This is a genomic window from Agilicoccus flavus (assembly GCF_014857905.1).
GTDB classification, from domain to species: domain Bacteria; phylum Actinomycetota; class Actinomycetes; order Actinomycetales; family Dermatophilaceae; genus Agilicoccus; species Agilicoccus flavus.
Map to the genome: position 1 here is coordinate 1 of NZ_JACYXE010000007.1, position 114369 is coordinate 114369.

The 114369-nt window shown below is 72.0% G+C and carries 98 protein-coding genes, 3 pseudogenes and 1 riboswitch (1 of these 102 only partly in view); of the genes and pseudogenes, 48 read left to right on the top strand and 53 right to left on the bottom strand.

From position 1 onward, the window contains the following. The first annotated feature begins 108 nt into the window (after positions 1-108). The 3 genes from ICW24_RS11225 to ICW24_RS11235 are packed head-to-tail and all read left to right on the top strand — an operon-like array spanning position 109 to position 2615. The gene (locus tag ICW24_RS11225) at positions 109-960 is read left to right on the top strand and encodes a carbohydrate ABC transporter permease (protein WP_226345810.1); all 852 of its coding nucleotides are present in this window, start codon (positions 109-111) and stop codon (positions 958-960) included. Further along, positions 953-1864 (top strand): carbohydrate ABC transporter permease, encoded by a 912-nt coding sequence (locus ICW24_RS19720; RefSeq protein ID WP_226345811.1) that lies wholly within the window; start codon positions 953-955, stop codon positions 1862-1864. The genes ICW24_RS11225 and ICW24_RS19720 overlap by 8 nt, the downstream gene beginning before the upstream one ends. A gap of 1 nt (position 1865) precedes the next feature. Further along, positions 1866-2615 (top strand): alpha/beta fold hydrolase, encoded by a 750-nt coding sequence (locus tag ICW24_RS11235; RefSeq protein ID WP_226345812.1) that lies wholly within the window; start codon positions 1866-1868, stop codon positions 2613-2615. 3 nt (positions 2616-2618) lie between these two features. On the opposite strand, the gene ICW24_RS11240 is transcribed toward ICW24_RS11235, so the two are convergent. Genes ICW24_RS11240 through hisD form a run of 3 tightly spaced genes read right to left on the bottom strand, consistent with a single transcriptional unit; the run spans position 2619 to position 5451 of the window. Continuing rightward, entirely contained in the window at positions 2619-3377 is a 759-nt protein-coding gene (locus ICW24_RS11240) for an HpcH/HpaI aldolase family protein (protein ID WP_226345813.1), read from the bottom strand. Continuing rightward, the gene (locus tag ICW24_RS11245) at positions 3374-4129 is read right to left on the bottom strand and encodes an SDR family NAD(P)-dependent oxidoreductase (protein ID WP_226345814.1); all 756 of its coding nucleotides are present in this window, start codon (positions 4127-4129) and stop codon (positions 3374-3376) included. The genes ICW24_RS11240 and ICW24_RS11245 overlap by 4 nt, the downstream gene beginning before the upstream one ends. After that, positions 4126-5451: a histidinol dehydrogenase gene (hisD, locus tag ICW24_RS11250; RefSeq protein ID WP_226345815.1), complete on the bottom strand. Its 1326-nt coding sequence runs from the start codon at positions 5449-5451 to the stop codon at positions 4126-4128. The genes ICW24_RS11245 and hisD overlap by 4 nt, the downstream gene beginning before the upstream one ends. Before the next feature lie 141 nt (positions 5452-5592). Here hisD and ICW24_RS11255 point away from each other — a divergent pair, with 141 nt between their 5' ends. From ICW24_RS11255 to ICW24_RS11270, 4 genes are read left to right on the top strand one after another with little or no spacing between them, the layout of a single operon-like run. Beyond that, positions 5593-6591, top strand: a complete 999-nt coding sequence (locus ICW24_RS11255) for a LacI family DNA-binding transcriptional regulator (protein WP_226345816.1) — start codon at positions 5593-5595, stop codon at positions 6589-6591. Positions 6592-6634: 43 nt separating this feature from the next. Next, on the top strand, positions 6635-7687 hold the full coding sequence (locus tag ICW24_RS11260; protein WP_226345817.1) for a nuclear transport factor 2 family protein: 1053 nt from the start codon (positions 6635-6637) through the stop codon (positions 7685-7687). An 11-nt stretch (positions 7688-7698) separates the two neighbouring features. Continuing rightward, a complete protein-coding gene (locus tag ICW24_RS11265) occupies positions 7699-8850 on the top strand; it encodes a cupin domain-containing protein (protein WP_226345818.1) in 1152 nt (383 codons plus the stop codon). After that, positions 8847-9659: a nitrilase-related carbon-nitrogen hydrolase gene (locus tag ICW24_RS11270; protein WP_226345819.1), complete on the top strand. Its 813-nt coding sequence runs from the start codon at positions 8847-8849 to the stop codon at positions 9657-9659. The genes ICW24_RS11265 and ICW24_RS11270 overlap by 4 nt, the downstream gene beginning before the upstream one ends. A 53-nt stretch (positions 9660-9712) precedes the next feature. On the opposite strand, the gene ICW24_RS11275 is transcribed toward ICW24_RS11270, so the two are convergent. Beyond that, complete coding sequence (locus tag ICW24_RS11275; RefSeq protein WP_226345820.1) at positions 9713-11002, bottom strand: DUF1479 domain-containing protein; 1290 nt, start codon at positions 11000-11002, stop codon at positions 9713-9715. A gap of 99 nt (positions 11003-11101) precedes the next feature. On the opposite strand from ICW24_RS11275, the gene ICW24_RS11280 reads away from it, so the two are divergent. Further along, complete coding sequence (locus tag ICW24_RS11280) at positions 11102-12187, top strand: ROK family protein (RefSeq protein ID WP_226345821.1); 1086 nt, start codon at positions 11102-11104, stop codon at positions 12185-12187. Between the two features lie 157 nt (positions 12188-12344). Here ICW24_RS11280 and ICW24_RS11285 read toward each other — a convergent pair whose 3' ends face one another. Next, positions 12345-13097, bottom strand: coding sequence for a superoxide dismutase family protein (locus ICW24_RS11285; protein WP_226345822.1), 753 nt, complete (start codon positions 13095-13097; stop codon positions 12345-12347). 267 nt (positions 13098-13364) lie between these two features. Here ICW24_RS11285 and trpS point away from each other — a divergent pair, with 267 nt between their 5' ends. From trpS to ICW24_RS11305, 4 genes are all read left to right on the top strand, one after another. Beyond that, on the top strand, positions 13365-14471 hold the full coding sequence (trpS, locus tag ICW24_RS11290) for a tryptophan--tRNA ligase (protein ID WP_226345823.1): 1107 nt from the start codon (positions 13365-13367) through the stop codon (positions 14469-14471). A 115-nt stretch (positions 14472-14586) separates the two neighbouring features. Beyond that, positions 14587-16032 (top strand): L-lactate permease, encoded by a 1446-nt coding sequence (locus ICW24_RS11295; RefSeq protein ID WP_226345824.1) that lies wholly within the window; start codon positions 14587-14589, stop codon positions 16030-16032. Positions 16033-16339: 307 nt separating this feature from the next. Continuing rightward, positions 16340-16549 (top strand): DUF3072 domain-containing protein, encoded by a 210-nt coding sequence (locus tag ICW24_RS11300; RefSeq protein WP_226346010.1) that lies wholly within the window; start codon positions 16340-16342, stop codon positions 16547-16549. Between the two features lie 429 nt (positions 16550-16978). Continuing rightward, positions 16979-18553: a DEAD/DEAH box helicase gene (locus ICW24_RS11305; RefSeq protein WP_226345825.1), complete on the top strand. Its 1575-nt coding sequence runs from the start codon at positions 16979-16981 to the stop codon at positions 18551-18553. Positions 18554-18755: 202 nt separating this feature from the next. Here ICW24_RS11305 and ICW24_RS11310 read toward each other — a convergent pair whose 3' ends face one another. The 5 genes from ICW24_RS11310 to ICW24_RS11330 form a co-directional block, all read right to left on the bottom strand. After that, on the bottom strand, positions 18756-19988 hold the full coding sequence (locus ICW24_RS11310) for a type II toxin-antitoxin system HipA family toxin (protein ID WP_226345826.1): 1233 nt from the start codon (positions 19986-19988) through the stop codon (positions 18756-18758). Next, on the bottom strand, positions 19985-20272 hold the full coding sequence (locus tag ICW24_RS11315; protein WP_226345827.1) for a helix-turn-helix domain-containing protein: 288 nt from the start codon (positions 20270-20272) through the stop codon (positions 19985-19987). Before ICW24_RS11315 ends, ICW24_RS11310 begins: the two co-directional genes overlap by 4 nt. Before the next feature lie 206 nt (positions 20273-20478). Beyond that, positions 20479-21444 (bottom strand): carbamate kinase, encoded by a 966-nt coding sequence (locus ICW24_RS11320; RefSeq protein WP_226345828.1) that lies wholly within the window; start codon positions 21442-21444, stop codon positions 20479-20481. A gap of 17 nt (positions 21445-21461) precedes the next feature. Further along, positions 21462-22463 (bottom strand): ornithine carbamoyltransferase, encoded by a 1002-nt coding sequence (argF, locus tag ICW24_RS11325; RefSeq protein WP_226345829.1) that lies wholly within the window; start codon positions 22461-22463, stop codon positions 21462-21464. A gap of 6 nt (positions 22464-22469) precedes the next feature. Then, on the bottom strand, positions 22470-23717 hold the full coding sequence (locus ICW24_RS11330) for an arginine deiminase (protein ID WP_226345830.1): 1248 nt from the start codon (positions 23715-23717) through the stop codon (positions 22470-22472). Positions 23718-23919: 202 nt separating this feature from the next. Between ICW24_RS11330 and serA the strand changes: the two genes are divergently transcribed. Next, positions 23920-25116 carry a phosphoglycerate dehydrogenase gene (serA, locus tag ICW24_RS11335; protein ID WP_226345831.1) on the top strand — a complete coding sequence of 399 codons (1197 nt, stop codon included), beginning with the start codon at positions 23920-23922 and terminating at the stop codon, positions 25114-25116. 78 nt (positions 25117-25194) lie between these two features. Here the strand turns inward: serA and ICW24_RS11340 are convergent, their stop codons facing one another. Together ICW24_RS11340 and ICW24_RS11345 are read right to left on the bottom strand one after the other, a co-directional pair. Further along, positions 25195-26694, bottom strand: coding sequence for an FGGY family carbohydrate kinase (locus ICW24_RS11340; RefSeq protein ID WP_226345832.1), 1500 nt, complete (start codon positions 26692-26694; stop codon positions 25195-25197). A gap of 1 nt (position 26695) precedes the next feature. Beyond that, positions 26696-27607 carry a bifunctional methylenetetrahydrofolate dehydrogenase/methenyltetrahydrofolate cyclohydrolase gene (locus tag ICW24_RS11345; RefSeq protein ID WP_226345833.1) on the bottom strand — a complete coding sequence of 304 codons (912 nt, stop codon included), beginning with the start codon at positions 27605-27607 and terminating at the stop codon, positions 26696-26698. 160 nt (positions 27608-27767) lie between these two features. Here ICW24_RS11345 and ICW24_RS11350 point away from each other — a divergent pair, with 160 nt between their 5' ends. Next, positions 27768-28388, top strand: coding sequence for an L-threonylcarbamoyladenylate synthase (locus ICW24_RS11350; RefSeq protein ID WP_226345834.1), 621 nt, complete (start codon positions 27768-27770; stop codon positions 28386-28388). Here ICW24_RS11350 and ICW24_RS11355 read toward each other — a convergent pair. Then, on the bottom strand, positions 28355-28867 hold the full coding sequence (locus tag ICW24_RS11355; protein ID WP_226345835.1) for an NUDIX hydrolase: 513 nt from the start codon (positions 28865-28867) through the stop codon (positions 28355-28357). The genes ICW24_RS11350 and ICW24_RS11355 overlap by 34 nt on opposite strands. 311 nt (positions 28868-29178) lie before the next feature. Here ICW24_RS11355 and argS point away from each other — a divergent pair, with 311 nt between their 5' ends. The 3 genes from argS to ICW24_RS11370 all read left to right on the top strand — a co-directional run bounded on the left by argS (position 29179) and on the right by ICW24_RS11370 (position 33501). Next, positions 29179-30909 carry an arginine--tRNA ligase gene (gene argS, locus ICW24_RS11360; RefSeq protein ID WP_226345836.1) on the top strand — a complete coding sequence of 577 codons (1731 nt, stop codon included), beginning with the start codon at positions 29179-29181 and terminating at the stop codon, positions 30907-30909. Positions 30910-31303: 394 nt separating this feature from the next. Beyond that, entirely contained in the window at positions 31304-32959 is a 1656-nt protein-coding gene (locus ICW24_RS11365) for a dihydroxyacetone kinase family protein (RefSeq protein ID WP_226345837.1), read from the top strand. Positions 32960-33027: 68 nt separating this feature from the next. Beyond that, entirely contained in the window at positions 33028-33501 is a 474-nt protein-coding gene (locus ICW24_RS11370; RefSeq protein ID WP_226345838.1) for a hemerythrin domain-containing protein, read from the top strand. A 120-nt stretch (positions 33502-33621) separates the two neighbouring features. Here the strand turns inward: ICW24_RS11370 and ICW24_RS11375 are convergent, their stop codons facing one another. Beyond that, positions 33622-34419: an enoyl-CoA hydratase gene (locus ICW24_RS11375; protein WP_226345839.1), complete on the bottom strand. Its 798-nt coding sequence runs from the start codon at positions 34417-34419 to the stop codon at positions 33622-33624. Between the two features lie 121 nt (positions 34420-34540). After that, a riboswitch (SAM riboswitch) is annotated at positions 34541-34665 on the top strand. Between the two features lie 92 nt (positions 34666-34757). On the opposite strand from ICW24_RS11375, the gene metB reads away from it, so the two are divergent. Continuing rightward, entirely contained in the window at positions 34758-35921 is a 1164-nt protein-coding gene (gene metB, locus ICW24_RS11380; RefSeq protein ID WP_226345840.1) for a cystathionine gamma-synthase, read from the top strand. A 37-nt stretch (positions 35922-35958) separates the two neighbouring features. Here the strand turns inward: metB and ICW24_RS11385 are convergent, their stop codons facing one another. Next, a complete protein-coding gene (locus ICW24_RS11385) occupies positions 35959-37428 on the bottom strand; it encodes an XRE family transcriptional regulator (protein WP_226345841.1) in 1470 nt (489 codons plus the stop codon). A 201-nt stretch (positions 37429-37629) separates the two neighbouring features. On the opposite strand from ICW24_RS11385, the gene aceA reads away from it, so the two are divergent. Beyond that, complete coding sequence (gene aceA / locus ICW24_RS11390; RefSeq protein ID WP_226345842.1) at positions 37630-38922, top strand: isocitrate lyase; 1293 nt, start codon at positions 37630-37632, stop codon at positions 38920-38922. Between the two features lie 36 nt (positions 38923-38958). Continuing rightward, positions 38959-40566 carry a malate synthase A gene (aceB, locus tag ICW24_RS11395; RefSeq protein WP_226345843.1) on the top strand — a complete coding sequence of 536 codons (1608 nt, stop codon included), beginning with the start codon at positions 38959-38961 and terminating at the stop codon, positions 40564-40566. A 73-nt stretch (positions 40567-40639) separates the two neighbouring features. Here the strand turns inward: aceB and ICW24_RS11400 are convergent, their stop codons facing one another. Beyond that, the gene (locus ICW24_RS11400) at positions 40640-41419 is read right to left on the bottom strand and encodes a glycerophosphodiester phosphodiesterase family protein (RefSeq protein WP_226345844.1); all 780 of its coding nucleotides are present in this window, start codon (positions 41417-41419) and stop codon (positions 40640-40642) included. Positions 41420-41600: 181 nt separating this feature from the next. On the opposite strand from ICW24_RS11400, the gene ICW24_RS11405 reads away from it, so the two are divergent. Further along, positions 41601-41786, top strand: a complete 186-nt coding sequence (locus ICW24_RS11405) for a hypothetical protein (protein WP_226345845.1) — start codon at positions 41601-41603, stop codon at positions 41784-41786. A 504-nt stretch (positions 41787-42290) separates the two neighbouring features. Then, the gene (locus ICW24_RS11410) at positions 42291-43715 is read left to right on the top strand and encodes an aldehyde dehydrogenase family protein (RefSeq protein WP_226345846.1); all 1425 of its coding nucleotides are present in this window, start codon (positions 42291-42293) and stop codon (positions 43713-43715) included. A gap of 45 nt (positions 43716-43760) precedes the next feature. Here the strand turns inward: ICW24_RS11410 and ICW24_RS11415 are convergent, their stop codons facing one another. Next, positions 43761-44414, bottom strand: a complete 654-nt coding sequence (locus tag ICW24_RS11415) for an SDR family oxidoreductase (RefSeq protein ID WP_226345847.1) — start codon at positions 44412-44414, stop codon at positions 43761-43763. 278 nt (positions 44415-44692) lie between these two features. Here ICW24_RS11415 and ICW24_RS11420 point away from each other — a divergent pair, with 278 nt between their 5' ends. Together ICW24_RS11420 and ICW24_RS11425 are read left to right on the top strand one after the other, a co-directional pair. Beyond that, positions 44693-45634, top strand: a complete 942-nt coding sequence (locus ICW24_RS11420) for an aminotransferase class IV (RefSeq protein WP_226345848.1) — start codon at positions 44693-44695, stop codon at positions 45632-45634. A gap of 30 nt (positions 45635-45664) precedes the next feature. After that, the gene (locus ICW24_RS11425; RefSeq protein WP_226345849.1) at positions 45665-46852 is read left to right on the top strand and encodes a thiolase family protein; all 1188 of its coding nucleotides are present in this window, start codon (positions 45665-45667) and stop codon (positions 46850-46852) included. A gap of 75 nt (positions 46853-46927) precedes the next feature. Here the strand turns inward: ICW24_RS11425 and ICW24_RS11430 are convergent, their stop codons facing one another. After that, a complete protein-coding gene (locus tag ICW24_RS11430) occupies positions 46928-47902 on the bottom strand; it encodes a glycoside hydrolase family 26 protein (RefSeq protein ID WP_226345850.1) in 975 nt (324 codons plus the stop codon). Positions 47903-48636: 734 nt separating this feature from the next. Here ICW24_RS11430 and ICW24_RS11435 point away from each other — a divergent pair. The 3 genes from ICW24_RS11435 (at position 48637) to ICW24_RS11445 (ending at position 52034) form a co-directional block, all read left to right on the top strand. After that, complete coding sequence (locus ICW24_RS11435) at positions 48637-49617, top strand: glycoside hydrolase family 26 protein (RefSeq protein ID WP_226345851.1); 981 nt, start codon at positions 48637-48639, stop codon at positions 49615-49617. Positions 49618-49698: 81 nt separating this feature from the next. Beyond that, the gene (locus ICW24_RS11440; protein WP_226345852.1) at positions 49699-51174 is read left to right on the top strand and encodes an amino acid permease; all 1476 of its coding nucleotides are present in this window, start codon (positions 49699-49701) and stop codon (positions 51172-51174) included. After that, positions 51171-52034 carry a universal stress protein gene (locus ICW24_RS11445; protein ID WP_226345853.1) on the top strand — a complete coding sequence of 288 codons (864 nt, stop codon included), beginning with the start codon at positions 51171-51173 and terminating at the stop codon, positions 52032-52034. The genes ICW24_RS11440 and ICW24_RS11445 overlap by 4 nt, the downstream gene beginning before the upstream one ends. 16 nt (positions 52035-52050) lie before the next feature. Here the strand turns inward: ICW24_RS11445 and ICW24_RS11450 are convergent. Both ICW24_RS11450 and ICW24_RS11455 read right to left on the bottom strand, forming a co-directional pair. Continuing rightward, a pseudogene (locus ICW24_RS11450) lies at positions 52051-52870 on the bottom strand (LLM class F420-dependent oxidoreductase). A gap of 22 nt (positions 52871-52892) precedes the next feature. Beyond that, entirely contained in the window at positions 52893-53063 is a 171-nt protein-coding gene (locus ICW24_RS11455; RefSeq protein WP_226345854.1) for a hypothetical protein, read from the bottom strand. A 371-nt stretch (positions 53064-53434) separates the two neighbouring features. On the opposite strand from ICW24_RS11455, the gene ICW24_RS11460 reads away from it, so the two are divergent. Next, positions 53435-54274, top strand: a complete 840-nt coding sequence (locus ICW24_RS11460; RefSeq protein WP_226345855.1) for a class II glutamine amidotransferase — start codon at positions 53435-53437, stop codon at positions 54272-54274. A gap of 18 nt (positions 54275-54292) precedes the next feature. Here the strand turns inward: ICW24_RS11460 and ICW24_RS11465 are convergent, their stop codons facing one another. From ICW24_RS11465 to ICW24_RS11485, 5 genes are all read right to left on the bottom strand, one after another. Next, complete coding sequence (locus ICW24_RS11465) at positions 54293-54991, bottom strand: hypothetical protein (RefSeq protein ID WP_226345856.1); 699 nt, start codon at positions 54989-54991, stop codon at positions 54293-54295. Between the two features lie 239 nt (positions 54992-55230). After that, positions 55231-56238 (bottom strand): hypothetical protein, encoded by a 1008-nt coding sequence (locus ICW24_RS11470; RefSeq protein WP_226345857.1) that lies wholly within the window; start codon positions 56236-56238, stop codon positions 55231-55233. A 269-nt stretch (positions 56239-56507) separates the two neighbouring features. Further along, positions 56508-57854: an L-fucose:H+ symporter permease gene (gene fucP, locus ICW24_RS11475; protein ID WP_226345858.1), complete on the bottom strand. Its 1347-nt coding sequence runs from the start codon at positions 57852-57854 to the stop codon at positions 56508-56510. Between the two features lie 169 nt (positions 57855-58023). Continuing rightward, positions 58024-60903: an FAD-binding and (Fe-S)-binding domain-containing protein gene (locus tag ICW24_RS11480; RefSeq protein ID WP_226346011.1), complete on the bottom strand. Its 2880-nt coding sequence runs from the start codon at positions 60901-60903 to the stop codon at positions 58024-58026. Between the two features lie 388 nt (positions 60904-61291). Further along, complete coding sequence (locus ICW24_RS11485) at positions 61292-62341, bottom strand: nitronate monooxygenase (RefSeq protein WP_226345859.1); 1050 nt, start codon at positions 62339-62341, stop codon at positions 61292-61294. A gap of 265 nt (positions 62342-62606) precedes the next feature. On the opposite strand from ICW24_RS11485, the gene ICW24_RS11490 reads away from it, so the two are divergent. After that, positions 62607-62954 (top strand): PspC domain-containing protein, encoded by a 348-nt coding sequence (locus ICW24_RS11490; protein WP_226345860.1) that lies wholly within the window; start codon positions 62607-62609, stop codon positions 62952-62954. Between the two features lie 15 nt (positions 62955-62969). Here ICW24_RS11490 and ICW24_RS11495 read toward each other — a convergent pair whose 3' ends face one another. After that, positions 62970-63581, bottom strand: coding sequence for a hypothetical protein (locus ICW24_RS11495; RefSeq protein ID WP_226345861.1), 612 nt, complete (start codon positions 63579-63581; stop codon positions 62970-62972). A gap of 96 nt (positions 63582-63677) precedes the next feature. Here ICW24_RS11495 and ICW24_RS11500 point away from each other — a divergent pair, with 96 nt between their 5' ends. Further along, on the top strand, positions 63678-64730 hold the full coding sequence (locus ICW24_RS11500) for a tartrate dehydrogenase (RefSeq protein ID WP_226345862.1): 1053 nt from the start codon (positions 63678-63680) through the stop codon (positions 64728-64730). Between the two features lie 86 nt (positions 64731-64816). On the opposite strand, the gene ICW24_RS11505 is transcribed toward ICW24_RS11500, so the two are convergent. From ICW24_RS11505 to ICW24_RS11530, 6 genes are all read right to left on the bottom strand, one after another. Then, entirely contained in the window at positions 64817-65965 is a 1149-nt protein-coding gene (locus ICW24_RS11505; RefSeq protein ID WP_226345863.1) for an acyl-CoA dehydrogenase family protein, read from the bottom strand. A 7-nt stretch (positions 65966-65972) separates the two neighbouring features. Beyond that, positions 65973-67151, bottom strand: coding sequence for an acyl-CoA dehydrogenase family protein (locus tag ICW24_RS11510; protein ID WP_226345864.1), 1179 nt, complete (start codon positions 67149-67151; stop codon positions 65973-65975). A 109-nt stretch (positions 67152-67260) separates the two neighbouring features. Further along, complete coding sequence (locus tag ICW24_RS11515) at positions 67261-68799, bottom strand: long-chain-fatty-acid--CoA ligase (RefSeq protein WP_226345865.1); 1539 nt, start codon at positions 68797-68799, stop codon at positions 67261-67263. A gap of 64 nt (positions 68800-68863) precedes the next feature. After that, a complete protein-coding gene (locus tag ICW24_RS11520) occupies positions 68864-69316 on the bottom strand; it encodes a MaoC family dehydratase (protein WP_226345866.1) in 453 nt (150 codons plus the stop codon). 28 nt (positions 69317-69344) lie between these two features. After that, positions 69345-70112 carry a 3-oxoacyl-ACP reductase FabG gene (gene fabG / locus ICW24_RS11525; RefSeq protein WP_226345867.1) on the bottom strand — a complete coding sequence of 256 codons (768 nt, stop codon included), beginning with the start codon at positions 70110-70112 and terminating at the stop codon, positions 69345-69347. A 50-nt stretch (positions 70113-70162) separates the two neighbouring features. Beyond that, positions 70163-71380 carry an acetyl-CoA C-acetyltransferase gene (locus ICW24_RS11530; RefSeq protein ID WP_226345868.1) on the bottom strand — a complete coding sequence of 406 codons (1218 nt, stop codon included), beginning with the start codon at positions 71378-71380 and terminating at the stop codon, positions 70163-70165. A 94-nt stretch (positions 71381-71474) separates the two neighbouring features. Between ICW24_RS11530 and ICW24_RS11535 the strand changes: the two genes are divergently transcribed. After that, on the top strand, positions 71475-72080 hold the full coding sequence (locus ICW24_RS11535; RefSeq protein WP_226345869.1) for a TetR/AcrR family transcriptional regulator: 606 nt from the start codon (positions 71475-71477) through the stop codon (positions 72078-72080). 100 nt (positions 72081-72180) lie between these two features. On the opposite strand, the gene ICW24_RS11540 is transcribed toward ICW24_RS11535, so the two are convergent. The 4 genes from ICW24_RS11540 to ICW24_RS11555 form a co-directional block, all read right to left on the bottom strand. Then, on the bottom strand, positions 72181-72774 hold the full coding sequence (locus ICW24_RS11540) for a class I SAM-dependent methyltransferase (RefSeq protein WP_226345870.1): 594 nt from the start codon (positions 72772-72774) through the stop codon (positions 72181-72183). Beyond that, positions 72771-74501 (bottom strand): DHA2 family efflux MFS transporter permease subunit, encoded by a 1731-nt coding sequence (locus ICW24_RS11545; RefSeq protein ID WP_226345871.1) that lies wholly within the window; start codon positions 74499-74501, stop codon positions 72771-72773. The genes ICW24_RS11540 and ICW24_RS11545 overlap by 4 nt, the downstream gene beginning before the upstream one ends. Before the next feature lie 67 nt (positions 74502-74568). Continuing rightward, positions 74569-75291, bottom strand: coding sequence for a SanA/YdcF family protein (locus ICW24_RS11550; protein ID WP_226345872.1), 723 nt, complete (start codon positions 75289-75291; stop codon positions 74569-74571). Further along, positions 75288-76667, bottom strand: coding sequence for a UTP--glucose-1-phosphate uridylyltransferase (locus tag ICW24_RS11555; RefSeq protein WP_226345873.1), 1380 nt, complete (start codon positions 76665-76667; stop codon positions 75288-75290). The genes ICW24_RS11550 and ICW24_RS11555 overlap by 4 nt, the downstream gene beginning before the upstream one ends. A 167-nt stretch (positions 76668-76834) precedes the next feature. Here ICW24_RS11555 and ICW24_RS11560 point away from each other — a divergent pair, with 167 nt between their 5' ends. The 3 genes from ICW24_RS11560 to ICW24_RS11570 are packed head-to-tail and all read left to right on the top strand — an operon-like array spanning position 76835 to position 80088. Next, positions 76835-78220 carry an ABC transporter substrate-binding protein gene (locus ICW24_RS11560; RefSeq protein ID WP_226345874.1) on the top strand — a complete coding sequence of 462 codons (1386 nt, stop codon included), beginning with the start codon at positions 76835-76837 and terminating at the stop codon, positions 78218-78220. A 4-nt stretch (positions 78221-78224) separates the two neighbouring features. Beyond that, on the top strand, positions 78225-79238 hold the full coding sequence (locus tag ICW24_RS11565) for a carbohydrate ABC transporter permease (RefSeq protein WP_226345875.1): 1014 nt from the start codon (positions 78225-78227) through the stop codon (positions 79236-79238). Between the two features lies 1 nt (position 79239). Then, positions 79240-80088: a carbohydrate ABC transporter permease gene (locus tag ICW24_RS11570; protein ID WP_226345876.1), complete on the top strand. Its 849-nt coding sequence runs from the start codon at positions 79240-79242 to the stop codon at positions 80086-80088. A gap of 20 nt (positions 80089-80108) precedes the next feature. On the opposite strand, the gene ICW24_RS11575 is transcribed toward ICW24_RS11570, so the two are convergent. From ICW24_RS11575 to ICW24_RS11590, 4 genes are all read right to left on the bottom strand, one after another. Beyond that, positions 80109-80945, bottom strand: coding sequence for a sugar phosphate isomerase/epimerase family protein (locus ICW24_RS11575; protein ID WP_226345877.1), 837 nt, complete (start codon positions 80943-80945; stop codon positions 80109-80111). 79 nt (positions 80946-81024) lie between these two features. Further along, positions 81025-81801 (bottom strand): SDR family NAD(P)-dependent oxidoreductase, encoded by a 777-nt coding sequence (locus ICW24_RS11580; RefSeq protein WP_226345878.1) that lies wholly within the window; start codon positions 81799-81801, stop codon positions 81025-81027. Positions 81802-81917: 116 nt separating this feature from the next. After that, positions 81918-83033, bottom strand: a complete 1116-nt coding sequence (locus ICW24_RS11585; protein WP_226345879.1) for an aminoacyl-tRNA hydrolase — start codon at positions 83031-83033, stop codon at positions 81918-81920. Beyond that, on the bottom strand, positions 83030-83689 hold the full coding sequence (locus ICW24_RS11590) for a GntR family transcriptional regulator (RefSeq protein ID WP_226345880.1): 660 nt from the start codon (positions 83687-83689) through the stop codon (positions 83030-83032). Before ICW24_RS11590 ends, ICW24_RS11585 begins: the two co-directional genes overlap by 4 nt. A gap of 236 nt (positions 83690-83925) precedes the next feature. Between ICW24_RS11590 and ICW24_RS11595 the strand changes: the two genes are divergently transcribed. The 4 genes from ICW24_RS11595 to ICW24_RS11610 all read left to right on the top strand — a co-directional run bounded on the left by ICW24_RS11595 (position 83926) and on the right by ICW24_RS11610 (position 87883). Then, positions 83926-85263: an MFS transporter gene (locus ICW24_RS11595; protein ID WP_226345881.1), complete on the top strand. Its 1338-nt coding sequence runs from the start codon at positions 83926-83928 to the stop codon at positions 85261-85263. A 26-nt stretch (positions 85264-85289) separates the two neighbouring features. Further along, positions 85290-86207, top strand: coding sequence for a transketolase (locus ICW24_RS11600; protein WP_226345882.1), 918 nt, complete (start codon positions 85290-85292; stop codon positions 86205-86207). Positions 86208-86305: 98 nt separating this feature from the next. Continuing rightward, the gene (locus ICW24_RS11605) at positions 86306-87265 is read left to right on the top strand and encodes a transketolase family protein (protein ID WP_226346012.1); all 960 of its coding nucleotides are present in this window, start codon (positions 86306-86308) and stop codon (positions 87263-87265) included. A 144-nt stretch (positions 87266-87409) separates the two neighbouring features. After that, positions 87410-87883 (top strand): ABC transporter ATP-binding protein, encoded by a 474-nt coding sequence (locus ICW24_RS11610; RefSeq protein WP_443588047.1) that lies wholly within the window; start codon positions 87410-87412, stop codon positions 87881-87883. 199 nt (positions 87884-88082) lie between these two features. Here ICW24_RS11610 and ICW24_RS11615 read toward each other — a convergent pair whose 3' ends face one another. From ICW24_RS11615 to ICW24_RS11625, 3 genes are all read right to left on the bottom strand, one after another. Beyond that, positions 88083-89648, bottom strand: coding sequence for a transposase (locus ICW24_RS11615; RefSeq protein WP_226345883.1), 1566 nt, complete (start codon positions 89646-89648; stop codon positions 88083-88085). A 68-nt stretch (positions 89649-89716) separates the two neighbouring features. Next, positions 89717-90691, bottom strand: a complete 975-nt coding sequence (locus ICW24_RS11620) for a site-specific integrase (protein ID WP_226345884.1) — start codon at positions 90689-90691, stop codon at positions 89717-89719. A gap of 133 nt (positions 90692-90824) precedes the next feature. Beyond that, positions 90825-91055: a mechanosensitive ion channel protein MscS gene (locus tag ICW24_RS11625; protein ID WP_226345885.1), complete on the bottom strand. Its 231-nt coding sequence runs from the start codon at positions 91053-91055 to the stop codon at positions 90825-90827. Between the two features lie 446 nt (positions 91056-91501). On the opposite strand from ICW24_RS11625, the gene ICW24_RS11630 reads away from it, so the two are divergent. The 10 genes and pseudogenes from ICW24_RS11630 (at position 91502) to ICW24_RS11670 (ending at position 104834) form a co-directional block, all read left to right on the top strand. After that, positions 91502-93949 (top strand): type I restriction-modification system subunit M, encoded by a 2448-nt coding sequence (locus ICW24_RS11630; protein WP_226345886.1) that lies wholly within the window; start codon positions 91502-91504, stop codon positions 93947-93949. Then, entirely contained in the window at positions 93946-95172 is a 1227-nt protein-coding gene (locus ICW24_RS11635; RefSeq protein ID WP_226345887.1) for a restriction endonuclease subunit S, read from the top strand. Before ICW24_RS11630 ends, ICW24_RS11635 begins: the two co-directional genes overlap by 4 nt. Then, positions 95169-98267 (top strand): type I restriction endonuclease subunit R, encoded by a 3099-nt coding sequence (locus ICW24_RS11640; protein ID WP_226345888.1) that lies wholly within the window; start codon positions 95169-95171, stop codon positions 98265-98267. The genes ICW24_RS11635 and ICW24_RS11640 overlap by 4 nt, the downstream gene beginning before the upstream one ends. Continuing rightward, on the top strand, positions 98254-98976 hold the full coding sequence (locus tag ICW24_RS11645) for a M48 family metallopeptidase (protein WP_226345889.1): 723 nt from the start codon (positions 98254-98256) through the stop codon (positions 98974-98976). Before ICW24_RS11640 ends, ICW24_RS11645 begins: the two co-directional genes overlap by 14 nt. Positions 98977-99115: 139 nt before the next feature. Next, positions 99116-99301 (top strand): annotated as a pseudogene (locus tag ICW24_RS19935) (DUF2813 domain-containing protein); the annotation flags it as partial. A 3-nt stretch (positions 99302-99304) separates the two neighbouring features. Further along, on the top strand, positions 99305-100876 hold the full coding sequence (locus ICW24_RS11650; protein ID WP_264176515.1) for a hypothetical protein: 1572 nt from the start codon (positions 99305-99307) through the stop codon (positions 100874-100876). A gap of 8 nt (positions 100877-100884) precedes the next feature. After that, complete coding sequence (locus tag ICW24_RS11655) at positions 100885-102546, top strand: UvrD-helicase domain-containing protein (RefSeq protein ID WP_226345891.1); 1662 nt, start codon at positions 100885-100887, stop codon at positions 102544-102546. A 221-nt stretch (positions 102547-102767) separates the two neighbouring features. Then, positions 102768-103247, top strand: a pseudogene (locus ICW24_RS11660) (DrrA family ABC transporter ATP-binding protein); the annotation flags it as partial. Then, positions 103247-103957, top strand: a complete 711-nt coding sequence (locus tag ICW24_RS11665) for an ABC transporter permease (protein ID WP_226345892.1) — start codon at positions 103247-103249, stop codon at positions 103955-103957. The pseudogene ICW24_RS11660 and the gene ICW24_RS11665, both read left to right, overlap by 1 nt. Positions 103958-104078: 121 nt before the next feature. Next, positions 104079-104834, top strand: a complete 756-nt coding sequence (locus tag ICW24_RS11670) for an ABC transporter permease (protein ID WP_226345893.1) — start codon at positions 104079-104081, stop codon at positions 104832-104834. A 16-nt stretch (positions 104835-104850) separates the two neighbouring features. Here the strand turns inward: ICW24_RS11670 and ICW24_RS11675 are convergent, their stop codons facing one another. The 10 genes from ICW24_RS11675 to ICW24_RS11720 all read right to left on the bottom strand — a co-directional run. Further along, a complete protein-coding gene (locus ICW24_RS11675; RefSeq protein ID WP_226345894.1) occupies positions 104851-106041 on the bottom strand; it encodes an ATP-binding protein in 1191 nt (396 codons plus the stop codon). A gap of 59 nt (positions 106042-106100) precedes the next feature. Next, positions 106101-106535 carry a hypothetical protein gene (locus ICW24_RS11680; protein ID WP_226345895.1) on the bottom strand — a complete coding sequence of 145 codons (435 nt, stop codon included), beginning with the start codon at positions 106533-106535 and terminating at the stop codon, positions 106101-106103. Beyond that, positions 106528-106917: a hypothetical protein gene (locus ICW24_RS11685; RefSeq protein ID WP_226345896.1), complete on the bottom strand. Its 390-nt coding sequence runs from the start codon at positions 106915-106917 to the stop codon at positions 106528-106530. Before ICW24_RS11685 ends, ICW24_RS11680 begins: the two co-directional genes overlap by 8 nt. A 121-nt stretch (positions 106918-107038) precedes the next feature. Then, complete coding sequence (locus ICW24_RS11690; protein WP_226345897.1) at positions 107039-107959, bottom strand: amino acid ABC transporter permease; 921 nt, start codon at positions 107957-107959, stop codon at positions 107039-107041. After that, positions 107956-108636, bottom strand: coding sequence for an amino acid ABC transporter permease (locus ICW24_RS11695; protein ID WP_226345898.1), 681 nt, complete (start codon positions 108634-108636; stop codon positions 107956-107958). Before ICW24_RS11695 ends, ICW24_RS11690 begins: the two co-directional genes overlap by 4 nt. Before the next feature lie 62 nt (positions 108637-108698). After that, positions 108699-109547 carry a glutamate ABC transporter substrate-binding protein gene (locus ICW24_RS11700; protein WP_226345899.1) on the bottom strand — a complete coding sequence of 283 codons (849 nt, stop codon included), beginning with the start codon at positions 109545-109547 and terminating at the stop codon, positions 108699-108701. 56 nt (positions 109548-109603) lie between these two features. Further along, positions 109604-110479 carry an amino acid ABC transporter ATP-binding protein gene (locus ICW24_RS11705; protein WP_226345900.1) on the bottom strand — a complete coding sequence of 292 codons (876 nt, stop codon included), beginning with the start codon at positions 110477-110479 and terminating at the stop codon, positions 109604-109606. A 155-nt stretch (positions 110480-110634) separates the two neighbouring features. Next, entirely contained in the window at positions 110635-112305 is a 1671-nt protein-coding gene (locus tag ICW24_RS11710) for a methyl-accepting chemotaxis protein (RefSeq protein ID WP_226345901.1), read from the bottom strand. A 139-nt stretch (positions 112306-112444) separates the two neighbouring features. Further along, positions 112445-113218 (bottom strand): type I methionyl aminopeptidase, encoded by a 774-nt coding sequence (map, locus tag ICW24_RS11715; RefSeq protein WP_226345902.1) that lies wholly within the window; start codon positions 113216-113218, stop codon positions 112445-112447. Next, positions 113215-114369 carry the 3' portion of an aminotransferase-like domain-containing protein gene (locus ICW24_RS11720; protein WP_226345903.1) on the bottom strand. The gene runs 81 nt beyond the window's last position, so 1155 of the gene's 1236 nt are visible here — the last part of the coding sequence; its start codon lies beyond the right edge, outside the window — the gene reads right to left on this strand; it ends in the stop codon at positions 113215-113217. The genes map and ICW24_RS11720 overlap by 4 nt, the downstream gene beginning before the upstream one ends.

The following is a 114369-nucleotide window of genomic DNA, read 5'->3' on the forward strand; positions in this document are numbered from 1 at the left end:
CCACTTCAAGAACTGGAACGCCGTGCACACCGACTACCGCCGACCCTACGCCACATTCGCCAACGCAATTACCGCAACCATCGCGTTATACAATTACGCAACCGCATCTTGAATAAGCCTCCGAGCCTCATCGTCATGTTCGGCCTTCTCGTGGTGCCCCTGTACCGCACCATCGAATGGAGCCTCGAACGGGTCAACTACGGAGAGGCGGGCACGTTCGTCGGCTTCGACAACTACGCGTTCGCCCTCGGCGACCCGCGTTTCCACAGCACGTTGTGGTTCACCACCGGGCTGACCATCGTGTCGGCCGTCGTCATCGTCGTCCTCGCCTACGTCCTCGCGATCTTCGTCGACGGCCTGCGGCGGGCCCGGCCCCTGGTGCTCGGCATCATGCTCATCCCGTACGTCCTGCCCCACGTCGTCGGTTCGGCGGCCTATTCGTGGCTGTTCGACCCCAACTTCGGCGGCCCCGCGGCGCTCGTGATCTCACGGCTCACGGGCCAGGAGATCCTGTGGTTCACCGACGCGTGGCCCAACCGCCTACTCGTCATGTCCAACATCGTGTGGTCGATGCTGCCGTTCGCGATGCTCATGATCCTCGCCGGCCTGCAGGGCGTGTCCGAGGACCTGCGTGAGGCCGCCGATCTCGACGGGGTCAACGCCTGGCAACGGCATTGGCACGTCATCATCCCGAGCATCCGCGGCGTCATGGGCTTCGTGGGGCTCATCCTCACCATGGACATCTTCCGCGTCTTCGACAACCTCATCCCGCTGTCGCCGGCAGCGGTCCAGATCGGAAACGAATCGATGATGCTGTACATCTACAACATCGCCTTCCGCGAGGGCTCTCCGCAGCTCGGGCTCGGCAGTGCGGTGAGCGTCCTGACGATCCTCGTCATCCTCGTCCTGCTCTACCCCTCGATCCGGGGCATCCTGCGGGAGGCGAGCGGTCGTGACTGACACCGTCACAGGGGCCGCTGCCCCTGCCCTCGCACCCGGCACGTCGAACCCCCGACGAGCCCGGCGCCCGCGTCCCCGCCGCCGCCGCGGCGGCCTGGGCTCGGCGTCCCGCGGCACGATCGTCGCCCTCGTCTGCCTGCTGTCGCTGCTGCCGTTCATCTGGACGGCGCTGTCGGTGACCAAGCCGGTCGACGTCGCCTTCGCGAACCCGCCGGTGCTGACCTACACGCCGACCTTCGCGTCGTTCGAGAACCTCTGGTACGCCACCGATTTCTACAAGTACCTCATCAACACGGTGATCATCGCCGTCATCAGCACCGCCGTGGCGCTGGCGATCGGACTGCCCGCGGCCTACGCGCTGTCCCGGTACCCGGGGCCGGTCTCGGCGGGCCTGCTCATCCTCGCGCTCGTCTTCCGGGCGCTGCCCCGGCCGGCGGTGGTCCTCCCGATGTACGAGATCAGCAAGCAGCTCGGCATCTACGACACGACGTGGGCGATGGCGGCCGCCCTCATCGCGATCAATCAGCCGTTCAGCATCTGGCTGCTGCGCAACTTCTTCGCCGACATCCCCAAGGAACTCGACGAGGCCGCCATGATCGACGGCTGCACGCGTTTCCAGACCCTGCGGCGGATCATGCTGCCGCTCATGGGTCCGGGCATGCTGACCGCCGGGATCTTCATGTTCCTGTTCGCGTTCCAGGAGTACCTGACGGCCGCGATCCTCACGGACGTCAACGCGAAGACGGTGCCCGTGTTCATCGCGACCCAGCTGGGCCAGACGCTGCCGATGCTCCAGCAGGCGGGGGCGGCGACCATGCTGCTCACCCTGCCGGTCGTCGCCGCCGCGTTCCTGGCGCAGAAGTACCTCGTGGCCGGACTCGCGACCGGATCCGTCAAGGGCTGACGTGCCGCTGGTCCTGCTGCCGGGCATGAACTGCTCGCCCCGGCTCTGGGAGGAGGTCGCCGACCTCCTCCCGGAGCCGGTCGAGGTCGTCGCCCCGCACCTGCCGGGGACGTCGATCGACGACGCGGTGGCCCGGCTGGCGGCGACCCTGCCCGACCGGTTCGCGCTGGCCGGGCTGTCGCTCGGCGGCATCGTCGCCATGGCGATGGCCCGGCTGTTGCCGGCGGGCCGGATCGAACGCCTGGCCCTGCTCGACACCAACGCCCGGCCACCGACGCCGGGCCAGATGGGCGGCTGGACCGCAGCCCTGGCCGACCTCGACGGGGGCACGCGGCCACGCGACGTGCAGCGGAGCCTGCTGCCCCTGCTGCTGGGCCCGGGCGCCGCCGCCGACCCCCGCCTCGTGGCCTCGACCCTCGACATGGCGGACGAGGTCGGCCCGGCCAGGCTGGCCGACCAGCTGCGCCTCCAGCTCACGCGGGTCGACGAACGGCCGCGGCTGGCCCGGATCGGGGTCCCCGCCCTCGTGCTCACCGGCGCGGACGACGCGCTCTGCCCGCTCGCCCGGCACGAGGAGATCGCCGCCCTCGTCCCGGGCGCGCGGCTCGCCGTCGTTCCCGGCGCCGGGCATCTGTCGCCCCTGGAGCGGCCGGCGGAGGTCGCCGCCGAGCTGACCGCCTGGCTGGCCCGCCCTGAGGAGGGCCGGCCGGGCGGGGCTCGGAGGGAGGGGCGGTCGGAGGGCGGTCAGTGAGTGTCAGTCGGTGTCGGTCGGCCGGGTCAGGTCGGTGAACGCCTCCATCAGCACCGACGTGAGGTTGTAGACGACGACCTGGGCGCCGTCCTCGAGCGCCGCCGCGGCCCTGGCGCGCGAGCCGACGATGTCGAGGCGCGCCTTGCCCCCGGCCCGGCCCGCGGCGTGGATGCGCCGGCAGGACTCCTCCGGGGTCGGGTCCCCCGGGCCGCTGGAGGCGGCGAGGTCGGCCACCCCGATCATGTAGCCGTCGAGGCCGTCGACCGCCATGATCGCGTCGGCGTTCGCCGCGGAGGCGGGCGACTCGGGCATCGCGAGGACGAGGGTGCCGCGGGCGTACCGGGCCTTGTGGTCGGCCGCCGACACGTTCCCGTATCCGCCGGCCCGCCCGTACGTGGCGAAGCCGCGCTCGCCGAGCGGCGGGTAGTGGCAGGCCGCGACGAGGTCCCGGGCCTGCTCGGGGGTGTCGACGTGCGGGGCGAGGATGCCGGACGCGCCGGCGTCGAGGGCGCGCAGGATCAGCGCGCGCTCGCCCTCACCGACCCGCACGACGACCTCGACGCCGTGCACCTGCGCGAGCGCGATGTGCGCACGGAGCACGGTGACGTCGGCCGGGCCGTGCTCGCAGTCGAGCAGCACGAAGTCGTGGCCGGCCACGGCGAGCATCTCGACGATCTCCTCGCACGGAAGACGCACGAGCGCGCCCACGAGGCGTTCGCCCGCGCGGACGCGCGCGGCGAGGTCCAGCGGCAGGCGGCTCACGCGATCATCCCCGCCGAGAGGTCGACGTCGGCGCCCGTCATGCCGGGGATGCCGAGCATGGCCACGAGCGCCTCGCCCACCTCGTCCTCGGTGACCATCCGGCCCATGCCCGCCCGTCCGACGAACGCGTCGCGGGCCTGCGCGTAGGTGACCCCGGTGCGCTCGGCCTCGCCGCGGAAGTTCCGGTCCATCCGGGCCCCGTCCACGGGCCCGGGCGACAACGTGTTGACCCGGACCCCGCAGTCGCCGAGCTCCCAGGCGAGCGTCCGTGTGAGGCCGATGACGGCCATCTTCGACGCCGCGCACGGGGTGCGCCGCGCCAGCGGCCGCTTCCCGGTGACGGACGCGATGTTGACGATGTCCCCGGCGCCGCGCCCGATCATCCCCGGCAGGAGCGCCCGGCACATGAGGAAGACGCCGCGGACGTTGATGTCGAAGACCTCGTCCCACTGCTCGGGCGTGATGTCGGTGATGGGGGCCACCGGCCCGCCGACCCCCGCGTTGTTGACGAGGACGTCGACCGGGACGTCGGCGAGCTCCCGCGCGAGCGCGTCGACCTGGTCGGCGTCGGCGACGTCGCACGTGCGCACGAGCGGCTCACCCGGCAGCTCCGCCGCGATCGCCTCGAGCGGCCCGGGCCGCCTCCCGACGAGGACGAGGTCGGCCCCGGCGGCCGCGAGGTGCCGCGCCATCGACGCCCCGAGGCCGTTGCCCGCGCCCGAGACGAGGGCCCGCCGGCCGGTGAGGCTCATGCGGGGGCCTTCTCGCCGGTGACGGCCTCGATCCACTCGACGCGGTCTCCGAGGTGCCGGGCGGCGCGGGCGTCGCCCGAGCGGGCGTGGCCCTCAAACAGCTCCACGCGGGCGGCGCGACCGCACACCCGGCCGAGCTCGCCGCTCGACCCCGGGTCACGGATCTCCTGGTAGGTGCACGTCTTGAGGTACTTGCCGACCCACAACCCGCCCGTGTACCGGGCCGCGCCCAGGGTGGGCAGGACGTGGTTCGTCCCGATCACCTTGTCGCCGTACGAGACGCACGTGTTCTCGCCGAGGAAGAGGGCGCCGTAGTCGTGCATCCGCTCCAGCGCCTCGCGCGGCTCGCGCGTGAACACCTGGACGTGCTCGGAGGCGATCTCGTCGCCGATCTGCCACAGCTCGTCCATGTCGTCGGCGATGACGATGCGTCCGTAGTCACGCCAGGCGTCGCCGGCGATGTCCTTCGTCGACAGGCCGGGCAGGATCTCGTCGACGAGGCGCTCGACCTCCTCGGCCAGCGCGTCGCTCGTCGTGACGAGCACGGCGGGGGAGTCGGGGCCGTGCTCGGCCTGGCTGAGCAGGTCGACCGCGATGAGGAACGGGTCGGCCGCGTCGTCGGCGAGGATGAGGATCTCGGTCGGCCCGGCGAAGAGGTCGATGCCGATCTCGCCGTAGAGCTGCCGCTTGGCCTCGGCGACGTAGGCGTTCCCGGGGCCGGCGATGAAGCGGACGGGCTCCATGAAGTCGGTGCCCAGCGCCATCGCCGCCACCGCCTGGACGCCGCCGAGGACGTAGATCTCGTCGGCGCCGGCCAGGTGCATCGCCGCGATCGTCGCGGCCGGGATCTCGCCGCGGATGGGCGGCGTGCACGCCACGACCCGCTCGACGCCCGCGACCTTGGCCGTGCTGATCGTCATGTGCGCGGAGGCGGTCAGGGGGTACCGGCCGCCGGGGATGTAGGCGCCCGCCGAGGTCACGGGCACGTGCCGGTGCCCGAGGAAGACGCCGGGCAGGGTCTCGACCTCGACGTCGCGCATCGAGTCGCGCTGGACCTGGGCGAACCCGCGGACCTGGTCCTGGACGTACCGGATGTCGTCGACGACCTGCTGCGGCAGGGATGCCATGAGCTCCTCGATGCGTTCCGGGGACAGCCGGAAGTGCTCCGGCGACCACCGGTCGAACGTCTCGGAGTATTCGCGAACGGCCTGCGACCCCCGCGTCCGGACGTCCGCTAGGATGCCGCTCACGCGTTCTTGGACATCGGCCGCCGCCGTGTCGGCGAACGTCTTGGTCCGCCCCTGCTTGTGGATCCTGGCCACGTCAACTCCCTCGTCGGCATACGTATGTAGTCATGAAAGTCCGTCGACGCCGGTTCGTCAACACATGCCCCCCGCGGTCGTAAGCTGGACGCCGGAGCGGGCCCCCCGTTCGGTTCACGCAGGCCGCGAGAGGTGCCCCGGATGGTGACCAGTCACGACGTCGCACGCCTGGCGGGGGTGTCGCAGCCGACCGTCTCGCGCGCCCTGCGCGGCGACGCCCGGGTGTCGGCGGCGACGCGGGCCAAGGTCGAGCGGGCCGTCGCCGAGCTGGGCTACGTGCCGAGCGCCACGGGCCGCGCCCTGTCGATGGGCCGCTCCTACCGGGTCGGCCTGCTCGTCACCGACCTCGAGAACCAGTTCTACCCCCACCTCATCGCGCCGGTGCACGACACCCTCGGCCACCTGGGTTACGAGCTCATCCTCATGACCGACCACCACGACCGGGGGCCGGTGACCTCGCGGATCCGGGCCCTCGGTCTGGACGGCGTCATCCTCGCGACGTCGTCGACCGACTCGCCCGTGCCGGTCCGGCTGCGGGATCAGGGCATCCCGTTCGTCTACTTCAACCGGGTGGGCGACGCCGTCGACGCCGACCGGGTCACGTCGGATCCGGTTCCCGGCGTCTCCGCGATGGTCGACCGGCTGGCCGAGGAGGGCCACACGAGGATCGGCGCGATCTTCGGCCCGACGAACGCGAGCACGGGCCTCGCCCGGGCGGCCGCCCTGCGCCGCGCGCTGGCCTCCCACGGGCTCGCCGTCCACCCCTCTCTCGAGGTCACCGGCCCGTTCGAGGCGATCACCGGGCGGGAGGGCCTGCGCGTCCTGTGGGAGGCGCCGGTCAAGCCGACGGCCGTGGTGTGCGCCAACGACGTCGTCGCGCTGGGCGCCTTCAACGGGGCGGCCGACATGGGGCTGGACATCCCCGGCGACGTCTCGATCCTCGGCTTCGACGACCTGCCCGAGGCCTCCTGGCCCGTCTTCGACCTCAGCACGGTGGCGTTCGACCTACGGGGCATGGCGAGCACCGCCGCGACCCTGCTGGCACGTCGGATCGGGGATCCCGGCGCGCCCGTCGAGCACCACTCCTTCCCCACCCGGTTCGTCGAGCGCGGGTCCCTGGCCCCTCCCCGAACCACCTGACCCGGGCACCCGGATCGAGAGAAGGGCGTTATTGCCTCGGTCCATGCATACGCATACACTCGACTGCGGACGATCATTACCCCTGCTCGAGGACAACATGACTCTGCGCGACGTCGCCTACTTGCCTTACGCCGACCCGGACGACTTCATCCGTGAGGTGACCGACCTCATCTGGGTGCAACGGGACATCTCGCACATCTATGACAACTACGAGCCGAACTCGATCGTCCACGGCCCGCTCGGCACCGCGACCGGGGTCGAGCAGGTCGTGCAGGGCAGCATGATGCGGATCGCGCAGACGCCCAGCCACGTGGGGCAGGCCGAGGACGTCATCTGGGAGGCGCGCGGGGACGACGCGTTCCTCAGCTCCCACCTCGTCCTCGGCATCGACCCGATCCCCACGACCACCGGCCTCGTGACGGTGCGGAGCCGGACCATCGCGAACTGCCTCTACCGCCGCGGCCGCATGGTCGAGGAGTGGGTGGTGCGGGACAGCCTCGCGCACTGCCTGCAGATGGGCATCGACCCGGCGCAGGCGGCCCGGGCCGCGACGTTCGTCGGGTACACCCCCGGCTTCTCCGAGCCCCCGCCTCAGGACGTGCTCGCGTGCGGCGACTCCGGGCCGCGCCCCGACGACCACCGGGCCGAGTGCGAGACCGTCCTCGCGATGATCGACGGCGTCTGGAACCGGCGCAACCTCTCGCTGGTCGGCGAGTACTTCGAGCGCGACCTCGTCCTGTCGACCGTGGGCGACCGCACCGTCGTGCGTCCGCACGGCTATCAGGAGGACTTCCTCCGCCTCATCCAGGCCTTCCCCGACGCGGTGTTCGAGGTGCGCGACGTCCAGACCCACCACGCCGAGCGGTACGGCGGCCTGCGCGTCGCGGTCGTGTGGAAGATGGTCGGCCGGTACACCGGCGTCGCCGACTACGGCCCGTTGACCGGGGAGCGCATCGAGCTGCTCGGGGTGTCCCAGTTCCAGTTCCACCGCGGACGGATCGTCCGCGAGGTCCGCATCTTCGACACCGTCGGGCTCATCGCCCAGATCGACGCCACGCGCGGCGAGCGCGAGTTCGTCTTCGACAACCTCTACTGATGGAGAGCGACATGACCGACGTATCCGTCACCCCGGACGAGACGGCCCGACGGACGATCCGCCGCTCCGACTGGGTCCCCTGCAAGGCGGCGTTCATCGACTGCCGCACGCCCGGTTCGGACCGGAAGGACAACTACTCCTTCATTGGGGTGGGTGTGTCGCAGAACTCGGAGCAGCACATCAACCTCGAGGAGCTGCACGGCTTCAACCTGGGCGCCGCGGGGCTGCCCAACGGGACGACGAACAGCCTCCACCTGCACTACACGGCCGAGGTCTTCATCAACTTCGGCGGGACGTTCCGCGTCCGGTGGGGCACCGACGGCTTCGACGGCGAGTACGTGTCCACCGACGGCGACGTCATCAGCGTGCCCACGTGGATCTTCCGCGGCTTCCACAACATCGGCGTCGACGACGGCATCCTGCTCACCGTCCTCGGGCGGGACGACACCGGCGGCATCATCTGGGGCCCGAGCGTCCTCAAGGAGGCGGAGGGGCACGGCCTCTTCCTCCGGGCCGACAACACGCTCGTCGACACGGTCGCCGGGCAGCCCAAGCCCGACGACGACGAGCTCATCAAGCCGATGGACCAGATGTCCATCGACGAGCTGACGACGTACAGCCCGGAGGAGATGCGGGGGCGCATCACCACGGTGGGCGACCGGCGGTACAGCGAGCGCCCGTTCCTGTGCTCGGTGCTGCCGGGCGGGCGGGCCCGGCTCGCGCTCGTCATCGGCTACGGCATGACCGAGAACCGGCGCCAGGTCCCGCGGCTGCACGAGCCGCACAGCTTCAACCTCGCGTGGCTCTCGGCGCCGGTCGGCGAGGGCGTGCTGCGCCACCGACACCCGCAGTCGCAGGCCGTGACGGTGCACTCGGGACGCTGGGAGGTCACGCTCAACGACGGCGCCGACGAGCGCCGCGTCGAGCTCGGTCACCAGGACACCCTCTCGGTGCCGCCCGGGGCGTGGCGGAGCATGCGGTGCGTCGAGGCCGGCCCCGACGGCAAGGGGCACCTGCTCGTCGTCAACTCGAGCGACGCCCGGGTCGAACTCGAGTGGGCGCCCGAGGTCGTGGCGGCCGCACAGGAGGCGGGGTTCGCGCTCGACCCCAACCACTACCTCGCCCCGGTCGCGGTGCTGCGGCAGTCGACGGAGGACGATTGATCCGCGTCGCCGCCTGCCAGGTCCGGCTCGACATCGACGCGCCCGACCGGGCGTGGGCCGACGCCCTCGCCGCCGTGCGCGCGGCCGCCGCGGGCGGGGCCCGGCTCGTCGTCCTCCCCGAGCTCGCCTCCAGCGGATACGTGTTCGCTTCTCGCGCGGAGGCGCAGGCCGCCGCGACGCCGGCCCACGGCGGCGTCGTCGGCGCCCTGGCGGACCTCTCCGGCGAGCTCGACGTCGTCCTCGTGGCCGGCTGGGCGGAGGCCGCCCCGGGCGGTCCGTACAACAGCGCGGTCGTGCTCGAGAGCGGGCGGGTGCTCGGGGTATACCGCAAGGTGCACCTGTGGGGCGACGAGCCCGGGTGCTTCACGCCGGGCGGCGACCCCCCGCTCGTCGTCGACACGCGCCTCGGCCGGGTGGCGGTGATGATCTGCTACGACCTCGAGTTCCCCGAATGGGTCCGGCTGGCCCGGCAGCGGGGCGCCGACGTCGTCGTCGCGCCGGTCAACTGGCCGCTGCTCGACCGCCCGGCCGATCAGCCTCCGCTGGAGCTGCTCCGCGCGCAGGCCACCGCCGGGGCCTATCGGATCCCGATCGTCGTCGCCGATCGCGCCGGACGGGAACGCGGGGTCGACTGGATCGGGGGGAGCTGCGTCGTCGGCCGCGACGGCTACCTGCTCGCCGCGCCCACCCTCGACGGGGAGCGGCCCGGGATCGTCACGGCCGACGTCGAGCCGGCGGGCGACACGTCGATCGGCCCCCGCAACGACGTCCTCGGCGATCGCCGACCGGACCTGTACGTCGAGGGCTGACGAGGACGGGCCCCCGCGCCGCGGCGCGAGGGCCCGTCCTCTCGGTGGGGGTGTCAGTCGATCAGACCCATGCCCCGGCGGCCGATCTCGTTGAGCTCGGCCTCGGTGTACCGGTTCGGCCAGTTCGCCTCGTAGTGCTCCTCGGGGAAGTCGCTGGGTGACTCGCCGCCGCGGAACGCCTTGCGGACGTGGTCGGCGTACTCCTCGTTCTTCGTGCACCACGGGGCGGCGGGGATGTACATGACGTTGCCCCAGCCCTGCTGGTCCTCCACCGGCGCGACGCCGTGGATCATGTCGCAGTGCCACCAGACGGAGTCGCCGGCGCCCACGTCGGGGATCGTGCTGATCGCCTCGGTGAGCAGCGGGTGCCACCGCTCGTTGACGGGGAACGTCTTGTTCTGCGCGACGCCGCACATCTCGTCCTCCGGCACGTCGGAGAGCAGCGGGCGGAGCATGAGGTAGGCCATGGCCTCGGGGATCGGCACGGTGTGCAGCACGCCCTGGTCGTGGGCCATGTCCGAGAGGGCGGTCCAGCCCTGGAACGTGCGGAACGCCGAGCACATGGTCGAGCCGGGGTACTGGTTGGCCTCGGTGCGGTAGGCCGCGTCCCACGGGTCGTACGCCTCGACGTTCCCGTCGAACAGGTGGCGGAAGTGGTTCTGGTAGCCCTCCGTCATCCACAGGTCGAGCGTGCCGGGGTCGAGGTGGGTGCCGAGGCCGCCCGAGGTCGCGCCCGGCGGGCGGCGGCGGATGCGGTCGGGGTAGAGGCTGTCGCGGTTCGGGTCGAACCACGAGCGGCCCTCCGACTCGTGCGTCCACATCGAGTTCATGAAGCCCTGGACGGCCGCCATCCGCGGGTGCGTGCGCGCCTCCATCTGCGCCGAGCTCCAGTAGATGGGGTAGATCTCGGGCTTGCTGCCGACGGTGGAGAAGAAGTCGTCGCCGGGGCCGGTGTAGTTCTCGAAGAACCGGTTCGAGTCGACGTAGTCGACGATGTCCTGGTCCCACTGCACGGCCTGCTCGCGCGAGAAGTGGCCGCGGATCACTGCGCAGCCGCGGCTCTTGATCTTCTCGACGAGCTCGGGGGAGACCGTCCCGGCCTCGATGTCGGCGTAGTCGACGACGGGCCACACGTCGCGGCCGGCGGCGCGGTCGGCGCGGATTCCCTCGATGCGCTCGCGGATCCGGTCCTCGACGACGGCGAACACCTCCTCGACGGTGCGGCCCGAGGCCTCGATGCGGGCGCGCAGGGCGCGCTTGATCTCGCGGATCGCGGCGGGGTGGTCGGCGGGGGGCTCCTCCCAGTGGGGAAGCGCGGGCCGGGCCTGGTCCTGGATCGTCATCGGTGACATCTCCTCTTGGTAAAGGTTCCTTACGAAAGATCATGGCAGGGGGCTGCTAGTTTGTAAAGAGCCTTGACCAAGAAACCGGAGGGAGCCGTGATGGGGGTCGACCTCGTGCGCCGCGCGACCGACGAGGCCGTGCTCGACGCCCTCCTCACCGCGGGCCGCCTCACCCGGGCCGAGATCGCCACCGCCGCAGGCGTGTCCAAGCCCACCGCCTCGGAGAGCGTCCGCCGGCTCGTCGTCGACGGCGTACTCGAACAGGCCGGCCGGCAGGAGGGCGGCCGGGGTCGCACCGGCGTCTACTACCGGGTGGCCGGCGCGGCCGGGCTCGCGCTCGCGGTGCACGCCGGGGCCGGGTCGATCGTCGGCGAGTGCGTCGACGCCGCGGGCGGGGTCGTCCACGCCGCCGAGCGCCGCGTCGGGGTGACGATCGAGGTCGAACGGCTCGCGCGCGAACTGGCCGCGGTGCTGGGGGAGTTGGAGGCGCGGGTGGGGCGGCCCGTCGGCGGTCGGGCGCTCGCGGTGGCCGACCCGGTCGATCTCGACGGCCGGCTCGTCCACCTGCCCGGCTCGCCCTTCGTCCTCGGCGACGGCGACCTGCGCGCCGTCGTGGGCGAGGGTGCGGACGTCGACAACGACGTCAACTGGGCCGCGCGCGCCGAGCTCGCCGCGGGCGCGCCGGCGTCGTTCCTCTACGTGCACCTCGGGGCGGGCCTGGGGGCCGCCGTGGTCGAGGGCGGCGAGGTCGTCCGGGGCCGCGGCGTGGCCGGCGAGATCGGGTACGTCCTGGTCGCCGACTCCTCCGGAACCGCGACCCCCCTCCTGCACGCCCTCGCCGACCTGGGCCTGTGCGTGCCCGACACGACGACCCTGGACGTCGACCGGGTCCGCGTGGCGCTCGCGGCCGGCTCGCCCGACGCGGACCGTGCGGCGGTGATCGGGCCGCTCGCCGGCGCGCTCGCCTCGTGTGCCGCCCTGCTCGACCCGGGGGCGATCGTCGTCGGCGGGCCGTGGGGCCCCGACGCGCTCGACGCCGGTCTCGCCGACGCCGTGGGATCGCGCACCCACCGACCCGCGCCGCTGCGCGCCGCGACGGTGCAGGACGCCCCCCTCGTGGGGGTGCGCCTGCGGGCCCGCGAACTGGCCCGCGCCGCTCTCCTCGGCCCCGTCGCCGGGGAGTAGCGGCCGCCGACACCGCGTCAGGTCGGCGAGGTGCCGGGTCGGTGGGGCGACGACGCAGGGTCGCGGCGGCCGCGGGGGCGTCGTGGCCTCATCCGGCCACCGTCCCGTCCGTCACCTCGTCCCGGCGAGACCCGGGCGGGGCTCATTCACATCACGGTCACCGGCGGACGACCCCGCAGGCCGCGCGGGACCCGCCGTCACCGGCCTTCTTCGTCTCGGCGTCGGGCCCGTTGCCGTAGCGGTCGGGGATGTTCGCGAGGTTGTCGCTGCCCGCGTGCAGCATCACCGCGGTGCCGTCCTTGTCGAACAGGTCGGCGACGCGGAACCGGTCGGTCCACGTCGTCAGGCTGACGCGGTTGTTCGCCCCGGCGTAGACCGGCGGCAGGTCGCCGGTGTGCGCGGCGTGGGCCTGCGAGCCCTTCGTCCAGTGCCCGCCGGCCGAGAGGAAGGCGCCCACCTTCGAGGCGTCCTTCGGGTCGGCCGACTTCCGCTCGCACGTCCCCGTCGTGTGGAGGTGGAAGCCGTGGAACCCGGTCTTGACGTAGCGGGCGTCGATCGTCACGCGGACACCGCCGGCCGAGTCGCGGAAGGTCACGGTCCCGACGCGGTTCCCGCTCGAGCTGTGCAGCACCGCGCGGGCCCGACGCGGGGCGGCGGCGGTCGACGAGGAGGACGAGGACGAGGACGAGTCCGTCGACGAGCTCGACGGGCCCGAGGAGGCCGACGAGTCCCGGCTGCCGGCGGCTCCGCGCGAGGCCACGTCGCCGGAGCGGGTGTCCGCGGACCCGGCGGTCGCGGAGCGTGAGGCGGACGAGAGCGGGGCGGAGGCGTCCCCGCTCCGTGCCGCCGCGGTGGCCGGAACGGCGGCGGCGATCGCCAGCAGGACGACGGCGGTGCTGGTGGTTCCCATGACGAGCTCCCTTGTTCGGCGGTCGTGGCGCCTCCGGTGAGAACGCCGAAACGGACGAATCCACAACGGGACCAACCTGTCCCATCCGCGATCGGGGCGCAAGAGGAAGACGGCGCCAGGGATCGTGGGCGGCCGGCGGCGAGGGGATGTGGGCGCGTGGGACAGGCCCGGGTGGTGCCCGCGACGACCGCCGGGGAGGGCCGGGGCGGCGCCCGCCGACGACGACGTCGGCCAGGGGGCGTCGGCCGGTCTCGTATCCTTGCGGCCGTGACGACCGACGACCTGGCCTCCTCGACCTCCGACGCCTCCCTGGCCCGCACGCAGGCCCGCTCGGCCGCGATCGAGACGGAGATCGACGCGGACCCGTCGCGGTTCCGCGTGCTCACGGGGGACCGGCCCACCGGCAACCTCCACCTCGGGCACTACTTCGGGACCCTGCGCAACCGGGTGCGGCTCCAGCGCCGCGGCGTGGAGACGTTCATCCTCGTCGCCGACTACCAGGTCATCACCGACCGCGACGGCGTCGGCCCCATCCGTGAGCGCGTCTTCTCGCTCCTCGCCGACTACCTCGCCGCCGGCCTCGACCCGGAGGCGACGACGATCTTCACGCACAGCTCGGTCCCCGCGCTCAACCAGCTCATGCTGCCGTTCCTGTCGCTCGTCACCGACTCCGAGCTGCGCCGCAACCCGACGGTCAAGGCCGAGTTCGACGCGACCGGTGGACGCCCGATGTCGGGGCTGCTGCTCACCTACCCCGTGCACCAGGCCGCCGACATCCTCTTCTGCAAGGCCAACCTCGTGCCCGTCGGCAAGGACCAGCTCCCGCACCTCGAGCAGGCGCGCGTCGTCGCGCGGCGCTTCGACGAGCGGTACGGGCGCGGGGGGCTCGACGCGCCGGTCTTCCCGCAGCCGGAGGCGCTCCTCACGAAGGCCCCGAGCGTGCTCGGCACCGACGGGGAGAAGATGAGCAAGTCCCGCGGCAACGTCATCGAGATCGGCATGGACGCCGACGCGACCGCCAAGGCGCTGAAGAAGGCCGTGACGGACTCCGACCGCAACATCACGTTCGATCCGGTGGGTCGCCCCGCCGTCTCGAACCTCCTCACGCTCGCGGCGCTCGCGTCGGACGGCGACGAGGTGGAGCTCGCCGCGCAGATCGGCGACGGCGGGGGCGGCGCGCTGAAGAAGGTCGTCACCGAGGCGATCAACGAGCACCTCGCGCCGGTGCGCGCCCGCCGGGCCGAGCTCGCCGCCGACCCCGCCTACCTGCTCTCCGTGCTCCGGCGCGGGAACGAGCGCGCGAACGCCATCGCCGAGGAGACGCTCGACCAGGTGCGCGGCGCGATGCAGATGGACTACACGACCGCGCCATGACCGGCCGGTCCGACCGCGGGCGTCGGTCGGGGCCCCCGCCGGGCCCGCCCCGCTCCGTCGGCCCGCCCGGGCCGGCCACGGCGGCCCCTCCGGTCCCGCGTGACAGCATCCGCCCATGACGGCCCTGCTCGCGGCGCTGCCGATCCTGCTCGTGTGCGCCGCCCTCGCCCTGGGGGTCTCGGCCGGTCGGGCCGCGGGGCTGGGGCTGGCGGTGACCGTCGCGGTGGCCGCGGTCGCGTTCCCGGTCGCCCCGGGGCCGCTGGCGGCCCACCTCATGGGGTGGACGCCGACGCTCGTGGCGGTCCTCGTCATCGTCGCCGGCGGGCTCGCCCTCGCGCGGATCATCGAGGCCTCGGGAGCGCAGGCGGCGATGGCGCGCGCGGTCGGCGCCCGGGTCGCCTCGCCCGTGGCCGCCGCCCTCCTCGTCGTCCACGGGGTCGTGCCGTTCGCCGAGTCGGTGACGGGGTTCGGCGTCGGCGTCATGGTCGGCGTGCCGCTGCTGCGTCACCTCGGTCTCGACCGCTCCCGCGCCGCGCTGCTCGGGCTGATGGGACTCGTGGCCGTGCCCTGGGGCGCCCTGGCGCCGGGCACGCTCATCGCCGCCCGGCTCATCGGCGTCGACCTCACCGACCTCGGGGTCGCGACGGCCCGGGTCAACCTCGTGCCCTGCCTGGTCACCGGCGTGGCGGCGGTGCTCGTCGCGGGTGGCCGCCGGCCCCTGGCCGTCCTCGCCGGCGCGGCCTCGGGCGTGCTGCTGTGGGCCGCCGTCCTCGGCGCGAACCTCCTCGCCGGGACGCCGCTCGCCGGGGTGCTGGGGTCGCTGCTCGTCGTCGCCGTCCATCTCTTCGCGTCGTCGGTGCGCCGCGGCGGCGTGGTCGCCCCGGCCGCGGCGGTCGACGACCCGGGCCCGGACGCCCCCGGCATGCCCGGGTCGGGGCGGGCGCTCGTGCCGTACGGCGTCCTCGTCGCGGGCCTGCTCGCCTCCGACCTGCTCGTCCGCGCGACGGGCCCCACGCCCTGGTCGGGGGTCGCCTCCTCGCCGGCCACGTGGCTCGTGCTCACGTGCGTGGTGGCGGCCCTCGTCATCCCCGTCCCGCCGGAGGCCCGCCGTGAGGTCGCGGGCCGGGTGTGGCGGATGTGGCTCGCGGTCGGGGTGCCGACCGGCGCGTTCCTCCTGCTCGGGGTGCTCATGGCCGACACGGGGATGAGTGCGGAACTGGCCCGCGCGGCGGCGGGTCTCGGGCCCGCCTACCTCGCTCTGTCCCCGGTCGTCGGCGCCGCGGGCGGGTTCGTCACCGGCTCGAACGCGGGCGCCAACTCGATGTTCGCCGCCGCCCAGGGCCACGCCGCGGCCGCGCTCGGCGCCGACCCCGTGCGCATCGTCGCGACGCAGAACGCCGCCGCGGCCCTGCTGACCATGGCCTCGCCGTCGCGCGTCGAGATGGCCGCGCAGTTCGCCGACGAACCCGGCGGCTCCCTCGACCGCCGCCGCCTCATGGGCCGGGCGCTGCTCGTCGCCGGCCTCGCGGTGGTCGGGCTGTGCGTGACGGTCGTCGCGTGAGCCGGCCGTCGCTGCGTTCCGGTTCCGGGCTTTCCGATCCCGGTCCCTCCGCGCCCTGACCGAGCCCGAGACCCCGGCCCGGGTCGCGGCCGGCCCCGGCGAGCCGCGTCGCGGAGCCGCCGCTAGTGTCGAACGCATGACCGATTGCAACGCTCCCGAGCCCACCGAACCCGTGCTCCAGGACCCGACCGACCCGGCCGATCCCGCCGCGGGCGAGCCGACCCAGGCCCCGTCCGCCCCCGCCCAGCAGACGCAGCAGTCACAGCAGACCCAGCAGTCACAGCAGTCACAGCAGAGCGGTGATGTCATCGGCGCCGGCGGCGGCGACAACACGACCGAGAAGGACCCCGAGACGTGGGTCACCGGCGACGAGCCGATGACGGGGGCCCAGCGCAGCTACCTCGACACCCTCGCCCGCGACGCTGGCGAGACCCTTCCGGCCGACCTCACCAAGGCGCAGGCGAGCGAGCACATCGACCGCCTCCAGGCCCAGACGGGCCGGGGCCAGAACTCCTGAGCCCGGGCCCGGTCCGGGCCGGGTCCTGCCCGCCGCGCCCCCGCCCCGCCATCGCGGGTCGGGGGCGCCGGCGTGGGGTCGGACGCGGGGGTGCGCGTGCAGGTCGCGGCGGGTCTGCGGCCCCGGGCGCCGTGGCCCTCGCGCAAGGCGCGGTCGGTCGCCCGCCGCGCAGCAGGTAGACTCATACGTGGTTGACCTGCACAGTCTCGCCTGGGTCATCCGGTGGGCAGTCCTACTGCATGCCCGGAGCGGCGCATCGCGCGCTCCGAATCAGGCCGACGTGCATGCGAATCGACTCCGACCTCGCTCGGCGAGGAGAGTCCCGCGTCGGCCGTGACGGGTCACCTGAGCACCCGCACCGATGCGCCCACACGAACCGCGCCCACGGCGCCGGGTTCGCTGCGGCGGGACACCATCGAAAGTGATCCTTTGCCTGTCTCCACCTTCGCCGAGCTCGGCGTGCCCGCCTCCCTCGAGGCTGTCCTGTCCGAGCGCGACATCATCACCCCCACGCCCATCCAGGCCGCCACGCTGCCCGACTCGCTCGCCGGCCGCGACGTGCTCGGCCGCGGCCGCACCGGCTCCGGCAAGACGTACGCGTTCCTCCTGCCGGTGATCGCGCGACTGCTGAAGGGGCGCCGCGCCGGTGCCAAGCGGCCCCGGGCCCTCATCCTCGCCCCGACGCGTGAGCTCGCCGGCCAGATCCTCGAGGCCGCGCAGCCCCTCGCGGCCGCCGGCCGCCTGAGCACGCTCGCCGTCTTCGGCGGCGTCAACCAGAACCCGCAGGTCCGCGCCCTGGCCGCCGGTGTCGACCTGCTCGTGGCGTGCCCCGGCCGCCTCGAGGACCTCATGGGTCAGGGGCACGTGTCCCTCGACGCCGTCGAGATCGTCGTCCTCGACGAGGCCGACCACATGGCCGACCTCGGCTTCCTGCCCGGCGTGCGCCGCATCCTGCGCGCCACCCCGCAGGGCGGCCAGCGGCTCCTGTTCTCGGCCACCCTCGACCGCGGCGTCGACGTCATCGCCAAGACGTTCCTGCACGACCCGGTCACGCACCACGCGGACTCCCCGCAGTCGCCCATCTCGACGATGAGCCACCACGTGCTGCACGTCGACAAGGACGACCGCGTGTCCGTCGTCGCCGACCTCGCGGCCGCTCCCGGCCGCACGGTCGTCTTCACGCGCACCAAGCACGGCGCCAAGAAGCTCGCGAAGCAGCTCAACGCCGTCGGCGTGCCCGCGGTCGAGCTGCACGGCAACCTCGCGCAGGGCGCCCGGACCCGCAACCTCGACGCGTTCCACTCGGGCGCGGCGTCGACGCTCGTCGCGACCGACATCGCGGCGCGCGGCATCCACGTCGACGACGTGGGCCTCGTCATCCACGCCGACCCGCCGGTCGAGCACAAGGCGTACCTGCACCGGTCGGGCCGCACCGCGCGGGCCGGCGCGAGCGGCACCGTCGTCACCCTCATGCTCGACGAGCAGGTTCGCGACGTGCGCGCCCTCACCAAGGCCGCCGGCATCAAGCCGACGACGACCCGCGTGAACCCGACCCACGCCCTGCTGCGCGAGCTCGCCCCGGGCGAGCGCGTGTTCGCCGAGCCGGGCACCTCGCCCGTGGCCGCGCCGCCGCAGCAGCAGCGCGCGGGTGGCCGGGGCGGCGCCGGCCGCTCCGAGAACCGGTCCGAGGCCGGCTCGAGCGCGCCCGGTGGGCGCGGACGCGGCCGGGGTGGTCGGGGCCGCGGTCGCGGCCAGGCAGGCGAGGGCGTCGCCCCCGCGGCCCGCACGCCGCGTCAGGGCGGGCGCCGCGGTCAGGGCGGCCAGTCCGGCCCCGGCGCGCAGGCCAACGGCCAGCGACCGGCAGCCCCGAACCACGGCGGGGAGCCCCGCCGGTCCGCGGCGGCGCCGGCACCGAGCGGGCGTCGCAGCCCGCTCGCCCCGCCGCGCCGAGCGGGGGCGGCCGACTTCTCGTCCCGCTCCAGCGCCGGACGCCGCGGCCGCTGACCCAGGTCCCGGCCGCTGACGGCCCTGTTTCACGCGACGCCCCGCTCACCGCACCGGTGGGCGGGGCGTCGTCGTCCAGGAAAGCGCCGTCGCCCCCCGGGGTCGGCGAGTGGCGGACGCCACCACCTGGTGCTCGTGCGTCGACGGGCGTGTCGTCCGTGACCTCGGGAGTCGTCCGTGACCTCGGAGAAGCGAGATGGGGTCAGACCGACCGGGCCACGGCCTCGAGGCGCAGGTCGATGGACTCGGCCATCATGGCGATCTCGCTCTCGCCGATCCGGTGCCTGCGCGCCCCGTCGCGCCAACCGGCAAGCGACGCAGCGACACCTCGAACTCTGTCCCGGGCCTGGTCGATGGTGAGGCTGCAGTCTTCCGCCAGGGCCAGCAGACCGTCCACCTCGTCGGGCTGGGCGTCGGCTCCCATGATCGAGGTCGAGCGGGCCCGCCACGGATCCGGGTTCGGGTTGACGTCGAACACCGGGCTCAAGGTCCACGAGCCCTGCTCGGCGAGGAAACCGTGGTTGCGCAGGTGGTCGTCCGTGTTGCCCAGGGCGATGCCGGCGGCCACGCGGTCGAAGAGCTCGTGATGGTCACGCCTCGGGGACAGGGACAGGTCACGCATCGCCTCGGCGACGTCGGCGTAGTCGCGGTGCTCCCCGTCGACGGACCCAGTGGCGGTCAGGGCGCTGATGTACCCGACGCGATCACCGGCAACGGTCCGGTCGAACCTGCGGAGGATCAGCACGCTACGGTCCCCGATGCGGGTGAGTCTCCGCTGCGGCACCCGGATGCCTGCCGTCTCCATCAGGTCGAGAGCGGTGGCCTCCCACGCCATGACGTCCCAATCGTCGCCGGGATGCGGGAACTTGGCGATCGCCAGACTCCCGTCGTCCAGGCGTACCGCGGCCTTCGGGCGGGCGCCTCCGAGGCCGGTGGTGCCGGTGTCCATGAGCTGCTTGACGGCGGCGGTCGGGTCGTGCTGTGACGTCAGCTCGTCGGAGGCGCGCAGGAGCCGCGGCAGCGAGACGAGGGGCGGCACGCTCGAGGGCTTCCCCAGGAACCGCTCGTGACCGGGCAAGCGAAAGCGCAGAGCGCCCTGGCGGGTGTCGTCGCTGACGCCGAGGAGGAAGTCCAGGTCGTCGAGGCCGTGCGCAGCCCGCCCCTCCTCGCGAGCGCGCATCCGTTCGGCCTTCTCGATGAGGTTGCGGCCCCACCGGTCGGGGGCGCTGTCGGCGAAGGCGCGGACGAGTCCGCTCTGGTGCTGGGATCCCGACACCAGGGGTAGGGCAGGATCGATGGCCATCCCGCCGCTCGCCAGGTAGTGCGGGTCATAGACGAAGGTGGTGGAGATCCGGCCGCGGGACCGGGTCACGTGGGCCTGACCGACCGGTCTGTCCCGCCCGGAGCCGGCCAGGACGACATCGACCGTGGTCATCGCGCGCGCTTCTTGGTGAGTCTGCCGGCGCGCAACCGACCGATGTCGCTACCGAGCGGATCGATCGATCCGACGGCCGCGTCGAGCACTCCCAGCGCGCGCAGAACCTGAGCGACGTTGCGGAAACTCACGCTCGGATCCCCGGTCTCGATCTTGCGCAGGGTGTCCCGAGTGATGCCGGCCCGCTCGGCCACCTGCTGGGCGGTGAGGCCAAGCACCATGCGCCAGCCCCGGACGTGCTCGCCGAACGTCTCGATCTGGCGGTCGATCCTGTATCCGGCCATGGAGAGCTCCCTCGGCAATGACGATCAAGACGTTCACAGCATACCGATATGACTGGTTCGCTCGTCATTTCGCTGGGCCCGTCACGGCCCAGGGAACCTTTCGTCGTCGCTGTGACGTCCGACGATGACGGCGCGGGTACTGGCCGGGGGTGTGGAGGTGGAACGCGCCTCGAGGGACGTTCGATGATCCCGATCGATCGCGCCGCTCAGACCTCGACCGTGAGCTCGTGGCGGGGGGTGAGGTCGTCCGGGCCGCCGTAGTCGCCGCCGGGGGTGATGATCGTGCCCGCGGTTCCCTCGAGCATCGCCGCGGCGTCCTCGAGGCGGCCGATCGCGGCGAGGTCGCCGGTGAGCTCGACGAATCGGCAGGCGGCCTCGATCTTCGGGCCCATCGAGCCGGCGGGGGCGCCGAGCCGGCGGAGCAGCCCGGGCGTGGCCCGCGTGATCGGCTCCGCGTGGTCGGTGCCGAAGTCCCGCATGACGTGGGGCACGTCGGTGAGGACGAGCAGCGCGTCCGCCTCGAGGGCCTCCGCGAGGCGCCCGGCCGACAGGTCCTTGTCGATGACGGCCTCGACGCCCTTGAGCTTGCCCCGCTCGTCGCGCACGACGGGGATGCCGCCGCCCCCCGAGCAGACGACGACGGCGCCCGAGCTGAGCAGCAGCCGGATGATGCGCGTCTCGACGACCCGCTGCGGCGTCGGCGAGGCGACGACCCGCCGCCACGCGTCACCGTCGGCCTTGACCTGCCACCCGTACCGCTCCGCCTTCTCGCGGGCCTCGGCCTCGGAATAGACCTCGCCGACGAACTTCGTCGGGTGCTCGAACGCCGGGTCGTGCGCGAGCACGAGGGTCTGGTTGACCAGGCCGGCCACCTGACGCCCCGGCAGGTGGTTCTGCAGCGACTGGAGCAGCCAGTACCCGATCATCCCCTGCGTCTGCGCGCCGAGGACGTCGAGCGGGTAGGGCCGCGACAGATTGGGATCGGTCACGCTCTCGAGGGCCAGCACTCCCACCTGCGGCCCGTTGCCGTGCGTGATGACGAGTTCGTGCTCCCGCGCCAGCGGGGCGAGGGAGGCGATGGCGGTCTCGACGTTCTGCCGCTGCGGTTCCGCGTCGGGCTTCTGCCCGCGCCGGAGCAGGGCGTTCCCGCCGAGGGCGACGACGATGCGCATGACTCTTCCCCTCCCGCTCAGGACCCGAGGGTGGCGACCATGACGGCCTTGATCGTGTGCATCCGGTTCTCGGCCTGGTCGAAGACGATCGAGGCGTCGGACTCGAACACGTCGTCGGTGACCTCGAGGGCGCTCATGCCGGTGGCCCGGTAGATCTCCTCGCCGACCGCCGTCCGGCGGTCGTGGAACGCGGGCAGGCAGTGCATGAACTTGACGTGCGGGTTCTCGGTCGCCTTCAACAGGTCGGCGTTGACCTGGAAGTCCTTGAGCAGTTCGATCCGCTCGTCCCAGACCTCCTTCGGTTCGCCCATCGACACCCACACGTCGGTGTAGACGAAGTCGACGCCGCGCACGCCGGCGGCGACGTCGTCCGTCACGGTGATCCGCGCGCCGGTCCGCTCGGCGATCCGCTTCGCCTCGGCGACGACCTCGGCGGTGTTCTGCAGCGCCGACGGGGCGACCATCCGCACGTCCATCCCCGCGAGCGCGCCGCTGACGAGGAGGGAGTTGCCGACGTTGTTCCGCGCGTCGCCGACGTAGGCGAACGACACCTGCGAGAGGGGCTTGTCGGAGTGCTCGGTCATCGTCAACTGGTCGGCGAGCATCTGCGTGGGGTGCCACTCGTCGGTGAGGCCGTTCCACACCGGCACGCTCGCGTACCGGGCCAGGGTCTCGACCTTCTCCTGCGCCGACCCGCGGTACTCGATCCCGTCGTACATGCGGCCCAGCACCCGGGCCGTGTCCTTCATCGACTCCTTGTGCCCGATCTGGCTGCCCGTCGGCTCGAGGTAGGTGACGCGGGCGCCCTGGTCGTACGCCGCGACCTCGAACGCGCACCGGGTGCGCGTCGACGTCTTCTCGAAGATGAGCGCGACGTTCTTCCCCCGCAGGCGCGGCACCTCCGTGCCCGCGTACTTCGCGGCCTTGAGGTCGGCCGACAGGCGCAGCAGGTAGGCCCACTCGGCGGGGGTGAAGTCCAGCTCCTTGACGAAGGAGCGGTGACGCAGGTTGAACGCCATGGCGACTCAGATGTCCTCTCGCTCGACCGGGCAGCTCATGCAGCGGGGGCCGCCGCGGCCCCGACCCAGCTCGCTCCCGGGGATGGTGACCACCTCGACGCCGTTCTCGCGCAGGTGGGTGTTGCTGACGACGTTGCGCTCGTAGGCGATGACGACGCCGGGGCGGACGGCGAGCACGTTGCACCCGTCGTCCCACTGCTCCCGCTCGGCCGCCCCCAGGTCCTGGGTGGCCGTGAGGGTGCGGATCTCGTCGATGCCGATGGCGTGCCCGATGACCCGGTGCATGTCCTCCGGCGGGTGGGCCTCGACGTGGAAGTTCGCCCCCGGGCGGCCGGCGTCCTCGCCCGGGGTGAGCGTGAACGACGGCAGCATGCCCAGGCCCGCGAACTTCGTGAAGGTGTGGTCGTCGACCATCGACATCACGGTGTCGAGGTGCATCATCGCGCGGCTGTTCGGCATCTGGACGGCCACGACGGTGCGCGCCGCGCCGGCGGAGAAGAGCTGCTGGGCGAGGCGTTCCACCGCCTGCGGGGTGGTCCGCTCGCTCATGCCGACGAGGACCGCGCCGCGGCCGAGGACGTGGACGTCGCCGCCCTCCATCGTGGCGAGGCCCACGCCGAGGCCGCCGCCCCAGCGCTCGAACCCGTCCCCACCGCGGCTGAGCGTGGGGTGCCAGCCGTAGATCGCCTCGTAGTTCATCGACTCCCGCATGCGCGCGACCATGCGCATCGAGTTGACCGAGACCCCGCCGTAGACCCAGCACGACGTGTCGCGCGTGAACAGGTGGTTGGGCAGGGGGGCGAGCACGAACTCGCCCGCCGCGGCCGTGCCGAGCACCAGGGAGTCGGGGGTGCGGGGCAGGCGCGCCAGAGCCTCCTCCTTCGTCAGGCCGCCGATGAGGGTGTCGGACAGCTCGGCCGACGGCATCGCGTCGAGGACGCCCATGAGCGGCTCGATCGACGCCGGCCCGAACACCTCCTCGTCGAGCAGCTTGGTCAGCAGGAAGGCGCGCGCCTCCGGCACGTCGAGGGTCTCGGTGAGCAGGTCCGACAGGTAGAGCACGTCGACGTCGAGCTCCCGCAGCCGGTCGGCGAACTGGTCGTGCTCGGCCTGCGCGGCCTCCAGCCAGGGCAGCTCGTCGAAGAGTAGCCCGTCCTTGTTCGACGGGGTGATGCGCGAGAGCTCGAGCCCCGGGCGGTGCAGGATCACGCGGCGCAGCGCTCCGACCTCCGAGCCGACGTAGGCCTGGGACATGGGGGTTCCTCTCTGCGGACGGCGCCGGAGTCGGGCGTCGGGCGGGGGCCTGCCGGACGCGCGCGAGGCGGGATGCGAAGCACCACCTAACCACGACCCACGGACGGTGACGGCGCGGTTGCGGAGGATCGGGCGGGCGGGCGCGTTTCGCATCATGGGCCCGGCCGACCGCCACCCGGCCCGCGGGCGGACAATCGAGCCCATGAAGGCGCTCCTCCTCGAGAACATCCACACCGAAGCCCAGGCCGCGCTCGCGAACGCCGGGATCGAGGTCGAGACCCGCGCCGGCGCCCTGTCCGAGGACGAGCTCGTCGCCGCGCTGACCGACGTCGACCTCCTCGGCATCCGGTCGACGACGCAGGTGACCGCGCGGGTGGTCGAGTCGGCGCCGCACCTGCTCGCCATCGGCTGCTTCTGCATCGGCACCAACCAGGTGGACCTCGCCGCGGCCGCCCGGGCGGGCATCCCCGTCTTCAACGCGCCGTTCTCCAACACGCGCTCGGTCGTCGAGCTCGTCATCGCCGAGATCATCGTCATGGCCCGCCGGCTCACCGAGAAGAACGCCGAGCTGCACGCCGGCGTGTGGAACAAGAACGCCAAGGGCAGCCACGAGATCCGCGGCCGCAAGCTCGGCATCGTCGGCTACGGCAACATCGGCAGCCAGCTCTCGGTCGTCGCCGAGATGCTCGGGATGGACGTGTACTACTACGACACCGAGGAGAAGCTCGCCCTCGGCAACGCGACCCGGTGCGCGTCGCTCGAGGAGCTGCTCGACGTCGTCGAGTGCGTCACGCTGCACGTCGACGGTCGCGAAGGCAACGCCGGGTTCTTCGGCGCCGAGCAGTTCCGGCGGATGCGGAAGCGGTCCCTGTTCCTCAACCTCTCCCGCGGCTTCGTCGTCGACTACGAGGCGCTCGCGGCCGCCCTCCGCGACGGGCACATCGCCGGCGCGGCGGTCGACGTCTTCCCGAACGAGCCGAAGTCGCGCGGCGGCGAGTTCGTCTCGCCGCTGCAGAACGTGCCCAACGTCGTGCTCACCCCGCACGTGGGCGGGTCCACTGAGGAGGCGCAGCACGACATCGGCCGGTTCGTCGCCGCCAAGCTGCGTGACTTCGTCGCCCTCGGGACGACGTCGCTGTCGGTCAACAGCCCGACGCTCACGCTCACCGGCGAGCCCGGGGAGCACCGCATCGGCTACGTGCACCGCAACGTCCCGGGCGTCCTCGCCAAGCTCAACGCGATCCTCGCCGACCACGGGGCGAACATCGACGGCCAGCTGCTCGCGACGCGCGGCGAGATCGGTTACGTCGTCACCGACGTGAGCAAGGTGTGCGCCCCCGACGTCGTCCGCGACATCGAGGCCCTGCCGGAGTCGGTCCGCCTGCGCGTCATGGAGTGAAGCCCGCCGGCCGACCTCTGCCGTTCGGGCCCACCTGGGGCGCTCCGGCGGCCCGGCCGACGCACGGACGGTCCGGTTTCACGGTGCGGAACGTGGCGGCGCGACCCGTTCGGCGGCTTCGAGCGCCTCGAACGCCGGCATGAGGGCCGCCCACAGGGCCGCGTGGGCGGCGCGCAGGCCCGGGTCGAGCGCGCCCGCGGGGACGTGGACCCGGCTCGTCGCCCCGTCGGCCAGCGGCGGGGGCGGCGCGACCCCCAGCGCGTGGGCCGCCGCCCGGTGCGCGCCCCGCAGCCCGGCGTGCTCGTCGGCGAGCGGCCGCACCGGCCGACCGAGGGCGTCGGCGAGCAGGTCGAGCAGCAGCGCGGACCGGGCGAGCCCGCCGCCGACGGGCAGGGGCTCCGCCGCGGGCGTGTCGAGGGCCTCGGGGGCGATCACGTCGGCGACGTGCCGCAGCGTGAGCGCGACCCCCTCGAGCGCCGCCCGGTAGAGGGCGACCGGTCCGGTCGTCGGGGCGAGGCCGACGACGGCGCCGCGGGCGGAGTCGAGCCGGATCGGCGCCCGCTCGCCCGACAGCGACGGCACCATGAGCAGGCCCGACGGCCCGTGCTCCCGGGCCGCGGCGTCGGCCGCCGCGGGGGTCGTGCCGGGCAGGTGGGTGGCGCGCGCCCAGTCGATCGTCGCCCCCGCCGACAGCATCGCGCCGATGCCGAGCGTGGCGAGGGCCCCGTCCTCGGAGGGGGCGGCGACGAGGTCGTGCAGGCGCGCATCCGGCCCCAGAGATCGAGGAGTGACCGCGCAGATCCACGCCGTCGTGCCGAGGCCGGCGCAGAGCGCGCCCGGTTCCTCGCCGACGAGCCCGGACGCCGCGGCGCCCGCGTCGCCCGGCGCGTGGACGAGCGGCAGGCCCGCCCGCAGTCCGAGTGGCCCGGCCGCGTCGGCCGACAAGGCCCCGACGACCTCGGCGCCCGTGACGAGCCGCGGCAGCGCGGCCGCCTCGATCCCGGCGGCGTCGAGCGCGGGCGCCCACCAGCCCGCCCCCGGTGCGCGGTCGAGCAGCCCCGTCGTCGACGCGGTCGTCAGGTCGCACACGAGGTCGGCCCCGGCCCGCGCGAGCACCGCGCCGGGCGCACCGAGCGCGATCCGCCGACCCGAGCGTGCGGCGTCGTGCTCGGCGAGCCAGGCCAGCACCGCCGGCGCGCTGTCGGCGCCCTGGGCGTTGCGGGTCGCGGCCTCCCAGCCGGGCAACGCCGCCGCGAGCCGGGCGTGCTGGGCCCCGGCGCGCCGATCGCTGTAGAGGACGGCCGGACCGGTCGGGTGCCCGTGCGCGTCGAGCGGCACGATGTCCTGCATCTGCCCCGTCACGGCGAGGACGTCGGGGCTCGCCCCGGTGGCGCCGAGCACCTCGCGCGTGGCCGCCACGAACGCCGTCCACCAGTCCTCGGCGTCCTGCTCGGCGTGCCGCGGCTGCGGGTGCGACGTGCGCAGCGGCACCTCGGCGCTCGCAAGCAGCGTGCCGTCGGGCGCGGCGAGCGCCGCCTTGAGCGCGGTGGTCCCGACGTCGACGATCAGCGCCCGCACGTCAGCGGTGGCTCTGGACGGTCCGGTACAGGCGCAGCGCGTTCCGCATCGCCATCGTCACCGTCATCGGCCCCACGCGGGGTACGAACGAGGCCGCCCGCTCGGGCACGTCGGGCGCAAAGTTGCGGAACTGGGAGAAGTTCACGCAGATCGCGCCGTCCTTGATCTCCTCGGCGCGCACGAGCTCGAAGTCCGGGGACGGGACGCCCGTGATGACGACGTCGGACAGCGCGAGGGCGGCGGCACGGTCGACGTCGCTGTCGCGGACCGAGTGGGCGTGCCGCCCGATGGCGGGCTCGAACACCTGCGCGCCGTCGAGGTCGAGGGAGATGACCTCGGCCCCGTCGTTGGCGAGCATGGCCGACAGCGGGCGGCCCACGATGTCGCTGCGGTTGATGACGCACGCCGTCACCCCCTCCAGCGGGGCGGCGGCGCCGGTGCGGCGCAGGCCCGCCTCCCCGAGGAGCTTGAGGATCGCGAGCGGGGTGCACGGCAGGATCGCCCGCACCATCCTCGACGCGTCGAGCCACCGGCGGTTCTCGTACAGGCAGCGGCTCCAGAACGCGTGCATGCCCTCGACGTCCTTGCGCGGGTCGACGAGCTCGCGCAGCCACCGGTCTGCCCCCGGGGCGCCGATCGGGTAGTAGAGGAAGATGCCGTGCACGTCGGGGTCGGCGTTCGCGTCGCCGATCGCGGCCTCCACGCCGGCCGCGTCGGTCCGCCGCAGGTCGAACTCGATGCCGACCGACTCGCACCCCTTCGCGGCGTACCGCGCGTAGGTGGCGGCGGGGCCGTCGTCCTGGCCCAGGAACCCGACGATGCGCAGCGGCTCGTCGAGGTCGGCGACGTCGGCGCGGAGGCGCTCGCGGTAGGCCTGGGCGACGGCGGTGGGGTCGACGACGAGCGCGCTCATGCTCATGGGTCCTTCGGGATCGGCGGGCCGGCGGGGGAGGGGTGTCGCCGGGCTGCGGGACCAGTCTGGCGGGTGCCGGCTCTCCCGACCAGCGCGGGGCGTCCGCCGCGGCGCGGCATCACGCCTGGTCGGAGCGGGCGGGCGGGGTTATCGTTCGCCCATGGCCCGGTACTTCGACGTCCACCCCGACGACCCGCAGCCTCGGGCGATCTCCCAGGCGGTGGCGATCGTCGCCGACGGCGGACTCATCGCCTACCCCACCGACTCGGGCTACGCCCTGGGCTGCGCGCTCGGCAACGCCGAGGGCAAGGAGCGCATGGCCCGCATCCGGCGTCTCGACGACAAGCACCACTACACGCTCATGTGCGCCGACTTCGCCCAGCTCGGTCAGCTCGTGCACGTGAGCAACGCCGTGTTCCGCGCGGTCAAGGCGGCGACGCCGGGGCAGTACACGTTCATCCTGCCCGCCACCGCCGAGGTGCCGCGGCGGCTCATACACCCCAAGAAGCTCACCGTCGGGGTGCGGATCAGTCCGAACCCGGTCGTCCGCGCGCTGCTCGCCGAGCTGGGCGAGGCCATGCTCACGACGACCCTCATCCTCCCGGACGAGACCGAGCCCATGACCGACGGGTGGACCGTCAAGGAGGAGCTCGACCACGTCGTCGACGCCGTCATCGACTCCGGGGAGTGCGGGCTCGAACCGACGACCGTCGTCGACCTCTCGAGCGGCGAGGCGGAGATCGCGCGTTACGGCGCGGGCGACCCGTCGCGGTTCGAGTAGTCGCAGGCGTCGGCGCCCGCGATGGGGCGCGTGAGCAGGTCGGGGATCTGCTCGAGGGCGAGCCGGGCCTCCCGGGCCAGCGGCGGCAGGTCGTCGACGTCGAACCAGGCCGTCTCCGCGATCTCGATCGCGTCCCGGGTGTGCGGCTCCCCGCTCGCGTGGACGAGGAAGACGTGGTCGATGTGCATCATCCACGGCTGCCGGTGCGAGCGGACGTGGTGCGCGGTGGTCACCTCGGCGCTCAGGCCGGTCTCCTCGGCGAGCTCGCGGCGGGCGGTGTCGAGGATCGACTCGCGGTAGAAGAGGTAGCCCGCCGGGAAGCCCCACTCGATCGGCGACGACCGCTTGCGCACGAGCACGACCCGGCGGCCGTCGCGGGCCACGACGAGGGCCCCGGTCGTGAACTTCGGCATGACGACGTAGGCGGCGAAGCGCGTGGCGCTCTTGAGGAGGCGCCGGGGGAACGATTCGGTACTCACGGTCGGTCCTCGCTGTGGCGGTGGGCGTCGATCCCGCCGGTCACCGGTCGACCCGAGCGAGGGACGCGGACGAACTCGCGGGCCGCGGTGGGTGCGAGAGGATCGATGCCGCGGGCGGAGGCCTCACGGTACCGGAGCGACCTGGACGTCCTCCGGGCCTCCCGCGCCGGCCCCATCGCGCGGCCCCCTCGCGCGGGCCCACCGCGTGGGCACGGCCCGACCCGAGCGTGCTCGGGGGTGGGCGGGCGGTGCTCGGCAGGGCGGTCCGCGGCGGCGCAGACAGGTCCACGGGCCCTCCTAGACTGGTCACCATGGTCGCGCCCACCCACGTCATCGGCCCGAAGGTCACCTCCGCCATCGAAGCCGCCTTCGGGGAGGCGGTGCGCGGCGCCGACCCGGTCCTGCGGCCCAGTCAGTACGCCGACGTGCAGGTCAACGCGGCCCTCGCGCTCGCCAAGAAGGTGGGCCTGCCGCCGCGGGAGGTCGCTGCGCGGATCCTGGAGCACCTCGACCTGTCGGCTGAGTGCACCGACGTCGAGGTGAGCGGCCCCGGCTTCCTCAACCTCACCTTCTCCCCGGAGTGGCTCGGCTCGCTGGCCACGGCCACCGCCGCCGACCCGCGGCTCGGGGTCCCGGAGCAGCCTCGCCAGATCGTGCCCATCGACTACTCGGCGCCCAACGTCGCCAAGGAGATGCACGTCGGCCACCTGCGCACGACCGTGGTGGGCGACGCCCTCGCCCGCACGCTGGCGTTCCTCGGCCACGACGTCATCCGGCAGAACCACATCGGCGACTGGGGCACGCCGTTCGGCATGCTCATCGAGCACCTGCTCGACGTCGGGGAGGGGTCGTCCCAGGCCGGCCTCCTCGAGACCGACCCCAATGCGTTCTACCAGGGCGCGCGCGAGAAGTTCGAGGCCGACCCGGAGTTCGCGACCCGCGCGCGGACCCGGGTCGTGTCGCTGCAGGCCGGCGACCCCGACACGATCGCCCACTGGGGCACGCTCATCGACCTGTCCACCGCCTACTTCAACCGGATCTACGGCGCGCTGGGCGTCACGCTCACCGACGAGGACCTCGCGGGCGAGTCGATGTACAACGACCAGCTCGCCGGCGTGTGCTCCGAGCTGGAGGAGAAGGGCATCGCGACGATCAGCGACGGCGCCCTGTGCGTCTTCCTGCCCGGGTACACCGGGCGCGAGGGCAAGCCGGTGCCCCTCATCATCCGCAAGTCCGACGGCGGGTACGGGTACGGGACGACCGACCTCGCGACGATCCGGTACCGCGTCGCCGACCTGCACGCCGACCGGGTCCTCTACGTCGTCGGCGCGCCGCAGGCGCTGCACCTGAACATGGTGTGGGACACGGCGCGGGCGGCCGGGTGGCTGCCCGAGGACCTCCCCGTCGTCCACGTGCGCATCGGCAACGTCCTCGGCTCCGACCGCAAGATCCTGCGGACCCGCTCGGGGGCGCCGATGCGGCTGTGGAGCCTCGTCGAGGAGGCGGTGGGCGCGGCCCGGCTGCACATCGACGGCTCCCGCCCCGACCTCTCCGAGGACGACCGCGCCGAGATCGCGCGGCAGATCGGGGTCGGTGCCATCAAATACGCCGACCTGTCGGTGGCCCACGACTCCGAGTACGTCTTCGACCTCGACCGGATGCTGTCGCTCACGGGCAACACGGGGCCCTACCTGCAGTACGCGGCCACCCGCATCAAGTCGATCTTCCGCGGGCTCGGGTCGGCGCCGGAGGACCACGCCGCCGACATCGTCCTCGTCGAGCCCGCCGAGCGGGAGCTGGCGCTGCACCTGCTGCGGTTCGGCGACGTCGTGGCGGCCGTCGGCGACGCCCTCGAGCCGCACCGGCTGTGCGCCTACCTGTTCGAGCTCGCGCAGGCGTTCTCGGCGTTCTACGAGAACTGCCCCGTCCTCAAGGCCGACGGCCCGACGCGTGACTCCCGGCTCGCGCTGTGCGCCCTCACCCTGAGCACCCTGACGACCGGCCTCGACCTGCTCGGCATCTCCTCGCCCGACCAGATGTGAGCCGTCCCGGCGGTTCGGCGGTAGCCGAGCCGCCGGAGTTTCCACGCGAACTGCACTGCCATTTACGCCGGCGTTTTCATCGCTGCAGGTCAGCGGCGTGCGTTTTCCCGGGCGGGCCCATTGGCAGTGCAGTTGTCGTGAAAACCCGGCCCGGCCGGCCCAGAGCTCCGCTCCCGGGGTGCTCGTGCGCCCGGTCGGAGGCACGGGCCGGGTGACCGATTTGCGTTGCCCGTCGCAGACCGGCGCCGGGGCGGAGCGCGGGAACTCGGCCTGGGTTCGCGCGACGACCTGCCCGAGGTCGCCTCCGCCGGACCGTCGACGCCCGCGCCGGCGTCAGCCATCGTCGGCTCCGCGGGGCTGTCGGCGGCGGGCCGGCTGTGCTTGGCTGAGGCGCGTGAAGAAGCTCATCAACGATCCGGCCGACGTCGTCCCCGAGCTCCTCGAGGGGGTCGCCCTCACCCAACCCGGCGTCGCGCTGCTGGCCGGGCGCACGATCGCCGTGCGCGCCGACGCCGCGCAGGCGGCGCCCGGCGAGCGGCCCGTCGCGATCGTCTCGGGCGGCGGGGCCGGCCACGAGCCCGCCCACGCGGGCTACGTCGCCGAGGGGATGATCACCGCCGCCGTGGTGGGCGGGGTCTTCGCGTCCCCGAGCGTCGACGCCGTCCTCGACGCGATCCGCGCCGTCACCGGCCCGGTCGGCGCCCTGCTCGTCGTGAAGAACTACACCGGCGACCGCCTCAACTTCGGCATGGCCGCCGAGCTGGCCCGCAGCGAGGGCCTCGACGTCGAGATGGTCGTCGTCGGCGACGACGTGGCGCTCGCCGGGGCCGAGGGCGGTGCGGGCCACGCCGGTCGTCGCGGCCTCGCCGGCACCGTGCTCGTGCACAAGGTCGCCGGGGCGTTCGCCGCGCGCGGCGCCGACCTCGCGCAGGTGGCCTCGGCCGCGCGCCGGGTTGCGGAGAGCGTGGGCACGATGAGCGTCGCCCTCACGGGCGCCACGGTCCCCGGCAGCGACGACGCCGGCTTCGACCTCGCCGACGACGAGGTCGAGCTCGGGCTCGGCATCCACGGCGAGCCCGGCGTGAGCCGGGAGAAGCTCGCCCCCGCGGACGACCTGGTCGCCACCCTCGTCGAACGGGTCGCCACCGACCGCGGGCTGAGCGGCGGCGACCGGGTCGTCGCCCTCGTCGGCACGGCCGGCGGCACCTCACCCATGGACCTCGCCGTGTGCACCCGCGCCGCCGCCCGCGCGGTCGAGGCGAACGGGTTACGCCTCGAGCGGCTGTGGTCGGGCCCGGTCATGACGAGCATCGACATGGTCGGGGTGTCGGTGACCCTCCTGCGGGTCGACGACGACCTGCTCGCCGCGCTCGACGCCCCCACCGGCTCGCTCTCCTGGCCCGGGTCACCGGCCTGCGGCGTGCCGACGCTGCGCACGATCGACGTGCCCGCCGCCCCCGGGTCCACGGCCGAGTCGGGCGAGCCCGACGCGCGGGTGCGCGCCGCCGTCGACGCCGCGTGCGCGGCCCTGCTCGATGCCCGCGACGACCTCGATCGGGCCGACCGCCACGTCGGCGACGGCGACCTCGGCTCGACGCTCGCCCGTGGCGCCCGCGCCTGGCGCGACGATCCCCTCGACGACTCGGCCCCCGCGCTCCTGCGCCGGCTCTCGAGCATCGCCCGCCGCGACGTCGGCGGCACCTCCGGCCCGCTCTACGCCATCCTCTTCCTCCGCGCCGCCGAGGCCCTGGACGACGGCCGCTCGTGGCCGGACGCCTTTCGCGCCGGCGTCGCCGGCGTCCGCGAGCTCGGCGGCGCCGAACCCGGCGACGGCACGATGGTCGACGCGCTCGCGCCCGCGGCACAGGCCGCCGACGAGGGCTGGGACGCCGTGCTCGAGGCCGCGCGCCGGGGCGCCGAGTCGACCCGGGAGGGCACGTCGAGCAAGGGCCGCGCGAGCTACGTCGGCGACCGCGCCGCCGGCTACGAGGATCCCGGCGCCACCGCGGTGGTGCTCTGGCTCGAGGCCGTGCGCGACTCGCTGCGGTAGCCCGGCGGGACGTTGGGCCCACCTCGAGCACCCGCCGGTCGCGTAGCGTCGAGCAGTGGGAGGCCATCATGTGCCAGTACTGCGGATGTCAGGAGATCGGCCCCATCGGCGACCTCATGGCCGAGCACGTCGTCATCCAGAACCTCTGCGGGGAGACCGAGCGGTGCGTGGACGCCGGAGACGCTCGCGGCGCCTACGGCTTCGTCGCCGAGCTGGCCCGGGTCATGGTCGTGCACAACACCGTCGAGGAACGCGGGCTCTACCTGTCGATGACCCGGTTCCCCGAGTTCGAGGACCAGGCCGGGGTGCTCTACGACGAGCACGACGACGTGGACGCCGTCATCGAGGGAGTGCTCGCCGCAGGGGTGGAAGGCGCCGACGGGGTCGACTGGGCTCCCGTCCTCGCGGCCTTCTCCGTGCTGCGCGAGCACATCATCCACGAGGACAACGGCCTGTTCCCCGCCGCCGCCGTGGCCCTCGACCCCGCCGACTGGGAGCGTTGCGAGCGCCTGCGCGCGGAGGCGACCGCCGCACCTGCCTGACCTGGGCGCCTTCCGGCGCGCTCACTGTGGTTCGCGGGCTCGCCTGCGTTCGCCACGCTGTCTTGTCGGTCGCGCTCTCTGCGGCTCGCAAGCTCGCCGCCGTTCGCCGTTCGCCGCTCGTCAGCGGTCCGACCAGGCCGGCGGGCGCTTCTGCGCGAACGCGGTCATGCCCTCCTGGGCGTCGGCGAGGCCGGCGTTATGTGTCATCACGCCCTTGGCGTACGCGTAGGCGGCGTCGGTGTCCATCGCCGCCTGGCGGTAGAACGCCTCCTTGCCGATGCCGACGACCACCCCGCTCGCCTCCGCGATCCGGTCGGCGAGCGAACGCGCGGCGGAAGGCAGCTCCGCGGCGGGCACGACGTCGGTGACGAGACCGGCCGCGCGAGCGCCCTGGGCGTCCAGCGGCTCGCCGGTGAGCAGCATCCGCATCGCCGTCTTCTGCCCCACGGCCCGGCTGAGGGCGACCATCGGCGTGGAACAGAACAGGCCGATCCGCACGCCGGGCGTCGCGAACGACGCCGTGTCGGCGGCGACGACGAGGTCGCACGTCGCGGCCAGCTGGCAGCCGGCCGCCGTCGCGAGCGCGTGCACCGCCGCGACGACCGGCTGCGGGATCGACCGGATCGTGCTCATCAGGCGCACGCAGACGTCGAAGACCTCATCGTAGAAGGCGGCGTCCCGGCCGATCATCTCCTTGAGGTCGTGGCCGGCGCAGAAGGCCGGCCCCTCACCGGCGAGGATCACGGCCCGCACGGACCGGTCGGCGCCCAACCCCTCGAACGCGTCGACGAGTTCGCGCATGTGCGCCAGCGACAGCGCGTTCCGCTGCGTGGGCCGGTTCATCGTCACCGTCGCGACGGCCCCGTCGACCGCCACCCGGATGTGGTCGTACCCGGCCCGTTCGGGGGTCTGCGTCATCGCCCGCTCCTTCGCGCCCACCGGTGTCCTGCCGACCACGCTAGCCGTGTCGGCGGGGGCCCGCCCGACGCCCGGGACGCGTGCACCGAGGCCCCGCCGCTCCGGGCTACCCTGGAGGGGCAATCCATCGAGACCGGCCGAGGGACAGGCCCGACGACGCCGGGGCAGCCGCCCGTGGGGAGACCCGCGGGAATGGTGCCAAGTCCTGCGGCACGGCGCGTCCGCGCGCCGACCGGAAGATGGAGGCGAGCGGTGCCGTCGGCCCGTCGTCCCCCGTGGTCCGGCCGCCGTCGGGGCGTGGACGCCCGGCTGTCGGCCTGCGACACCGGAAGGGCGCCATGACCGACATCTCCCGCCTCACCCGCGCGATCCGCGCCGGACTCGAGACCGACAGCCAGTTCGGGGCGGTCGTCCCCCCGCTCTACCTGTCGACGACGTACAGCTTCGAGGGCCTCGGCTCGCCGCGACGCTACGACTACTCCCGCAGCGGCAACCCGACCCGGACGCTGCTCGCCGAGGCGCTGACGACGCTCGAGGGCGGCGGCGGTGCGGTCGTGACGAACACGGGCACCTCGGCGATGACGAACGTCGTCACCTACTTCCTGCGCCCCGGCGACCGCCTCCTCTACCCGCACGACTGCTACGGCGGGAGCTGGCGGCTCTTCGAGTCGCTCCACGCCCGGGGTCTGCTCGTCGCCGAGCCGGTCGACTTCACCGACCCGGCCGCGGTCGACGCGGCCCTCGCCACGCCCGCGACCGTCGTCTGGCTCGAGACGCCCTCGAACCCGCTCCTGCGGCTGACCGACATCGCCGACGTCACCGCCAAGGCCAAGGCCGTGGGCGCGACCGTCGTGGCCGACAACACGTTCCTCACCCCGCTGCTGCAGCGCCCCCTCGAGTACGGCGTCGACGTCGTCGTGCACTCGACGACGAAGTACATCAACGGGCACAGCGACATCGTCGCGGGCGCCGTCGTCGCGGCGGACGAGAACCTCGCCGAGGAGCTGACGACGTGGGCCAACGTCCTCGGGGTCACCGGCTCGCCGTTCGACAGCTACCAGACCCTGCGCGGCCTGCGCAGCCTGCACACGCGCCTCAAGGCCCACGAGGAGAACGCGGCGGCCGTCGCCGACCTCTTCGCCTCGCACCCGGCCGTCGCGACGACGTACTACCCGGGCCTGGCCGACCACCCGGGACACGACATCGCGACGCGGCAGCAGGACGGGTTCGGCGGCATGGTCAGCGCCGACCTCGCCGGCGGCGAGGCGGCGGTGCGCGCGTTCGTCACCGGGTTGCGTTGCTTCAGCCTCGCCGAGTCCCTCGGCGGCACCGAGTCGCTCGTCGACCACCCGGCGTCGATGACGCACGTCGCGATGACCCCGGAAGCCCGCGCGCTCGCCGGGATCGGCGACGGGCTGCTCCGCTTCTCCGTCGGCATCGAGCACGTCGACGACCTCGTCGCCGACCTGCGCGCGGCCCTCGACCGGGCCGCGGCGGCCTGACGCGGCGGCACCCCGGTCGGCCGCGGCCGCCCGCCGCTCACCGGTGCGTCTCGAGGAACCGGTACACCTCGGTCTCGTCGACGCCGGGGAAGGCGCCGGGCGGCAGGGCGGCGAGGAGGTGGCTGTGCGCCCGGGCGCTCGGCCACGCATGCCCCGCCCAGCCCGACGCGAGGTCGGCGGGCGGGCGGCGGCAGCACGACTCGTCGGGGCAGCGCGAGGTCGACCGCTCCTTGGTCGCCCGGCCCCGGAACCACTTCGCCGCCTGGTAGGGCACGCCGATGCACGTCGAGAAGTCACCGCCCGGCCCCGCCTCGACGCGCGCGGTGCACCAGAACGTGCCCGCCGGGGTGTCGGTGTACTGGTCGAAGGCGTTGAACTTGTCCTGCGCGGCGAACACCTGCCGCGAGGTCCAGTACCGGCAGACGGGCTGGCCCTCGATGGCGCCGGTGTGGTCGGCGGGGAAGCTCACGCCGTCGTTCTCGTACGCCTTGTAGATGATCCCCGACTCGTGGACCTTCTGGAAGTGCACGGCGATGCCGAGGTGGCGGGTGAGCAGGTTGGTCATGCGGTGGCTCGCGGCCTCGTACGACACGGCGAACGCGTCGCGCAGGTCCTCGACCGAGAGCTGGCGCTCCTCCTTGGCCCGCGTGAGGAACGAGACGGCCATCTGCTCGGGCATGAGCAGCGCCGCCGCGAAGTAGTTCGTCTCGATGCGCTGGCGGAGGAACTCCTTGTAGTCGCCGGGGACGTCGTGGCCGAGCACGTGGTGGCCCAGGGCCTGGAGCAGGACCGAACGGGGGTCGTGCTCCCCGTGCCGTGACCGGGGCAGGTAGATCCGCATCTGCCGCAGGTCGGTGACCGAGCGCGTCGAGTGCGGCAGGTCCCCCACGTGGTGCAGCGTGAACCCGAGGTGGGCCGTGATGTCGGCGATGACGTGCTGCGACAGCGGCCCGCGCTCGTACCCGCCGCGGGCCAGCAGCTCGGCGGCGCGATGCTCCAGCTCGGCGAAGTAGTTGTCGCGGGCCCGCATCTCGAGGCGCAGCTCGGCGTTGGCGCGGCGGGCCTCCTCCGGGGTGGCGACCCGTTCCTCGGCCTGCGTGGCGAGCTCGCGGTGGAGCGCGACGAGGGACTCGAGCACGTCCATCGGCATCCGCGGCGAGATCCGCACCTGCGGCAGGCCGCGCCGCACCGCGAGGGGGGAGCGCATCGCCTTCTCCAGCTCGATCTCGAGCTGCGCCCGGCGGCTCGGCACCGACGCGGTGAGGTCGTCGAGGGTCGCGCCGTAGTGGGTCGCGAGCTTCTGCAGCGTGGACACCTTCGCCTCGCGCTTGCCGTTCTCGAGCAGCGAGAGCGCCGAGGCGGCGATGCCGGTGCCGTCGGACACGTCCGCGAGTGTGAGCTGCCTCTCCTTGCGCAGGTGACGGAGCCGCCGGCCGAGTGTGAAGGGGTCGAAAACGGAGTCCTCGTCGGGCTCGGGAGCGGGCCGCTGCCAGTGCGATGCCGTCATGTTTTCAGTATGCCGAAGAAGCGCATTTCTTTCAGTCGGGTGTGCTCGCACCACACGCACTTCTTCGCACATGGTGGTGACACCAGACGGCGTCGCGGTCCTTCCGTGGCGGTGGCGCCGCCCTGGGATCCGCGGGAGATCCGCGGGCACCGGAGCAGCACGGCCCGAGCGGGCCGCCGACGAAGGAGTCGAAGGACAGCCATGACCGACCACATGACGCACCTGCCGAAGAGCGCCGAGTCCCTCGAGTACGACTGGAAGACCAACGCCCGCTGGGCCGGCGTCCGACGCGACTACTCGGCCCAGGACGTCATCCGACTGCGCGGCCGGGTCCAGGAGGAGCACACCCTCGCCCGGCGCGGGGCGGAGAAGCTCTGGGACAGCCTGCACACCGAGGACTTCGTCAACGCGCTCGGCGCGCTCACCGGCAACCAGGCCGTGCAGCAGGTTAAGGCCGGCCTGAAGGCCATCTACCTCTCGGGGTGGCAGGTCGCGGCCGACGCCAACCTCGCGGGCCAGACCTACCCCGACCAGTCGCTCTACCCGGCGAATTCGGTGCCGCAGGTGGTCCGCCGCATCAACAACGCGCTGCTGCGCGCCGACCAGATCGAGTGCGCGGAGGGGGTCAGCTCCGTCGAGGACTGGCTCGTGCCGATCGTGGCCGACGCGGAGGCCGGCTTCGGCGGCCCGCTCAACGCCTTCGAGCTGATGAAGGGCATGATCGCGGCCGGCGCGGCGGGCGTGCACTGGGAGGACCAGCTCGCGAGCGAGAAGAAGTGCGGCCACCTCGGCGGCAAGGTGCTCATCCCGACGAAGCAGCACGAGCGCACCCTCAACGCGGCGCGCCTCGCGGCGGACGTCTGCGACACCCCGACGATCATCGTCGCGCGCACCGACGCCGAGTCGGCCTCCCTCATCACCTCCGACGTCGACGAGCGCGACCACGAGTTCATCACCGGCGAGCGCACCGCCGAGGGGTTCTACAAGGTCCGCGGCGGGATCGAACCGTGCATCGCGAGGGGCCGCGCGTACGCCCAGTACGCCGACCTGCTGTGGATGGAGACGGGCACCCCCGACCTCGAGGTCGCCAAGCGGTTCGCCGAGGCGATCAAGGCCGAGCACCCCGACCAGATGCTCGCCTACAACTGCTCGCCGTCGTTCAACTGGAAGCGTCACCTCGACGACGACACGATCGCGAAGTTCCAGCGTGAGCTGGGGGCGATGGGCTTCTCGTTCCAGTTCATTACCCTCGCCGGTTTCCACGCCCTCAACCACTCGATGTTCGACCTCGCGCACGGGTACGCCCGCCGCCAGATGTCGGCGTACGTGGAGCTGCAGCAGCGCGAGTTCGCCGACGAGGAGCGCGGGTACACCGCGACCAAGCACCAGCGCGAGGTGGGCACCGGCTACTTCGACACCGTCGCGCAGGCCATCGACCCGAACTCGAGCACGACCGCGCTGGCCGGGTCGACCGAGACCGCGCAGTTCCACTGAGCCGCGACGAACCACGACCAGGGAAGGACCCCGAACATGTGCACCCCCATCGAGATCCGAACGCCCACACCGGCGCTCGGTCAGGACGAGATCCTCACGCCGGAGGCCCTCGAGTTCGTCGCCCAGCTCCACCAGGTCGCGGCGGGCCGGCGCTACGAGCTCCTGCGCGAGCGCGAGCGGCGGACGCGGGCGATCCTCGACGGCACCGACCCGTCGTTCGCCCGCGAGACCGCCCGCGTCCGCGCGGACGACTCGTGGCGGGTCGCCCCGCCCGCGCCGGGCCTGGAGGACCGTCGCGTCGAGATCACCGGTCCGACGTCGCGGAAGATGACGATCAACGCGATGAACTCCGGCGCGAAGGTCTGGCTCGCCGACCTCGAGGACGCGAGCACCCCGAGCTGGGACAACGTCATCGGCGGTCAGCTCAACCTGCGTGACGCCGTCCGGGGGGAGTGCGAGTTCACCTCCCCCGACGGCAAGGAGTACCGCGTCACGGCGGAGCGGACGCCGACGATCGTCGTCCGGCCCCGCGGCTGGCACCTCGACGAGGCGCACCTCGAGCTGCACGGCCGGCCGCTCGTCGGCGGCATCGTCGACGCCGGGCTCTACCTGTTCCACAACGCGCACGAGCTCATCGCCCGGGGCCGCGGGCCGTACTTCTACCTGCCGAAGACGGAGTCGCACCTCGAGGCGCGGCTGTGGAACGACGTCTTCGTCCGGGCGCAGGAGTTGTTGGGCCTGCCGCGGGGCACGATCCGCGCCACGGTGCTCATCGAGACGATCACCGCGGCCTACGAGATGGAGGAGATCCTCTACGAGCTGCGCGAGCACAGCAGCGGGCTCAACGCGGGGCGGTGGGACTACATCTTCTCGGTCATCAAGAACTTCCGGGAGCGCGGCGAGGACTTCGTCCTGCCCGACCGGGCGCAGGTGACGATGACGACGCCGTTCATGCGCTGCTACACCGAGCAGCTCGTGCGCGCCTGCCACCGGCGGGGCGCCCACGCCATCGGGGGCATGGCGGCGTTCATCCCCAACCGGCGCGACCCGGAGGCGACGGAGGCGGCGCTGGAGAAGGTGCGGGCCGACAAGTCGCGGGAGGCCGCCGACGGGTTCGACGGCTCGTGGGTCGCGCACCCCGATCTCGTGCCCGTGTGCGCCGACGCGTTCGACGCCGTGCTCGGCGACCGGCCGCACCAGGTCGACCGCCTCCGCGAGGACGTCGAGGTCGACGGGCCGGGCCTCATCGACCTCACCATCCCCGGGGGCCGCGTCACCGAGACGGGCCTGCGCCTCAACGTCGAGGTGGGCATGCGGTACGTCGAGTCGTGGTTGCGGGGCAACGGCGCCGCCGCGATCCACAACCTCATGGAGGACGCGGCGACGGCCGAGATCTCCCGCAGCCAGGTCTGGCAGTGGATCCGCACCGGTACACGCACGGACGAGGGGCGGATCGTCACGCGGGAGTGGGTCGAGCAGATCGTCGCGGAGGAGTTCGCCGGCGTCGAGCGCACCGAGGGCGACCGCTTCGACGACGCGCGGGCGGTGTTCGAGGAGGTGGCGCTGGGGGAGGACTACCCGGCCTTCCTCACCCTGCCCGCCTACGAGCGGTTCCTCGCGCCGGCGCCCGCGCCGGTCGGGTGAGCCGACCGCACCGCCGAACCGACCGCGGGCGGCCCCGAGCCGGGGCCGCCCGCGGTCGCGTCGTGCCCGCGCCTCACCGGCGGCGGGCGAGGACGTCGAGCAGGGTGTCGACCCGGTCGGAGACGATCGCGTCGACCCCGAGGTCGAACAGGGCGTCCATCGCGGCGGGGTCGTCGATCGTCCACACGTGCACCTGGCGGCCCAGGGCGTGGGCGCGGTCGACGAACGCCGTGGTGACGACGGTGACCTCGACGCCGAGGACCCGGTGCGTGACGGGCACCTGGTAGGCGATGCCGGGGGTGTGCAGCCACCGCCACCACGGCCCGGGCAGGAAGCGGAGGGCGGCGACGCCGAGGGGGCCGGCGGAGGTCGGGACCCGCAGGCCCGCCCGGGCGGCCAGGATCCGGAAGCGCCACAGCCGCGCGTCGGAGAACGACCCCACGCACGTCCGCGGCCCGGCCCCGGTCGCGGCGAGGACCGCGACGAGCGGCGCCACCGCGCCGGGCGCCTTGAGGTCGACGTTGACCCGCGCCGTCGGGAGGGCGCTCAGGAGGTCGGCGAACCGCGGCACCGGCTCCCCCGCGATGCGGGCGCGGCTCACGGTTTCCCAGTCGAGGTCGGCGACCGCCCCCGCCCCGTCGGTGACGCGGTCGAGCCGGTCGTCGTGCAGGGCGACGAGCACGCCGTCGCGGGTGGCGTGCACGTCGGTCTCGAGGTGGTCGATGCCCGCGGCGACCGCGGCCGCGAACGCTCGCAGCGTGTTCTCGCGCGCGTCGTCCTCACCCGCCCGGTACCCGCCCCGGTGCGCGAGGCCGTACGGGGGCGGATCGAGGTAGGGATGCCTGGTCGTCATCCCCTCGATGGTGCGACCTCATGCTCGTCCCCGCCATGTGACGGGCAGGCGCACGAGCGGACGTCCACCTCGGACGGGCCTGCAGACCGTGCCACGGGCGTGCCCGCGCGTCCGGGACCGCGTCGTTGTCGGTGGCGGACTCTACCGTGCGTCATGTCACAATCACTCGGAGGAGGCCGCCATGGGATCAGCAACCGTCGAGACATTGACCGTCGAGCAAGCGCGGGTCGAATTGGCTCACATCATCGCTGAGATCGGCGAGCTGGCCGATGCCCGTGCTCGCTCGGATGCCGACCTGTTGACGGTGGAACAAGAGCACCGCCTGCGCCGCGCCGAGAACCTGGTCTGGTTGCTCGACCGTCGGTGAGCGGCGAACGCGGCCTGGAAGACCAGGCCCGTGAATTCGCGACACGACTGTCCGACCTGGTGTGGGGGTTCCTGGATGCCCGATTCCCGTTCCAGGCGCTGCAGGTCGGTAACGGCTTCGTCGGCGTCGTGCCCGGGGTGGGCTGGCCGGCCGCCCTGGCCTCTGCTCGGGAGGCCTACCGGCGCGGGCAAACAGGGTCTGTCGTGCGGGATTGCCCGAGCGAGGCGGTTCGTGTGCTCGAGGAGATGGGGTACCGAGTCGCGGCCCCGCAGCGGACCCGCGGCCCGATCGCGCGGGGCGACTGCGGGCGTTCTGAAGGCGGCAAGGCTGTGGACCGCCTGGCCGCGTCGCCACTGCAGCGCGCCCGCCTCGCAGGTGGTGCTCGTCGACCTGCCCGGCGGCTTGGGGTGCGCCCCTACAGGACGTCGTCGGCCCTGTCGTCGCGCCCGTCATGTTCGCCGACGTACCTGGTCGTCATCCCCTCGATGGTGGCAGGCTCGCGGCATGAAGACGACGACGAACGTCATCGGCGGGCGCGAGGTCGGGGCGCGCGAGACCTACCCGAACATCGACCCCGCCACGGGGGCCGTCCTCGGAGAGGTGTCGCGGTCGGGGGCGGAGGAGGTCGACCGGGCCGTCGCGTCGGCGGCGGCCGCCCAGCCGGACTGGGCGGCGACGACCCCCGAGCACCGCTCCCGCGTCCTGCACCGGATCGCGGACCTCGTCGACCGCGACGCCGAGATCCTCGCCCGCCTCGAGAGCGAGGACACGGGCAAGCCGATCTCGCAGGCCCGCGTCGACGCCACCGTGTGCGCGCGCTACTTCCGCTTCTACGGGTCGGCCGTCGACAGCTACTACGGCCTGGCGATCCCGCTCGCGCCCGACCAGCACGCCTACACGATCAAGGAGCCGTACGGGGTCGTCGCCTCGATCGTCGCGTGGAACTACCCGATGCAGCTCGCGTCGCGCGCCATCGCCGGGGCCATCGGCACCGGGAACGCGATCGTCCTCAAGCCCGCCGACGAGACGCCCCGCACGAGCGTGGCGCTCGCGCGGCTGGCGCTCGAGGCGGGGGTGCCGGCGGGGGTGTTCGACGTGGTCGTCGGGATCGGCGCCGAGGCGGGCGCTGCGCTGGCGGCGCACCCGGACGTCGCGCACCTCGGCTTCGTCGGCTCGACGCAGGTCGGGTCGGCCATCGCCCACGCCGCCGCCGACCGCGTCGTGCCGACCGTCCTCGAGCTGGGCGGCAAGTCGGCGCAGGTCGTGTTCGCCGACGCCGACCTCGACGCGGCGGCCCCGTTCGTGCTCCGCGCGATCCTGCAGAACGCCGGGCAGACGTGCTCGGCCGGCTCGCGGCTGCTCGTCCAACGCAGCGTGCACGAGCGACTCGTGTCGCGCGTCGCGGAACTCATGCGCGAGGTCCGCATCGGTCGCGGCCTCGACGACCCCGACCTGGGCCCGCTCGTCTCGGCCCGCCAGCAGGGCCGGGTCCGCTCGTTCCTCGACGACCTCGGCGGCGGGGAACTCGTCACCGGCGGCGGGGTGCCCGACCGCGCCGACCTCGCGGGCGGGGCGTACGTCGAGCCGACCCTCGTGGACGGCGTCGCGCCCGACTCGCGGATCGCGCAGGAGGAGGTGTTCGGTCCGGTGCTCGTGTCGATGCCGTTCGACGACGAGGACGAGGCCGTCGCCCTGGCGAACGGCACCGACTACGCGCTCCTCGGCGCCGTGTGGACCCGCGACGTCTCCCGTGCGCACCGGATGGCCCGACGCATCCGCGCCGGCCAGGTGTACGTCAACACGTACGGTGCGGGCGGAGGCGTCGAGCTGCCGTTCGGCGGGTTCAAGAAGTCGGGCTACGGCCGGGAGAAGGGCGTCGAGGCCCTCGACGCCTTCACCCAGACGAAGACCGTGGTGGTCAAGCTCTGACCGGCGCCGGGTTCTCGTCTCCGCCCGGTGCCGGGTCGCCGCCGGTCACAGGCTTGTCGTCAGCGCCTGCTCGATCGGGGTGTCGCCACCGTTGAACTCGACGACCCGGCCGATGGTGCGGTTGTCGGCGAGGACGCGAGCGGCCACCGCCGCGACGTCGTCCCGGCTCACCTTCCCGGCGCTCAGGCCGGGCCCGGTCTCGATCCGGCCGGTGCCCGGCTCGTCGGTGAGCGCGCTCGGGCGCAGGATCGTCCAGTCGCGGGTGGAGTCGGCCAGGTAGGCGTCCGCCGCGGACTTCGCGTCGGCGTAGGGGAAGAACGCGTCGTCGCGCGCCACGCCGTGGTCGGGGCCCGCGCCGAAGTACGACACCATGACGTATCGCTGCACGCCCGCGTCGGCGGCGGCGTCGATCGACGTGATGGCGGCGTCGCGGTCGACGGCGTAGGTGCGCTGCGGGGAACCGCCGCCCGCGCCGGCGGACCAGACGACCGCGTCGACGCCCGTGAGCAGTTCGGCGAGACGGGCCCGGTCGGCCTTCTCGATGTCCTCGACGACCGGCGTCGCGCCGGTCGCGCTGACGTCGTCGGCGTGGTCGGGGTTGCGGATGACGGAGACGACGTCGTCGCCGCGCTCGGCGAGGAGCGTGGACAGGCGGAGGGCGACCTTGCCGTGGCCGCCGATGATGGCGATGCGGGACATGCGGTTCTCCTTCGATGGGGGTCGTGGGCGACAGCGCAGGCGCGTGGGTCGTTGTTCCCCCGCCCCGGTCCGCGGTGCGCCGGATCGAAGAACCGCAGGGACGACGTCGAGGGCGGCGCCCGCGCCGTCGTCCCAGCTCAGGGGGCTCTGTCGACCGGCGGCCGGGCGTCCGTGTCGTCGGTACGGTTCTTCCCCACCGGCGATCACGGCGCGGCGGCACGACCTGCGGCCGGTCACGACCGGTGCGGTCCCACGTCCCCTGCGCCAGACTGGGCCCCATGACCACCGACGACCGCCCCGACCAGCTCGTCGCCGTTCTCGCCCCCGACGGACCCCGCGTGCTCGAGCGGGACGAGCCCATCGTCCACGCCGACGACCTGGGCCTGACCCGCGGCGACGGCTGCTTCGACGCCACCCTCGTCCGCCGTTCCGGCGCGGGGTCGACGCCCGCCGGCGAGGCCGATCGTCTGGGAGCGACGTGGACGGACCGGACCGGCGGTTTCGCCGTCCTCAACCTCGAACGGCACCTCGCGCGGCTGGCGCGGTCGGCGGCCGGCCTGGACCTGGCGGGCGTGCCGGACGCCGCGGCATGGACGGACCTGCTCGACGCGGCGCTCGAACGCTGGACCGGCACGGGCGACACGATGCTCAAGTTCGTCGTCGGCCGCGGACGCGAGGAACGGCCCGCCGGGCCGGTCGCCTACCTCACGCTCACCCAGCTCGGGCCGGGGACGCTCGACCAGCGGGCCGGGATCGGCGTGGCCGCCCTGTCGCGGGGCACCGCCTCCGACACCTACGTCGACGTGCCGTGGCTGCTCGGCGGCAACAAGACCATCGCCTACGCGCTCAACATGGCGGCCCAGCGCGAGGCGCGTTCCCGCGGCGCGGACGACGCGCTGTGGACGACGACCGACGGCTGGTGCCTCGAGGGACCCACGTCCGGGCTCGTCGTCCTGCGCGACGGGGTGCTGACGACCGTCCCCACCGGAGCGACCGGCATCCTCGCCTCCATCACCGTCGAGACGCTCTTCGAGGCCGCCGAGCGGGACGGCCTGGGGACGCGGCACGCGATGATCCGGCCGGCGGACCTGTTCGAGGCCGACGCGTCCTGGCTCGTCTCGTCGGTCCGCGGCGTCGCGCCCATCCGCACGCTCGACGGCGCCGACGTACCCGCCGACCCCGAGGCCGACGCGCGCATCACCGCCCTCTCGGGCTTCTGACCGACCCCGACAGCCAACCCAGGGAGAACCATGAGCGCAGCACAGCAGGACCCGATCGTCGTCGTCGACGGGGCGCGCACCCCCGTGGGCTCGTTCGGGGGCGCCTTCGCGGGCACGCCCGCACACGAGCTCGGCGTCGTCGCCGTGCGCGCGGCCCTCGAGCGGGCCGGTGTCGGCGCCGACGACATCGAGGAGGTCGTCGTCGGGTGCATCGGGCAGGTCGGCGGCGACGCCTACATCGCCCGCCGCATCGCCGTCGGGGCCGACCTCGGCGTCGACACCCCGGCGTACACCGTCAACCGCCTCTGCGGCAGCGGTCTGCAGTCGGTGTGGTCGGCGGCGCAGCAGTTGCGCTGGGGCGGCATCGACGTGGCCGTCGCCGGCGGCGCCGAGAACATGTCGCGGATGCCGTTCTACGACTTCGGTGCTCGCAACGGGTGGCGTCTCGGGGACCGCGCGCTCGTCGACGGCACCGTCCTCATGTTCTCCGACCCGTTCGAAGGCATCCACATGGGCGTCACCGCCGAACGGGTCGCCGAGAAGTACGGGGTGAGCCGCACCGAGCAGGACGAGTTCGCCCTGCGCTCCCAGCAGCGGGCGGGCAGTGAGCAGGCGCGCGCCGCCTTCGCGGAGGAGATCACCCCGGTGACGACCTCGGGCCGCAAGCCGGTCACGGTCGAGACCGACGAGCACCCCAAGCCCGACACGACGCTCGAGCGGCTGGCGGGGCTGCGCCCGGCGTTCGCCAAGGACGGCACCGTCACCGCCGGCAACGCCTCCGGCATCAACGACGGCGCCGCGGCCCTCGTGCTCACCCGCGCGTCCGTCGCGGCGGAGCGGGGCCTCACCCCGCTCGCGACGCTCGAAGCCGTGACGACGGGCGCGATGGAGCCGGGCCTCATGGGCTACGCGCCGGTCATCGCCCTGCGCAAGCTGTTCGAGCAGACCGGGCTCGGCCCGGCCGACCTCGGCACGGTGGAACTCAACGAGGCGTTCGCCTCGCAGGCGGTCGCCGTCATCCGCGACGCCGGGCTCGACCCCGAACGCACCAACCCCTACGGCGGCGCGATCGCGCTCGGCCACCCCGTCGGCGCGACCGGGTCGATCCTCACGCTGCGCGTCGTCAAGGACCTGATCCGGCGCGACCTCGAGCACGGCGTGGTCACGATGTGCATCGGCGGCGGCCAGGCGCTGGCCGGACTGTTCCGGCGGGTCTGACCCCCGACGCCGCGAGGACCCGCCCCCGGATCGGGGCGGGTCCTCGCGCGGTGTCGCCGGGGCCGGCGGGCCGGCTCAGGCGAGCTTCTTCATCCACTCCAGGTACGTCGCCTTGGCCTTGGGGTTCTGCTCGAGGGAGCAACGGCAGTAGTCCTGCCGCTCGTCGAAGTAGGTCTCGAACGCCATGATGTCGGAGTTGCCCTCCATCCACGCGTACGCCTTCTCGACGAAGAACGGGTTGTCGCCGCCGGAACCCTCGTTGCCCGCGATGACACCCCATTCGGGGAGGGCGAACTTCTTGCCGTGCTGCCGGGCGAAGTTGCCCCAGTAGTCCCAGCCCTGGTCCTTGGTCTTGTGCTCCTCCCAGCCCTTCTCGTCGTACGGCGGGCTCCAGTCGTAGGCGTCCATGCCGACGATGTCGACGTACTCGTCGCCGGGCCAGGCCATCGACGCGTCCGGCAGGGTGTCGCCCTTGCCCTCGTTGACGTTCCAGACGATCCGCAGGTCGGGCCCGCCCTCCTTGAGGGAGCGCGACGCGTTCTGGAACGCCTTCTTGTACTGCTCCACGTTGCCCGGGTTGGCCGACCACTTCCAGTTGTGGATGTTCATCTCCCAGCCGGGTCGCACGTACGCGTCGGGATACTTCTTCGCGAGCATCGCGCCGAACCGACGCCACTGCGCGTTGTCCTTGCCGGCCGCGGCGGCCTCCATGCTGCCGTCGTCGGGGAACAGCGGCATGGCGACGTTGAGGGTGCCCTTGAAGTCCTTGGGGATGGTCGACGGCTCGAGCCACCAGTCCCCGAAGAGTGCCTCCCACGAGTCGCGGGTGGGGGAGACGCCGATGACGTCGTTCGCGTGGCCGCGGGTCGAGGCGAACGCGGCCGACTCCGCCGCGTCGTGCCCGACGACCCCGCTGTCCCAGGCCAGCTTCGAGGGGCGGTCACGGTCGATCGGGGCCTCCGAACGCGAGGAGGACGCCGCCGTGGACGGGGTCGGCTTCCGTTCGCCCCCGTCCGAGCACGCCGCCAGTCCGAGGGTCGCAGTCAGCACCACCGCCGCCAGGGCGCGAGGCGCGCGGGTACGGCGGCGAGGGGTGGGTCGAACCATGGATGCGGTCTCCTGTCGTGGCGGATCCCCGACGGCTGGCGCCACCAAGGTGGGTCGGGCCGGGGCATCGCGCGGACCGCCGCTCGCGTGGGCGGGATCGCCGACATGCTTCCCCTCCGGAAGAGCTTACGGGGCGGCTCGCTCGGTGTGGGTGGGCCGACTCCGGGCCCGGGGCGTCCACAGCCCGGGCGGGAGGCCCGGCGCCCGCCCAGGGCGTCCACAGCGGCCCCTCGAGCGGCCGCACCGACGAGGCGCCCGTTCCTACGTTGGGGGTCCGCCCGCGCTCGCAGGCCATCCGCCGAACCCGAGGACCGACGTTGCGACCGTCCGCCGCCCGCCATGCCCGCCACGCCTCGTCCCGGCGGGCTCGTCGACCGCCGCGTCCGGCGACGGCCCGGTGGGCCGGCGCCGCGCTCGCCGGCCTCGCCGCGGTCCTCGTGGCCGTGGGCCCCGGCCTCGCCGCCGGTGTCGACCCGGATCCACGCGCGGCCGTCGGTGCGACGGAGAGCGGCGACCCCGCCGCGGCGCCGATGTCGACGGTGCCCGCCGGCGCGGCCCGGAACGTCGTCCCGGTACCCCCGGTACCCCCCGTCGCGTCGCCGCGCGCCGGTGCCGAGGCCGCCGGCCGCGCCGCGGCCCCCGCCCGACGGGCGTCCGGGTTGCCCTGGAGCAGCGGGGTGTTCAGTCACGACGCGGCACGGACCGTGGAGTTCGCGGCGCGGCGGGGGCGGCCCGTCGACGTCCTCGCCGTCTTCCCGACGCGCGACACCTGGGAGTCCGTCCTCGAACCGTGGTGGATGAGCCCGTCGGCGGTGCCCGAGGGGTTCGCCGGCACCCTCAACGTCGGGGTGCCGCTGTTCCCGGCGTCGGGGTCGCTGGCGGCGGCCGCGCGGGGAGAGGACGTCGAGCGGTGGCGGGAGCTCGGAGCCCTCATCGCGGCGCGCTACCCGGACGCGTACGTGCGGCCCGGGTGGGAGATGAACATCCCCAACTGGGCGTGGTCGGCGAACCCGGGCAACGTCGAGGACTACAAGCGGGCGTTCCGGCACGCCGCCACCGGGCTGCGCGCGGGCGGACCGAACCTGCGGATCGTCTTCAACCCGAACGAGGGCACCGGCGGCTCGCTGCCGGACGCGACCCTGGCCTACCCCGGCGACGAGTACGTCGACGACATCGGCCTCGACGCCTACGACTGGGACCCCGGCTACACCGCGGCGGGGTGGGAGCAGCACCGCACCCAACCCGGCGGCTGGGACTTCTGGGTCGGCTTCGCCCGCGAGCACGGCAAGACGTTCTCGGTGCCCGAGTGGGGCGTCATCCCCGGCAGCGACACCTCGGGCGGCGACAACCCCGACTACATCACGGCCGTGCTGACGTGGATGGGCGCGAACGCCGACGTCATGTCGTTCGACACCTACTTCGAGGAGACCGCCGACTACTGCCGGTGCGCGCTGTCCCTCAACCCCCGCGCCGCCCGGGCCTACACCGACATGATCGCCCGGCTCGCGGGCGGCGCGGCGGGGCCGGCGGCCGGCGTGCCGACTCGACCGGCGCTGCCGGATCGAGCCCCTGCGGAGGCGCCCGTCGCCCCTCGCATCCACGTCCTCGTGCTGCCCGGACCGGGCCGCCGGGCCGGCGCCTCGGGAGCGGGCCGGTGATTCCCCACCGAAGCGGCACCGTCGGTGGCAAAGTCGGCCGGAACACCGCCCGTTCGGAGGCGGGTTCGAGAGGGGACGGGTATGTCGCTCACAGACCAGGTGCGCCGCCGCAAGCCCCTCGCCGCGGCGACGACCGGCGCGGACGAGGCGGGCGGTCTCAAACGCTCGATCGGCACCTTCCAGCTCACGCTGTTCGGGGTGGGCGCCACGGTCGGGACGGGGATCTTCTTCGTCCTCGCCGAGGCCGTGCCCGACGCGGGCCCGGCGGTGCTCGTGGCGTTCCTCATCGCCGGCATCGCGGCGGGCCTGTCGGCCGTCTGCTACGCCGAGATGGCGAGCGCGATCCCGGTGAGCGGGTCGACGTACTCGTACGCGTACCACACCCTCGGCGAGGGGGTCGCGATGGTGATCGCGGCGTGCGTGCTGCTCGAGTACGGCGTGTCGACGTCGGCCGTGGCGGTGGGGTGGAGCGAGTACCTCAACTCGCTGCTCGCGCACACGGTCGGCTGGCAGTTCCCGCACGCCCTGTCCTACGCCCCCATCCCCGTGGACGGCGTGGCCGGCGGCATCGTCAACCTCCCGGCGATCATCCTCGTGTTCATGTGCATGTTCCTGCTCATGCGCGGGGCCACGGAGTCGGCGCTGGTCAACACGATCATGGTCATGATCAAGCTCGGCGTCCTCGTCATGTTCGCGGTCATCGCGTTCACCGCGTTCCAGGCCGACCGGTTCGCGAACTTCTGGGACGCCGGCGCCGGGGGCATCAGCACGGCGGCCAGCACGATCTTCTTCTCCTTCATCGGCCTCGACGCCGTCGCGACCGCCGGCGAAGAGGTTCGGAACCCGCAGAAGGCCCTGCCCCGGGCCCTCATGGGCGCCCTCGCCATCGTCATCGGCGTCTACCTGCTCGTCGCGGCGGCCGGGGTCGGCTCTCAGCCGCTCGAGGCCTTCTCGAGCGAGGAGCAGCAGAGCGCCGGCCTGTCGGTGATCCTCGAGAACATCACCGGGTCGGCGGTACCCGCAATCATCCTCGCGGCGGGCGCCGTCATCTCCATCTTCTCGGTGACGCTCGTGACCCTGTACGGGCAGACGCGCATCCTCTTCGCCATGGGCCGCGACGGAGTCGTCTCGCCCCGCTTCGCGCGGGTCAGCCAGCGCACGATGACCCCGACGTTCAACACGATCGTCGTCTCGATCGTGGTCGCGCTCATCGCCGGTTTCGTGCCGGACACCTACTTGTGGGACACGGTCTCGATCGGCACGCTCATCGCCTTCAGCGTCGTCGCCATCGGGGTCGTCGTCCTGCGGCGCACGCACCCCGACCTCGAGCGCCCGTTCCGGGTGCCCGGTTACCCCGTCACACCCGTGCTGACGGTCGTGCTGTGCGCGTACATCCTGTGGGGTCTGCCCCTGCACACGTGGCTCGTCTTCGGGGTGTGGCTCGCCGTCGTCCTCGCCTTCTACCTGTTCTGGGGTCGGCGCCACGCCGTGCTCGGCCGGCAGCCCGCCCCGCCCGGCGACGACGTCGCCGACGACCGGAACGGAGTGACCCGATGACCTACGTCGTGGGCTGGAGCCCCTTCCACCGGGACGCGGGCGCCGTCGACCTCGCGTGCCGCCTGGCGCGGTCGGTGGGTGAACGGTTGCACGTCCTCAGCGTCTTCCCGTCCGCGTGGGGCGGGCTCGGCCGGCGCGGCACCGACGAGTCCGTCGAGCGCCAGGGCGCACGGGCCGGCGCGGAGGCCCGGGCCTTCCTCGACGAGGCCGGCGTCGAGGGGGACGTCGTCTGCGTGTCCGCGCGGTCCGTGCCGCACGCGCTGCTGGGGGCGGTGGAGGAGACGTCGGCGTCGATGCTCGTCCTCGGCTCGGGCGGCGACGCCGGCCTCGGGCACATCAGCCTGTCGTCGAAGTCGAGCCGGCTGCTCCACTCGAGCCCGGTGCCGGTGGCCCTCGCTCCTCGCGGGCACCACGGCCGGGGCGCGGCCGTCACCCGGGTGACCTGTGCCTACCGCGACGTCGACTCGGCGCGGTCGGCCCTCGAACGGTCCGTCGACTTCGCACGCCGGGCCGGGGCTCAGGTGCGGGTCGTCACGTTCGGCGTCGAGCCGCGGCGCATGTACCCCGCCGAGGTGAGCGGCGCCGAGTCGATGGTGCTCGACGAGTGGCGCACCCAGGCGGACGCGGCCCTGACCAGGGCCGTGGCCGACCTGGCCCCCGACGCCGCCGGCGGCGAGATCGCCGTCGGACGCACGTGGGCCGACGCGCTCTACGCCGTCGAATGGACCGAGGGCGACGTCCTCGTCGTCGGCTCCTCCTCGACGATCCCCCTCGCGCAGGTCTTCCTCGGCTCGAGCGCGTCGAAGATCGTCCGCCACTCACCCGTCCCCGTCGTCGTCATGCCGGGGTCCGCCGGCTGACCCGGGTGTGTTCCGGTCAGGCGTCCGCGTTCACCTCGTCGCGCCACCGCAGCCACGGGATGAGGCACGACAGGTCGTCGTCGGGTCCGCCGACGCCCATCCTGAACAGCGTCGCGCCGAGGGCGCGCAGGGGTTCGCCCTCGATCTCGGGGGCGTCGGGGGTGCGGCCCTCGCGGCCCCGGCCGCCGACGCCCACCGACACCTCGATCTCGCCCGGGTCCCGCCCGACGGCGTCGCAGTGCCCCCGGAGCACGTCGAGCTTCCGGGCGAGCCCGTCCGGCCCCTCGAAGGTGTGCCAGACGTCGGCGTGCTGCGCGACGAGGCGGAGGGTCTTCCTCTCGCCGCCGCCACCGATGAGCACGGGGATCCGCCGCGTGGGCGGCGGGTTGAGCGCCCCCAGCCGCGACTCGATGCGCGGCAGGGCCTGCGCGAGATCGTCGAGACGACCGCCGGCCGTGCCGAACGCGTACCCGTACTCGACGTAGTCGCGCTCCGCCCAGCCCGACCCGAGCCCGAGGATCAGCCGCCCGTCGCTGACGTGGTCGACGGTGCGGGCCATGTCGGCGAGCAGGTCGGGGTTCCGGTAGGAGTTGCACGTCACCCACGCGCCGATCTCCACCCGGGAGGTCGCCTCCGCCCAGGCGGCGAGCGTCGTCCAGCACTCGAAGTGGGCGCCGTCGGGGTCGCCGTACAGCGGGAAGAAGTGGTCCCACGTGAAGACGACGTCCACCCCGGTGTCCTCGGCGGCGAGCAGGGCGTCGCGTAGCTGCGGCCAGGTGGTGTGCCGGGGGGTGGAGTTGGATCCCGATGCGGACGGGGCGGGAGGCGCGCGGCATGCGCGTCACGGCAGGCACCGGTTCAGCGGCGCCATTCCCGGCGGACGGCCGCGGCCAGCCGCTGCGCGGCGGGCAGGATCTCCCGCGCCTTCTGCTGGACCTCAGGGCTGCGCACCACCTGCACCGCCCGGCGGCGCGCGTCGGCGACGACGCCCGCGTTGACGACTCGGCCGTGCGACACCTTGCGCGACATGGGGGCTCCTTCGTGCCGGATCGGGTCCGCATCGGACGGTCCCGCAGGGCTCACCAGACTACGACGGGCGTCGACGGACGGTCGAGATCTGCACGCCCGGCGCGGTCGGGACGTCGACGGGGCTCTCGCCCGACGCCCGAGCCGCCGATCCGTACCTCACTCGAGACGTCGCGGTAACGCGCCGGTGACACGGGCTCCGTAGCGTCGAACCAGGCGGCACGCACCAGGCGTCAGGAACAGGCACCGACTCCGGCTCCCGAAGCGTCGGCCCGAGAGTCCCGTGGTCGGCGCCGGCCGGCTGATCGGACGCTCGTCCTCAGGCGGGCGGCGCCGGTGCCGATCGGGCGGACGAGAACGAAGGAGACGGCAGCATGTGTCGACTACTCGCCTACGCGGCGGCCCACCCCACGCGGATCCGCGACGTCATCACCGACGGGCAGTGCGCGACGTTCCAGCGCCTCGGCCGCCTCCACGACGACGGGTGGGGCTCCGCCTGGGTCGCGGACTCCTCGCGCGGGCCGGTCGTCGTCCGCAACCGCGCGGTCGACGGCGCCCTGGACGACGTGCGTCTCGCGAGGGCGCTACGCCGGCCGCGCTCGCGGGCCCGCCTCTTCCACCTCCGGCTCGCGACGGGCTCGCTCGCCGTGCAGGAACGCAACACGCACCCGTTCCTCGCGGATGGCATCGCGCTCGCGCACAACGGGTCGATCTTCCCGACCGACCGCGTGCTCGCCCGGCTGCGCCCCGGGATCCTCGCGGACGTCGAGGGCGACACCGACAGCGAGCTCTACCTCGCCCTCGTGCGGCAGCACGCCCGCGACGGCGCCGACGTCCCCACCGCCGTCACCCGGGCCGTCGCCGACCTGCGCTCCGACTACCCCCGCGCGAGCCTCAACGCGGTCCTGCTCACGGCGCAGGCGATGATCGTCGTCCACGCGAGCACCGACGCGGCCGTCCCGTGGCTCGAGCTCGACGACCGCGGCATCCCCGCCGACGACCTGCCGCTCGGGCACGACGAGTCGTACTACCGGATGTCGATGCGACGCGAGGCCGACGGCACGGTCGCCTTCGCCTCCAGCGGGCTCGACACGACGGGCTGGGAGCCGTTGCCGCTCGACTCGGTGACCACGGTCGACCTCGCCACGATGGCCCTGCGCACGACCGACCTGGCGTCCGGAGTCGAGGCGACCCCCGCCGTCCTCACCGCCTGACGTCCGCCGGGGGCACGGTCAGGTGGCCGACGGCCCCGCCGGGGCGCCGAGCCGGGTCAGGGTGCGGGTGGTGACGGCGTCGAGGAGCCGGCGGTTGGCCGGCCGGTCCGGTCCGGTGATCGAGGCGGTGACGCCGCGGGTCCCCGAGACGACGACGACCATGTCGAAGTAGTGCTTCAGCCCGTCGGCGTCGTAGGCGACCGTGTACCCGGTGGCCCCGGGCGTGGAGTACGAGGTCGGCGCGATCCGCACGACGAGCCGTTGGGTGCCCGCCCGCGTCGTCAGCGGTTTCGCACACGCGCTCGTCACGGCCATGACGGCGGCCGCCCGGTCGGAGGCCGTGCGGGCGTCCTCGACCGTGAGGGTGAGGTCGCGATCGTCGGCGCTCGGCGTGGCCCGGTTCGACCGGTACACGGCCCGGGCGAACGCGGTTCGATCCGCCGAGGTGGGCGCCGGGCCCGTCGTCGTCACCTCCAACGCGTCGAGCGCCGAGCGGCACGTTTGGGTGGCGCCCTTCGCGTCGTCGAGGGGGTCGGCCGTGTCGCCGACCTGCGGGCGCCGGTCGGTGGTGCCGACGAGCGACCACGATCCCGGGATGTCGCCCGGGCGCAGCAGGGCGGCGCGGGCGTCGGACTCCGGATTCGCCCCGCCCGTCGCGCCGCACGCCCCCAGCGGGGCCAGCAGGGCGGCGGCGAGAAGGATCGAGGCACGGCGCATGGGCGGCAGGTCACTCCGGGGCGGGACGTCCTGCCGAACGGGCTCGAGAACGGCAGAGCCGCCACGTTAGCGTCACCCGGGCGATCCCGCCGCCCCGGGTGGGACGACCTGCGGTAACCGCGGCCGCGACCCGGCGTCGCGGTGTGGTCGGCGCGGTGCGGGGCCGCGGCGGGTCGGGCGCGGCGGCGGAGGACGACCGGTGCGGCCGGGCGGTCCCGTCGCCGGCCGGCGCCCCCGGGTCAGGGCTGGAACAGGCCCCGGTGCGCCCAGCGGGCGTGCAGTCGCTCGGCGCGCAGGTGGGGGCGGCCGTCGAGGCGGCGCGCCACGGTGTCGAGCGCGCGGACGCTGCCGGTCACCGGCCGATCCGGGTCGGCGACGAGATCGCCGCGCAGGGCGCCCAGGCGGGCGTGGACGGGGGCGCGCAGGTCGGGGCGGGCGTGGGCGACGACGTCGAGCGTCGCGAGGTGGTGTAGGAACGCGAGCGGGAAGGCGTCGGCGAGGACACCGCCGACGAACGCGCGGGGGCCGGTGACCGCGGGCCCGTCGAGCGGCTCGAAGAGGGTGCCGCCGACGATGCCGTAGGCGATCTCGACGGGTGGGAGTCCGGTCCGGCCCGGTCCGCCGCGCCCCGCGCCGTCGCCGCGCGCGTCGAGGGTGCGGACGGCGGCGACGGCGGCCTGGGCCTCGTGCAGACCGAACACCTCCGCGTAGGTCTCGCTGACCCACCCGAGCTCGCCGGGGGCGGCGCCCACCTCGTCGGCGAAGGTCGCGCCGCGGGCGCCGGAGGAGTACAGGGTGCGGAACACGGCCCGGTGGCGGCGCAGCTGTGCGTCGATGGTGCCGGGCGGCACCTCCGGGGCGATGTGGCCGGCGAGGTCGGCGCCCAGGGACGACCGGGAGGCCGCCCACTGACCGCCGCACGGCGGCGCCGAGACGGTGAGGATCTCGAGCAGCACGAGGGCGCGCTCGTGGTGCGACATCCCGCGGGCGAGGCGGCGCAGCGCGATGCGGAGCCGCTCGACGAGCCGTACCCCGCTCGTCGCGCCCAGGTCGACCGGGGTGCCGATCGCGGCGAGGTGGTCGGCGGCGATCCGGCGGAGGTCCTCGAGCGCGTCGAGCTTGCGGGTCGCCTCGTCCGGCGCGGACAGGTAGGCGTCGCGGGTGAGCAGGTAGAGGCGGCCGACCTCGGCGAGCGCCGCGCCCTCGGGGCGAGTGGTCAGCGGGTTGGAGAAAGAATTGCTGCTCACGATCCTCGTCGTCCGGCTCGGCGATGGCGGGTCCCGGCCGCGAGCCGGAGCGGAACCGGGTCCAGCGCCCCGGCTCACGGTCCCCATCGGCCGGATGATGCCCCGCCTGAGTCGAAACCGACTGCGGGGCAAAATCTTTGATACTCCATCATCCCCCGTTGCAGCGCACGCCATGCGGGCCGGCGGGAGAAGTTCTCCCGCCGGCCGTGGGCGGCTCGTCGCGGTCGCGGGCGGTGGGACGCGGTCGAGGGCCGAGGGCCCGGGGTGCGTCAGTGCCCCGCGTGCGCCGTGGCGGGCTCCTCCAGCTCGGGATCGACGCGGCGGAGGTGGTCGACGAAGTAGCCCATGATGAGCAGGAAGCACACGGCCGGGACGATGAACGAGAACTGCAGCGAGCCCGACAGGTCGGACACGAAGCCCTGGATGACCGGGACGACCGCGCCGCCGACGATGGCCATGACGAGGATGGCGCCGCCCGTCTCCTGGTAGCGCTTGTCGTCGATCGTGTCGAGGGTGCCGCCGAAGATCGTCGGCCAGCAGGGTCCCATGAGCAGGCTGGCGGCCGGGGCGCCCCAGACTGCGAGGTCCGTCGGGCCCAGCGCGACGAAGAGCAGGAGCAGCGCGCCGAGGATGCTGTAGACGATGAGCACGCGGGAGGGCCCGAAGCGGCCGATGAGGAAGTTCGCGGGGAACTTGCCGAGGAAGAAGCACACGAAGCCGACGATCATGAAGTTGGCCGCGTCGTACTCCGACATGCCGGGGGTGTTCTCGAGGGCGAGGCGGATCGTGAACGACCACACGGTCGTCTGCAGGCCGACGTAGACGAACTGCGCGGCGATCCCCTTCATGAACGCCGGCTTCCGGGTCAGGTAGCGCAGCGTCTCGCCGACGCCCGCGGACTCCGGCTCGTTCTCCCGCCGCGTCGGTCGGCACGTCGGGTACCGGGTGACGGCGAAGAGCACGAAGAGGATGACGAGCACCGCGAGGATGTAGGTGTACGGCAGCAGCGTCTGACCGAGGAGCCGGTCGGACAGTGCCTGCCGTTCCGCGCCCGAAACCGCCCCGAGCTGCGCCTCGATCGACTCCGCCCCCGCCCCGAAGACGAGGAACTTGCCGAGCAGCACGCCGGTGAGGTTGCCGAGCGGCGTGAACGTCTGGCTGATGTTGAGGCGCAGGGTCGCCTGCTTGCGGGGGCCGAGCATCGAGCTGTACGTGTTCGCCGACGTCTCGAGGAAGCTCAGGCCGAGGGCGACGACGAAGATCGCCGCGAGGAACACGAGGTAGGTGCCCACGTGCGACGCGGGGAAGAAGAGGGCGCAGCCGACGATGTAGGCCGCGAGCCCGATCATCACGCCCGCCTTGTACGACGTCGCCTTGATGACCCGCGACGCCGGGATCGCGATGAGGAAGTACCCGCCGTAGAAGGCGCTCTGCACGAAGGCCGCGGCCGCGTCCGAGATCCCGAACACCGCCTTGAACTGCGGGATGAGCACGTCGTTGAGGCCGGCGGCCGCGCCCCACATGGGGAACAGCAGCGAGAGGAGGATGAACTGGAACATCGGGGTGCGGTCGAGGTAACCGTCACCGGTCTCCCGGGCCTTGGTGGGGATGAGCATGGGGGGGGGCGCACCTTCACGTCGTCGTGGGTCGTTGTCGCTCACTGCCGCTCGCGATGAGCGCGCGTCACGCTAACAGCGTCGGGACCGGGTGACCAGGGCGCAGCGGCGCGGAACCCGGACCGCGCCGCCGGAGAACCCCCTCGGCCCGCCTGCGGGGACGGCCGGCTCACCCCCGCGCGAGGGCGGTGCGCAGCAGCTCGGCGAGGTGGCGACCCGTGCGGTCGGTGCCCTGCGCGATCTGCGTGCGGCAGCTGAACCCGTCGGCCAGCACGAGGTCGTCCGCCCCGGTCGCGGCGACCTTGGGGAACAGCTCCCGCTCGGCGCAGGCCTGCGACACGTCGTAATGGCCGGGCTCGAAGCCGAAGTTGCCGGCGAGCCCGCAGCACCCGCCGCCGACCTCGTCGACGTCGACCCCGAGCCGCGCGAGCACCGCGCGGTCGGGGGCGTAGGTCCCCTTGGCCTTCTGGTGGCAGTGCACCTGGCTCGTCGCCGCGGCGTCGAGGGTCCCGAACGGCCAGTCGTCGTCGTCGACGTGCGCCGCCACGACCTGCGCGAGGGTCGTCGTCGCGGCCTCGAGCGCGCGCGCCCGGGGGTCGTCGGGGAGCAGCGCGGGGGCCTCGGTGAGCATGACCGTGCACGACGGTTCAAGGCCGACGATCCGGTGGCCCGCGGCGAGGTCGTCGGCGACCGCGTCGAGGGTGCGCGCCAGGGCGCGCTGCGTCATGTCGAGCTGCCCCGTCGAGTGCCAGGTCAGGCCGCAACAGACCGGCCCGCGCGGGAGCCGGACGTCGTACCCGAGCGCCTCGAGCGCCTCCACGGCGGCGATGCCCACGTGCGGGGACAGGTGGTTGGTGAACGTGTCCGGCCAGAGGACGAGCACCTCGGCCCCGGGCGCCGGGGTGGGCGCCTCGCCGGCGGCGGCCCGCCGCGCGAACCACTGCGCGAGCGACAACGGCGAGAACGTGATCATCCGCCGCCGCGGCTCGATGCCGCCGAGCCGCTTGACGGCCTCCTCCACCGGGCGGAACCCGAGTACCCGGTTCGCGAGCGCCCCGAGCCCCGGCACGGCCGAGATCGCGGCGGTCGCGACGGGCAGCCACCCCATCGAGTAGTGCGCCATGGGCCGGCGACGCCCCGCGTAGTGGTGGTGGAGGAATTCGGCCTTGTAGGTGGCCATGTCGACGTTGACCGGGCACTCGGTCGCGCACGCCTTGCACGACAGGCACAGGTCGAGGGCGTCCCGCGCCGCCTCCGAGCGCCACCCGTCGAGGTGTTCGCCGCGCAGCATCTCGGCGAGGACGCGGGCGCGGCCCCGCGTGGTCGCGACCTCGTCGTGGGTCGCGTGGAAGCTCGGGCACATCGCACCCGCCTCGCTGCGGCAGGCGCCGACCCCGACGCACCGGTTGAGGGCCCCCGCGAAGGAGCCTCCGTCGTCCGCGAACGCGTGGACGGGGGTCAGCTCGAAGGAGCGCAGGCCCGGCCCCGGGCGGAGCCGGTCGTCGAGCCGCTCCGGGTCGACGAGCACGCCGGGGTTGAGGAACCCCTCCGGGTCGAAGATCGCCTTGAAGCGCGCGAAGAGCGCGAGCATCTCGGGGGAGTACATGCGGGCGAGCAGCTCCGAGCGCGCCCGCCCGTCGCCGTGCTCGCCCGACACCGAGCCGCCGTAGGACGCGACGAGGTCGGCCGCCGCCTCGATGAACTCGCGGTAGCGGGCGACCCCCGGCCCGGTCCCCAGGTCGAAGTCGATGCGGACGTGGATGCACCCCTCGCCGAAGTGCCCGAACGGGATGCCCGCGAGGTCGAGGCGCGCCATGAGGTCGTAGAGGTCGCGCAGGTAGTCGGCGAGGTGCTCGCTCGGCACCGCCGAGTCCTCCCAGCCCGGCCACGCCTCCCCGCCGTCGGCCCGCCGGGTCGCGATGCCGGCCGCGGCCTCCCGGATGCGCCACAGGGCGGCGGTCTCGGCGGGGTCGGTGACGACGCGGGCCTGCACGAGGCCCCTGCCCCCGTGCGGATCGGCCGCGTCGGTGGCGCCGGCGGCCCGATCCGCGGTGGCGTCGTCCGGGGTGTCGTCGGGAGCGTGCCGGGCGACCTCGACGAGCTCGGCGGCGCGCGCCTGCGCGTCGGCGGGGTCGTCGCCGCCGACCTCGCAGTACAACCAGGCCCGGCCCTCCGGCAGCGTCGACCCGGCGTTCTCCTGCCCGGGTCGGGTGCGCAGGGCCTCGATGAGGTCGACCCCCATCCCCTCGATGGTCTGCACCCCCGGGCGCCGCAGGGTGTGGGCGGCCGCCGCGGCCGCAAAGACGTCGTCGTAGCCCAGCACGGCGAGGGCGGTGGCGGCCGGGGGTTCGACGAGGGCGACCGTGAGCCGCGTGAAGATCCCGCACGTCCCCTCGCTGCCGGCGAGGGCCTTGGCGACGTCGAACCCGTTCTCCGGCAGCAGGTAGTGCAGGCCGTACCCCGACACCTGGCGCGGGAAGCGGCCCAGCTCGGTGCGGATGAGGGCGAGGTTGTCGTCGACGAGGGCGCGCAGCTCCGCCTCGATCCGGGGATCGTCGATGCCGCCGCGGCGGGCGGTGACGACGCGGCCGTCGGCGAGCATGACGTCGAGGTCGACGAGGTTGGCGGCCGACGTCCCCCACGCGACCGAGTGCGACCCACACGCGTTGTTCGCGACCATCCCGCCGATCGTGCACCGCGAGTGGGTCGACGGGTCGGGGCCGTACGTGAGGCCGTGTGCGCCGGCGGCGGCGCGCAGGTCGTCGCAGACGAGGCCGGGCTCGACGCTCGCGGTCCGGGCGGCGGGGTCGATGCCCAGGACGCGGCGGTGCCGGCGGCTGTGGTCGACCACGAGGCCTTCCCCGATCGCGTTGCCCGCCACCGAGGTCCCGCCCCCGCGGGCCACGACGGTCAGGCCCCGCTCGCGCGCGGTCGCCAGGGCGTCGCGCACCTGCGCCACGTCGTCGGGCTCGACGACCCCGGCGGGGAAGCGCCGGTAGATCGAGGCGTCCGAGGTGTACGCGGCCCGGGTGGCGAGGTCGTCGCGCAGTCGCGGGGCGTGGGGGGTCTCGCCGGCGTGGGCGGACGGGGGCGTGGTGGCGGTGTGCTGGGGCGCGGTCACGGGGTCTCCCTGCTCGGCTCGGACCCGTCGAACCTACGCCACGCGTGCCCGGCCGCCGCGCGGTGCCGGGCGGGGCGCGCAGCGACGGGCGCGCCGCTCGTCGATCCCCCTGGCGCGATCAGACCGGCCGGCCCGTCCGGGTCGCTCCCCAGCTCGCCTCGGCGCCCCAAGCGCACGTGATCGGTCTCATCTCCTGCATCGGCGGCGCCGGGGCCGGGTGAGGATCGCCTCATCGAGGGTCCGCGCGGTTTTGCGCACGACGCGGTCGCGGGGGCCGAGAGGGGCCGGGGCGGTTCAGGGCGGCGCGCGGGCGGCGTCACGCCGGGGTGAGGTCGGCCACGATGTCGGCGGCCGGCGCCTCGCGAGCGGCGCGCCACCCCGACCCGGCCCACAGCGACACGCCGCCGAGGTCGCCCTCCCGGGCCGCCCGGGCTCGCAGGGGACCCGTGAGCTGGTCGACGACGGGGTACACCGCCGGAGCGTACGGGTCGAAGGCGTCGACGAACCGGTTGCGCAGACCCCGCGCCGGGCGGCCCGAGAAGGCCCGCGTCATGACGGGGGTCAAGGCGTGGTCGGACAGGCCCATCCGGTAGGCGCCCGGGGTGCCGGCCTCGTCCGCGAGGAGGAACGCGGTGCCCGCCTGCACCGCCACGGCCCCGAGGTCGAGGGCGCGGCGCGTGTCGCCCGCGGTCGTCACCCCGCCGGCGGCGATGAGGGGCACGTCGAGATCCGCGAGGAGCTCGAGGAGCGCGATGTGGTCGAGGCGGTTGGGGGTGACGGCGACCCCGTGGGTGCCGCGATGCCCGCCGGCCTCGCACCCCTGGACGACGAGGGCGTCCGCGCCGCCCGCGACCGCCGCGTCGGCCTCCCCGCGGTCCGTGACGGTGACGAGCGCGCACGTCCCGACCTCGTGCAGCGCGTCGACGACCTGGCGCGGCGGGACACCGAAGGTGAACGAGACGACCTCGACGGGGTCCTCGACGAGCCGGTCGACCTTCGCGGCCCAGTCGTCGTCGTCGCCCCACCTCGGCGCCCCGACGTCGACCCCCAGCCGCTGCGCCTCGGGCTCGAGCACCTCGCGATAGGCGGCGACTGCGGTCTCCTCGGCGAGCGACGACTCGCCCGCCGCCTGCGGCACGAGGAGGTTCACGCCGACGGGACCGTCGGCCAGGGCACGGGTCCCCGCGATCTGCTCGGCCATCTGCTCGGCCGTGCGGTATCCGCCGGCGAGAACGCCCAGCCCGCCCGCGCGACGCACGGCCGCCGCGAGCTCCGGGGTCGAGGGACCGCCCACCATGGGCGCGCAATACACGGGGGAGGCGAGCCGGGGCAGCGGCAAGCGAGGGGAGGCGGGGATCGGAGCCATGACGACCCTGCCAAGCCTCGGCGACTGTGCCAAGCCTCGGCGACTGTGCTGTGCCTCGGCGCGGGAGTCGAGCACCGGGGTCGGTCCATGCCGCGGTGGACGACCTGGCCCCGCCCGGCTCCCGCCCGGTCCGCCGAGACGAATCGGGGCGAGCCCTGGCGGGGCGGAACCGGAGCGCGGAGGATGGAGTCCAACCGCCGAGAGACCCGGCCGGAGGCGCCAGGCAATCCGTCGCCGCCCCGGCCCCGACCCGAGAGGACGTCCGATGCGATCCATCCACGCCGCGCTCTACCGCCAGGGGTTCGTGCGCTCCACGCGCCGCAAGGTCATCGCCGGCGTCTGCGGCGGACTCGCCGACCGCTTCGGCGTCGACCCGTGGGCGATGCGCGCCATCGTCATCCTGTCGATGGTGCTGCTGCCCGGCAGCCAGCTCATCCTCTATCCCATCGCCTGGGTGCTCATGCCCGACGACCGCCAGTCCCTGGGTCACGGCCCGGGCGCCCAGAGCCGCGTGGGCACGTCGGCCGGCCCGTCGTCGCAGAACCCGCAGGCCGGGCCGGGCGACCGCCCGATGATGACGATCGACGAGGGCTACCCGTACGACCGTCGCTGACGGACGTCGCGCCGTTCAGCCCGCGGTGGCGGCCGTCGCGCCGCCCTCCCTCTCGTCGCCCTCGTGGTCATCCTCGTTCTCCCGCCGCTCACCCCTCCGCTGCAGCAGACCGACCCCCGGCAGCCCGGCGATCGCGTGCGACAGGTCGGTGACGGAGTCGAGGATGCGGTGGACGTCTGGACCCACGTTGTCGAGCTGTTCGAGGGTGGGCAGCAGGCTCGTCTCGAGGCGGGAGACGAGCTCGGGGAGGTGGTCGACCAGTCGCTTCACCGCACGGATCTCGTCCGGTTCGATCGAGTCGACCACGGCCTGGGCCTTCGGCAGGGCGGCGGCCGCGAGGTGCTCGAGCTCCGCCGTGAGCCGGCGGCCCGTCTCGGCGGTGGCCTGGGCCGACTCGAGCGCCGCGGCGGAGGCGTCGAGCTGGACCTCGGCGTCGTCGAGCAGCAGCTCGGCCCGCACGAGGGTCGCCTCGGCCGCCGTCACGAGTACCTCGGCCCGCGTCATGAGCTCGCCCGCGCGACCGACCAGGGCGAACAGGTCGGCGACGTCCTCGACCGCCCGCCCCGCACCCTGGCTGAGCGTGGACGCGGCGGACAGGACGTCGGCGGGGCCAGGGATGAGTCGCATGCCCCCCAGCCTGACGCACCGGAGCCGGCCCCGCCCGCCCCGAGGCCGGCCGGTGACGTGGTTGCGCCCGCGGACGCACGCGGCAGGATGGGTGGCATGACGACGACGTACCGGATCTCCCTCATCCCCGGCGACGGCATCGGGACGGAGGTGCTGCCCCCGGCCTGCGCGGTCCTCGACGCCGTCGGGAAGCGGCACGGGCTGGCCTTCTCCTATGACGAGCTCGACTGGAGCTGCGAGCGGTACGTGCGCGAGGGGGCGATGATGCCCGACGACGGCATCGACCGTCTCCGGGGCAGCGACGCGATCTTCCTCGGTGCGGTCGGCTATCCCGGGGTGCCCGACCACGTGTCGTTGTGGGGGCTGCTCATCCCCATCCGCCGCGAGTTCGACCAGTACGTCAACCTCCGCCCGATCCGCGTGTTCGAGGGCGTCGACGGGCCCCTGCGCGACGCGGCCGGCACCGACCTCGTCATCGTCCGCGAGAACTCAGAGGGCGAGTACTCCGAGCTGGGCGGGCGCGCGTTCCGCGGCACCGAGCACGAGCAGGCCGTGCAGGAGGCGCTGTTCACGCGCCGCGGCATCACCCGCATCGCCGACTACGCCTTCGATGTCGCGGAGGGCCGGGGCAAGAACGTCGTCTCGGCGACGAAGAGCAACGGGATCATCCACTCGATGCCGTTCTGGGACGAGGTCGTGGCCGAACGGGCCGCGGCGCACCCCGACGTCGCTTTCCGCAGCGAGCACATCGACGCCCTCGCGGCCAAGCTCGTGCTCGACCCGCGCCGCTTCGACGTCCTCGTCGCGTCCAACCTCTTCGGCGACATTCTCTCGGACCTCGCCGCGGCCGTAGCCGGGTCCATCGGCATCGCCCCCTGCGGCAACATCAACCCGGAGCGGCACCACCCCTCGATGTTCGAGCCGGTCCACGGCTCCGCGCCCGACATCGCGGGCCAGGGCGTCGCCAACCCCCTCGGCGCGGTGTGGACCGCGGCCCTCATGGTCGAACACCTCGGCCACCCCGAGGCGGCCGCCGAGATCGTCGACGCGATGGCCGGGCTGCTCGCCGGCGGCGCCCGCACCCGCGACCTCGGCGGCACCGCAGACACCGCCGACGTGACGACGGCTCTCCTCGACCGCCTGCCCTGACGCGCGAGGGCGGGACCGCGTGCGGGAGGCCCGGGGTGATGACCCCGGGCCTCCCGTCGCACGGACCACCCCGACCGTGCGCCGGTTCAGGCGGTCGCGCTCCCGTAGGCCAGCGGGTCGACCCAGCGGTGGCCCTCGAGGTTCGAGGCGAGCCGCGACAGGTGATGCGTGCGGTCGCCGAGCGCGTGCGTGAGCACGAGCAGCCGCGCGAGGTAGTGGCCCGCGGAGTACTCGGCCGTCATGGCGATGCCGCCGTGGAGCTGGACGGCCTCCTGCCCGATGTGCCGCGCCGCCTCCGCGACCTGCACCGACGCCCGCGACGCCGCGTCGAGGGCGTCGCCGCCCGCGTCGAGCAAGAGGGTGGCCCACAGGGCCGTGCTGCGCGCGAGCTCGAGCTGCACGTACATGTCGGCCGCCCGGAACTTCAGGGCCTGGAACGTGCTCAGCGTCACCCCGAACTGCTTGCGCGTCTTGAGGTAGTCGACGGTCAGCCACAGCGCCCGCTCCATCGCGCCGACCGCCTCGCGGCAGGCGGCGATCTGGGCCCGGGCCACGGCCTGGGCGATCGCGTCGGTCCGGTCGACGCCGGCCTCGCCGAGCACCCGGGCCGCCGTGCCCTCGAACGTGACCGTCGCGGCGCGCCCGCCGTCCGTCGTGCGGAACGACGCGCGGTCGGCGTCCTCGCCGGTGACGAGGAACAGCTCCGTGCCGGCGTCGGTGCGGGCGCTCACGACGAGCACGTCGGCGCGTGCACCCGCCACGACCGGGGTCTTGACGCCCGTGAGCGCCCAGCCGTCGCCGCGGCGCTCCGCCCGCACCGACTCCGCGGAGGGCGACCATCGGGATCCGGGCTCGGTGTGCGCGAACCCGAGGAGCGTCGAACCGTCGGAGAGGCCGCCGAGCAGCGCGGTGCGCTGGTCGGCGGTGCCGACGGCGTCGACGAGCCCGCCGGCGAGGACGACCGCCTCGACGAACGGCTCGGGGGCGATGACGCGGCCGAGCTCCTCGGCGACGAGGCCCACCTCGACGGGCCCGGCCTCCATGCCGCCGACGTCCTCGGCGAAGGGCAGGCCGAGGACGCCCATCTCCGCGAGCTGGAGCCACGTCTTCTCGCCGAAGCCCGGGTCGTCGGCCTGGACCGCGCGGCGCGCCTCGGTCGAGGCGTACGCGTCGTTCAGCAGGTCCCGCACGGCCTCGCGCAGGGCGGTCTGTTCGGAGTCGAGTTCGAAGTCCATGCTGTCCTCACAGTCCCAGGATCGTGCCGGCGATGATCGTGCGCTGGATCTCGTTCGAGCCGCCGTAGATCGAGGCCTTGCGCATGTTGAGGTAGCGCGGCGACGCGTGGGCGGCCCAGTGCGGCAAGCCTTGGGCCCCGTCGCCGTCGCCGAGGGCGAGCGCGGCCGGCCCGGCGAGGTCGACGAGCAGCTCGGTGACCGCCTGCTGGGTCTCGGTGCCGTTGAGCTTGAGCACCGAGGAGGCGGGGTGCGGCTTGCCCTCGTCGGAGTTCGCGACCACCCGCAACGCGGTGAGCTCGAGCGCGAGCAGCCGGTTCTCCAGTTCGGCGATGCGGGCCGCGACGAGGGGGTCGTCGAGCAGCGAGGACCCGCCCGGTCCGCCCGTGGCGGCGATCCGCTTGGCGTCGGCGAGGGCGCGCTTGATCGACGCCACCGGGGCGACGCCGACCCGCTCGTTGCCGAGCAGGAACTTCGCGTACGTCCAGCCCTGGCCCTCCTCGCCGACGAGGTTCTCGACGGGCACCCGCACCTGGTCGAACCACACCTCGTTGACCTCGAACGAGCCGTCGATGAGCTCGATGGGACGCACCGTGACGCCCGGCGAGGTCATGTCGACGAGCAGGAGCGAGATGCCCATTTGCCGCTTGGGTGCCTGCGGGTCGGTGCGCACGAGCGTGAAGATCCAGTCGCCGTGCTGACCGAGCGTGGTCCACGTCTTCTGCCCGTTCACGACGTACTCGTCGCCGTCGCGCACGGCCGTGGTGCGCAGCGAGGCGAGGTCGGAGCCGGCGTCGGGTTCGGAGAAGCCCTGCGACCACCAGATGTCGAGGTTCGCCGTGGCCGGCAGGAACCGCTCCTTGAGCTCCTGGGACCCGAAGGCCGCGATGACCGGGCCGATCATCGAGGCGTTGAACGACAGCGGCGGCGGCACGTTGGCGAACCGCATCTCCTCCAGCCAGATGTGGCGGCGCAGCGGGCTCCAGTCGCGGCCGCCCCACTCGGCCGGCCACGCGGGCACGGCGATCCCGGCCGCGTTGAGGATGCGCTGCGCGGCGACGATGTCGTCCTTCGAGTGCTCTCGCCCCTGGGCGAAGGATTCCCGGATCTCGCTCGGGACCTGGGTCGTGAAGAACTCGCGCATCTCCTCGCGGAACGCGGCGTCGTCCTCGGACAGTCGGAGTCTCATCCGGATCGTGTCTCCTGATCGGTGGTCGCGGTGCTGACGGCGGTCGTCGTGGTGGTCGGGCGAGGGGTGGTCGTGCGCCGAGTGGTCGTGCCCGTCGTGGTGGTCGGCGTCACTGCGCGGCGTCGGCCTCGGCGGGCTCTGCCGAACCGGGGGAGGCCAGCGTGCGGCGCAGCTCGCGCTTGAGGATCTTGTGGCTGGGTCCCATCGGCAGCGTCTCGACGATCTCCACGCGCCGCGGGTACTTGTGCTTGGCGAGGTGCTCCTTGCCGTAGGCGATGAGTTCGTCGGGGGTCGCCCCCGCCCCGGGCTTGAGTGTGACGACGGCGCACACCTCCTCGCCCTGCTCGTCGTGGGGCAGGCCGATGACGGCGACCATGTCCACGGCGGGGTGGCGGATGAGCGACTCCTCCACCTCGCGCGGATAGACGTTGAAGCCGCCGCGGATGATGAGGTCGGTCTTGCGGTCGACGATGCGCAGGAACCCCTGTTCGTCCTTGATGCCGATGTCGCCGGTGCGGAACCAGCCGTCGACGATCGCGCGCGACGTGGCCTCCGGGTCGTCGAGGTAGCCGGCGAAGACGGCGTGGCCGCGCGCGACCACCTCGCCGCGTTCCCCGGTCGGCAGGAGCACGATCTCGTCCTCGATGCCCTGGTCGGCGATCTCGACCTCGACGCCCCACACCGGGTGGCCCACGGTGCCGGCGCGGGTGCCGTAGCGGTCCTGGTTGACGGTGATCGTCGGGGACGTCTCGGACAGCCCGTACCCCTCGTGGATGGTCGTGTCGAAGCGGGCGTCGAACGCCTCGAGCACGGCCACCGGCAGGGAGGCGCCCCCGGAGACGCACTGGCGCAGCCGTGGCGGCTCCGGCGCGTCGGGTGCGTTCGCGGCGGCGAGGAGCTGGACGAACATCGTCGGCACCCCGAAGAAGCCGGTCGCCTTCTCGTCCCGCATGAGTCGCAGGCACTCCTGCGGGTCGAAGCGGGGCAGGAGGACGAGGGTGCCGCCCACGCGCAGGGTGCTGTTCATCGACACGTTCTGCCCGAAGACGTGGAACAGCGGCAGGCAGCCCATGACGACGTCGTCGGGCAGGAACGGGTTGCTGTCGAAGGCGTTCGTCAGCACGTTCATCGTCACGTTGAGGTGCGTGAGCAGGGCGCCCTTCGGGTGGCCGGTCGTGCCGCTCGTGAAGAAGATGACGGCGACGTCCTCGGGGGAGCGCGAGACGTACGTCGGCAGGGGTTCGGTGTCGAAGGCCGAGGCGATCTCGACGGCCTCGGCGCCGGCCTGCTCCGCCGCGCCCTGCGCGATCCCCGCGAAGCTGTCGTGGAAGAGGACGTGCTTCGCGTGCGAGACCCCGAGCAGGTAGGCCGCCTCGCGGGGGCTGAGCAGGGTCGGCACCGGGACGACCGTGGCCCCCATGACGAGGATGCCGTAGTAGCCGGCGACGAAGTCGGTGACGTTGGGCGCGAGCAGGCCGACCCGATCACCCGGACGGACGCCCCGTTCCTGCAGCGCCGCGGCCACGCGGCGCGCCTGCTCCCACGCCTGCGCGTAGGTGACGCGTCGGTCTCCCTGCACGAGCGCCACCTTGTCGGGGTAGCGGCGCGCCGACTCGGCCAGGATGCTGGCGACGGACATCGTGGGCATGCTCATCACGTCCTTACTCTCGGGCGGGGCCCGTGGGCGGTGGGTCGGGTGGTGCGCTGACGGGTCAGGGGACGAGGACGCTGACGACCTCGGCGACGCAGGCGGGCTTGGTCGAGCCCTCGAGCTCGACCGTCACCCGGGTGACGGCCTGCCGGCCCATCGCGATCTCGGTCAGGGAGACGAGTTCGACGTGCCCCCGCACCCTCGACCCGACCGGGACCACGGTGGGGAACCGGACCTTGTTGCTGCCGTAGTTGAGCGCGAGCTTCAGCCCCTCGACGCGGTACGTCTGCGCCGTCATCGACGGCACGAGCGAGAGGGTGAGGTAGCCGTGGGCGATGGGCTTCCCGAACGGGCCGTCCTTCGCGCGCTCCGGGTCCACGTGGATCCACTGGTGGTCGTTGGTCGCCTCCGCGAACGCGTCGATCTTCTCCTGGGTGACCTCCACCCAGTCGCTGGTGCCGAGGGACGTGCCGACCGCGGCCGCGTACTCCTCGATGCCGTCGAACACCTGCATCGCCGTTCTCCTCTCTCGCGTCGGGCGCTCAGGCCCGGGGTCCGCCGGCCACGTAGATGACCTGGCCGCTGACGAAACCGGCCTCCTCGCGGCAGAAGAACGAGGCGGTGGCGGCGATGTCGTCGGGGGTGCCGCCGCGGCCCACCGGGATCTGCGCGGCGGCGGCCTTGCGGAAGTCGTCCCACGCGACGCCGACCCGCGCGGCGGTGGCCTGCGTCATCTCCGTCTCGATGAAGCCGGGGGCGATGGCGTTGGCCGTGACCCCGAACTTGCCGAGCTCGATGGCGAGGGTCTTCGTGAACCCCTGCATGCCGGCCTTGGCGGCGGAGTAGTTGGCCTGCCCGCGGTTGCCCAGGGCGGAGGTCGACGACAGGTTGACGATGCGGCCGAAGCCGGCCTTCGTCATGTACGCCTGGCACGCCTTGCTCATGAGGAACGCGCCGCGCAGGTGGACGTTCATGACGGCGTCCCAGTCGTCGACGCCCATCTTGAACAGCATGTTGTCGCGGATGATCCCGGCGTTGTTGACGAGGACGACCGGCGGGCCGAGCTCGTCGGACACGCGGGCGACGGCGGCCTCGACCTGGTCGGGGTCGGTGACGTCGCAGCCGACGGCGAGGGCGCGGGCCTGCGGGTTCTCGGCGGTGATGGCGTCGACGACGCCCTGGCACGCGGCCTCGTCGAGGTCGAGCACGGCCACGGCCATGCCGTCGCGGGCGAGGCGGGCGGCGACGCCGGCGCCGATGCCGCGGGCCGCCCCGGTGACGACGGCGACGCGCTGGGACTGCTCGTTCACGGGTTCTCCTGACGGTGGTGGGGTTCGGTGCTGCGCGGACGGGCCGAGGGTCAGCTCAGCCGCTCGAGGATCATCGCCATGCCCTGCCCGCCGCCGACGCACATGGTCTCGAGGCCGAACTGCTTGTCGTGGTGGCGCAGGGAGGTGATGAGCGTGCTCGTGAGGCGCGCGCCGGTCATGCCGAACGGGTGCCCGACGGCGATGGCGCCGCCGTTGACGTTGAGCCGGTCCTCGTCGACGCCGAGCTGCCGGGCGGACGGGATGACCTGCGCGGCGAACGCCTCGTTGATCTCGACGAGGTCGATGTCCGCCATGCTCAGGCCGGCGAGGTCGAGGGCGCGTCGGCTCGCCTCGACCGGGCCCAGGCCCATGATCTCGGGCGAGAGCCCGGTCAGGCCCGTCGAGACGATGCGGGCGAGCGGGGTGAGGCCGAGTTCCGCCGCCGCGACGTCGCTCATGACGACGACCGCCGCGGCGCCGTCGTTGAGGGCGCAGCAGTTGCCGGCCGTCACCGTGCCGTCGGGGCGGAAGACGGGCTCGAGCGTCGAGACCTTCTCGTAGGTGACGCCGGCGCGGGGGCCGTCGTCGGCGCTGACGACGGTGCCGTCCGGCCGGGTGATCGGGGTGATGTCCTCGGCCCAGAAGCCGTTCGCGAGCGCCTGCTCGGCGAGGTTCTGGCTGCGCACGGCGAACCGGTCCTGCTCCTCCCGGGTGGTGCCCGTGAGCTGGGCGACGTTCTCGGCGGTCTGCCCCATGGCGACGTAGACGTCGGGCAGCTCGCCGTCCTCGCGCGGGTCGTGCCAGGTCTGCCCGCCGGCGGCGAGGCGCTCCGTGCGGGCGCCGGCGGCGGCGAAGCGGGGGTTCTTGGCCTCCGCCGGGCCGTCGGCCGATCCGACGTCGAAGCGGCTCACCGCCTCGACCCCCGCCGAGACGAAGACGTGGCCCTCTCCGGCCCGGATGGCGTGCATCGCCATGCGCGTCGTCTGCAGGCTCGAGGAACAGTACCGGTTGACGGTCGTGCCGGGCAGGTGGTCGAGGCCGAGCAGCGTGGCGACGACGCGGGCCTGGTTGAACCCGCCCTCGGCGGCGGGGGACCCCGTGCCGAGGATCAGGTCGTCGATCCTGGCGGGGTCGAGGCCGGGCACCTGGTCGAGGGCGGCCCGCACCATCTGCGCGGCCATGTCGTCCGGGCGCATCGAGGCCAGCGACCCCTTGAAGGCGCGGCCGATCGGGGAACGGGCGGTGGCGACGATCACGGCGTCGGGCATCTCATCTCCAAACCAAGCGCTTGCTCTTCGGTGAGCGTTTGCTTAGCCTCACTCACGACGGGTCACCCGTCAAGCGAGACCACGGGAGGTGGCCGTGACGCAGGAGAAGAGGTCCGCTGCGGCCACGGCCGCCGCGGCGCGCATCCTCGACGCGGCGACGGCCGCGTTCGCCGAGCTGGGGTTCCACGGCACGTCGACCCGCGACATCGCCGCCCGCGCGGGCATGAGTCCGGCCGCGATCTACGTGCACCATCGCTCCAAGGAGGAGCTGCTGTACACGATCTCGCTGTCGGGGCACCGGCGGGTGCTCGACGCGATCCGCGAGGCCTCGGCGGCCGGCATCACCCCCACCGACCGGCTCGAGCGGGTCGCCCACAGCTTCGGCACCTGGCACGCCGAGGGCCACGTGCGGGCCCGGGTCGTCGACTACGAGATGGGCGCGCTCACCGCGGCGCACCAGGAGGACGTCGCGGCGGTGCGCCGCGACATCGGCACCGTGCACCGGTCGATCATCGAGGCGGGCGTCGCCACGGGGGAGTTCGCGGTGGCGGACCCGTCGATGACGTCGGTCTCGATCATCTCCCTCGGCGTCGACATCGCCCGCTGGTACCGGCCCGAGAAGGCGTGGACTACGGCGCAGGTCGTGGCGCACTACCGCGACACCGTGCTGCGGATCGTGGGCGCGGCGCCGCGCTCGTGACCTGAACGATCGAGGCGTGAGGGTCCGGCCGTGCGGCGAACGCCGGCGAGCTCGCGAGCCGCAGTGAGTGCGACCACGAGCACGTCGCGTGCGCGCCCTCTCAGGACCGGCGCAGGACGGCGACGAGGAAGCCGGAGTCGTCGGTGAAGGGGCGCAGGTCCCAGCTCGAGAGCAGGACGTCGGGCACGAGGCCCGCCGTGCGCGCGTCGTCGAGGAACTCCGCGAACGGGTAGCCCCGGCCGGCACCGAAACCCACGACGGCGCGGCCGTCGAGGTCGAGGTGGTCGGCGAACCGGCGCAGGATGTCGACGCGTGTGCTCGGCGCGACGAACGTGACGACGTTGCCCGCGCAGACGATGACGTCGAACCGCTCCGGACGGTCGAGGTCGGCGAGGTTGCCCGCCACCCAGGTCGGCCCGGGATGGTCCGCCTCCGCCGCGGCGATGAGCGCCGGATCGACGTCCACCCCGACGACGACGTGTCCGACGCGGTGGAGGTACCCGCCGAGCCGGCCCGGCCCACAGCCGGCGTCGAGGATCGTCGCGCCGCGGCCCACCATCGCGTCGACGAGGCGGGCCTCGCCGACGATGTCCTCGCCCCGCTCCGCGAGGCCGCGGAACCGGTCGATGTACCAGGCGGAATGGCCGGGGTTCTCTGCGATGATCCGCTCCCACTCGCCCTGCTCGTGCGTCATGCGTGGTGCCTCTCGGGTCGGTTCGTCGGATCCCCGGCGGCCGGGGTGGTCGGTCCGGCGTCGGGCGTATCGACAGCGCCTGCGGTCTCGGCCGCGCCGGGGACCTCCGCCGCGACGGCGAGCTGGTGGCGGGGGCGGGCGAGGCACAGGGTGAGCAGGGTGGCGACGCCGATGACGGTCGCGGGCACGAGGATCGTCTCGGACATCGCGTCGGCGAGGGCCCCCGTGACGGCCGGCGGGACGGATCCGGACCCGGTCCGACCCTCCGCGACGGCCCCGGACGCCCCGGGCAGGTGCGCCGCGATGCGGCTGCCCATGACCGTCGCGACGACGGCGCTGCCGATGACCGACCCGATCTGCCGGGTCGTGTTGTAGACGCCGGCGCCCGCACCCGCCTTGTCGCGGGGGAGGTTCGCCGTCGCGGACGTCGACAGCGGCCCCCACACGAAGCTGTTCGCGGTGCCGAGCAGGAACATCGGCAGCAGGAGCGCCCAGACGGGCGAGTCGGTCGTCATGACCCGGCTCAACCAGAACAGCGAGATGGACCAGCCGACGAACCCGCCCGTCGCGAGCAGGCGCGGGTGCAGGCGGTTGACGAGCCCGCCGACCCACCGCGCGAGGACGATCGACATGACGGCGGTCGGGGCGGTGAGCAGGGCCGCCTGGGTGGGGGTGTAGCCCCGGGCCTCCTGGGCGAAGATCATCAGCGCGAACGGCATCGCGGTCACCGTGAATCCGACGACCACGATCGAGGCGTTGGCGACGGCGAAGTTGCGGTCGGCGAAGAGCCCGAGGGGCACGAGCGGCGCGGTCCGGTTGACGTGTTGCCAGCCGACGAACGCCGCGAGGACGAGCAGCCCGGTCACGATGAGGCCCCACACCGAGATCGGCCCGGCGATCGTGCCCCACTCGTAGGTGTTGCCTTCCTGGATGCCGAACACGAGCAGGAAGAGGCCGAGCCCCGAAAGGGCGACGCCGAGCCAGTCGAGCCGCATCCGGCTCGTGGGCAGGACGGGCAGGAGCCGCCACGCCAGCGCGAGCCCCACGAGGCCGACGGGCACGTTGACGAAGAAGATCCACTCCCAGCCGAGCGAGTCGAGCAGCAGGCCGCCGGCGATCGGGCCGACGAGGGTGGCGACGCCGGCGGTGGCGCCCCACAGCGCCATCGCCGTGCCGCGCCGAGCCGGCGGGAACAGGCGGGTGATGAGCGCCATCGTCTGCGGGGTCATGACGGCCGCCCCGAGGCCCTGCACGACGCGGGCGACGATGAGCCACTCGATCGTGTGGGTGAGTCCGCAGGCCAGCGAGGCGAGGGTGAACACGGCGAGCCCGGTCAGGTACATCGTCCGCTGCCCGAACCGGTCCCCGAGCCGGCCCGTGATGAGCAGCGGCACGGCGTACGCGAGCAGGTACGCGCTCGTCACCCAGACGACCTGGTTGACGTCCGCGCCCAGCTCGGCCATGAGGGCCGGGGTCGCGACCGAGACGATCGTCGAGTCGACGAGGATCATGAAGAAGCCCGCGAGGAGGGCCCAGAGGGCGCGCCAGGCGCGGCGCTCGTCGATGGGTCCACCGGCCGTCGCCGAATCCGGGTTCGCCGCGTCCGCCGGGCCCGCCGAATCCGTCGACCCGTCCGGGGCGCCCGCGCCGGTCCGCGCCGCACCGGTGCCCGTCGACCCCACGGTCGAGGGCCGCGCGGCGTGGCGGGGGGTGTAGGACCTGCTCATGTCGTCTCCGTCTGCGGGTGATGCGGGTGGGGCAGCGGACCTCCCGAGAGATCGGCCGGCGCGGGACTCATCCCGACCCGAGGGCGTCTCGGACCCCCGTCTCGGGCGGGCCGAGCACCGGGTCGCGCCGCGTGAGGACGTCGAGCGCCGCCTTGACGTTGGCGAAGACCTCGCGGACCTGGCCCTCGCGCCACAGCGACGACCATCGACGGGCGCTCGAGTCGCCCACCCCCACGGCATCGACGCCGAGGGCCGAGCAGATCGCGAGGGCCCGGGGCAGGTGGTAGGCCTGCGACACGACGACGAGCCGGTCGACGCCGAAGATCCGGGTGACGCGGGCGCACGAGTCGTACGTGTCGCGGCCGGCGTAGTCGGGGACGATCTTCTGCTCGGGCACGCCGTGCGCGACGAGGTACCGCTTCATCGCGGTCGGCTCGTCGTAGTGCTCGGAACTGTTGTCGCCCGACACGAGCAGCACCTCGACCCGCCCCGCCTTGTACAGCGCCCGGGCGAGGTCGAGGCGGGCGGCGAGGAAGCCGGACGGCCGGCCGTCGGGGCCGACCCCGGCGCCGAGGACGAGCGCGACCTCCTCGGCGGGGATGTCGGTCGAGTCGTGGAGTCGCCCCGCCGAGGCGCCGTGGGTCCAGATCCAGGGCCCGACGAGGACGGCGATCCCCGTCGCGGTCACCGCGAGCGCGGCCCGCCGCACGCGCCGGTGCCGTCGGTCGGATCGGATGGTGAGCGGGCCCCCGGCGTGGGCGCCGGCGCCCACGCCGGGGGCGCCGCTCACGCGTCCGCGCCCAGTCGGGTCCCCGCCTCGACGCGCCCACCCTCGGTGCCGAGGGTGGCGTTGCCGCTGACGGCCACGTCGGGGCCGAACGCCCAGTCGCCCTCGACGGTCAGGCTGTTCGCCTCCTTGAGGGAGGGCACCCCCGCGGCGAAGCGCTCCTCGAAGTCGCCGATCTTCTTGTAGGCCTTGCCGAGCGTGATCGTGGGGGCCTGCTCGACGGTGAGCCGCAGCCGGCCGTCGTCGCCCACGTCGTAGACGTCGCTGCGCAGCAGGAGGAGCTCGTTCGTCGTCTTGACGGGGAGGAAGCGGGTGCGCGGGACGCAGATGGCCTGCGCGCCTTCGAACACCTCGACCGCCGCGCCCATCGCCGACTCGATCTGGATGACCTCGGGGGAGCCGGAGTCCTTCGGGTCGACGGTCTTGCTGTTGCGGATGAGGGGCAGGCCGAGGACGCCGCCGCGCTCCTCGAGCACGGACAGGACGCGCTCGAGGTCGAACCACAGGTTGTTGCAGTGGAAGTACGGGTGCCGGTGCTCGTCGGTGAAGTACTCCATCTCGTCGTCGGCCGTCTGCGCCGTGTCGCGCAGGATGAGCTGGCCGTCGCTGCGGCGGATCGCGAGGTGGCCGCCCTTGCGGTCCATGGCGGTGCGGCGGCAGACCTCGGCCGCGTACGGCGCGCCCGAGGCGGCGAACCAGCCCGCGAGCCGGGCGTCGGGCCCGGCGCCGAGGTTGTCGGAGTTGCTCACGCTGGCGTAGCGGTACCCGGCGTCGACGAGGGCGCGCAGGATGCCGGTCGACAGCAGGGACGGGTAGAGGTCGCCGTGGCCAGGCGGGCACCACTCGAGGCGAGCGTCGGCCGGCCACTCCACGGGGGTGAGGTCGTCGGCGCGGAGCTTGGGCTCCTGGCTCTGCAGGAAGTCGACCGGGAGGCCGTCGACCTCGACGTCGTCGTGGTTCTCGAGGGCCGCCAGCGTGTCGTCGCGGGTGTTGAAGCTGTTCATGAACAGGACCGGGAGCCGGGCGCCGTACTCGCGGCGGGCCGCGCGGACCTGGTCGAGGATGAGGTCGAGGAAGGTCTTGCCGTCGCGCACCGTGAGCAGGGACTTGGCCTGGGCCATCCCCATCGAGGTGCCGAGGCCGCCGTTGAGCTTGATGAGCACCGTCTTGCCGATCGCGTCGCGGACCGTGGCGTCATCGACGTCGACGTCCTCGAGTTTCGGGGGATCGGTGAGGGGCTCGATGGTGTCCTCGGGGATGAGGCCCGTCTCGCCCCTCTCGAGCTGACGGTAGTAGTCGGCGAAGACGTCGACCGCCGCCTGCGCGACGCCCGCCTCCTCCATCTTGGTGCGTGCCTGTGCCAGACCGGAGTCGCTCATGTCCCGATCGTAGGTGAGCCCCCCGACAGACTCGTGCGCTCGGGGCGATCCGTTACGGCCGCAAGCGAATGCGCCGGTCGGCGGGGCGAGACGGCGGGTCGGCCGTGGATTCTGTCGGTGCGGGGGTCTGCGTTCGATGCATCCAGTCGCCAGCCGGAGGTCCGCCCATGTCGCCGTCGTCCCGCCCTTCAGTCCCCTCCGCCGCACCGTCCGACGCGCCGCTCGCGTCGGCCGACGCACCGCAGGCCGGCCCCGGCCGGTGGCGGTCCAACCCGGCGCTGACGCGGCGTTCGCTGCTCTCGCTCGGCGTCGCGGCCTCGGCGATGGGCGCCCTCGCCGCGTGCGGCAGCAACACGGGCCGCGACGAGGCCCCGGTCGGCGGCGGGGGCACGAGCGGCGGCTCCACGCCGACGCTCAACCAGTGGTACCACCAGTACGGCGAGGCCGGCACGCAGCAGGCGGTGCAGCGGTACGCCAAGGAGTACCCCGACGCGACCGTCAAGGTCACGTGGAAGCCGGGCGACTACGACCAGTCGATGGTCGCCACCCTCCTCACCGCCGGAGCGCCCGACGTCTTCGAGTACGGCAACGGACCGACGATCGACATGATCACCGGCGGGCAGGTCGCCGACCTGTCCGACCTGTTCGGCGACGCCAAGGCCGACTTCGACCAGGCGCTGATCGACCGCGTCACCTACCAGGGCAAGATCTACGCGATCCCGCAGGTCTTGGACTCCCAGGTGCTCGTCTACCGCAAGAGCGCGCTCCAGAAGGCGGGGGTCACGCCGCCGGCGACGGTCGACGAATTGCTCGCGGCTGCCAAGACGCTCACCTCCGGCGACGTCAAGGGGCTGTTCGTCGGCAACGACGGCGGCGTGTCCATCCTCGGCGGGCCCATGCTCTGGGCGAGCGGCCTGGACTACCTGACGAAGGAGAACACCTTCGGCTTCGACGACCCCAAGGCCGTCGCGGCGTTCACCAAGCTGCGGGAGCTGTTCGCGAGCAAGACCCTGCTGCTCGGCGCGCCGAAGGACTGGTTCGACGCCTCCGCGCTGACGCAGGGGCTGGCCGCGATGCAGTTCACCGGCCTGTGGAACCTGCCGGCGATCGAGAAGGCGATCCCGGGCGACTACGGGGTGCTGCCCTGGCCGGCCATGCCCGGCGGCGCGCCCGCCGTGCCCGTCGGCGCGTACGGCGCGTGTGTCTTCGCCAAGGGCAAGAACGTCGACGCGGCCAAGAAGTTCGTCAAGTGGCTGTGGATCGACTCCACCGACCGGCAGCTCGACTGGGCGCAGTCCTACGGCTTCCACATCCCCGCGCGGCAGAGCCTCGTCGGCCGGGCCGAGAAGCTCAAGAGCGGGCCGGCCGCGGAGGCCGCCAAGATCGTCACCGACCACGGGCACGCCCAGACGCCGCTGCTGTGGACGCCCAAGTGCTCGACCGCGTTCGGCGACATGATGACGCGCATCGTCAAAGAGGGCGCCGACCCGAAGGCCGAGATCGCCAAGGTCAAGGCCGTCGCCGAGGCCGAGCTCGAGCGGCTCGGGGTCTGAGCGGGTGAGCAGCGCCGCCCTCGGGTCGGCCGCCGACGCCGCGCCCGCGCGAGGTGGGCCGGGCGGTCGACCGGCCGAGCCCGGTGTGAGCGCGGCCCGCCGGGCGCCGCCGTGGCGCCGGCGCCTCCTCGGCCGCCAGAACCAGAACCTGTGGTTCTGGGTGTTCGTCGGGCCGTTCTTCGCCGGGCTCGTCCTCTTCATCTACGTGCCCATCGCGTGGAGCGCGTACCTGTCGTTCTTCGAGGCGTACAACACGGTGTCGCCCACCCGCATGGTCGGGTTCGCGAACTACACCGACATGCTCGGCGACCCGAACTTCCGCTCCAGCCTGACGACGTTCCTCGTGTTCGCGGCGTTCATCGTGCCGACGACGTTCGCGCTGTCGCTGGCGACCGCCGTGCTCGTCGCGCGGACGCGGGTGGCGCAGGCGTTCTTCCGGTCGGTGTTCTTCCTGCCCACCGCCTGTTCGTACGTCGTCGCCGCCCTCATCTGGAAGATGTCGATCTTCTCGGGCGTGCGGTCGGGCCTGGCGAACACGGTGCTCGGGTGGTTCGGCGCGGAGTCGGTCCCGTGGCTGTCGGTGACGAATCCGCCCTGGTACTGGCTCGTCATCGTCAGCGCCAGGCTGTGGCTGCAGGTGGGGTTCTACATGATCCTCTTCCTCGCCGGGCTGCAGCGGATCGGTCCCCACCTCTACGAGGCGGCCGCCATCGACGGCGCGACGGGCTGGAAGGCGTTCCGCCACATCACGTTCCCGCTGCTGCGCCCGACCTCGACGGCCGTGCTGCTGCTCCTGCTCATCAACGCCTTCCAGGCGTTCGACGAGTTCTTCAACATCCTGTCGAGCTTCGGCACCTACCCGCCGTACGCGCGCCCGCCGCTCGTCTACCTCTACTACACGGCGCTCGGGCAGGGGCAGGACTTCGGCCACGGCAGCGCCGGCGCGATCATCCTCACCGCGGTGATCGCCGTCATCGCCGTGGCCTTCAACCGCCTGTTCGTCCGGGAGGCCGACTGACATGGCCGTCGTCGATCGGTCCCGCGGGGCCCGCCTCGGAGCGCTGGCGCGATACACCGCCCTGGGCGTCGCCGCCGCCCTCTTCCTCGTGCCGTTCTACCTGCTCTTCCGCAACGCGTTGATGACCGAGGCGGAGCTGACGTCGCCGACGTGGCACCTGCTGCCGTCCTGGCGCTGGGAGAACTTCACCCTCCTCTTCAGCGACCCGGCCGTCCCCATGGCGCGCTCGCTGCTCAACTCCCTCGCGATCGCGATCACCCAGACGCTCGGCGTCCTCGTCGTCTCCGGCCTGGCCGGGTACGGGCTCGCACGCATCCCGTACCGGTGGAGCAACCTCGTCTTCTACGCGGTGACGGCCTCCCTGCTCATCCCCGCGGCGGTGACGTTCGTGCCGAGCTTCGTGCTCGTCTCCTCGCTCGGCTGGGTCTCGACGCTGCGAGGTCTGATCATCCCGGGCCTGTTCCAGGCCCTGGCCACGTTCCTGTTCCGGCAGTTCTACCTCGGCTTCCCTAAGGAGATCGAAGAGGCGGCGTTCATCGACGGCCTCGGCTACTGGGGCACGTTCTGGCGCGTGGTCGTCCCCAACTCGGGCGGCTTCGCGGCCGCCATCGCGACGATCACGTTCATCGGCAGCTGGAACGCCTTCCTCTGGCCCCTCGTCATCGCCCAGGACAGCGAGGCGTGGACGGTCCAGATCGCGCTGTCGACGTTCCTCACCGCGCAGTCCGTCGACCTCGCCGAACTGTTCGTGGCCGCCGTCGTCGCCATCCTCCCGCTGCTGCTCATGTTCCTGTTCCTGCAGCGCTGGATCGTCGAGGGGGTCGAACGGACGGGCATCGCCGGCGACTGACCGGGCGGGCGACGGCCCCGTCAGGAACGCGCCCGCTCCAGCAGGGCGACGATCTCGCGGCGGGAGCGGTCGGCGTCGGCCTCACGCTCGGACTCCTGCACGTCGTGGGTCTCGAGCTCGAGGATGTAGGTGCCCTCGAACCCACCGGCCTCCAGTGCGCCGATGACGCCCGCGAAGTCGGCGTCGCCGCGGCCGATGCCCACGTTGAGGTCGCCCGGCACCGCGTCGCGCAGGTGGACGCGCTCGACGCGGGAGCCGAGGCGCCCGGCCCACTCGACCGGGTCGTCGCCCGAGGCGACGACGTGCGAGACGTCGAGGAGCAGGCCGAACACGTCCGGCCCAACCGCCGCCAGGAGACGGTCGGCGGCCTCGACCGAGTGGACGAACCGGCGGTGGTGCAGCACTTCGACGAGCAGGCGGACGCCGGACTGCTCGCACCACGACGAGAGCAGCCGCAGGTTCTCGGCGATCCGCGCGAGGTCGCCCGCCTCGTCGACGAACGGCTCGTAGGCCGCCCGGCCGCACGGCACGATGAGCGCACCGCCGGTCGCCGCGGCGAGGTCGATGAGCGGTCGGGCGATCCCCCGCAGCGCCTCCGGCGTCAGGGCGGGGTCGTTGAGGTCCCCGACGTCGGAGTTCACCGCGCCGCAGCGCAGCCCGTGCCGGTCGAGCGCCTTGACGTAGGTGGCCGGGTCCCCGGCGAACGGTACGGGCACGTGGTCCGTCACGGCGGGGATCGCGCCGAGGTCGACCTCGACGGCGCCGAGGCTCCCGATGATGTCGAGCGCCTCCTCCAGCGGGCGGAAGCGGAACGAGATGGTCGAGAGGCCGACGCGGTCGGCGAGAGGGGTTCTCATGCGCGAGGCTCCGATCGGGTGGGGAGGACGGCGGTCGGCCGCGGCGGGTCGTCGCCGCGGCCGCGGCACGGGTGCGGGGTCACGCGATGTAGGCGCCACCGTTGATGTTCTGGGTGCACCCGGTGATGTATCCGGCGTCCTCGCTGCTCAGCCACACGAACGTCGCCGCGATGTCCTCGACGCTCGCCTGGCGGCCGAGCGGGATCGCCGCGGTGATCGCGGCCTCGAGCTCGTCGCTCGTGCCCGACAGCCGGATGTCGGTGTCGACGGCGCCGGGGCTCACGGCGTTGACCGTGATGCCGTGCCCGGCCACCTCGCGGGCGAGGGAGCGGGTCAGGCCGAGGACACCGGCCTTCGCCGCGCTGTACGGGGTCTTGGAGAAGACGCCGCCGCCCTGCTGCGCCGAGACGCTCGACATGTTGACGATCCGGCCGTAGCCGTTCTCGATCATCGCCGGCAGGAACGCCTGGCACGTGAGGAAGACGCCGGTGAGGTTGATGTCGACGATCCGGTGCCACAGCTCGAGGTCGACCTCGAGGAACGGGACCGGAGAGGGGACGCCCGCGATGTTCGCCAGCGCGCCGACCGGCGGGAGGTCGGAGGCGTCGATCGCCGCGGCGGCGGCCCGGACCGACCCCTGGTCGGTCACGTCCACGCGGGCCGCGAGGACGGGGACGTCGTGGGCCTCGCGGACCCGGGCGGCGGCGGCCTCGACGCCGTCGCCGTCGATGTCGAGCAGCGCGACCGCCCACCCCTCGCGGGCGAACCGGAGCGCGGTGTGGAAGCCGATCCCCCGCGGGGACGCGGCCCCCGTGACGACCGCCGTGCGCGTTCCGACCCCGGTTCCGTACCCCATGACTGCTCCTTCGACCTCGTCGTCGCCGCCGGCGGACACCGTCGGCTGTCGACTGTCAACATAGGGGGAGGTGCGGGGAGCGTCAAGGGCCCGGAGGGGCGGCGGGGCTCTTGGGCTCAGCCCAGGCGGGCGACGACCGTGGTCGTGCCGGGCTCGACCTCGGTGAACCCCGCGTCGCGGACAGCCGCCAGGCGGTGATCGCGCCAGGCCGCGGCGGGATCGGCGAGTCGGGCGCGCAGCCGAGACCACTCGGCCTCGTCGACCTCGACCGCCACGGCCGGGCACCCGGCCTCCCACCAGCGACGCAACAGGCCCGGGTCGTCGCCGGCGGCGAGCGCCGCCGCGATCATCCCCGCGTGGCCCGTCTGCGCCATGAGCTTGCCCGTCGTCAGGCCGGAGCCGGCGGGCAGGTGGAGCCTCAGCACCGGCCCGCGATCGGGCGGGGTCAGGGCGTCGGTCGCGGTCGGCGGGGTCGCGGCGAGCGGGTCGAGCGGGTCGGATGCAGGGTCGGTGTCGCGGGGGAGGTCGGTGCCGCCGACCTGCAACTTTGCGATGCGGCGGTCGAGCTGCGCGACGAGTCCGGGCACGAGGGCGCGCACCTGGGTGCCGTCGGCCTCGGCACGACCACCGTCGCGGCGGTCGAGGCCGTCGCCCTCGTCGGTGGCGGCGCCGCGACCGCCGGCGCCGGCCGGGGCGCCCTCATGGGCGGCCTGTGCCGCGTCGGCCGGCCGGTCGTCGCCGGTCGCCGTCGTGCGGTCGAGGCGACCCGGCGCGGTGAGGGTGAGGCCCGGCAGGTCGGCCGTCACCGCCCAGGCGGCTCCGCGGGCGCGGCGCCCCACCTTGCGGATGTGCCCGCCGCAGTAGGCGGCCACCTCCTCGTGCCACGCGCCCCCGGGTGCACTGCGGGGGTCGAGGCACAGCAGGGCGCACGCGGTCGCGGACAGCTCGAGGGCCCGGCGGTGGCTCGGCGCGCCGCCGCGCTCGAGGCGGAGGAGGAGCTGCAGGGCCCGGATCCGGTCGGGGTTCTCGTCGCGGTCGCGGGAGACCCCGGCGTCGTCGAGCCCGAGCCACGACGCGTACCGCCGGCGCAGCGGCGCGAGCACGGCGCCGAACTCGGCCGGAGGCTCCGGCGCGACGCTCGGCTCGGAGCCCGAGGGCCGCTCGGCGTCGGGCGCCACGCCGTCCGCGTCACCGGGCGCCCCGTTGCTCACCTCGAACGGCTCGTCGCTCATGCGCTCGCGTGCCGGACCCACACCGAGGTGGCGTCGGCCATGTGGTCGCGCACGGCCTGCTGAGCGGCGGCGACGTCGCCGGCCCGCATCGCGTCGACGATCGGGGCGTGGTGGGCGCGGGACATCACGGCCTGGGAGGCGCGGGCCGCGTCGGCGAGGATGACGACGAGCATGCGGTCGTGCAGCAGGCGCCACGTCTCGAGCAGGATCGCGTTGTCGGCCAGTTCGCACAGCTTCTCGTGGAACGCGAGGTCGCGGCCGATGCGGTCGGCGAAGGGGGCGTCGGCGTCCTCGTCGTAGGGCAGGGCGGCCTCGAGGGCGGCGAGCCGCTCCTGTGCGTCCGCGGCCCCCATGACCTCGGCGACGGCGAGCCCCTCGAGCGCGGTGCGGACGTCGAAGATCTCGGCGACCTCGGTGGGGGTGGGGCGCCGCACCTGCAGGCCGCGGTCGGCCTCGGCGACGAGGCCGCTCTGCTCAAGGGTGCGCAGCGCCTCGCGGACCGTGCCGCGGCTCACCCCGAGCTGCTCGGACAGCTCCACCTCGGCGAGCCGGGCGCCGGGGGCGAGCTGCCCCGAGACGATCGCGGTGCGCAGGTTGGCGAGCACCTGCTCGCGCAGGGTCCGGCGGCTCACGCTGGCCAGTTTCGGCACGCTCACGGAGGCCTCCTCGGTGGAGTCGGGTCTCCGGGGGTGGAGTTCGGGTCGCCGGCGCTCGGCTGCTCGACCCCTCGCGCCGGCGGAGACGCCTCGGCCCGATGACCAGGCATTCTATCAGTCATTTGCCGACCGCTAGCGGTTGACTGTTGACAGTCCGACGTCAGCGGTGCGAGGGTGTGCCAACTGTTGACAAAGACGTCGGCGTCGGCCGATGCATGACCGGAAGGTTCTGCGACATGACCACCGAATCCCTGGCGATGCGCGGTCCCGTGCACGGCAGCGCCGACGTCAAGCGCGTCGCCTACGGCAGCTCGGCGGGCGCCATCATCGAGGCGTACGACTTCATCGGCTTCGGCACCGCCGCCGCCCTCTACTTCGGCAAGGCCTTCTTCCCCGGCGGCGACGAGGTGACGGGCGTGCTCCTATCCTTCGCCACCCTCGGCGTCGGCTTCGTCGCCCGGCCGCTCGGCGGCATCCTCGGCGGCCACCTCGGCGACAAGATCGGCCGCAAGCCGGTGCTCGTCGCCTCCCTCATCGTCATGGGCCTGGCGACCTTCGTCATCGGCCTCCTGCCGACCTACGCGGCCGTCGGCGCCCTCGCCCCGACCCTGCTCGTCATCGTCCGCATCATCCAGGGCCTCGCCTACGGCGCGGAGTGGGGCGGCGCGATCCTCATGACCTACGAGCACGCGCCCTGGTCGGCCAAGGGCGCCTACACCGGGCTCGTGCAGGCGGGCTTCCCGGTGGGCCTCCTCTTGGCGAACCTCGTCTTCCTCGCCTCGGTGCACCTGCCCGGCGACTGGGCGTGGCGCGTGCCGTTCCTCGCCAGCGCGATCCTCGTCATCGTCGGCCTCATCATCCGCTCCAAGGTGCCCGAGTCGCCGGTCTTCGAGGACGTCAAGGCCAGCGGCGACATCGTCAAGAACCCCATCGTCGAGGTCGTCCGCAACGACTGGCGCAACATCGTGCGCGGCATCGGCCTGCGCATCGCCGAGACCGCCGGTTACGCCGTCGCGATCACGTACATGATCAGCTACCTGCACACCGCCAAGCTCGCGAGCAGCGCCAACACGATCCTCGCGCTGTGCATCGCGTCCTTCCTCGGCATCTTCGCCACCGTGGCCTGGGCCCGGCTCACCGACAAGATCGGCCGCAAGCCCCCGTACGTGTGGGTGTGCATCTTCAACGCGCTCTGGGCGATCCCGATGTTCCTGCTCGTCAACACCGGTCTGGTCTTCGCCATCGTCGTCACCCTGACGATCTCCTACGTCGTCAGCCAGAACGCGCTCGCCGGCTCGCAGGGCACGTGGTTCCCCGAGCTCTTCCAGGCCAAGACCCGCAGCTCCGGCGCCTCGCTGGCCTACCAGATCTCGGCGATGATCTCGGGCGTCACGCCGTTCCTCACCACGCTGCTCTTCATCCGGTTCGGGTGGATCGGCCCGGCCCTGCTGTTCGCCGCGTACGCCCTGCTCGGCCTGTGGGCCGCGCTCGTCACCCCCGAGACGTGGGGCCGCGCCGAGCGCGACGCCGCCCGCCACGCCACCGAGACCACCGAACGCCCCGCGTGGGCCTGACCGTCGACCGAAGGGACTCCCTCGACATGACCGACACCGGCACCGTCCACCGACGGCAACACGACCTCGACCGCGACGTCCGCCTCAAGGCGATCCGCGAGGCCGCCTACAACATCCGCATGGGTGTGCTCGAGCAGGGCCAGGCCCAGGGGGAGGGGTACGTCGGGCAGGGCCTCGGCGCGGCCGACATCCTCGCCGTCGTGTTCCGCGACCAGCTCACCTACGACCCGAGCGACCCGGAGTGGGAGGGCCGCGACCGGTTCCTCCTCTCGACGGGGCACTACGCCCTCGCGGCCTACTCGGCCTTCGCCGAGGCCGGGATCGTCCCCCGCGAGGAGCTGCTCACCTACGCCGCCGACGGCTCCCGCCTGCCGATGTCGGGGATGTCGACGTACACCCCCGGCATGGAGATCTCGGGCGGCTCGCTCGGCCACGGCCTCACCCTGGGCGTCGGGCACGCCCTCGGCCTGCGCGCCCAGGGCAAGGACGCCAAGACCTTCGTCTTCTTCTCCGACGGCGAGCTCGACGAGGGGTCCACGTGGGAGGCGGCCATGAGCGCCGCGCACTGGCAGCTCGGCAACCTCGTCGCGATGGTCGACATGAACGGCCTGCAGGCCGACGGCCCGACCGGCGACATCCTGTCCAACGAGCCGCAGGAGGAGCGCTGGGCGTCCTTCGGCTGGGACGTGCACCGGGTGGACGGCAACGACCCGGTCGCCCTCCTCGACGCGTTCGACGCGTGCGTCGACGGCGCGCAGGCCACCGGGCGCCCGCACGTCGTCATCTGCGACACCCGCGTCGGCGCCGGGGTGCCGCTGCTGGAGAACCGGGAGAAGTTGCACTTCATGCGCGTCGAGGCCGAGGACTGGCCGGTGTGCATGGGGCAGCTCACGCATGGATACGAGGCCGCCGCCGCGGCCGGGACCGACGGGAAGGTCGCCTGATGACCGACACGACCCAGGCCGCACGGGACACGCGGGCCCCGCAGGCCGACGGCACCGACGCGCCGGAGAAGGCGCAGGCCCCGAAGCGCTCAGCGGCCATGATCGCCTCGATCGCCGACCCGGGCGTGCCGACGACCTCCGCGCCTCTCGGGCACGCGCTCGTCGAGCTCGGCCGCGCCGACGAGCGGATCGTCGGGCTCTCCGCCGACCTCGCCAAGTACACGGACATGCACGTGTTCCGGGAGGCGTTCCCCGAGCGGTTCTTCCAGATGGGCATGGCCGAGCAGGTGATGATGGGCGCGGCCGCCGGGATGGCACAAGTGGGGCTCGTCCCCTTCGCCTCGACGTACTCGGTGTTCGCGACCCGCCGCGCCTACGACTGGATCGCGCTCGACATGGCCGAGCCGAACCTCAACGTCAACCTCGTCGGCGCCCTGCCCGGCCTCACGACGGGGTACGGCCCGTCGCACCAGGCGACCGAGGACATGGCCATCCTGCGCGGCTGCCCGAACCTGACGATCGTCGACCCGTGCGACGCGGTCGACATCGAGCAGGCCGTGCCCCAGCTCGCGGCCGCGCCCGGTCCGTCGTACACGCGTCTGCTGCGCGGCAAGGTGCCCCGCATCCTCGACCGCTACGACTACTCCTTCGAGCTCGGCAAGGCGAAGGTCGTGCGGCCCGGGACCGACGCCGTGCTCGTCTCCTCGGGGCTCATGACGATGCGGGCCCTCCTCGCGGCCGACGCGCTCGCGAAGGACGGCGTCGACGCGAGCGTCGTGCACTGCGCGACGATCAAGCCGTTCGACGCGGCGACCGTCGTGCGCGAGCTCGACACGCCCCGCGCGGCGTTCACCCTCGAGAACCACACGGTGGTCGGGGGTCTGTTCGAGGCGACCGCGGGCGCGCTCGTGCGGGCCGGCGTGCGGGCGCAGGTCGACCCGATCGGGCTGCCCGACGAGTTCCTCGACGCTGGCGCGCTGCCCACCCTGCACGACCGGTACGGCCTGTCGGTCGACTCCATCGTGGCCCGGGTGCGCGAGAAGGTCGCCCGCGGCTGAGGCGCCCACGCGGGGGTCCTGCCCGCCCGCCGTGCCCGTCCCGGGCGCGGCGGGCGGCGGCGTCCCGGGCCAGAGAGTAAGGGTTTGGTCAAGGCTGCGGCCGGAAACCGTTGTGGCGCGCGGGGTTCCGTTAGCGTCGCGCGGGTGGACGAGCAGGTGATGGTGCGGGCCGAGGGCCTGCGCAAGCGGTTCGGCGAGACCGAGGCCGTGCGCGGGATCGACGTGCAGGTGCGCCGGGGCGAGGTGTTCGGCTTCCTCGGCCCCAACGGCGCGGGCAAGTCGAGCACCATGCGGATGATCGCCACGACCTCGCCCGTCTCGGGCGGGACGCTGCGGGTCCTCGGCCTCGACCCCGCCACCCACGGGTCGCAGATCCGCGCCCGCCTCGGGGTCTGCCCCCAGGACGACACCCTCGACCACGAGCTGTCGGTGCGCGAGAACATCACCGTCTACGGCCGGTACTTCGGGATGTCGCGGCGCGACGTGCGGGAGCGCGCGGACGAGCTCCTCGAGTTCGCGCGGCTCACCGACCGGGCCGACGCGCGGGTCCAGCAGCTCTCGGGCGGGATGCGGCGCCGGCTGACCATCGCCCGCAGCCTCGTCAGGGTAGTTCCCTGAACTACCTGTTTCGGTTTCCCGAAACCCCCGACTGGAGTCCATCCGGTCGGGAGTTTCGTCGTTGAGGGGGTGGCGCTGACCGCCTGCGTCTCCGCAGACACCCTTTCGGATCCCGCGGAGCCCGGTTTCCTTGTCTCGTGACCGTTTCCGGGCGCGCTGGCGCTGGCTCCCTGCTGGTGAGTGGCGCGAGCTGGAGCGGTCAGTCGCCGATTGGCTTGCGTCGGCCTCGGGTGCGGGTGGCCTTGTCGAGCGGTCGGTCGTCGATGGGTTCGCCGAGGTGGACCTGCCACAGTTCGGGTCGGCCCCTGACGGTGTGCCAGGCGTGGAGCCGGACGAGGTTGTGGCCGATGAGGGTGACGGCGAGGAGCATGCCGGTGGCGACGAGCCCGGTCATGCGGAAGAAGCCGCGGTTGACATTGAGGTTCTGGAAGCGGTTGGCGCCGATGATCCCCTCGACGAGGCTGCGCCTGTTGAATGACAGGGCCCATCGGGTGGACTGCCAGGGGTGGTGCTGCCGGTCCCGTTCGAGCTCGCTGGCGGCGACGGTGACGGTCGCGCCGCAGCCGCACGGATCTCCCTGAACGCAGATCGTGGTGGGGATGGTGTGCGGCATCCGCATCGAGGCGGGAGTGTTGGGGCAGCGGACCTTGAAGGGATGCCCGTCGACAGCCGGTCCACGGAACCGTTGCGTGCCGCGCTTCGTGTTGCGCTTGCCGTGGGCGACGAAGCGGTATGGCTCTCGAGCGTCGAAGGCTTCCCGCCGTCTGGCCTTCTCGCCTGCGGTCATGCCCGGTTCGGGCGGCTCGAGAGTTCGCAGAGGCTCGGGCAGAGCGCTGGAGTAGAGGGTTCCGTCGACCCAGAGCATCCCGGCGGCCGGTCCGGGACGCACGACCCGCTGGGTCTTGTGCAGGTCCATAGTCAGGGTGATGTCGCGGTCTCGCAGGGGTCGGGCGAGCCGAGTGCCCTTGGCGAGGGTGTATCCGCGGTCGAGCAGGATCTCGGTGAAGGTTGGCAGCGCGTCGACGATGTTCAGACATGCGGCCGTACGATCACGGACCCCCGGGCGGAGCGCGAGCCCAGCGGCGACCTGGGGGACGGGACTGCCGCCGGCCTTCGGGGCGTAGGTCGCGATGTGGGCTTCATATCCGAAGAAGTGCTCGGTGGGTCGACGGTTCGTGCCGGTGCGGTGGCCCCATCGGGCGTCGCGGTCGAAGGAGTAGACCTTTCTGCCTTGGGTGTCCAGCCGGGGTTCGTGGGCGCGGGCGAAGCTCTCCACGTCGGTTCCGTCGATGGCCACTGCCGTGGGGCGTTCGAACTCGTGCGGCAGGCTGGCTTGGATGAGTAGGGTGGCGACCTGGTCGAGGTCGATCGGCTCGAAGGGACAGCCGACTGGGCACGGAAGTACCTCACCGGTGTCCGCATCGACGCCGAGGTCATGGTCGTGGTCGACGAGGACGCCGACATCGACGACTCGGCAGATAGCGCGCCAGCCGGAGTGGAGTCGCTTGTAGCGAACGTGCAGGTCGCCGGGGATGCCCAAGGCCGACCGTTCGATGTGAGTCAACGCTTTCAGGGTTCGACAGACGCCGGACGTCGTCATGGTGTGCGGCTGCCCGGACGCATGGAGGACGAAGGCCGCGAGCACTGCCGGCAGGGGGATGAGACGCGGGCGGCCGGTCCGCCGTTCGGCCGCCAAGCACAGGCTCGTGCCGATAGTGCTGTTGGCGACCGCGACAGCCCGCGCAATGCGTTGGTCGATGGTCATTGGGTTCGCTGGGGTCGCGTCCGAACTGAGCCGGGTGGCGATCGACTTCGCAGTACGCCGACGTCGGCTCACCGGCGAACCGCCTGGGCGAACAGGGTGGGCTCGTCGGGCTGAACCACGAACTGCTGGAGCGGCTGGTAGGGCCGCCACGAGGTGAAGCCTGCGATGTGCATCAGGCCACCCATCGCGATGCCAGACGAAAGGTGCGCGACCATCCACGTAGCGCGGAGTCTGGCCGGGGTGATCGTCGGGCAGCCAGGCGGAACGTCGGCCTTGCGCAGCATCTCGTGAAACGGTGAGCGGTCCCACTTCCTTGGCCGGTAAGCCAGGATCGGCGCGTCTTGTGGTTCGGTGAGGAAGCTGGCGAGGATCTCGTCGTTGGGTGCGGTGATCGGCACGACTCGGGGATGCCGGCTCTCGGTAACGCGGACGCAGAGGAAGCCGTGGAGCGTGTCGAGGTCGCCGACGTTCGCCTTCCACATCTCGTGTGGATGCAGGCCCGCGCCGAGTCCCAACGCGAGGTAGCCGGTAAAGCGGCGCCGGCGGATCGCTGTGCTTTGGGTGTTGGCGACCTCCCACAACCGCGTGATCTCGTCCTGGGTAAAGGGCACGAGCGTCCGGCGTTGTCTGAGCTGCTGCGCGTCAGGTGGCCATGGCGCCTTCGTCGTGATCTGTCGAGAAAAGCGGCGAAGGTCCGAGCGTCGTGTGGCGCGAGAGGACACGGCCAGGTGGGTGGCCGCGGTCGTGATGTATCGCTCGACTGCGTCGGGAGTGAACATCCGCTCCCGTTCCAGCGGGTAGCCCTCGCGGTGCGCCCAGGCGACGAACTGCGAGATCGTGCGCATCGCCTCGATGGCGTGCCGCTCGCTGCGCGGGTGAACCATGAGCACGGACTCGCGGGTGAAGCCCGCGACGGGCGTCCACTCGTCCTTGGGGATCGCGTAAGGCACGTAGTTGACGACCGCAGCGCGCGGGTCCTCGTTGTCGGCGTGGCGGTTGACGTGGTCAGTTCCAGAAGAGCACTCTGGATGCGTTGAAGACATGGAAGTACCCCCTCAGGGTGCTTGCGCAAGTGGATGAAGGCAGCGAGATGCAACTCGCTGAAGCGATTCGCGACGAGGTCCGGAGTTCCTAGGCTCTGGGCCTTTCGCATGTCGGCGTCCTGCGCCGAGTGACTCAGTCCATCGCGGCTCCGCGGCACTCGAGAGCGGCGGCCAGGAGGTCGGCGTGGACGGCCGTCACGGACCGGCCGTCGGTGAGAGCGACGTCGTAGAGCTGCTTCGCGAGCCGGGCGGGGATCCGGGCGTCGAAGCGCACGAGCTCATCAGGGGCGTAGCGGCGAGGGCGGGCGGCAGGCCGGCCGGTCCGCGCGGGCGGCAACTCGATCCGGCTGCTGTCGTCCTTCACCCGCTTCTCCAACCTGCCTCGACTTACGTCGAAACGGTTGGTAAGTCCGTTCCTCACGGAGGCGGGTTGGATCTCCGGTGCCACAGGGCGGCTGCCCTGACGATGTGGCTGACCACCACGGTGAAACCGTGTGGCTGAGTCCAGACTACGGACCGACGACTGCCTACGCCACGAAGCCACGCCAGGTGATGGCGCACGGTGCCGCCTCAGCAACGGCCTGTCGGAGAACAGTGCAGCAGGTTGCTGCACATTTGGGCCACAAGCTGCGGCCCAATCACCGACCGCCAGTTGGCGCGGCTCGCCTGGCAGTTCTGGAACCCATCTCGTAGGGTCGACACTGTGAGAGCAGTCGACCGTTCCGCCCCGCGAGCGACCCCGGCGGTGGTCGCCCCGACGCGGCCGAGCATTCTGCAGGCAACGATGACTGTCACACCAGGAAGGCCGATATGGCCCTGAAGAAGTCCGACCTCTACTCCTCGCTCTGGAGCAGTGCTGACGAGCTACGGGGCAGTATGGACGCCAGCCAGTACAAGGACTATGTCCTGACGCTCCTCTTCGTGAAGTACGTGTCAGACAAGGCCAAGGCCGACCCGTACGCGCTGATCGAGGTGCCCGAGGACGGGTCCTTTGATTACCTGGTGACGCTCAAGGGGCGGGCGGACGTCGGTGAGAAGGTCAACGTCGCCATCCGCAAGCTCGCTGAGGCCAACGACCTGCAGGGTGTCATCAACAACGCCGACTTCGACGACCCGACAAAGCTCGGCTCGGGCAAGGACCTGCAGGACAAGGTCTCCAACCTCATCGGCATCTTCCAGGACATGGACTTCACCGGCTCGAAGGCCGAGGGAGACGACCTGTTGGGTGATGCCTATGAGTACCTGATGCGGCACTTCGCGACGCAGTCCGGCAAGAGCAAGGGGCAGTTCTACACCCCAGCCGAGGTCTCTCGCGTCATGGCCCAGCTGCTGCAGATCCCCGCCGGCACGCCGAAGTCGACGACCGTCTATGACCCGACATGTGGCTCGGGCTCGCTGCTGATCAAGGTGGCGGATGCGGCGCCCAACGGCCTGACCATCTACGGCCAGGAGAACGACAACGCCACGTGGGCGCTTGCCCGCATGAACATGATCCTTCACGGCAACGAGACCCACGAGATCGTCCAGGGCAACACCCTCTCCGACCCGAAGTTCCGCCAGAACGACAACCTCTCGACCTTCGACTACCTGGTCGCCAACCCGCCGTTCTCGGTGAAGACCTGGAAGAACGGTTTCGAGAAGGAGTATGGCCGCTTCGACGGCTACGCCTGGCCACCAGACAAGAACGGCGACTACGCGTTCCTGCTCCACATAGTCAAGTCGCTCAAGTCGACCGGCAAGGGCGTGGTCGTCCTGCCGCACGGGGTGTTGTTCCGCGGCAACGCTGAGGCGACGATCCGCACTGAGCTGATCAAGCGCGGGCTCATCAAGGCGATCGTCGGCCTGCCGGCGAACCTCTTCTACGGCACCGGGATCCCAGCCTGCCTCATCGTGCTTGACAAGAAGGACGCCCAGGCCAGGAATGGCATCTTCATGATCGACGCCAGCAAGGGCTTCGAGAAGGACGGCCCCAAGAACCGCCTTCGCCCGCGCGACATGCACAAGATCGTCGATGCCTTCGTCAACCAGAAGGAGATCGACCGCTACTCGCGCATGGTCCCGCTGAGCGAGATCCGCGACCCGAAGAACGACTACAACCTCAACATCCCCCGCTACATCGACAGCTCGGAGCACGAGGACATCCAGGACCTCCACGCCCACCTGCAGGGCGGGATCCCAAACCGCGACCTCGACGCCCTCCAGCCCTACTGGGACGCCTTCCCGAGCCTGCGCGACGAGCTCTTCAATCCGCTCCGCGAGGGCTACTCGGAGCTCGCTGTCGACAAAGCGGACATCCAGTCCAGGGTCACCGATTCGCCCGAGTACCGAGCGTTCGCGAAGGGCACCTCCGACACCGTCGATACATGGTGGGCCGACAAGCGCAAGACGCTGGTCGACATCACCGCGACGACCCGCGCCAGCGAACTGATCCACGACGTCTCCGAGGCGCTGCTGGAGTCCTTCCGCTCGCGTCCGCTGATTGACGAGTACGGCGTGTACGAGCAGCTGATGAGCTACTGGAACGCCTCGATGCACGACGACGTCGCGCTCATCGTTAGCGAGGGCTGGGACGGCTCCGCGAGGCCGCGACTGGCTCGCACCTGGAAGGACAAGAACAACAAGACCAAGTACGAGGACGCGCAGATCGTCACCGGCTCGCGTGGAACTGCCAAGCGCTGGGTCATGGACCTGATCCCCCCGGAGTACGTCATCGCCCGTTTCTTTCCAGATGAGCGAGCGGAACTTAACGCCCTTTTGGTCGAACAGGACGCCGCTAGCCAAGCGGTAGAGGAGTACACCGAGGAGCACGCCGTCGAGGAAGGCCTGCTGTGGGAGGCCGTAGACGACGACAAGATCAGCAAGGCGCTCGCGACTTCACGGCTTCGAGTGGCAAAGCGAGAGGGCGCTGAGGCTGAAGAGATCCAGGCCCTGCAGCACGTAATTAAGCTCTATGAGGCTGAGGCTGCCGCCAAGAAGGCAGTCAAGGACGCGACTGTGAAGCTCGAGGGGCTCGCTCTCCAGCAGTACCCGAAGCTCACGACCGACGAGATCCAGGCACTCGTCGTTGACGACAAATGGGGCGGCACGATCGGTACTCGAATCGAGGCCGAGGTCACGGCGCTGGGCCGTGCGCTCGTTACTCGGCTCCGAACGCTGGCCGAGAGGTACGAGCTCACCGCCAGGGAGCTTGACACCGAGGTCGAACGGCTCACGGCGAGGGTCAGGGAGCATCTGGCGGCGATGGGAGTCTCCGAGTGAGCCTCTCCGCCGTCAAGACTGCCGGAGACGTCGGCACCTTCAAGGGAGGTAGCGGGTTCCCAACGAGGTTCCAAGGTGCCAAGGCCGGGGAGTTGCCGTTCTTCAAGGTCTCTGACATGAACCTGCCGGGCAATGAAGTCTTCATGCGGCGCGCCAATAACTACATCTCTGAAGACGTGCGCAAGAAGCTCGGTGCGACCCGTATACCAGCTGGCGCCATCATCTTCGCCAAAGTCGGGGCCGCAGTCTTCCTTGAGCGGAAGCGAATCCTGACGCAGGACAGTTGCATCGACAACAACATGTCCGCCTTCATTGTTGATCCGGCTCAGCTCGACGAGCGATTCGCGCACTACCTTCTGACTGCGTTCAGACTGTCCGCTCTGGTGGCAACCACCGCGCTGCCATCGCTGAACTCAACCCAGCTTCGGTCCATCCCTCTTCGGATCCCGACGAACCTCGACGAGCAGTGCAAGATTGCGGGTGCGCTGGCTGACACCGACGATCTCATTCACACGCTCGACCGTCAGATCAGGAAGAAGCGCTCGGTGAAGCAGGGCATGATGCAGGAGCTGCTGACCGGTCGCACACGTCTACCCGGCTTCGGGCGCCCGTGGACCGAGCAGTCCGTCTCTGAGCTTCTGGAGTTCAAGAATGGCCTGAACAAGGCCAGCGAATTCTTCGGCCACGGGACGCCGATCGTCAACTTCATGGACGTGATGCGATCGCCCGTCATTACCGCCGAGAGGGTGAAAGGCCTCGTAAGCCTGGGCAGGGACGAGATCGCCCGCTTCTCTGCACGTCGCGGGGACATGTTCTTCACTCGAACGTCCGAGAGTGTCGAGGAGATTGGAACCGCCGCAGTGCTTGTCGAAGACATCCGTGATGCCGTGTTCAGCGGCTTCGTCCTCCGTGGTCGTCCCATCGCACCCGTAAACACCACGTTCCTCGCTTACCAGTTCCAGTTGCCGTCGGTTCGCCGTCAGGTGATCGCCACGGCTTCGTACACGACGCGCGCATTGACGAACGGTGGGTCCCTGGGGCGGGTCAAGGTGCTCGTTCCTGCTGCAGACGAGCAAGCAGCAGTTGTCGCAGTTCTGGCAGACACGGACGCCCAACTTGCTGCCCTTGAGCAGCGCCTCGAATCAGCTCGAGCAATCAAGACCGGAATGATGCAAGAGCTTCTCACCGGTCGGACGCGCCTGGCTGTGGAGGCTGCCTTATGAGCAACGTCGGCCAGCGGGAGCGCGCGACTCAGAACCGTGTCGTCGGGCTGTTTCGCGATCGCCTCAAGTACGAGTACGGCGGCAACCTTGAGGACCAGGACAACACCAACGTCGACGAGGCCATCCTTCGTCAAAACCTGCTCGCCCGTGGGATTGACGAGGAACTCATCGGCCGAGCCATCCAGCAGCTGCTCACGACTGCATCACTGGGCGCCGGCCAGTCGCTGTACGACGCGAACCGGAAGGTCTACGACCTCCTGCGCTACGGCGTGAAGGTGAAGCGCGACGTCGGCGAAAACTTCGAGACCGTTTGGCTCATCGACTGGAACAACCCGGACGCGAACCACTTCGTGGTCGCTGAAGAAGTCACGGTCAAGGGCGAGCACAACAAGCGCCCGGACATCGTGCTCTACGTCAACGGCATCGCGCTCGGAGTCATCGAGCTCAAGCGCTCCTATGTCAGCGCCAGCGAGGGCATCCGGCAGAACATCGGCAACCAGAAGCAGCACTTCGTACGGCCGTTCTTCACAACGGTGCAGCTGCTGTTCGCAGGCAACGATGTCGAGGGTCTGCGTTACGCCGTCATCGACACCGCCGAGAAGTACTGGCTCGAATGGAAGGAGCCGGGGGAGGAGCCAAGCCCGCTCGACCGGTCCCTCATGCAGATGTGCTCCAAGGAGCGCTTCCTGGAACTCATCCACGACTTCATCGTCTTCGACTCAGGGGTCAAGAAGACCGCCCGCCACAACCAGTTCTTCGGGGTCAAGGCTGCTCAGGAGCGGATTCGCTCTCGCGAGGGCGGCATCATCTGGCACACCCAGGGCTCAGGGAAGAGCCTCACCATGGTCTGGCTGGCCAAGTGGATCCAGGAGAACCAGACTGACGCCCGGGTGCTGATCATCACGGACCGCACCGAGCTCGACGAGCAGATCGAGAAGGTCTTCGGCGGCGTCAACGAGAAGATCACCCGCACTGGCTCCGGGGCCGAGATGATCACACTGCTGAACCAGAGTCACCCCTGGCTGATGTGTTCGCTCGTCCACAAGTTCCGCGGCTCCGACGATGACTCGTCGCGGGACGCCGATGCCGACGACTTCATCAAGCAGCTCAGCGCGACGATCCCGGCCGACTTCAAGGCCAAGGGCAACCTGTTCGTATTCGTTGACGAGGCCCACCGCACCCAGAGCGGCAAGATGCACCGCGCCATGAAGCAGCTGCTGCCCGTTGCGATGTTCATCGGCGTCACAGGCACCCCGCTCCTCAAAGCCGACAAGATGACCAGCATCGAGACGTTCGGCTCGTTCATCCACACGTACAAGTTCGACGAGGCAGTTCGTGACGGCGTCGTCCTGGATCTGCGTTACGAGGCACGCAACGTCGACCAGGAGCTCAAGGGATCGGCCCAGGTCGACAAGTGGTTCGACCTCAAGACCAAGGGCCTCACGGATCTCTCCAAGGCACGCCTCAAGAAGAAGTGGGGCACGATGCAGAAGGTTGTCTCGGCCAAGTCCCGCGCCGAGATGATCGTCCAAGACGTGCTGATGGACTTCGAGCGCGAACCACGCCTGATCTCTGGCCGTGGTAACGCCATGCTCGTCGGTGACAGCGTCTACCAGGCCTGCAAGTTTTACGAGCTGTTCGCTCAGGCTGGCTTCAAGGGCAAGGTCGCCATCGTCTCCAGCTATGTCCCCAACGCCACGGCCATCTCCAAGGAGGACGCCGGCGAGGGTGACAACGAGGAGCTGCGCAAGTACGACATCTATCGGCAGATGCTCGCCGACTATTTCAACGAACCTGCCGATAAGGCCGTCCTCCGGATCGAGGAGTTCGAGAAGGACGTCAAGCGCCGGTTCATCGACGAGCCCGGCCAGATGCGTCTGCTCATCGTGGTCGACAAGCTGCTCACCGGATTCGATGCGCCGAGTGCCACCTACCTCTACATCGACAAGAGCATGCGCGACCACGGCCTGTTCCAGGCGATCTGTCGCGTCAACCGCCTCGACGGCGACGACAAGACCTACGGCTACGTCATCGACTACCGCGACCTCTTCAAGTCCCTCGATAAGGCGATCACCGACTACACATCCGAAGCCCTCGACGGCTACGCCAAGGAGGACATCGAGGGTCTGCTCGAGGACCGCATCAAGCAGGAGCGTGAGGACCTCGACGAGGCCCTGGAGAAGATCCGCGCCCTCTGCGAGCCGGTCGCGATGCCGAAGGACACGCTTCAGTATCAGCACTACTTCGTCTCGACCGTTCCGGGCGATGCCGATCAGATCAAGGCCAACGAGCCCAAGCGCGTCGAGCTCTACAAGTCCGTGTCGGGTCTCGTCCGAGCGTACGGCGCGCTCGCCAACGACATGGGCCGTGCTGGCTACACCGATGCCGAGGCGCAGGCGATCAAGGACGAAGTCGCGCACTACGTGGCCGTCAAGAACGAGGTCGAGGTCGGCGCCGGCGAGAACATCGACATGAAGCAGTTCGAAGCAGGCATGCGAGCACTTCTCGACACCTACATCCAGGCCGACCCCGTCGAGCAGGTCGCCACCTTCGACAAGGGTCTCGTGCAGCTCATCGTGGAGCGCGGCGCCGATGCCATCAACTCGCTGCCGGACGGCATCAAGAAGAACCAGGAAGCGGTCGCGGAGACCATCATCAACAACGTCCGCAAGACGATCGTCGACGAGCGCGCGATGAACCCGAAGTACTACGACCGGATGTCGCAGTTGCTCGATGCCATCATCGAGCAACGGCGCCAGGACGCCAGCGAGTATGCCGCCTATCTCGCACAGCTACTCAAACATGCCGAGATGGTCGGCAAGGGCGAATCGGATGCCGGCGTGACCTATCCAGAATGGGCCAGCACACCGGCTCGGCGCGCGTTGGTCGACTTCGCATGGCCGCAAGGCATCGATATCAATGTCGAGTACGTTCACGGCCGCATCCAGAACAGCAAGGAACACGGTTGGGCGGACAACCCCATTAAGGAGCGTGCTCTGGCGAGAGAGTTGCGAAAAGTGCTGCCCAGCGACTTCGACGCCGAATGCCTGAAGGAGCTCATCGGCCGGCTCAAGGAGCACGATGAGTACCGCTAGTTCCTATCTCACCGTCGCGGGCCTCGGCGTAGATGTTGTCTACAAAGACATCAAGAACCTGCACATCTCGGTGTATCCGCCTGTCGGTCGCGTGCGTGTGGCCGCGCCGGAGCGCACCGACGAGGACACTATTCGGCTCGCAATCGTCCAGCGGCTGTCCTGGATCAAGCGCCAGCGCGAGCAACTCCAGGAGGCGGAGCGGCAATCGATCCGCGAGATGCTCTCCGGGGAGACCCACTACGTGTGGGGCCAGCGTTACCAACTCGATGTTTCCCGCACCAGCGGTCACTACAGCGTCGAGCGCAAGGGCAAGACCCTATGGGTCGTGACGCCGGAGGGCACTGACGTCGACGGTCGTCGGTCGGCGTTGGATCGCTGGTACCGCCGAGAAGTCAAGAACGCTGTGCCGGCACTCCTGGAGAAGTGGCAGCCGATCGTCGGCGTCGAGGTTGACAAGGTCGTCGTGCGCCGGATGAAGACCAAGTGGGGGACCTGCATCGCGCGCTCACGCACGATCTGGCTCAACCCGGAACTTGCCAAGAAGAACCCCCGCTGCCTCGACTACATCGTCGTTCACGAGCTGACCCATCTGCTTGAGCGAGGGCATGGCGAACGCTTCGTCGCCCTGATGAACGAGTTCATGCCCGACTGGCGCACCCGCCGCGATGAACTCAACGAGGCGCCACTGGCACAGGAGACATGGACATGACCGCCTGCATTCTTCATACCGATCGAGCCTTCGCACTCTCCGGGAGGGCCGAACGTGTCGAGGCAAGCCACGAGACTGCCGCCTCTCTTCACGTTGTCCATAGGCCCGGCGTCCGCGCTGTCTTCGGGTAGGAGGAATGATGCTGATAACTCATATCCGAGTCACGAATTTTCGCGGTTGGGATGATCTGGACTTAAGGCCGACGGGCCACGCCTTGGTAATCGGCGAACCGCGTGCCGGTAGGAGTGACCTGATTGCGGCTCTAACGCGCGTTCTTGACCCTCGTTCAACGCGGATGCAGCCGACAACCGACGACATACACCAAGATATGTCCAGTGGCACGCTCGTGCTCGCGGACTACGCCGAGGTCCAGGTGACCTTGGCCCAGTTGCCCGCAGATGTCGAGCTGGAGGCTGATGGGGCCCTGGAGCCGCTCCTGCCCGACGGAACCGTGGACGGATCTGGCTCTGCGAGGCCGGCCGCTCCGCTAGGGCTGCGCCTGGCCTATCGGGTCTCCTACGACGCGACCACCGACAGTCTTGACCATCGAGTGTATTACCCGGTGGCCAGTGACCCCATCCTCGACAAGTACGTGCGAGTCCCAACCGCCGTCCGGGAGTTGCTCCCGATTGTGTTCCTTGGCGCATCGCGGCCCCTGCAACTACGGGCCGAAGGTGTCCTACGGCGTCTGGTCACCGACCACGACTCAGTCAACGCAACCGCTGCACTTCAAACACTTGAGGCCGACATCGCAACGGCCGCCTCAACGATGTCTGCCAGCCCAGCGATCCAGGCCGTGCTTGACGCGGTCCTCACCCAGGACGGCCCAGCCCGTCGGATCGGTGACTCGCCGGTCACCGCAGCGGACGTCCAGTTCCTTCCCGAGGACGGCTCCCTCGCAGGCCTTCTCCGAGCGGTGCAGCCGGTGCTACGACTGGATCGGGCTGGTCCCTTGCCCTTGGCGAGCCACGGCTCCACCGCCGCTGCCGCCCTATCGGCGGCCGAAGCGCTTCTGCTGTGCTCTGCCATCCCCGGCGCGATCGTTATCGGCGACGATGTGGGTGAAGGCCTCGATGGCCCCACGACTGAACACCTGACGGGCGCGTTGCGCCAGGCATCGCTTCAGGTCGTCCTGACCACCCGACGAGCAGACGCCGTACGTGCCTTTGAGACTAAGGAAGTCGTACGTCTCACGCGCCACACAGGAACTCGTCTGGTCCACCAAGTGTCGCCGCCGGTCGACCGGAAGGAGGCGAGCGTCCATCGCCACATCCAAGGCCAGCTCCTGCCAGCTTTGACGGCGGTGGCAGTAGCGGTGTCCGAGGGACGTCACGATCTGTCCGCGTTCAGCGCAGCAGACCGACGTCAGGTTGCGACCAGTCTGCCGCTCGCCGCGCACGGCGTGAGGCTCATCTCAGCGGACGCCGGCTCTGGTGGCGGCACCAGTCAGATCCCTCTCGTTGCCAGGCTGGCCAAGCAGCTTGGCTACCGGGTGGTCGCAATAGTCGACGGAGACCCCGCGAAGTACGCGACCGCGGCGCTTACCCAGATCGAGGATGCGTGTGACGTACTCGTACGACTGCCGACTTCGGTGGCTGTCGAGCGCGCGATCCTAATCGGCGCGTCAGTGGCCCAGGTCCGAACGGCGGCCTCAGTCTTTCCAACCTTCGGGCAACCCGACCCTACCCTGGGAGAGAGCGACGACGACGTGGACGGCGCGGTCACTCACCTGCTCCACCGGAAGGGGCTCCACGAGCAGTTTTTCACAGCGCTGGTCGATGAGACAGGGGCTCTTCCTCCGGTCATGGAATCCGCTCTGGCCATGGTCGCGCTCTGCTCGTCACCGAGCTACACCGGCCCGTCTCGGATCGACCTGGTCGACCCGACGACCACCCCATAGGCGCACCGGTGACTTACCAGCCCGGGAAGGAGCAGCAGGCGATCATTGACGCGGTAGAGCCGGTCGTTGTGGTCATCGGTGGAGCCGGTACGGGAAAGACGACCACCGCTGCCGCGGCTGCGGGGAAACGCCTCGAGCTCATCAACGGGCAGCGCAACTACTTGGTGGCGACGAGCGGCCTCTGCGAGCGTGGTCCGCTCCCGCCCCGAAAGCGTGTGCTCCTGGTGTCGTTCTCTAAGACGGCCGTGACTCAGATCCTCGATCGCGCCGCCCCGGTTCTCGGGCCGTACCGGGAGATGCTCGATGTGGTGACCTTCCACGGAATGGCGTGGCGAATCCTGAGCCACTTCGGTCGCTTCTACGGGCATCCGCATCCGTTTCGGGTCCAGTCAGCCGCAGAAGCAGCGCTGTCAGTGGACTTCCCCGGGGCCACGTACGAAGAGCTGGTCCCCGCCGCGACCCAGCTCCTGCAGATTCCTGTAGTTCGTGACTACTACGAGCGTCGATACGTGACGATCATGTGCGACGAGTTCCAAGACACCAGTAACGACGAGTGGGCCTTCATTCAAGCCCTTGCGCCGTCGGCTCAACGGATACTGCTGGGCGACCCAAACCAATGCATCTACGCCGGCATGAAGCACATCGACCCGCAGGCTCGGGTCGATGAAGCGTGCGCCCTGCGCGGCGCCAGACGTATCAACCTGCCGCCAGTCAGTCACCGCGACCCCTCAGGTGCCTTGCCCGCTGCCGCCCTCGCGGCGAAGAACCGCACGTTCGGCGACCCGGCGATCGCCAACGCAGTCAGGTCCGGGCGCATCCTGCTGCACAGCGTTCGGTCCACCGAACTGGCCGCCGCCGTCGCTGGTGTGATCGACTTCGAGCGCGCAGCCAAGAAGACGGTCAGCGCATTCACCCACACCCATGCAGCCACAGCCGAACTGGCGGCGCATCTGACTGCCGCCGCCATCGACCATGAACAGGTTGGCTTCACCGAGTCATTCGGCGACAGTCTCCAAGCGCAGTTTGCGTCCCTCAGATGGGCCCTGGACGGCACACCCGGAGCACGCGCTGCGCTCGCGGTGTACTCACGATCGATAAGTCGCGGTCGGGAAAAGAGCATCTCGGAAGCAATCATCACCAAGTCCATGCCGGAGTTGGAGACTGCCCTGAGGTTGTGGGCAGCCGACTTCAAGGCCGCTGCCCAAGGTGACTTCCCTGACTACGACGACCTCTTGCATCGCTTGGCAGACCTCCACCATCACCTCGGCTTCCCCCGCGGCCTCGAGACATGGCTCGCGGCTAACACGCAGCTGCGACGGGCAGTTCGCGTACTTCAGCGTGGAGGCACCATCGATGAGCTCGAACTAGCGATCAATGAGTTGCGGGCATCGACGCTTGTCGGAGCCAAGGCACCGAGAGCGAAGGCGGTGCAAATCATGAATCTGCACCAGACCAAGGGCAGGGAGGCCGACGCGACTGTTCTGCTCCTGCAGCCGGACGAGTTCCACGGATACGAGCGAGAACCGTATCCAACAGGGTCACGACTTCTATACGTCTGCCTGACCCGTGCTCGCGAACGTGCGCACATCGTGTTGCCCGATGACACCCACCTCCTCCATGGGCTTTGGGCGCCGTTCGTCGACGCGTGCATGGCGGCCGAGCTCGTGTAGCCGTCGCAGGTCCGAAGCGGGACGACCAGTCGTCTCGTCTTAACGTGTCGGGTCCCTCCAGGGCCTGCGCTCCTTCTCCGGACTGAGGTCCAGTTGGGCGGCGCGCTGCCTCGATCGCGGCGACGCCGATGGCGTCCTTGGTGTGCCTGACCGGGACCAAGTCCTGTGCCGGGCGGTTGCTCGTCCCAAACGTCGCAGCAGGTCAGCGACTTTCGGGAACTACCCTCGTCAGTCGCCCCGACCTCCTCCTGCTCGACGAGCCGACCACCGGCCTCGACCCGCAGGCCCGGCACGTCCTGTGGGACCAGCTCTACCGCCTCAAGCACGCCGGCGTGACGCAGATCCTCACGACCCACTACATGGACGAGGCCGAGCAGCTCTGCGACCGCCTCGTCGTCATGAACGACGGCGTCATCGCCGCGGAGGGGTCGCCCGCCGAGCTCGTCGCCCGCTACTGCCCCCGGGAGGTCGCCGAGCTGCGCTTCGGTGTCGTCGACCACGCCGAGCACGCGCACCGCGTGGCGCATCTGGCCGACCGGGTCGAGGTGCTCCCCGACCGACTCCTGCTCTACACCGACCGCGGCGACGAGGCCATCGCCGCCCTCGACGCCCACGGCCTGCGCCCCGCCACGGCGCTCGTCCGCCGCTCGAGCCTGGAGGACGTCTTCCTCCACCTCACCGGCCGGACGCTGGTCGACTGATGGCCTTGCCGTCCTCCGCGCCGTCGCCCGCGACAACCCCGTCCCCCTCCGTCCGAGCGGGCCGACTCGCGCTCGCGGCGCGCACGACCGACTACTGGGCCACCCTCGTCAGGCGCACCTGGCGCGGGTCGGTGACCACGGCGTTCGTCACGCCCCTGCTGTATGTCGCCGCGATGGGCTACTTCCTCGGCGGGTACGTCGACGCGTCCTCGGCGAGCCTCGGCGGAGCACCGAGCTACCTCGCCTACATCTGCCCCGGCCTGCTCGCCGGGCAGGCGATGCTGCTGTCGATGGGCGACATGACGTGGCCCGTCTTCGGCCGGATCACGTGGGACAAGACGTACCTCGCGATGCTCGCGACCCCCCTGCGGGTCGGCGACGTCGCGCTCGCCCAGATCCTCGCCACCGTGACGACGACCGGGCTGGCCTGTGCCGTCTTCATGGTCCCCCTCGCGTTCGTCGGGGTGTACGCGAGCCCGGGCGGCGCGCTCGCGGCGCTCGCGATCCAGTTCCTGCTCGCCGCGGCGTTCGCCACCCCCGTCCTCGCGCTCACGGCCGGGCTGCGCGGCGACGCGGCGTTCTCCGTGCTCTACCGGCTCGTACAGGTGCCGATGTACCTCTTCTCGGGGGCCTTCTTCCCGGTCGAGAACCTGCCCGAGGTCATCCGGTGGATCGCCGTGGCGACCCCCTGTTCCACGGGGTGGAGCTGACGCGGATGGCGATGCTCGACACGTGGACCTCGGCGGCGTTCGGGCACGTCGCCTACCTCCTCCTGCTCGCCGGTGTGGGCGCCGTCGTCGCCGTCCGGCGCCTGACCCGGCGGCTCGTCCGATGAACGCGTGGCGGCTCGTCGGCCGCAACCTGCTCGTCTATCGACGCTCGTGGCTCATCTTCCTCACCGGCTTCGCCGAGCCGGTGTTCTACCTGCTCTCGATCGGGATCGGCGTGGGCGCGATGATCGGCGGCGTCGAGGTCGGCGGCCGCGTCGTCGAGTACGCCGCGTTCGTCGCCCCCGCCATGCTCGCCACGTCCGCGGCGAACGGCGCGATCATGGACTCGACGTTCAACGTCTTCTTCCGTCTCAAGCACGCCCGGCTCTACGACGCGATCCTCACGACCCCGATGACGACGGCCGACGTGGCCGTGGGCGAGACCCTGTGGGCGCTCCTGCGCGGCGGCGTCTACGCCGGCGGGTTCCTGCTCGTCATGGCGGCCCTCGGCTACGTGAACAGCTGGTGGGCGCTGCTCGCCCTGCCCGCGACGCTGCTCGTCGGCTTCTGCTTCGCGGGTCTCGGGCTGTGGCTGACGACGTACATGGGCTCGTGGAAGGACTTCGAGTACATCAGCCTGGCCCTCATGCCGATGGTGCTGTTCAGCGGCACGTTCTTCCCCGTCGACGCCTACCCCGCCGCGGTGCGCCTGCTCGTCGAGGCCACCCCGCTGTACCGCTCCGTCGTCCTGTGCCGCGAACTCACGACCGGCGCCCTCACGACGGGGTCCCTGCTCTCGGTGGCCTACCTCGCCGCCCTCGGCCTCCTCGGCGGGCTCATGGCCCGCCGCCGCCTCGACCGACTCCTGCTCACGTGAGTGCGGTGATGCGAGGTCAGGCCGGAGGCACCGCGTCGAGATCCATGTACCGGGACATGAATCGGTCGAACTGTGGGACGGTGAATTTCGCGTAACCGAAGCGCGGGGTGTACAAGAGGCCCTTGTTGATGAGCCGGGCCCGGATTGGAGCAACTTGTTCGGATTGCTTTCCCAGGACGTCGGCCACATCGCCGGCTCGATGAGCCTGTGGACCGAGGTGGGCCATCGCCCGCATGTAACGCAGCTCTTCAGGTGAGCTGCGTTGCACCCGCGACCTGAAAAAGCTCTCGTCGAGTTCGGCATCGACGACGTCGCCCGCCTCCTCGACGTCGCGGAGCGTGATGTGCGGCCCCTCCGCGATGTTCCAGGCAGCGCGGCCGTACTCTTGGAGGAAATAGGGGTATCCCTCGGTGTACTGCACGATCTTGTCGACAGCGGGTGACTCGAAACCAACGCCCTCGGACCGTGCCGGTTCGATCACCGCAGCCCGCGCTTCCGATTCGGGTAGCTCGCCGATGACCGGAAATTTGAAAAGCCGCTCCGCGTAAGACTTTGCTTCGCCGGCAAGTCCGGGAAGTTGGGGCAGACCTGCGCCGGCAAATGTCACCGGCAGTCGCCTCTGGACCGTTCGATGGACAGCTCCGATCAGGGCTTCGAGTTCTGGCTTCTTGAGGAACTGGATTTCGTCGAAGAGGAAGATGACGCCCGTTTCGCGCTCACGAGCCGCGTACCCTATTGCCTCGAATACGTCGGCCAAGTCCTCCGTGAGGATGCCGGTGTCGGCGGAGCCGACGGCCGCCTCGACGTCCAGGCCACCGCTGAGTGACCCATCGGGGGCTACGGTCAAGGAGAACGAGCGCAACGTTGCGGCTGCGGCCCGCGCTCGCTCGCCCCAGCGGGCCTTGGGGGAGACCTGTAGCAGGGCTCTACGCGCGAGGTTCGCCATCTGCGGTCCGAAATGCGTGTGCTTGGACACCTCGGCGTCGACCGGCACCCAGCCCTCGTCCCCGGCGATCCGCCGGTACTCGCCGAGAAGGACGGTCTTGCCGACCCCGCGAAGTCCGGTCACGACCATCGACTGCTCCGTGTAGCCGCGTAGGAGCCGCTGCAGGAGCACCCTGAAGTCATCGACTTCTGTGGCCCGGCCGGCAAAGAATTTCGGAGGTGCCCCCGCGTTGGGTGTGTAGGGGTTGCGCGATCGATCCATGACTCTCCTTAACAAGGTGGAGTCACTTTAACAGAAGTTGCTAAGGTTCGATGGGCCTGTTAACCCGCGCCTCCTGATCGGCCCCGGTGCAGCCACCGCAGCACGAGAAGGGGCAGGATCGCCGGCAGGAACAGGTAGCCGATGCCGAAGTCGGACCACACCGTCGCGTCGGGGAAGAGGTCGGTGCGCACGAGCGAGAGCGTGCCGACGACGACGACGCCGGTGAGCTCCACGAGGCAGAGCGTGCGCATCGCGCGGCGCGAGCCGGGGTGGCCCCAGCGCAGGAGCAGGACGAACCCGACGACGTACACGAGGGCCGAGAGCGCCGACAGACCGTAGGCGACGGGGGCGTAGGAGGCCCGTTCGAGGAGCTGGACCGCGGCCCGCGACGTCGCCCCCACTGCGAAGATGCCGTAGAGCAGCGTGAACAGCCGGCCGGGCCCGGGCGGGGCCAGGCGCTCCGATTCGGTGGGGCGGGGGGCGCGCTCAGCCATTCGCGGGCCGCAGGTTGACGTAGCCGAAGGGGATCCCGAGGGTCTGGATCTGCCGGACGACCATGATCGCGGCGATGAGCACGGCGATGCCGAGGATGAGGCGCCCCCACCGGTCGATCTTCTTGTAGGTCAGGGCGAGCCCGGCCGGGGCGATGAACGGCAGCGACACGAGGTAGCCGATGTGCGTGGCGAGGTCGGGGGTGACCCAGCCCCGGGCGAGGAGCGCGACGTCGGCGGCGACGGCGACGATCACCCCGAGCTCCGCGACGCCGAACAGCCCCAGGGAGACCCGGTCGGGGATGCGGTCGACCGCGGCGCCCAACGCGAGCAGGGCCCCCGCGGCCGTCGTCACCCACAGACAGGCGGTGATGATCTCGAGCACCGGAGCCGGCCCTTCCGCGTCGTCTCGACCTGCACCGCCGTGCGGACGCGCGACGAGAGGGCCGGTCGCGGCGACCGGCCCCCTCACTGTAGAAGGCGCGGCGCGAGCGGCCCGCGCCGGATCATCCCCGCCCGGGGCCGGCGCCGGGGCCGGGCGCCGGGCCCGCCGCGACGGGGTCGGCGTCCACGCCGAGGGTCGGGTCGGCGGCCTGGGCGCCGCCCGCGACCCGCCCTCGGCGGGACAGGCGCTGCTCGATCCACTGGGCGAGCGACGTGAGCGAGTAGTTGAGGACGATGAACAGGACCGCCACGACGATGAGCGCCAGCACGATGTTCCCGTAGGCGGACCCGATCCGCTCGCCCTGGCGCAGCAGCTCGGCGTACGTGATCTGGTACCCGAGGGCGGTGTCCTTGAGGATGACGACGAGCTGCCCGACGAGCGCCGGCAGCATCGCCGTGAGCGCCTGCGGCAGCTGGATCGACCGGAGCGTCTGCCCCGGGGTCAGCCCGACCGACAGGCCCGCCTCCGCCTGCCCCTTCGGCAGTCCGTGCACCCCGGATCGGATGAGCTCGGCGATGACGCACGCGTTGTACAGCGTCAGGCCCGTCACCGTGCCCGCGAGCGGCAGGTAGGCGCCGGGCACGGCGTCGAGGGCCAGGTAGCCCCAGAACGACAGCAGCATCATGACGAGCACGGGCACCGCGCGGAAGAACTCGACGAACGTCGCGCACACCCACCGCACGGGGGCGAGCTGGGAGAGCCGTCCGACGCCGAGGAGCAGGCCGAGGACCCCGGCGAGGACGATCGAGATCGCGGCCGCGTAGAGCGTGTTGATCAGGCCCGGGACGATGTAGCTACGCCACACGACCGGCGAGACGAGCGGGGCCCACTTCGCGGCGGTGAGGTTCCCCCGCTCGCCGAGCTTCCACAGGATCGCCGCGAGGACGACCGCGGCCAGCAGGGCGAGGACGACCGCGGCGACGCGCTGCTGGGCCCGGCCCCGGGGGCCGGGGGCGTCGAAGAGCTGGACCGGTGCGCTCATCGGGCCACCGCCAGCTTCCGGCCGAAGTGCGTCGTGGCCAACCCCACGGGGAGGGTGAGCACGACGAACCCGAGCGCGACGACGAGGAACAACCAGACGATGAGGCCCGGGTCGTTCTCCATGACCTCGGCGGTGAGGTAGGCGATCTCGGCCACGCCGATGACGGCGACGACCGTCGTGTTCTTCGTCAGCGCGATGAGCGTGTTCCCCAGCGGCACGATCGCCCCCCGGAACGCCTGCGGGAGGATGACGTGGCGCAGGTTCTGCGCGAACGTCAGCCCGATCGAACGGGCCGCCTCGGCCTGGCCGACCGGGACGGTGTTGACGCCGCTGCGCAGCGCCTCGCACACGAAGGCCGCGTGGTAGACGGTGAGGGCGATGACGCCCCAGCGGAACGCGGTGTCGACGACGCTCGTGGGGGAGGCCGGGTCGGCCACGCGGATCCCCAGGTTGGAGTGCGCCCCGAGCATCGTGAACACGGTGATGAGGGTGAGCGGGGTGTTGCGGACGACGTTGACGTAGGCCGCGCCGATCCCGCGGACGAGCCCGACGGGCGACATGCGGAAGACGGCGAGCACCGTCCCGAGCAGCAGCGATCCGATCGCCGACAGGACGGCGAGGCGGATCGTCATGAAGAACGCCCCGAACACGTCGTAGTTCGCGAACACCTCGCCCATGCGGGGTCCTCTTCTCTCGGACGGCGTCGGGTCCGCCCCGAGGAGCGGACCCGACCGGGCGATCAGGAGCAGGCGGCGGGCTTGGGCGGGTTGCCCTCGCCCGGCGTGAAGCCGGCCGGGCCGAGGTTCGCGTCCACGGCCTTCTGCCACTCACCGGAGCTGATCATCTTGGTCAGTGCGTCGGTGATCTTCTGGCACATCGCGGTGTCGCCCTTCTTGAGACCGACGCCGTAGTTCTCGCGGCCGTCGGAGACGGGCTTCTCGACGAGCTTGAGCTGGCCCTTGTACTGCGGCTGGCTCGCGTATCCGGCGAGGATCGTGTTGTCGGTCGTCAACGCGTCGACCGTGCCGTTGACGAGCTCCTCGACGCACTTGGAGTACGTGTCGTACTCCTGGAGCTGCACCTGGGGGTACTTCTCCTTGATCTTCTGCGCGGGGGTCGAGCCCTTGACCGAGCAGAGCTTCTTGCCGGTGAGCTTGTCGGGGCCGGTGATGGAGGCGTCGTCGGAGCGGATGAGCAGGTCCTGGTCGGCGACGAAGTACGGGCCGGCGAAGCTGATCTCCTGCTTGCGCTTGTCGTTGATCGAGTACGTGCCGACGATGTAGTCGACCTGCCCCGTCTTGATGAGGGTCTCGCGCTGGGGCGTGGGCGCCTCGCTGAACTGCGGCGTCTTGCCGAGCTCCTTGGCGACGTACGTGGCGACGGCGACGTCGAAGCCCGTGTACTGGTCGCCGGACTTGAGCCCCATGCCGGGCTGGTCGAACTTGATGCCGACCTTGACGGTGTTGCCGCCGCCGCCGTCACCGGTGGCGGCGCCGCCACCCGAGCCGGACGAGCCGGCGCCGCACGCCGAGAGCGCGAGGGTGCCCGCGGCGAGGGCCGCGAGGGCCCCGAGGTGCTTGGAAGCCATGTGAGTCTCCTTGGGTGAAAGGTGGGTGACCGGTCGGTCGGTTCCGACGGGTGCCGTCAGTGGGTGAGGATCTTGCCGAGGAAGTCGCGGGCGCGCTCCGAGCGAGGGTGGGTGAAGAACTCCTCCGGCGCGGCCTGCTCGACGATCTGGCCGTCGGCCATGAAGACGACGCGGTCTGCGGCCCGCCGCGCGAACCCCATCTCGTGGGTGACGACGATCATCGTCATGCCGGAGTCGGCGAGGGAGGTCATGACGTCGAGGACCTCGTTGATCATCTCGGGGTCGAGCGCCGACGTCGGCTCGTCGAAGAGCATGACCTTGGGGTCCATGGCCAGCGACCGGGCGATGGCCACCCGCTGCTGCTGGCCGCCGGAGAGCTGCGCCGGGTACTTCGAGGCCTGGTGGGCGACGCCGACGCGGTCGAGCAGGGCCATGGCCCGCTCCCGGGCCTCGGTCTTGCCCACCCCGCGCACCTTGATCGGCCCGAGCGTGACGTTGTCGAGGATCGTCTTGTGGGCGAAGAGGTTGAAGCTCTGGAAGACCATGCCCACGTCGGCGCGCAGCGCGGCGAGGGCCTTGCCCTCGGCCGGGAGGGGCCGGCCGTCGACGGTGATGGTGCCCGACTCGATCGTCTCGAGCCGGTTGATCGCCCGGCACAGGGTCGACTTGCCGGAGCCGGACGGGCCGATGACGACGACGACCTCGCCCGCGCCGACGGTGAGGTCGATGTCGCGCAGGACGTGCAGGTCGCCGAAGTGCTTCTGCACCCCCTCGAGAACGACGAGCGGTTCGCCCGGTCGGCCCGAGCGGTGCGGGTGGGCCGGGGTGCCCTGCGCCCCGGGCGCGGGATCGCCCGTGCCGGCGGGGTCCGTCCGCGGGTCGGCGCCGCGGGGCTCGCGGGGGTCGGAGGGCGCGGCGGCCGAGCTGTCCATGCCGGTCACGCTAGGTGACCCTCACCTCACCGGGCCCGTGTTCACGCCGGATCGGGACGCAATCGTGACCCGCGGCGACGACCGGTCGGTCGCCGCCGCGGGCCACGGGGCTGCTCTGGAGGCACCCCCCACGGAACCGGGGGGGCTCGGGCGTCTCAGACCCGGAAGCGCTCCACGAGGCTGTGGAGGGTCTCGGCGCGGCGGGTCAGCTCGGTGACGGTGTCGGCCTGGGTGCGCGCGGCCTTGGTCGCCTCGTTCGCGGCGCGGGCGGCGTCCTGCACGCTGCCCGCGATGGCGCCGGCGCCGGTGGCCGCGTCGGAGACGTTGCGCCCCATCTCGTTCGTCGTCGCCGTCTGCTCCTCGACCGCCGAGGCGATGGTCGCCTGGGAGTCGTTGATCTGGGCGATGATCGAGGCGATCTCGCCGATCGCCGCGACGGCGGCCTCGGTGTCGACCTGGATGGCCTCCACGCGGCGGCCGATGTCCTCGGTCGCCTTGGACGTCTCCTGGGCGAGGTCCTTGACCTCGTTGGCGACGACGGCGAAGCCCTTGCCCGCCTCGCCGGCGCGGGCGGCCTCGATCGTCGCGTTGAGCGCGAGCAGGTTGGTCTGCTCGGCGATGGAGGTAATGGTCTTCACGACGTTCCCGATCTCCATCGACGACGAGCCGAGCTTGGCGACCGTCTCGTTCGTGCGGTCCGCGACGGACACGGCCGCGGCGGCGATCCCGGCGGCGTCGTTCGCCGACCGCGAGATCTCCTGGATCGACGCCGTCATCTCCTCCGTGCCCGCCGCGACGGTGTCCACGTTGCGCGACACCGTGTCGGCCGAGTCGGTGACCCGCTGGAGCTGGTGCGAGGACGTCTGGGCCGTGCGGTCGAGCGTCTGCGTGATCCGCGCCATGTCGGTGGACGACGAGGACAGGCTCTGCGAGACCTCGACGACCTGCCCGATGAGCGACTGCATCGACGTGCGGGCCGCCTCGGCCGACTCGGCCATCTCGCCGAGCTCGTCGCCGCTGACGGCGTGCGCCGGCACGGTCAGGTCGCCGTTGCCCATCGCGACGAGCGAGCCGCGCAGGCCCTCGACCGCCGCGAGGACCCGGCGGGCCATCCACAGCGCGGCGAGGGTGAGCAGGGTCCCGAGGAGGAGGGCGAAGACGATGCCGGCGATGCGCGTCTGCGACGTGACCTGCTCGATGTTCGCCACCTCGGCCTCGGAGACGGCCCGCGTGTCGGCGACGACGGCCTCGAGGTGGTCGCCGAGCGTGTCGTGGGCGTCCTCCTGGGCCCCGACCAGGTCGAGACCCTGCGCGCGGGCGGCGGCCGTGTCGGCGCTCATCGTCTTGATCAGGGTGTCGGCCCCGGGCGCGAGCCTGCCGACGATGGCCCGGGCCTCCTCGAGGTGACCCTTGGTCGCGTCGCTCATGCTCTCGGTCGGCACGGCGGCCGCGACCCCGACGAGAGCGGCCTGCGCCTCCTTGAGCTCGGTCCGCGACTCGCTGTCCGCGGCGAGCGCCGCCCCGCGGCGCTCGATGACGTCGGTGACGAACCCCTGCTCGTGCGAACGGAACCGGGCCGCCTGATAGGCGAGCTCCTGGGCCGCGGTCTGGGTCGAGACCGCCTCCACGGCCTGGGCGCGGCTCCGGTCGATCCGCGCCGCGCTGATGAGGAGGATGAGGGTGAGGAGGATGATCCCGATCAGCCCGAGCGCGCCGATGCCCAGGATCTTGCCGCGCAGCCCCATCGCGTCGATGCGCTGGGCTAGGCTGGGCCGCTGCCCCTCCTCGTCGTCGTGGGTCTTCTCCGATGCCAGCGCCGAACTCATCTGGTCCGCTCCTCGTCACGCGCGTCGGCGGGTCCTCCCGCCGATCTCCGAGTTCCTGTCGGCGCGCGGAGGACTCACCTGAGGGCCGCTGGCCCTCCGGGTGGGTGGGGCGACGCGAGCGGACGACCGGTGCGGCCGGTCAGGAGTCGGCGCGGGCCGTGAGCACGATCGGGTCGCCGTCGGTGACGGCGATGGTGTGCTCGGAGTGCGCTCCACGTGACCCGTCGTGGCTGCGCAGGGTCCAGCCGTCGTCGTCGGTGTAGATCTCGTCGGTCGTCGCCATGAACCACGGCTCGATGGCGATGACGAGACCCGGGCGCAGCTTGAGGCCGCGGCCGGCGCGCCCGTCGTTGGGCACGTGGGGCTCGCCGTGCATGGTGCGGCCGACACCGTGCCCGCCGAACTGGGTGTTGACCGTGTACCCGCGCTCGCGGGCGACGGCGCCGATCGCGGCCGAGATGTCGCCGATCTTGCGGCCGGGCCGCGCCACCGCGATCGCCGCGTCGAGGGCGTCGGCCGTGGCGTCGATGATCGCCTGGTCGCCCTTCCGGGGCTGCCCGACGACGAAGCTGACGGCCGAGTCCGCGACCCAGCCGTCGACCGACACGGCGAAGTCGAGGGAGACGAGGTCGCCGTCGGCGAGGCGGTAGCGGTGCGGCAGGCCGTGCAGGACGGCGTCGTTGACGGACGTGCAGATGACGTGCCCGAACGGTGACCCGCCGAACGACGGGTGATAGTCGATGTAGCAGCTCTCGGCCCCGCGCTCGCGGATCATCTCGTGCGCCCGGGCGTCGATGTCGAGCAGGTCGGTTCCGACGCCCACCTCCCGGCGCAGCGTGCTGAGCACGTGCGCGACGAACTCGCCGGCCGGGCGCATGCGCTCGACCTCTCGGGCGGTGAAGTACTCGATCACGTCGTCCTCTTCGGGGTGGGGGGTCGGGTCGGGGTCGGAGTCTGGGCGAACACGGCGGCCAGCCGGTCCATTCCCTCCGCGATCGTCGACGACTCGTACGTCGAGAAGCACAGGCGCAGGGTGCGCGGGTCGGGTCGGGCCGCGTAGAAGGGGGCTCCCGGAACGTACGCGACGTGGGCGGCCAGCGCCCGCGGGAGGAGCTCGAGCGCGTCGTACCCCTCCGGCAGCCGGACCCAGCAGAACATCCCGCCCGTGGGCCGCGAGACGAGCGTGCCGGTCGGGAACGTCCCCGGCGCGAGGTCGAGCATCGTGTCCCGCCGAGCGGCGTAGGCCTCGCACACGAGGCGCAGGTGACCCTCGAGGTCGGCGTGGGCGAGGTAGTGGGCGGCGGCGGCCTGGTCCAGCGTCGAGGTGTGCATGTCGGCGCTCTGCTTGACCTGCGCGAGGCTCGGCATGATCGCCGGCGGCACCCGCATCCACCCGATCCGGAGTCCCGGGCACCCGATCTTGCTGAAGGTGCCCAGGTAGATCGACCGGTCCGCCAGCCGCGGGTCGGCGCTGATCGGCGCGAGGTGGTCACCGTCGTAGCGCAGGCGGGAGTACGGCTCGTCCTCGACGAGCCACACCCGGTGCCGCAGGACGAGCTCGGCGACGCGGGCGCGCCGGGCCGCCGTCAGGGTCCGGCCGGTGGGGTTGGCGAACGTGGGGCACAGGTACAGGGCGCGCGGCCGGTGCGTGCGCATGGCCTTCGCGAGGGCGTCGGGGTCGATGCCGTCCTCGTCGGAGGCGACGGGCACGATCCGCGCCCCGGCGAGGCGGAACGGCTCGATCGCCGCCAGGTAGGTGGGCTCCTCGACGAGGACGACGTCCCCGGCGTCGAGCAGCAGCGTCGAGACGAGGGTGAGCGCCTGCTGCGACCCGGTCGAGACGAGCACCGACGCCGGCGACGTGGGCATCCCCTCGCCGGTGAGCAGCGCCGCGACGCGCTCGCGCAGCCGGGGGAGCCCCTCGGCGGCGGAGTACTGCAGGTTGGCCCCCGCCCCGGGCCCCGACAGGGCCGCGTCGAACGCCTCGCGCAGGTGGTCGACGTCGAAGAGGAGCGGGTCGGGCAGGCCCACGGCGAACGAGAGGATCTCGGGGCGATCGGCGAG

Bases quoted from the DNA above. Each gene is read 5' to 3' on its own strand.
- ICW24_RS11245 (WP_226345814.1), bottom strand. From the start codon at position 4,129: ATGAGCCTCACCGGCCGGCGGGCCCTCGTCTCGGGCGCGGGCAACGGC.
- ICW24_RS11255 (WP_226345816.1), top strand. From the start codon at position 5,593: ATGGTGACCAGTCACGACGTCGCACGCCTGGCGGGGGTGTCGCAGCCG.
- ICW24_RS11260 (WP_226345817.1), top strand. From the start codon at position 6,635: ATGCATACGCATACACTCGACTGCGGACGATCATTACCCCTGCTCGAG.
- ICW24_RS11265 (WP_226345818.1), top strand. From the start codon at position 7,699: ATGACCGACGTATCCGTCACCCCGGACGAGACGGCCCGACGGACGATC.
- ICW24_RS11275 (WP_226345820.1), bottom strand. From the start codon at position 11,002: ATGACGATCCAGGACCAGGCCCGGCCCGCGCTTCCCCACTGGGAGGAG.
- ICW24_RS11280 (WP_226345821.1), top strand. From the start codon at position 11,102: ATGGGGGTCGACCTCGTGCGCCGCGCGACCGACGAGGCCGTGCTCGAC.
- ICW24_RS11285 (WP_226345822.1), bottom strand. From the start codon at position 13,097: ATGGGAACCACCAGCACCGCCGTCGTCCTGCTGGCGATCGCCGCCGCC.
- ICW24_RS11295 (WP_226345824.1), top strand. From the start codon at position 14,587: ATGACGGCCCTGCTCGCGGCGCTGCCGATCCTGCTCGTGTGCGCCGCC.
- ICW24_RS11310 (WP_226345826.1), bottom strand. From the start codon at position 19,988: ATGACCACGGTCGATGTCGTCCTGGCCGGCTCCGGGCGGGACAGACCG.
- ICW24_RS11315 (WP_226345827.1), bottom strand. From the start codon at position 20,272: ATGGCCGGATACAGGATCGACCGCCAGATCGAGACGTTCGGCGAGCAC.
- ICW24_RS11320 (WP_226345828.1), bottom strand. From the start codon at position 21,444: ATGCGCATCGTCGTCGCCCTCGGCGGGAACGCCCTGCTCCGGCGCGGG.
- argF (WP_226345829.1), bottom strand. From the start codon at position 22,463: ATGGCGTTCAACCTGCGTCACCGCTCCTTCGTCAAGGAGCTGGACTTC.
- ICW24_RS11330 (WP_226345830.1), bottom strand. From the start codon at position 23,717: ATGTCCCAGGCCTACGTCGGCTCGGAGGTCGGAGCGCTGCGCCGCGTG.
- serA (WP_226345831.1), top strand. From the start codon at position 23,920: ATGAAGGCGCTCCTCCTCGAGAACATCCACACCGAAGCCCAGGCCGCG.
- ICW24_RS11345 (WP_226345833.1), bottom strand. From the start codon at position 27,607: ATGAGCGCGCTCGTCGTCGACCCCACCGCCGTCGCCCAGGCCTACCGC.
- ICW24_RS11350 (WP_226345834.1), top strand. From the start codon at position 27,768: ATGGCCCGGTACTTCGACGTCCACCCCGACGACCCGCAGCCTCGGGCG.
- argS (WP_226345836.1), top strand. From the start codon at position 29,179: ATGGTCGCGCCCACCCACGTCATCGGCCCGAAGGTCACCTCCGCCATC.
- ICW24_RS11370 (WP_226345838.1), top strand. From the start codon at position 33,028: ATGTGCCAGTACTGCGGATGTCAGGAGATCGGCCCCATCGGCGACCTC.
- ICW24_RS11375 (WP_226345839.1), bottom strand. From the start codon at position 34,419: ATGACGCAGACCCCCGAACGGGCCGGGTACGACCACATCCGGGTGGCG.
- metB (WP_226345840.1), top strand. From the start codon at position 34,758: ATGACCGACATCTCCCGCCTCACCCGCGCGATCCGCGCCGGACTCGAG.
- ICW24_RS11385 (WP_226345841.1), bottom strand. From the start codon at position 37,428: ATGACGGCATCGCACTGGCAGCGGCCCGCTCCCGAGCCCGACGAGGAC.
- aceA (WP_226345842.1), top strand. From the start codon at position 37,630: ATGACCGACCACATGACGCACCTGCCGAAGAGCGCCGAGTCCCTCGAG.
- aceB (WP_226345843.1), top strand. From the start codon at position 38,959: ATGTGCACCCCCATCGAGATCCGAACGCCCACACCGGCGCTCGGTCAG.
- ICW24_RS11400 (WP_226345844.1), bottom strand. From the start codon at position 41,419: ATGACGACCAGGCATCCCTACCTCGATCCGCCCCCGTACGGCCTCGCG.
- ICW24_RS11405 (WP_226345845.1), top strand. From the start codon at position 41,601: ATGGGATCAGCAACCGTCGAGACATTGACCGTCGAGCAAGCGCGGGTC.
- ICW24_RS11410 (WP_226345846.1), top strand. From the start codon at position 42,291: ATGAAGACGACGACGAACGTCATCGGCGGGCGCGAGGTCGGGGCGCGC.
- ICW24_RS11415 (WP_226345847.1), bottom strand. From the start codon at position 44,414: ATGTCCCGCATCGCCATCATCGGCGGCCACGGCAAGGTCGCCCTCCGC.
- ICW24_RS11420 (WP_226345848.1), top strand. From the start codon at position 44,693: ATGACCACCGACGACCGCCCCGACCAGCTCGTCGCCGTTCTCGCCCCC.
- ICW24_RS11425 (WP_226345849.1), top strand. From the start codon at position 45,665: ATGAGCGCAGCACAGCAGGACCCGATCGTCGTCGTCGACGGGGCGCGC.
- ICW24_RS11440 (WP_226345852.1), top strand. From the start codon at position 49,699: ATGTCGCTCACAGACCAGGTGCGCCGCCGCAAGCCCCTCGCCGCGGCG.
- ICW24_RS11445 (WP_226345853.1), top strand. From the start codon at position 51,171: ATGACCTACGTCGTGGGCTGGAGCCCCTTCCACCGGGACGCGGGCGCC.
- ICW24_RS11455 (WP_226345854.1), bottom strand. From the start codon at position 53,063: ATGTCGCGCAAGGTGTCGCACGGCCGAGTCGTCAACGCGGGCGTCGTC.
- ICW24_RS11460 (WP_226345855.1), top strand. From the start codon at position 53,435: ATGTGTCGACTACTCGCCTACGCGGCGGCCCACCCCACGCGGATCCGC.
- ICW24_RS11465 (WP_226345856.1), bottom strand. From the start codon at position 54,991: ATGCGCCGTGCCTCGATCCTTCTCGCCGCCGCCCTGCTGGCCCCGCTG.
- fucP (WP_226345858.1), bottom strand. From the start codon at position 57,854: ATGCTCATCCCCACCAAGGCCCGGGAGACCGGTGACGGTTACCTCGAC.
- ICW24_RS11485 (WP_226345859.1), bottom strand. From the start codon at position 62,341: ATGGCTCCGATCCCCGCCTCCCCTCGCTTGCCGCTGCCCCGGCTCGCC.
- ICW24_RS11490 (WP_226345860.1), top strand. From the start codon at position 62,607: ATGCGATCCATCCACGCCGCGCTCTACCGCCAGGGGTTCGTGCGCTCC.
- ICW24_RS11495 (WP_226345861.1), bottom strand. From the start codon at position 63,581: ATGCGACTCATCCCTGGCCCCGCCGACGTCCTGTCCGCCGCGTCCACG.
- ICW24_RS11500 (WP_226345862.1), top strand. From the start codon at position 63,678: ATGACGACGACGTACCGGATCTCCCTCATCCCCGGCGACGGCATCGGG.
- ICW24_RS11505 (WP_226345863.1), bottom strand. From the start codon at position 65,965: ATGGACTTCGAACTCGACTCCGAACAGACCGCCCTGCGCGAGGCCGTG.
- ICW24_RS11510 (WP_226345864.1), bottom strand. From the start codon at position 67,151: ATGAGACTCCGACTGTCCGAGGACGACGCCGCGTTCCGCGAGGAGATG.
- ICW24_RS11515 (WP_226345865.1), bottom strand. From the start codon at position 68,799: ATGCCCACGATGTCCGTCGCCAGCATCCTGGCCGAGTCGGCGCGCCGC.
- ICW24_RS11520 (WP_226345866.1), bottom strand. From the start codon at position 69,316: ATGCAGGTGTTCGACGGCATCGAGGAGTACGCGGCCGCGGTCGGCACG.
- ICW24_RS11530 (WP_226345868.1), bottom strand. From the start codon at position 71,380: ATGCCCGACGCCGTGATCGTCGCCACCGCCCGTTCCCCGATCGGCCGC.
- ICW24_RS11540 (WP_226345870.1), bottom strand. From the start codon at position 72,774: ATGACGCACGAGCAGGGCGAGTGGGAGCGGATCATCGCAGAGAACCCC.
- ICW24_RS11545 (WP_226345871.1), bottom strand. From the start codon at position 74,501: ATGAGCAGGTCCTACACCCCCCGCCACGCCGCGCGGCCCTCGACCGTG.
- ICW24_RS11555 (WP_226345873.1), bottom strand. From the start codon at position 76,667: ATGAGCGACTCCGGTCTGGCACAGGCACGCACCAAGATGGAGGAGGCG.
- ICW24_RS11560 (WP_226345874.1), top strand. From the start codon at position 76,835: ATGTCGCCGTCGTCCCGCCCTTCAGTCCCCTCCGCCGCACCGTCCGAC.
- ICW24_RS11570 (WP_226345876.1), top strand. From the start codon at position 79,240: ATGGCCGTCGTCGATCGGTCCCGCGGGGCCCGCCTCGGAGCGCTGGCG.
- ICW24_RS11575 (WP_226345877.1), bottom strand. From the start codon at position 80,945: ATGAGAACCCCTCTCGCCGACCGCGTCGGCCTCTCGACCATCTCGTTC.
- ICW24_RS11580 (WP_226345878.1), bottom strand. From the start codon at position 81,801: ATGGGGTACGGAACCGGGGTCGGAACGCGCACGGCGGTCGTCACGGGG.
- ICW24_RS11585 (WP_226345879.1), bottom strand. From the start codon at position 83,033: ATGAGCGACGAGCCGTTCGAGGTGAGCAACGGGGCGCCCGGTGACGCG.
- ICW24_RS11595 (WP_226345881.1), top strand. From the start codon at position 83,926: ATGACCACCGAATCCCTGGCGATGCGCGGTCCCGTGCACGGCAGCGCC.
- ICW24_RS11600 (WP_226345882.1), top strand. From the start codon at position 85,290: ATGACCGACACCGGCACCGTCCACCGACGGCAACACGACCTCGACCGC.
- ICW24_RS11605 (WP_226346012.1), top strand. From the start codon at position 86,306: ATGATCGCCTCGATCGCCGACCCGGGCGTGCCGACGACCTCCGCGCCT.
- ICW24_RS11615 (WP_226345883.1), bottom strand. From the start codon at position 89,648: ATGACCATCGACCAACGCATTGCGCGGGCTGTCGCGGTCGCCAACAGC.
- ICW24_RS11620 (WP_226345884.1), bottom strand. From the start codon at position 90,691: ATGTCTTCAACGCATCCAGAGTGCTCTTCTGGAACTGACCACGTCAAC.
- ICW24_RS11630 (WP_226345886.1), top strand. From the start codon at position 91,502: ATGGCCCTGAAGAAGTCCGACCTCTACTCCTCGCTCTGGAGCAGTGCT.
- ICW24_RS11640 (WP_226345888.1), top strand. From the start codon at position 95,169: ATGAGCAACGTCGGCCAGCGGGAGCGCGCGACTCAGAACCGTGTCGTC.
- ICW24_RS11645 (WP_226345889.1), top strand. From the start codon at position 98,254: ATGAGTACCGCTAGTTCCTATCTCACCGTCGCGGGCCTCGGCGTAGAT.
- ICW24_RS11650 (WP_264176515.1), top strand. From the start codon at position 99,305: ATGTCCAGTGGCACGCTCGTGCTCGCGGACTACGCCGAGGTCCAGGTG.
- ICW24_RS11665 (WP_226345892.1), top strand. From the start codon at position 103,247: ATGGCCTTGCCGTCCTCCGCGCCGTCGCCCGCGACAACCCCGTCCCCC.
- ICW24_RS11670 (WP_226345893.1), top strand. From the start codon at position 104,079: ATGAACGCGTGGCGGCTCGTCGGCCGCAACCTGCTCGTCTATCGACGC.
- ICW24_RS11675 (WP_226345894.1), bottom strand. From the start codon at position 106,041: ATGGATCGATCGCGCAACCCCTACACACCCAACGCGGGGGCACCTCCG.
- ICW24_RS11680 (WP_226345895.1), bottom strand. From the start codon at position 106,535: ATGGCTGAGCGCGCCCCCCGCCCCACCGAATCGGAGCGCCTGGCCCCG.
- ICW24_RS11690 (WP_226345897.1), bottom strand. From the start codon at position 107,959: ATGAGCGCACCGGTCCAGCTCTTCGACGCCCCCGGCCCCCGGGGCCGG.
- ICW24_RS11695 (WP_226345898.1), bottom strand. From the start codon at position 108,636: ATGGGCGAGGTGTTCGCGAACTACGACGTGTTCGGGGCGTTCTTCATG.
- ICW24_RS11700 (WP_226345899.1), bottom strand. From the start codon at position 109,547: ATGGCTTCCAAGCACCTCGGGGCCCTCGCGGCCCTCGCCGCGGGCACC.
- ICW24_RS11705 (WP_226345900.1), bottom strand. From the start codon at position 110,479: ATGGACAGCTCGGCCGCCGCGCCCTCCGACCCCCGCGAGCCCCGCGGC.
- ICW24_RS11710 (WP_226345901.1), bottom strand. From the start codon at position 112,305: ATGAGTTCGGCGCTGGCATCGGAGAAGACCCACGACGACGAGGAGGGG.